The 84,248-nt window shown below is 71.4% G+C and carries 71 protein-coding genes and 2 pseudogenes; 44 read left to right on the top strand and 29 right to left on the bottom strand.

Annotated features, from left to right (window positions below; translation table 11 throughout):
• Positions 1-129 precede the first annotated feature (129 nt).
• Positions 130-642, bottom strand: coding sequence for a winged helix-turn-helix transcriptional regulator (locus AB0C36_RS12780; RefSeq protein ID WP_358352972.1), 513 nt, complete (start codon positions 640-642; stop codon positions 130-132).
• A 98-nt stretch (positions 643-740) separates the two neighbouring features.
• Here AB0C36_RS12780 and AB0C36_RS12775 point away from each other — a divergent pair, with 98 nt between their 5' ends.
• Positions 741-1,385: a dihydrofolate reductase family protein gene (locus AB0C36_RS12775; RefSeq protein ID WP_358352971.1), complete on the top strand. Its 645-nt coding sequence runs from the start codon at positions 741-743 to the stop codon at positions 1,383-1,385.
• Positions 1,386-1,500: 115 nt separating this feature from the next.
• Positions 1,501-2,478 carry a DNA polymerase III subunit delta gene (holA, locus tag AB0C36_RS12770; RefSeq protein WP_358352969.1) on the top strand — a complete coding sequence of 326 codons (978 nt, stop codon included), beginning with the start codon at positions 1,501-1,503 and terminating at the stop codon, positions 2,476-2,478.
• A gap of 280 nt (positions 2,479-2,758) precedes the next feature.
• Here holA and rpsT read toward each other — a convergent pair whose 3' ends face one another.
• The 3 genes from rpsT to AB0C36_RS12755 form a co-directional block, all read right to left on the bottom strand.
• Complete coding sequence (rpsT, locus tag AB0C36_RS12765; RefSeq protein ID WP_358352967.1) at positions 2,759-3,025, bottom strand: 30S ribosomal protein S20; 267 nt, start codon at positions 3,023-3,025, stop codon at positions 2,759-2,761.
• Positions 3,026-3,219: 194 nt separating this feature from the next.
• Positions 3,220-3,522, bottom strand: coding sequence for an antibiotic biosynthesis monooxygenase family protein (locus tag AB0C36_RS12760; protein WP_358352966.1), 303 nt, complete (start codon positions 3,520-3,522; stop codon positions 3,220-3,222).
• Complete coding sequence (locus tag AB0C36_RS12755) at positions 3,519-4,634, bottom strand: phosphotransferase (RefSeq protein ID WP_358352964.1); 1,116 nt, start codon at positions 4,632-4,634, stop codon at positions 3,519-3,521. Before AB0C36_RS12755 ends, AB0C36_RS12760 begins: the two co-directional genes overlap by 4 nt.
• A gap of 197 nt (positions 4,635-4,831) precedes the next feature.
• Here AB0C36_RS12755 and lepA point away from each other — a divergent pair, with 197 nt between their 5' ends.
• Together lepA and hemW are read left to right on the top strand one after the other, a co-directional pair.
• On the top strand, positions 4,832-6,688 hold the full coding sequence (lepA, locus tag AB0C36_RS12750) for a translation elongation factor 4 (protein WP_358352962.1): 1,857 nt from the start codon (positions 4,832-4,834) through the stop codon (positions 6,686-6,688).
• 350 nt (positions 6,689-7,038) lie between these two features.
• Positions 7,039-8,265, top strand: coding sequence for a radical SAM family heme chaperone HemW (gene hemW / locus AB0C36_RS12745; protein WP_358352960.1), 1,227 nt, complete (start codon positions 7,039-7,041; stop codon positions 8,263-8,265).
• Between the two features lie 93 nt (positions 8,266-8,358).
• Here the strand turns inward: hemW and AB0C36_RS12740 are convergent, their stop codons facing one another.
• The 5 genes from AB0C36_RS12740 to AB0C36_RS12720 form a co-directional block, all read right to left on the bottom strand.
• Positions 8,359-9,264: a hypothetical protein gene (locus AB0C36_RS12740; RefSeq protein WP_358352959.1), complete on the bottom strand. Its 906-nt coding sequence runs from the start codon at positions 9,262-9,264 to the stop codon at positions 8,359-8,361.
• 116 nt (positions 9,265-9,380) lie between these two features.
• The gene (locus AB0C36_RS12735; protein ID WP_358352957.1) at positions 9,381-11,357 is read right to left on the bottom strand and encodes a dynamin family protein; all 1,977 of its coding nucleotides are present in this window, start codon (positions 11,355-11,357) and stop codon (positions 9,381-9,383) included.
• A gap of 97 nt (positions 11,358-11,454) precedes the next feature.
• On the bottom strand, positions 11,455-14,070 hold the full coding sequence (locus tag AB0C36_RS12730) for a dynamin family protein (RefSeq protein ID WP_358352955.1): 2,616 nt from the start codon (positions 14,068-14,070) through the stop codon (positions 11,455-11,457).
• 307 nt (positions 14,071-14,377) lie between these two features.
• Positions 14,378-16,033: a hypothetical protein gene (locus tag AB0C36_RS12725; protein ID WP_358352954.1), complete on the bottom strand. Its 1,656-nt coding sequence runs from the start codon at positions 16,031-16,033 to the stop codon at positions 14,378-14,380.
• Positions 16,030-18,183, bottom strand: coding sequence for a dynamin family protein (locus AB0C36_RS12720; protein ID WP_358352952.1), 2,154 nt, complete (start codon positions 18,181-18,183; stop codon positions 16,030-16,032). Before AB0C36_RS12720 ends, AB0C36_RS12725 begins: the two co-directional genes overlap by 4 nt.
• 253 nt (positions 18,184-18,436) lie before the next feature.
• Between AB0C36_RS12720 and AB0C36_RS12715 the strand changes: the two genes are divergently transcribed.
• The 5 genes from AB0C36_RS12715 to AB0C36_RS12695 all read left to right on the top strand — a co-directional run bounded on the left by AB0C36_RS12715 (position 18,437) and on the right by AB0C36_RS12695 (position 23,842).
• Positions 18,437-19,174 (top strand): hypothetical protein, encoded by a 738-nt coding sequence (locus tag AB0C36_RS12715; RefSeq protein WP_358352950.1) that lies wholly within the window; start codon positions 18,437-18,439, stop codon positions 19,172-19,174.
• Between the two features lie 231 nt (positions 19,175-19,405).
• Positions 19,406-20,248, top strand: coding sequence for a hypothetical protein (locus AB0C36_RS12710; protein ID WP_358352948.1), 843 nt, complete (start codon positions 19,406-19,408; stop codon positions 20,246-20,248).
• Between the two features lie 86 nt (positions 20,249-20,334).
• A complete protein-coding gene (locus AB0C36_RS12705) occupies positions 20,335-21,048 on the top strand; it encodes a hypothetical protein (RefSeq protein WP_358352946.1) in 714 nt (237 codons plus the stop codon).
• Between the two features lie 323 nt (positions 21,049-21,371).
• Positions 21,372-22,259 carry a phenylalanine 4-monooxygenase gene (locus AB0C36_RS12700; RefSeq protein ID WP_358352944.1) on the top strand — a complete coding sequence of 296 codons (888 nt, stop codon included), beginning with the start codon at positions 21,372-21,374 and terminating at the stop codon, positions 22,257-22,259.
• A 131-nt stretch (positions 22,260-22,390) separates the two neighbouring features.
• A complete protein-coding gene (locus AB0C36_RS12695; protein WP_358352942.1) occupies positions 22,391-23,842 on the top strand; it encodes an AAA family ATPase in 1,452 nt (483 codons plus the stop codon).
• 18 nt (positions 23,843-23,860) lie between these two features.
• Here the strand turns inward: AB0C36_RS12695 and AB0C36_RS12690 are convergent, their stop codons facing one another.
• The 8 genes from AB0C36_RS12690 to AB0C36_RS12655 form a co-directional block, all read right to left on the bottom strand.
• On the bottom strand, positions 23,861-26,206 hold the full coding sequence (locus AB0C36_RS12690) for an arylsulfatase (RefSeq protein ID WP_358352940.1): 2,346 nt from the start codon (positions 26,204-26,206) through the stop codon (positions 23,861-23,863).
• A gap of 10 nt (positions 26,207-26,216) precedes the next feature.
• Positions 26,217-28,247: an ABC transporter ATP-binding protein gene (locus tag AB0C36_RS12685; protein WP_358352938.1), complete on the bottom strand. Its 2,031-nt coding sequence runs from the start codon at positions 28,245-28,247 to the stop codon at positions 26,217-26,219.
• Positions 28,244-29,143: an ABC transporter permease gene (locus AB0C36_RS12680; protein ID WP_358352936.1), complete on the bottom strand. Its 900-nt coding sequence runs from the start codon at positions 29,141-29,143 to the stop codon at positions 28,244-28,246. The genes AB0C36_RS12685 and AB0C36_RS12680 overlap by 4 nt, the downstream gene beginning before the upstream one ends.
• 5 nt (positions 29,144-29,148) lie before the next feature.
• Positions 29,149-30,093 carry an ABC transporter permease gene (locus AB0C36_RS12675; RefSeq protein WP_358352934.1) on the bottom strand — a complete coding sequence of 315 codons (945 nt, stop codon included), beginning with the start codon at positions 30,091-30,093 and terminating at the stop codon, positions 29,149-29,151.
• 16 nt (positions 30,094-30,109) lie between these two features.
• Positions 30,110-31,678: an ABC transporter substrate-binding protein gene (locus tag AB0C36_RS12670; protein ID WP_358352932.1), complete on the bottom strand. Its 1,569-nt coding sequence runs from the start codon at positions 31,676-31,678 to the stop codon at positions 30,110-30,112.
• 305 nt (positions 31,679-31,983) lie between these two features.
• Complete coding sequence (locus tag AB0C36_RS12665; protein ID WP_358352930.1) at positions 31,984-32,085, bottom strand: putative leader peptide; 102 nt, start codon at positions 32,083-32,085, stop codon at positions 31,984-31,986.
• 102 nt (positions 32,086-32,187) lie between these two features.
• Positions 32,188-33,030, bottom strand: a complete 843-nt coding sequence (locus tag AB0C36_RS12660) for a DUF3097 domain-containing protein (RefSeq protein ID WP_358352928.1) — start codon at positions 33,028-33,030, stop codon at positions 32,188-32,190.
• Between the two features lie 51 nt (positions 33,031-33,081).
• Positions 33,082-33,771, bottom strand: coding sequence for an MBL fold metallo-hydrolase (locus AB0C36_RS12655; RefSeq protein ID WP_358352926.1), 690 nt, complete (start codon positions 33,769-33,771; stop codon positions 33,082-33,084).
• Positions 33,772-33,915: 144 nt separating this feature from the next.
• Between AB0C36_RS12655 and hrcA the strand changes: the two genes are divergently transcribed.
• The 5 genes from hrcA to AB0C36_RS12630 all read left to right on the top strand — a co-directional run bounded on the left by hrcA (position 33,916) and on the right by AB0C36_RS12630 (position 38,673).
• Positions 33,916-34,932, top strand: coding sequence for a heat-inducible transcriptional repressor HrcA (gene hrcA, locus AB0C36_RS12650; RefSeq protein ID WP_358352924.1), 1,017 nt, complete (start codon positions 33,916-33,918; stop codon positions 34,930-34,932).
• Positions 34,933-36,063, top strand: a complete 1,131-nt coding sequence (gene dnaJ, locus AB0C36_RS12645; RefSeq protein WP_358352923.1) for a molecular chaperone DnaJ — start codon at positions 34,933-34,935, stop codon at positions 36,061-36,063.
• A gap of 367 nt (positions 36,064-36,430) precedes the next feature.
• Complete coding sequence (locus AB0C36_RS12640) at positions 36,431-37,441, top strand: nitronate monooxygenase (RefSeq protein WP_358352981.1); 1,011 nt, start codon at positions 36,431-36,433, stop codon at positions 37,439-37,441.
• 64 nt (positions 37,442-37,505) lie between these two features.
• Positions 37,506-38,246: a 16S rRNA (uracil(1498)-N(3))-methyltransferase gene (locus tag AB0C36_RS12635; protein WP_358352921.1), complete on the top strand. Its 741-nt coding sequence runs from the start codon at positions 37,506-37,508 to the stop codon at positions 38,244-38,246.
• A gap of 64 nt (positions 38,247-38,310) precedes the next feature.
• Entirely contained in the window at positions 38,311-38,673 is a 363-nt protein-coding gene (locus tag AB0C36_RS12630) for a histidine triad nucleotide-binding protein (RefSeq protein ID WP_358352918.1), read from the top strand.
• Here AB0C36_RS12630 and AB0C36_RS12625 read toward each other — a convergent pair.
• The gene (locus tag AB0C36_RS12625) at positions 38,654-38,971 is read right to left on the bottom strand and encodes a VOC family protein (RefSeq protein ID WP_358352916.1); all 318 of its coding nucleotides are present in this window, start codon (positions 38,969-38,971) and stop codon (positions 38,654-38,656) included. The two genes, AB0C36_RS12630 and AB0C36_RS12625, sit on opposite strands and share 20 nt — an antisense overlap.
• A gap of 34 nt (positions 38,972-39,005) precedes the next feature.
• Between AB0C36_RS12625 and AB0C36_RS12620 the strand changes: the two genes are divergently transcribed.
• From AB0C36_RS12620 to AB0C36_RS12545, 16 genes are all read left to right on the top strand, one after another.
• Entirely contained in the window at positions 39,006-39,920 is a 915-nt protein-coding gene (locus AB0C36_RS12620; RefSeq protein WP_358352914.1) for a ribonuclease Z, read from the top strand.
• 290 nt (positions 39,921-40,210) lie between these two features.
• Positions 40,211-42,295, top strand: a complete 2,085-nt coding sequence (locus AB0C36_RS12615; protein WP_358352979.1) for a PhoH family protein — start codon at positions 40,211-40,213, stop codon at positions 42,293-42,295.
• 5 nt (positions 42,296-42,300) lie between these two features.
• The gene (ybeY, locus tag AB0C36_RS12610; RefSeq protein ID WP_358352912.1) at positions 42,301-42,765 is read left to right on the top strand and encodes an rRNA maturation RNase YbeY; all 465 of its coding nucleotides are present in this window, start codon (positions 42,301-42,303) and stop codon (positions 42,763-42,765) included.
• Between the two features lie 45 nt (positions 42,766-42,810).
• Positions 42,811-44,127: a hemolysin family protein gene (locus AB0C36_RS12605; RefSeq protein ID WP_358352910.1), complete on the top strand. Its 1,317-nt coding sequence runs from the start codon at positions 42,811-42,813 to the stop codon at positions 44,125-44,127.
• Positions 44,128-44,201: 74 nt separating this feature from the next.
• Positions 44,202-45,095, top strand: coding sequence for a hypothetical protein (locus AB0C36_RS12600; RefSeq protein WP_358352908.1), 894 nt, complete (start codon positions 44,202-44,204; stop codon positions 45,093-45,095).
• 188 nt (positions 45,096-45,283) lie between these two features.
• Entirely contained in the window at positions 45,284-46,120 is an 837-nt protein-coding gene (locus tag AB0C36_RS12595; protein WP_358352906.1) for a hypothetical protein, read from the top strand.
• A gap of 121 nt (positions 46,121-46,241) precedes the next feature.
• Positions 46,242-46,589, top strand: a complete 348-nt coding sequence (locus tag AB0C36_RS12590) for a cytidine deaminase-like protein (protein WP_358352905.1) — start codon at positions 46,242-46,244, stop codon at positions 46,587-46,589.
• A 116-nt stretch (positions 46,590-46,705) separates the two neighbouring features.
• On the top strand, positions 46,706-47,161 hold the full coding sequence (locus tag AB0C36_RS12585; RefSeq protein ID WP_358352903.1) for a hypothetical protein: 456 nt from the start codon (positions 46,706-46,708) through the stop codon (positions 47,159-47,161).
• A complete protein-coding gene (locus tag AB0C36_RS12580) occupies positions 47,158-48,099 on the top strand; it encodes a metal-dependent hydrolase (protein WP_358352902.1) in 942 nt (313 codons plus the stop codon). Before AB0C36_RS12585 ends, AB0C36_RS12580 begins: the two co-directional genes overlap by 4 nt.
• On the top strand, positions 48,096-49,058 hold the full coding sequence (gene era / locus AB0C36_RS12575; protein ID WP_358352900.1) for a GTPase Era: 963 nt from the start codon (positions 48,096-48,098) through the stop codon (positions 49,056-49,058). Before AB0C36_RS12580 ends, era begins: the two co-directional genes overlap by 4 nt.
• Positions 49,059-49,485: 427 nt before the next feature.
• Positions 49,486-51,249: a 2-isopropylmalate synthase gene (gene leuA, locus AB0C36_RS12570; protein WP_358352898.1), complete on the top strand. Its 1,764-nt coding sequence runs from the start codon at positions 49,486-49,488 to the stop codon at positions 51,247-51,249.
• A 345-nt stretch (positions 51,250-51,594) separates the two neighbouring features.
• Positions 51,595-52,215 carry a TerB family tellurite resistance protein gene (locus AB0C36_RS12565; RefSeq protein ID WP_358352896.1) on the top strand — a complete coding sequence of 207 codons (621 nt, stop codon included), beginning with the start codon at positions 51,595-51,597 and terminating at the stop codon, positions 52,213-52,215.
• Positions 52,216-52,268: 53 nt separating this feature from the next.
• Positions 52,269-53,021 (top strand): DNA repair protein RecO, encoded by a 753-nt coding sequence (recO, locus tag AB0C36_RS12560; RefSeq protein ID WP_358352894.1) that lies wholly within the window; start codon positions 52,269-52,271, stop codon positions 53,019-53,021.
• A gap of 35 nt (positions 53,022-53,056) precedes the next feature.
• Positions 53,057-53,917, top strand: coding sequence for an isoprenyl transferase (locus AB0C36_RS12555; protein ID WP_358352978.1), 861 nt, complete (start codon positions 53,057-53,059; stop codon positions 53,915-53,917).
• A 75-nt stretch (positions 53,918-53,992) separates the two neighbouring features.
• Positions 53,993-55,219, top strand: a complete 1,227-nt coding sequence (locus AB0C36_RS12550) for a permease (RefSeq protein ID WP_358352892.1) — start codon at positions 53,993-53,995, stop codon at positions 55,217-55,219.
• Positions 55,204-56,103 (top strand): TIGR03943 family putative permease subunit, encoded by a 900-nt coding sequence (locus tag AB0C36_RS12545; RefSeq protein WP_358352890.1) that lies wholly within the window; start codon positions 55,204-55,206, stop codon positions 56,101-56,103. The genes AB0C36_RS12550 and AB0C36_RS12545 overlap by 16 nt, the downstream gene beginning before the upstream one ends.
• A 108-nt stretch (positions 56,104-56,211) precedes the next feature.
• Here the strand turns inward: AB0C36_RS12545 and AB0C36_RS12540 are convergent, their stop codons facing one another.
• The 4 genes from AB0C36_RS12540 to AB0C36_RS12525 form a co-directional block, all read right to left on the bottom strand.
• Positions 56,212-56,628, bottom strand: coding sequence for a Fur family transcriptional regulator (locus AB0C36_RS12540; protein WP_358352888.1), 417 nt, complete (start codon positions 56,626-56,628; stop codon positions 56,212-56,214).
• Positions 56,625-57,620, bottom strand: coding sequence for a metal ABC transporter permease (locus AB0C36_RS12535; protein ID WP_358352886.1), 996 nt, complete (start codon positions 57,618-57,620; stop codon positions 56,625-56,627). The genes AB0C36_RS12540 and AB0C36_RS12535 overlap by 4 nt, the downstream gene beginning before the upstream one ends.
• Positions 57,621-57,669: 49 nt before the next feature.
• On the bottom strand, positions 57,670-58,461 hold the full coding sequence (locus AB0C36_RS12530) for a metal ABC transporter ATP-binding protein (RefSeq protein WP_358352884.1): 792 nt from the start codon (positions 58,459-58,461) through the stop codon (positions 57,670-57,672).
• Positions 58,462-58,559: 98 nt separating this feature from the next.
• Positions 58,560-59,549 carry a metal ABC transporter substrate-binding protein gene (locus AB0C36_RS12525; protein WP_358352883.1) on the bottom strand — a complete coding sequence of 330 codons (990 nt, stop codon included), beginning with the start codon at positions 59,547-59,549 and terminating at the stop codon, positions 58,560-58,562.
• 179 nt (positions 59,550-59,728) lie between these two features.
• Between AB0C36_RS12525 and AB0C36_RS12520 the strand changes: the two genes are divergently transcribed.
• The 4 genes from AB0C36_RS12520 to AB0C36_RS12505 all read left to right on the top strand — a co-directional run bounded on the left by AB0C36_RS12520 (position 59,729) and on the right by AB0C36_RS12505 (position 63,312).
• On the top strand, positions 59,729-61,111 hold the full coding sequence (locus AB0C36_RS12520) for a glycine--tRNA ligase (RefSeq protein ID WP_358352881.1): 1,383 nt from the start codon (positions 59,729-59,731) through the stop codon (positions 61,109-61,111).
• Between the two features lie 338 nt (positions 61,112-61,449).
• Positions 61,450-61,959 carry a pyridoxamine 5'-phosphate oxidase family protein gene (locus AB0C36_RS12515; protein ID WP_358352879.1) on the top strand — a complete coding sequence of 170 codons (510 nt, stop codon included), beginning with the start codon at positions 61,450-61,452 and terminating at the stop codon, positions 61,957-61,959.
• 193 nt (positions 61,960-62,152) lie between these two features.
• Positions 62,153-62,737: an RNA polymerase sigma factor gene (locus AB0C36_RS12510; protein ID WP_358352877.1), complete on the top strand. Its 585-nt coding sequence runs from the start codon at positions 62,153-62,155 to the stop codon at positions 62,735-62,737.
• Complete coding sequence (locus AB0C36_RS12505; protein ID WP_358352875.1) at positions 62,734-63,312, top strand: hypothetical protein; 579 nt, start codon at positions 62,734-62,736, stop codon at positions 63,310-63,312. Before AB0C36_RS12510 ends, AB0C36_RS12505 begins: the two co-directional genes overlap by 4 nt.
• 77 nt (positions 63,313-63,389) lie before the next feature.
• On the opposite strand, the gene ybiA is transcribed toward AB0C36_RS12505, so the two are convergent.
• Positions 63,390-64,031 (bottom strand): riboflavin biosynthesis intermediates N-glycosidase, encoded by a 642-nt coding sequence (gene ybiA, locus AB0C36_RS12500; protein WP_358352874.1) that lies wholly within the window; start codon positions 64,029-64,031, stop codon positions 63,390-63,392.
• Between the two features lie 316 nt (positions 64,032-64,347).
• Here ybiA and dusB point away from each other — a divergent pair, with 316 nt between their 5' ends.
• Positions 64,348-65,535, top strand: a complete 1,188-nt coding sequence (dusB, locus tag AB0C36_RS12495; RefSeq protein ID WP_358352872.1) for a tRNA dihydrouridine synthase DusB — start codon at positions 64,348-64,350, stop codon at positions 65,533-65,535.
• 42 nt (positions 65,536-65,577) lie between these two features.
• Here dusB and AB0C36_RS12490 read toward each other — a convergent pair whose 3' ends face one another.
• Positions 65,578-66,162 (bottom strand): hypothetical protein, encoded by a 585-nt coding sequence (locus tag AB0C36_RS12490; RefSeq protein WP_358352871.1) that lies wholly within the window; start codon positions 66,160-66,162, stop codon positions 65,578-65,580.
• A 121-nt stretch (positions 66,163-66,283) separates the two neighbouring features.
• Between AB0C36_RS12490 and ppdK the strand changes: the two genes are divergently transcribed.
• Both ppdK and AB0C36_RS12480 read left to right on the top strand, forming a co-directional pair.
• Positions 66,284-69,196: a pyruvate, phosphate dikinase gene (gene ppdK, locus AB0C36_RS12485; protein WP_435839030.1), complete on the top strand. Its 2,913-nt coding sequence runs from the start codon at positions 66,284-66,286 to the stop codon at positions 69,194-69,196.
• 96 nt (positions 69,197-69,292) lie between these two features.
• Positions 69,293-69,859 (top strand): annotated as a pseudogene (locus AB0C36_RS12480) (TetR/AcrR family transcriptional regulator); the annotation flags it as partial.
• A 444-nt stretch (positions 69,860-70,303) separates the two neighbouring features.
• On the opposite strand, the pseudogene AB0C36_RS12475 reads toward AB0C36_RS12480, so the two are convergent.
• Positions 70,304-70,846 (bottom strand): annotated as a pseudogene (locus AB0C36_RS12475) (peptidoglycan DD-metalloendopeptidase family protein); the annotation flags it as partial.
• A 1,321-nt stretch (positions 70,847-72,167) separates the two neighbouring features.
• Between AB0C36_RS12475 and rpsB the strand changes: the two are divergent.
• The 6 genes from rpsB to rlmN all read left to right on the top strand — a co-directional run bounded on the left by rpsB (position 72,168) and on the right by rlmN (position 78,184).
• On the top strand, positions 72,168-73,121 hold the full coding sequence (gene rpsB, locus AB0C36_RS12470; RefSeq protein WP_358352869.1) for a 30S ribosomal protein S2: 954 nt from the start codon (positions 72,168-72,170) through the stop codon (positions 73,119-73,121).
• Between the two features lie 143 nt (positions 73,122-73,264).
• The gene (gene tsf, locus AB0C36_RS12465) at positions 73,265-74,098 is read left to right on the top strand and encodes a translation elongation factor Ts (protein ID WP_358352868.1); all 834 of its coding nucleotides are present in this window, start codon (positions 73,265-73,267) and stop codon (positions 74,096-74,098) included.
• 191 nt (positions 74,099-74,289) lie between these two features.
• A complete protein-coding gene (pyrH, locus tag AB0C36_RS12460) occupies positions 74,290-74,988 on the top strand; it encodes a UMP kinase (RefSeq protein ID WP_358352974.1) in 699 nt (232 codons plus the stop codon).
• Between the two features lie 36 nt (positions 74,989-75,024).
• On the top strand, positions 75,025-75,582 hold the full coding sequence (gene frr, locus AB0C36_RS12455) for a ribosome recycling factor (protein ID WP_358352866.1): 558 nt from the start codon (positions 75,025-75,027) through the stop codon (positions 75,580-75,582).
• Positions 75,582-76,862: a phosphatidate cytidylyltransferase gene (locus tag AB0C36_RS12450; protein ID WP_358352864.1), complete on the top strand. Its 1,281-nt coding sequence runs from the start codon at positions 75,582-75,584 to the stop codon at positions 76,860-76,862. Before frr ends, AB0C36_RS12450 begins: the two co-directional genes overlap by 1 nt.
• Positions 76,863-77,077: 215 nt before the next feature.
• On the top strand, positions 77,078-78,184 hold the full coding sequence (gene rlmN / locus AB0C36_RS12445) for a dual-specificity RNA methyltransferase RlmN (protein ID WP_358352863.1): 1,107 nt from the start codon (positions 77,078-77,080) through the stop codon (positions 78,182-78,184).
• 445 nt (positions 78,185-78,629) lie between these two features.
• Here rlmN and AB0C36_RS12440 read toward each other — a convergent pair whose 3' ends face one another.
• Both AB0C36_RS12440 and AB0C36_RS12435 read right to left on the bottom strand, forming a co-directional pair.
• Positions 78,630-79,952 (bottom strand): hypothetical protein, encoded by a 1,323-nt coding sequence (locus tag AB0C36_RS12440; RefSeq protein ID WP_358352861.1) that lies wholly within the window; start codon positions 79,950-79,952, stop codon positions 78,630-78,632.
• Between the two features lie 18 nt (positions 79,953-79,970).
• Positions 79,971-80,705: an ABC transporter ATP-binding protein gene (locus tag AB0C36_RS12435; RefSeq protein WP_358352859.1), complete on the bottom strand. Its 735-nt coding sequence runs from the start codon at positions 80,703-80,705 to the stop codon at positions 79,971-79,973.
• A gap of 407 nt (positions 80,706-81,112) precedes the next feature.
• On the opposite strand from AB0C36_RS12435, the gene AB0C36_RS12430 reads away from it, so the two are divergent.
• Positions 81,113-81,928 (top strand): tyrosine-protein phosphatase, encoded by an 816-nt coding sequence (locus AB0C36_RS12430; protein WP_358352857.1) that lies wholly within the window; start codon positions 81,113-81,115, stop codon positions 81,926-81,928.
• Positions 81,929-82,057: 129 nt separating this feature from the next.
• Here the strand turns inward: AB0C36_RS12430 and AB0C36_RS12425 are convergent, their stop codons facing one another.
• A complete protein-coding gene (locus tag AB0C36_RS12425; RefSeq protein ID WP_358352856.1) occupies positions 82,058-83,434 on the bottom strand; it encodes an NAD(P)/FAD-dependent oxidoreductase in 1,377 nt (458 codons plus the stop codon).
• Entirely contained in the window at positions 83,431-84,093 is a 663-nt protein-coding gene (locus AB0C36_RS12420) for a pyridoxamine 5'-phosphate oxidase family protein (protein ID WP_358352854.1), read from the bottom strand. Before AB0C36_RS12420 ends, AB0C36_RS12425 begins: the two co-directional genes overlap by 4 nt.
• Positions 84,094-84,248 lie beyond the last annotated feature (155 nt).

Below are 84,248 nucleotides of genomic sequence, written 5' to 3'. Positions count from 1 at the left end.
GTCCGGCCGCGGTGACCCGCGGCCGGACGGGCCCGACTGCGTCCCGGGGGCTGTGCCGGGCCGTTCCACGGGAGGATCCGCCCGGGCCGAGGGGTGGCCGGCGAGGGTGGCCGGCGAGGGGCCGGTCGGTCACGACGCGACGGCCGCACCGCCCTCGGCGACCGCGCGTTCGTACGCCTCGCGCAGGCGGTCGGTGGCACGCGGGCGGTCCGGATGCGGACGGGGGATGCCCAGGTGTATCTCCCGGAGTTCGTCCATGAAGTCGGCCCACAGGGCAGGGCCGCCGTCCTCCATGAGCTGTGCGCGGACCCGCAGTTCGGGGGTGGTGTCGCGGTGACGCAGCCCCCACGAGCCGAGCGCGGCCATGATCGGAACGGTCTCGATGCCGGCCTCGGTGAGGCTGTACGTCGCCCTGCGGCCCCGCCCGGCTTCCTCCTGGGTGAGCAGCCCGCCCGCGACCAGGGCCTTGAGGCGGCTGCTGAGGATGTTCGAGGCGATGCCCTCCTTGGAGTTGGCCAGCAGCTCACGGAAGTGCCGCAGGCCGCCGAACATGATGTCGCGCAGCACGATGAGGCTCCACCGGTCTCCGAGTGCTTCCACCGCCGCGTTGATCGGGCAACCGGAGCGGGGTCCTGCGCGCATGTCGCCTCCATGTGATTGCATTTCGCAATCACCAAGTCTACCGTGAAACCACGAGGTGATTGCAGAGTGCAATCACCGACTGATCGAGAGGCCCCGTCATGTCCCTGGTACGAGTCCACAACTTCGCGGTGTCCCTCGACGGCTTCGGAACGGGCGAAGGCCAGACCGCGGACGAGCCGTTCGGCCACGCGGGCGAACGCCTCCACGAGTGGTATGTCGAGACGCGCACGTTCCGTGAAATGCAGGGCCGGGAAGGCGGCAGCCGAGGCGTGGACGACGCGATGGCCGCCAACTGGGGCTCCGGCATCGGCGCCGAGATCATGGGGCGCAACAAGTTCGGCCCGCAGCGCGGCCCGTGGCAGGACCATGAGTGGAACGGCTGGTGGGGCGGCAACCCGCCCTTCCACACCCCGGTGTTCGTGCTGACGCACCACACGCGCCCGTCCGTCGAGATGGAGGGCGGCACGACGTTCCACTTCGTCGACGCGCCGCCGAAGGAGGTGCTGCGGCGGGCCCGTGAGGCGGCCGGCGGCCTCGACGTGCGCATCGGCGGAGGCGTCACGGTCGTTCGCGACTTCCTCGCCGAGGACCTGGTCGACTTCATGCACATCACCGTCGTCCCGATCGTGCTCGGGCGCGGCGAGCGTCTGTGGGACGGCACCGAGGGGCTGGAGGAGCGCTTCCGGATCGAGTCGGTGAGCACGCCGAGCGGCGTCACCCACGTGACGTTCACCCGGCGCTGACGACGGGCGCGGGGGCGGGACCGATGCCGGGACCCATGCCAGGCCGACAGCGGGCCGACAGCGGTCCCGGCGCGCGGGGTCCGGGGTGTCCGCACGGCGTGCGATGCTGTCCGTGATGGCCAGGAAAGTTGCAGACGACCCGCTCGCGCCGGTGACCCTCGTGGTCGGACCGGAGGAACTGCTCGTGGACCGCGCGGTGTCGACCGTCACGCGCGCGGCCCGGGCGGTGGATCCGGACGCCGACATCCGCGACATCGCCCCGGGCGCCCTCCAGCCCAACATGCTGACGGAGTTGGCCAGCCCCTCGCTGTTCGGCGAGCGCAAGGTCATCGTCGTGCGGGCCGCCCAGGACCTCGGGGCGGACCTGGTCAACGAGGTCAAGGCGTACCTGGGCGCACCCGCCGAAGAAGTGGTGCTGGTGCTGACCCACCTCGGCGGGCCGAAGGGCAAGGCGCTGCTGGACGCGGCGCGCAAGGCGGGGGTGCGCGAGATCGCGTGCCCCAAGGTCTCCAAGGCGACCGAGCGCCTGGCCCTGGTGAAGACGGAGTTCCGTACCGCGGGGCGGTCCGTGACCGAGGACGCGGCCCGCGCCCTGGTCGAGGCGGTCGGCAACGACCTGCGCGAACTGGCCGCCGCGTGCAGCCAGTTGGCGGCCGACACCGAGGGCGTGGTCGACGAGGAGATCGTCGCGCGCTACTACACGGGACGCGCGGAGGCGTCGAGCTTCGACGTCGCCGACAAGGCCGTGGAGGGGCGCACCGCCGAGGCGTTGGAACAACTGCGGTGGGCGCTGTCGGTGGGCGTGGCTCCGGTGCTGGTCACCAGTGCACTCGCGCAAGGCGTACGCCACATCGCCCGGCTGGGCGGCGCACCGCGCGGGGCGCGGCCGGGCGACCTCGCCCGCGAACTCGGCATGCCGCCGTGGAAGATCGACCGGGTACGCCAGCAGATGCGCGGCTGGACACCCGACGGGATAGTGCTCGCCTTGCAGGCGGTGGCCGAGGCCGACGCCGCGGTCAAGGGCGGCGGTTCGGACCCGGCGTACGCGCTGGAGAAGGCGGTCGTGACCGTGGCACGCGTCCGGGGGACCTGAGCGCGGATCGAGGCAGATCCGGCGGCAGTCCCAGCGGCCGACCCGGTACGCGCGAACCCGGCACGCACGCGGCCCCGGGCAGGACACGTCCGCTCCACGGACCCACACGGCCGTGCCCACGCGGACGTGCCCACATGGCCGTGGCCACGAGCGCGTGCACGTGAGCGCGTTCCTCGGGGAGCAGTTGAGGGACCGTGCCAGGAAACGGCGAAGGCGCCGTCCCCGAGGGGACGGCGCCTCCGCTTCACCACTGAACCGGGCGTACCGCCGGCCGGGTGCCTCAGCCCTGGAGCGAGGCGACCCGCTTGGCCAGCGCCGACTTCTTGTTGGCGGCCTGGTTCTTGTGGATGATGCCCTTGGTCACGGCCTTGTCGAGCTTGCGGCCGGCTTCGCGGCTCAGCTCGGTGGCCTTCGCGGCGTCGCCGGCCTCGACGGCCTCGCGCGCCTTGCGGACCGCGGTCTTGAGCGACGACTTGACCGCCTTGTTGCGCTGGCGAGCCTTCTCGTTCGTCTTGATCCGCTTGATCTGGGACTTGATGTTAGCCACGTTTTAAAGCCTCGTCGTTTGGACGCGATTTGTTCCCGTAGGGGAGAGGGCCCTCGTGGAACGTTGACTTGCGTGGCTGAGACAAGTGGCACACGCAGTTGGACAGGTTACCAGGGCCGATCGGGCGATCCCAAACCGAGGTCGGCGCGCTCCCCGGCACCTCCGGCCGCCTCCGCCTGCCCGCGGGCCGCCGGTCACAGCACCCGGGCGAAGTGCGTGACCTCAGGGAACGGGTCATAGAAGTGGTGGAGCAGCTCGCGCCAGCGTACGTACTCCGGCGAGCCCCGGAAGCCCTCGGTGTGGTCTTCCAGCGTGTCCCAGCGCACGAGCAGCAGGAACCGCGACGGGTGCTCGACGCAGCGTTCGAGGCGGAGGTCGACGAAGCCCTTCTGGCCCTCGATCAGCGGGCGGGCCTCCGCGAAGGCGGCCAGAAAGGAGTCCTCCTGTCCGGGCCGGACGTCGAGGAGGGCGTGCTCAAGGATCGCGGCGGTGGTCATGACCGGTCATCTTCGCGGGCCTGCCGGAGCCAGGCGAGGGATTTCGCGGCGCGGGCGGCCTCGTACGCGCGCAGCCCCGGCGCGTAGGCAGGTGCCGGCAGCCGGGCCGCGTCCGCCCAGTGCCCGGCGGCGCCGGCGAGGAAGGCGTGCAGGACCGGCGCGGGCAGGGCGTACCGCTCGGTGAACCACGGGGGCAGGTCGTGGACGGCCGGGTCGCGCAGGCAGAAGAGCAGGGGGTCCACCCATGCGGCCCCGGCCGAGGGACGCGTCCAGTCCACGGCCACCGCCTCCGCGCCCCGGCCGTTGCCGAGGCCCTCGTGCCCGTCGGCCGTCCCACGTGTCGGCCCGCCTGTCGTCCCATGTGCCGGCCCACCAGGGGCCTTGCCAGGTATCCCACCGGTCGTCCCGCGCGGTGAGCCGGCCTCGGGGGAGGGTTTGACCAGCACGTTCCCCGGGTGCAGGTCGGTGTGCACAGGCAGGTCGCCGTGCGAGGCGGCGGTCCAGCCGGTCTCCAACGCGACCAGCTCGGCCAGGTGGGTGCGAACCCAGGGGTCGAGGTACGCGGGCGGCTCCTCCGCGATCCGCCGCCACCCCGCCGCCAGGTGCCCGAGCGACACCGCGACCGGCGGAACCCGGGAGCGGGCGGCCTCCGGGTACGGCGCCGCGCTCAGCCGGTCGAAAAGCGTCAGGCACGCAGCCAGGTCCACCGGGTCCGACAGGTCGGCGTCATGGCCCGCGATGTCCTCGAAGACCAGGACGTACCAGCCGGCCGCGTCCAGCTCACCCCACAGCGCCGGCGCCGGGAACGGCTCGGCGTACAGCTCGCGGGACGGCCCGGGAGTCGAGGCGCCGCCCGTCCCGGTGACACGGGGTGGCCACCATTCGCGTGCCTTGCGGCCGAACCAGCCCTCGACCTCGTACTGGGCGATGATCGGGTGCCGCTCGGGGCAGCCCTTCACGAACACCGCCCGGCCGTCGGACAGCGTGAGCCGGGCGGCCAGGCCGCCGCTGAATCCGCCGGGTTGGGTGGCCGCCGACGTCGGCGCGGCACCGAAGCGCAGGGTCAGGGCGGCGTGGAGGTCGGCCGGGAGAGACCAGTAGTCCACGCGCATGGGACGATGATGGGGTATGCCCGCGTCACGTGTGCGACGGCCCGGCCTTCCACAAGTCGACGGCGCGGCCGTTTCGTCCCGGTAGTTCCTGCAATAACCGGCAGTACCCGCACCACCGGTACCGCCCGCACCACCCCCGCACGACCCGCACGACCCCGAAGTCCCTGCCCACCGAGCCCGAGAACCTGGAAGCCTGCGTGCCCGCGACCCCCGTGAACGTGCCGGAGCCCAGCCGTACCGACCCGGCGCTGATCCGCAATTTCTGCATCATCGCCCACATCGACCACGGCAAGTCCACGCTCGCCGACCGGATGCTCCAGATCACCGGTGTGGTCGACGCGCGGCAGATGCGCGCGCAGTACCTCGACCGGATGGACATCGAGCGCGAGCGCGGCATCACCATCAAGTCGCAGGCGGTGCGCCTCCCGTGGACCGCCGAAGACGGGCGCGTGCACATCCTGAACATGATCGACACCCCGGGCCACGTGGACTTCACGTATGAGGTCTCGCGCTCCCTCGCCGCGTGCGAAGGCGCGATCCTGCTGGTCGACGCCGCCCAGGGCATCGAGGCGCAGACCCTCGCCAACCTCTACCTGGCGCTGGAGAACGACCTCCAGATCATCCCGGTGCTCAACAAGATCGACCTGCCCGCCGCGCAGCCGGAGAAGTACGCCGAGGAACTGGCGCACATCATCGGCTGCGAGCCCGACGACGTGCTGCGGGTGAGCGGCAAGACCGGCGAGGGCGTCTCCGAGCTGCTGAACGAGTGCGTACGCCTGGTCCCGCCGCCGGTCGGCGTCAAGGACGCCCCGGCCCGCGCGATGATCTTCGACTCGGTCTACGACTCCTACCGCGGCGTCGTGACCTACGTCCGTGTCATCGACGGCCAGCTCACCAAGCGCGAGCGCATCCAGATGATGTCCACCGGCGCGACCCACGAGCTGCTGGAGATCGGCGTCATCTCGCCGGAGCCGAAGGCCGCGGACGGCCTGGGCGTCGGCGAGGTGGGCTACATCATCACGGGTGTGAAGGACGTCCGGCAGTCCCGCGTCGGTGACACCATCACCTCGCAGCACAAGGGCGCGACCGAGGCGCTGGGCGGCTACAAGGACCCGCGTCCGATGGTGTTCTCGGGCCTGTATCCGCTGGACGGCTCGGACTACCCCGAGCTGCGCGACGCGCTGGAGAAGCTCCAGCTCAACGACGCCGCGCTGGTCTGGGAGCCGGAGACCTCGGCGGCGCTCGGCTTCGGCTTCCGCTGCGGCTTCCTGGGGCTGCTGCATCTGGAGATCATCCGCGAGCGCCTGGAGCGGGAGTTCGGGCTCGACCTGATCTCGACCGCGCCGAGCGTGGTGTACCGCGTGGTCATGGAGGACGGCACCGAGCACACGGTGACGAATCCGAGCGAGTTCCCGGGCGGCAAGATCGCCGAGGTGCACGAGCCGGTCGTACGCTCGACGATCCTCGCGCCGAGCGAGTACGTCGGCGCGATCATGGAGCTGTGCCAGTCCCGGCGCGGCAGCCTGCTCGGCATGGACTACCTGTCCGAGGACCGCGTCGAGCTGCGCTACACGCTGCCGCTCGCGGAGATCGTGTTCGACTTCTTCGACCAGCTCAAGTCGAAGACGCGCGGCTACGCGTCGCTCGACTACGAGCCCACCGGCGAGCAGATGTCGGAGCTGGTCAAGGTCGACATCCTGCTGCAGGGCGAGGCGGTCGACGCGTTCAGCGCGATCGTGCACAAGGACAAGGCGTACAACTACGGCGTCGAAATGACCAAGAAGCTGCGCGAGTTGATTCCGCGTCAGCAGTTCGAGGTGCCGATCCAGGCGGCGGTCGGCGCGCGCGTGATCGCGCGCGAGAACATCCGCGCGATCCGCAAGGACGTGCTTGCCAAGTGCTACGGCGGCGACATCTCCCGTAAGCGCAAGCTGCTCGAGAAGCAGAAGGAAGGCAAGAAGCGCATGAAGATGGTCGGCCGCGTCGAGGTGCCGCAGGAGGCGTTCATCGCCGCCCTGTCCACCGAGTCGGACGGCGCCGACAAGAAGAAGTAGCGCGGCGGCGGCCCGTCGGCCGACCCTGCTGTGCGTGGCATGTGGAAGGGCGGTCCCCGGCTTCCCGGGAGACCGCCCTTCCACGTGTGCGTGGAGCCTCGGCCGGGGACGGGGCGGGCTGCCGTAACCGGCCATGGGCCCGCCGGGAGGGACGTCCCGACCGCGCATGAGGATAGCCAGCACGAGTCCGAATTACTCCCATTCATTGCTTATAGGGGGTATTTGGATTGCTGATGGCCGGGCGTTCGCCGGCCCCCCGACCCTCGCCGGCACTGGCCGAACCGGCCGGTGAGGCGCCCCAGGGGCGGCGTCGTTTTGGGTCCGGACGCCCGGTCGTGGAGACTGGAGCGATGCCCTCCGCACTCCCCGACGGCCTGCCCGCGCCCCTCGACGGCTCCCTGCCCGCCTCCGCCCTGGCCGGGACCGACGACCTGCCGCGCCCGTTCGGGTTCTACGTGCACGTCCCCTACTGCGCGTCCCGGTGCGGCTACTGCGACTTCAACACCTACACCGCCGCCGAGCTGGGAGGGGGCGCTTCCCAGGCCGGGTACGCCGACGACGCGATCGCCGAGATCCGCCTCGCCCGCCGCGTCCTCGGCGACGCGGACCGCCCCGTCGAGACGGTCTTCTTCGGCGGCGGCACTCCCACCCTGCTGCCGGCCGCCGACCTGGCGCGCATCCTGGGCGCGATCCGCGACGAATTCGGCCTCGCCGACGAGGCCGAGGTGACCACCGAGGCCAACCCGGAGTCGGTCGGCCCCGCCTACCTCGACGAGCTGCGTGAAGCGGGCTTCACCCGGCTCTCCTTCGGTATGCAGAGCGCCCGCGCGCACGTGCTCCAGGTCCTCGACCGCCATCACACGCCCGGCCGCGCGCAGGAGTGCGTCGCCGAGGCCCGCGCCGCGGGGTTCGAGCACGTCAACCTCGACCTGATCTACGGGACGCCGGGGGAGACCGACGACGACTGGCAGGCGTCCCTCGACGCGGTGCTCGCGGCCGGGCCCGACCACGTGTCGGCGTACGCCCTGATCATCGAGGACGGCACGCGCATCGCCGGCCGCATCCGGCGCGGCGAACTGCCGCTGCCCGACGACGACGTGCTCGCCGACCGCTACCTGATGGCCGAGGAGACCCTCACCGCGGGCGGCTTCGGCTGGTACGAGGTCAGCAACTGGGCCACCTCCGGTGCCGCGCGCTGCCGCCACAACGAGCTGTACTGGACCGGCGCGGACTGGTGGGGCGCGGGTCCGGGCGCGCACAGCCACATCGGCGGCGTGCGGTGGTGGAACGCGAAGCACCCCAAGACGTACACCGAGCGCGTCGCCGCCGGCGAGTCACCGGCCCAGGGCCGCGAACTGCTCACGGACGAGGACCGCCGCGTCGAGCGCATCCTGCTCGAACTCCGCCTCAAGGACGGCTGCCCGCTGTCCCTGCTGCACGAACAGGGCATGGCCGCCGCCGAACAGGCGGTGACCGAAGGCCTGTTGGACCCGGCCAGGTTCGCCGACCGGCACGCCGTGCTCACCCTGAAGGGCAGGCTCCTCGCGGACGCCGTCGTCCGCGACCTCGTCGACTGAAGCCTCATCACCTGAAGCCTCATCACCTGAGGCTCATAAGCTGAGGCCTCGTCGGCTGAGGTCCGGTTGCCCGAGGCATCGCCGACCTAGGCCTCAGGGCGCGAGGTCGATCACCGGCCGTACCACCGCGTCCGCGACATGGTCACCCCATGCTCCCGCCGACGGCGTGAGCCGGTACGCGCTCGCCAGCGGCAGCCACGCCAGGAACGCGCCGTAGCCCCCGCACGTCGCCTCCCCGCCGTCACCGCCCACCAACACGCCGGGCTCCGAGGTGAGTTCGCAGTCGTACGGATCGCGCGCGATGGCGATCCCGAAGCGATTCATCTCGTGCTGCGGGCCGTCCGGAGCGCTGAACGGGTCCGCGACATCCGGGTAGGAGTCGCCCCACCGGAACAGAGTGCCCGTACCGGCACCGCACGCGTATTCCCACTCGTCCGGGGTGATCGCCCGCGCGCCGAACGTGGCCAGCGCCGCGGACACTTGTCTGTCGAGTGCCTTGGCGCCGTCGCCGCCCTCGGCCGCGTCACCGTCGTCGTCGAAGTCGTCGTCAAAGTCGTCGTCAAAGTCGTCGCCCTCGTCGCCGATCAACTCGTCGACGGGAACGGCCTCCACCGCGACCAGCATGCCCGGCACGCGCACCTCACGTGGCGCGCTCAGACGCCCCGGCGCGGACTCCCCGAGGCCACGCAGGTATTCGCGCACGTCGGCGGGGTACCCGTACTCGTCGGCGCCTTCCGCATGTGCGGCGGCCTGCGCAGGGGTCGGGGTGAACTCCTCGACATCGAAGCCGAGTTGCACAGAGCCCCCGGGAACCAGTGCGTATCGACGACCGGCCTGCACGAAGAACGCCCGTCGCCAGGCGCGGCCTTCCACAACGGGACCGTCCTGGAACCCGTCGAATGCCATGCCCGGTACGTGCGCGGCCGCCGCGCGTGCGGCGGCCTCCGCCGTCGAGGCGTCGGCCGCGGCCCACTTCCGCGCGTCCCCGACCACCGACATGCGTACTCCCGTCCGAATCCTGCGCCGCGGTCCCCGCCTCGTGGGGACCGCGGCGCAACGTACTGCACGTAGTGCAACGCCACGTACTACGCAGCCACGTACCAAGCCACCACGTACTACAGCGCGACGTCCATGATCAGGTCCGCCAACTGCTCGTCGATGCGGTTCAGCTCACCCGCATACCGCCGCAGGTCCGCCCCGGTCTTCTTGGCGTCGGACTCACCCTGCTCCTTGGTCTTGAGCGCCTCGCCGACCTCGTCGCGGATGCTCTTGATCTCCGCGTCCAGGCCCTGCGCGATGGCGTCGCGCATGGTGCGGAGCTGCTTGGTGATCTCGTCCCCGAGGTTCTGCACGTCCGCGTCGGAGCGCCCGCGCAGTTCCTCCACCAGTTGCTCGGCGACCTGCTCCTTCATGCGCTGGTTCGCCTTGTTGAGCTGGAGCGCGCCGCGGAACAGGTTGCCGCCCAGCAGCATCGCGAAGATCGCGACCGGGCCGAGGCCCACGAACACCGCGATCGCCCCCACCGCGATCTGCGGCAGCAGCGTGGTCAGCATCGTGCGCAGGCTGAACCGGCCGCCGCTCAGCGCGGTACGCGGGTCCAGCACGAAGGACACCGCGTCCGCGAGCAGGCGTTCCAGCGGCGCCTGGGTCTTGTCCGGGACCTTCAGCACCTGCGTCTCGGCGTCGTCGCGGGTCAGCGACGCGCGGATCTCGTCGATGCGCGTCACGAACTGCTTCACGTCGTCGTCGATGGACCGCTCCAGGTCCTCGACCCGCCGTGCCAGCAGCGGCTTGAGCTCCTTCTCCTGCCATTCGGCGAAGGCCACCTGGATGCGCCCCGAGAGGTGGTCGGAGATCTCCCGGACCGCCGCCTCCATCTTCTCGCGCGCCTTGAACGGGTTGGCGCCGAGCGTGTTGCTGGGGTCGTAGTCGCGCGCCCAACCGGGTACCTGGCCGATCACCCGGTTCATGAACCGGCGCCCGGCATCCTCGACTTCGCCGCGCGTCTCGCGCAGGTGGCCTTCCATCTGCGCGACGATGACGCGGCGGTTCTGCTCCAGGCGGGTCAGCGGCACCTGCACGCGCTCGTACGTGGCCCGCAGGTCGTCCACGCTCTGCGTGAGCAGCGCCTCCTTGCGGTCGATCTGCTCGCGCGCCTCGATCAGCAGGTACTTCAGCTCGCGCGCCGGCGAGAGGATCTTCGCCCGGCCGCGCTCACGCGTCAGGAACTCCTCGAGCGCCCGCTCCAGTTCCACCATGCCGGACTCGCCGACCAGGGCCGGGTCCTCCTTGCGGCGGCCGTTCAGCGCGGCCCGCGCGTTGACGAAGAACACCCGGTCGGGACGGGAGACGTACGGGCCGAGGCGCTTGCGGATCTCGCGCTTGACGTCCTCGCGCTCCTCCTCCTCGACCAGGTTGATCTTGTTGCCGACGTAGAAGACGTCCTCGTGACCGCGCGCCTTGACGTGCACGTCGAGGAAGAGCTGCTCGCTGCGCGACATCGCGGCCTGGCAGTCGACCACGAACACCAGCACGTCGGCCTGTTCGAGGTAGGCCAGCGTCACCCGCTCGCGCTCCGGCGCCTCGTTGAGGCCCGGCGAGTCCACGACCACCACGCCGTTGCGGCACAGTTCGAGCGGCCATCGCACGACCGCGCGCTGGTACGGGTTGGGCGTGTTGTCGTCGTCCGCCCCGATCGTGACGTAGTCGACGATCTCCTCGACCCCGACCGGGATCGGGTCGCCCGCGGTGCCGTCCGCCTCCAGCGGGTAGATCAGCGCCGAACGCTGGTCCGCCCACATGACCTCGTTGATGATCGCGGTGCACGGCCGCGCGAACGACGGCAGGACCTTGTCGCCCAGCATCGCGTTGATGACCGTGCTCTTGCCGCGCTTGAACTCGCCGACGATCATCACCTTGAACGCCTCGGACGCGGCCCGGGTGCGCACCGACGCCAGCTTCTTGACGCCGCTGCCGATCGACAGGCCGGAGATGATCGGCGTCAGCCGGTCGATGAGCTCGACCAGGGTCTCCTGGCGGGCACGCCACGCGCTGTACCCGCCCGCTCCTCCCTGGGCCCGGTGCTGCTCCACTGTTCTCCCTCCCTACGGCGCGTCGGCCCGCCCCGCCCGACGGCCGTGCCGAACCACGGATCATACGTTCATCGGTCTGCCACCGGTCTGCGGCCCGTCACGCGCCGGCACTCCCACCGTCGATCAAGGCGTCGACACCGGTGATCAATTCCTGGGTTCGGGTGAACAGTTCCTGCCAGTCCGGTCCGCCGGTGCCCTGCGTGCTCAGGGCGGCGAGCCGGTCGGTACGCCACGCCTTCTGCCCGCGCACGGCCTCGTCCATGACGCCGCCGTACAGCGTGTGCAGCCGGTCCGACACCTGCTGTGAGAAGCCGGACAGCAGTTCCTCGATCGCGGGCTCCAGGCCCTTCGCGGCCTGGGCGCGCTGCCCCTCGGTCAGCGAACCGGACTTCACCTCGCCGAGCACCATGCCGCCCACCGACGCCGCCATGCCCGCGCCCATCGGAATGGCCGCGAGGCCGCCGGTCAACGGGATGATGAGCATGCCCAGCACCGCGACCCCGCTGGGTCCGATGCGCCAGGCCAGCTTGCGGCTCTTGAGGTCCTTCAGGCCCAGTTCCTCGGCCTCGTTCAGCTCGAACTCGGTCGACAACTGCTCGGCCTTGTCGACCTTGTGCGTGGTGCCCGCACCGAAGTGCCGCTTCATCTGGGCGTCGAGCCACTGGAGGTCGGACTGCACGCTGGAGTGCAGCTGCCCCTCGTACTTCTTGGCCAGCGCGGTGAGTTCGCGGCGCAGGCGGAACGGCAGATCGCGCTCCCACCACGTCTTCGGGTCGGGCGTACGCTCCATCTCGTACCGCAACGTGCCCAGCAGGTCGTCGCGGGACTGGTTCAGGTGTTCGCGGAACTTCTCGGCAGTCTCCCCGCGCCGACGCTGCAACTCGACGCGGACCTTGCCCCACTCGGCGGTCATGTTGTCGATCTCGACCTCGGCGGCCTCCGCGGCGCGCCGCCGGTCCTCCACGCTCAGCGCGCTGTTCGCCACGCCCTGCCGGGCCAGCTCGGTCATCTCCTCCAGCAGGCCCAGGAGTTGGCCGGCGGTCTGACGGGCCCGCATGGCGCGGCGGCCGCCCGATCCGGCGTAGTCCGCCAGGCGTCCGCGGACCCCCGCCAGCGGGGCGGCGTCCTCCCGGTGCGGCCCGGCGAGCACTTCGAGCACCGGGGCGATGCGGCGCACCCGTCCGCCGAGGTAGTCGACGATGTCCTCGCGCTCGTCGTCGTCGACCGTGTCGAGCTTGGAGACGACCACCGTGATGCGCGGGACATGGCGGGCGATCACCTCTTCCTCCAGGAACGACGTCTCCGAGATGCCGAGCGGCTGGCTCGCGGACACGACCATGAACACCGCGTCGCTCGCCGCGACGGTGCGCCGTACGAGGTCCTGCGCCCGGTCGTCGTCCACGCCGTCGCCGTGTCCGGCGTTGACGCCGGGCGTGTCCACGATCTCGACGTCGAGCCGGGCCAGTTCGGGGTCCTCGACGAGCACGCGGATGCCGACCAGCGCGTCGCCGCCGTCGGCGGAGGCGGCCTCGTCGACGCCGTCCCAGGACGACGCCACCGCGGGCCGGACCTCCGACCGTCCGTCGGCGTACTGCAGTTCGATGCGCGCCTCCGGGCCCGGCGCGATCACCACCGGTACGCGGGTGTGCCGGCCCTCGGGGACCACCTTCGCCCCGAGGAGCCGGTTCACCAGCGTCGACTTGCCGCGGCCGAACTCGCCCACCACCGCGATCCGGAAGCCGGGCCGGCGCATGCGCGCCCGCAGGCGGTCGACCTCGGTGCAGATCTGCTCCAGGCCGAACCGCTCGGCCAACTCCCGGGCCCGGGTGATCGGGTCGCTGAGTGCGGCGCCCGCCGACTTGACCAGGCTGGGGCCGGAGCCCTCGGTACGCCCGGCCGCGGCGGTGCCCGCATCCGGCCGTGTGACGGCCCGCTGGGGAGGAACGCCCGCCGAGGACGAACCGGTTCCGCGCGCCGGGGCCCCCGCACCCCGCGCCACGCCACCGGCCGGGGCCGTCTTCGGAGCAGCCGGGGGCTGCGCCGCGGTCCTCGGCGGGCCGGGTAGACCGGCGACGCCGGCCTCGGCCGAACCGCCCGACGCCGAGCGCGAGCGGGCCTCACGGCCGGCCGACGCCTGGCCGGAGGCGGCCGGCGACACCTGGAGCCACGCCCGGGTGCTCGGCACGAGCACGTGGTAGACGGGGTACGCGGCACGCGGCAGCACCTGCGCGTAGGCGCGGGTGAGCAGCTTCAGGTCGCGCTCGCCCGGCTCCGACACGAAGCGGGTCAGCGTCTGGAAGAAGCGGGCCCGGGCGGCGAGCGCCTCGGCCTGCATGGACAGGTTCCAACCGCCTTCGCTCCCGGCGGACTTGGCCTTCGCCAGCATCTCGGCGGCCTCGGCGTTGTCGGCCAGGGTGATGTGCTGGAGCACCTTCTGCGAAGGCCACTCCCACTGCACGGCGCCCCATGCGGGGGCGACGGTGATGACGGGTGCCTGCGGCTCGCGGCGGCCGACGGCGACGAGCGCGGTCAGCGTCCAGGAGCCGTCCACACGCTCCGCGACGGGCGGCAGGGCGAGCGAACCGCCCTTGAGCCAGCCCTTGAGCTCGGCGCTGCGGTGGATGCCGCCGAGGAGGGCGGCGACGCCGCTCTGGCGGCGGGTCTGCGGGGCCTGCGCGACGCGGGCGTTGACGGCCTCACGGTCGATGGTCACGGAGGATTCCTCTCAGGGAAGTCTGGTGGTATGAGGGCAGGTTGAGCCGATGGAGCACGCCGGGTAGGGGCCGGGGCCGCACCGCATGTCAGAGGTGCGGGCCCCGGCGTACCGCCAGTGCGGTGGCCGCAAACGTTTGCCGGTTCTCGTCGTTCGGTGCCGTGCCGCCGGGCCGGGCGGCCCTCCGGAGCAAGGCGCAGGGCCGAAGCTCGTACCGGGCCGTACTCGCGAGGTCCTGCAACGCCGCGAGGCGCGGTGTCCGGGTGGCGAGAACCGGTGAAGGTTCGTGGTCATCGCACTAGCTGCGTCACACCGGCTGGTGCGCGATGACCGCCTGGTTGCCGCCGTCGTACCACGCGTTCGTGAAGTCCTCCAGGGCGATGGCCTGGGTCTGGCCCTCGGGCCAGGACGGGTCGTTGACGATGACGTAGACGGAGCCGTCGGGCTGCACGTCCATGCCGGTGACCCACACCGACCCCATGACCGACGGGTTTTGCTCGATGGGCTCGCCGGTGACGACGTCGCGCATCGGGATGCCGGTCTCGTTGAGGTCCACGACCGCCATGACCGGGTCGCCGGTCTCCAGCGCGTCGATGAGGGTGTTGACGTCGGCGTCGTACACCGTCTCGGTCTCGATGCCGTGCAGCTCCAGGAGGCTGCCGACGTCGGTGTTCGTCATGCCCAGCTCGGAGTCGAAGAAGCCGGCGTTCTCGGCCTGCTGGACCAGCGCGGCCTCGTTGTACGGCTCGCCGGTCAGCTTCTCGATGATCGCGCCCTCGGTCGCGAGCGGCGCGTTGACCGGGTTCTCCACCTCGTGGAAGTACGCGGCGTCGGCCAGCGGGTCGCCCGCGCCGTCGAAGTCCGCGACGCTCCAGTCCGGCGTGTAGTGCGCGATCTCCATCGGGCCGTAGGACTCGTAGGGCGGCACGGCGTCGGCGTCGTAGCCCTCGTAGTAGACGACCTCTTCCTGGACCACGGTGGTCTCGGTGTACTCGACGTTCGTCGAGTGGTCCTCGACGGTGGTCGAGTTGTCCACGTAGGTCGTGGAGTTGTCGACGTACGTGTCGCCCTCGTCGACCACGTACACGTCGGCGCTCTGGTCGCCCTCGACGTACACATCGCCTTCGACCGTGACGTTGACCTCGACGAAGATGTCGTTGTACGGGTCGTAGCCGTAGTCACCCCAGCACGGGTCGTAGACCACGTCGTAGTCGCCGCCGTACGGGGCGCCCTCGGCGTACGGGTCGTAGCCCGGCTCGGCGTACGGGTCGTAGCCCTCGTCGTAGCCCGGGTACTCGTAGGGGTTCTCGTACGGGTACTCGGTGGGCACGTACGCGTCGGGGTCGTAGTCCGCGTAGTCGCTCGGGATGTCGGTCGGCAGCGGGTCGCTCGGCGCCTCGCTGTTGTCGTCCTCGACCGGGACGTCCGCGACGTCGCTCGGGCCCTCGTACGGGTAGCCGTGCTCGGCGTAGTAGTGGTCGTAGTTCGGGTCCGACGGGTCCAGGCCCACGTTCGGGTCGTTCGGGTCGACGGTGCCCTCGGCGTACGGGTCCTCGGCCCCGGCGTCGCCGTACGGGTCCTCGGTGCCCGCGTCCGCGTACGGGTCGCTGCCGTCGGTCGGGTCGACCGGCGTCGACGGGTCGACGTAGTCGTCGGGAACCGGAACGTCGCCGCCCTGGGGGACCTCCAGCGGGTCCACGTAGCCCTCGGGCACCGGCACGTCGCCGCCCTGCGGGACCTCCAGCGGGTCGGTGTACTCCGGGATCTCGGGCGCCGGCGCGACGTCCGTCAGCGGGTCGGTGCCGGTCTCCTCGGTCACCGCGTCCAGGGTCTGGCCGTCGGTGCCCTCGGTCTCCCACAGCAGGTCGCTGCCCGCGGTGTCCTCCGCGAGGGTCGTGTCGTACGCCGTGTCGTCGAGGTCGGCCGGAGCCTCGTACAGGTCCTCGCCGTAGTTCTCGGTCATATTCGGGTTCCCCCCCGAGTTGAGAGGCGTTCGCGTTGGGAGTTGACCGTCGCGCGTCGCCGTTCCGTCTGCCTGCTCGCGTCCTGCAGCAGGGTCTTGCGCGCCGCGAGGATGGCCTCGCGCCGGTGGTGCTCGGTGACCATCTCGGCCACCGTCCGCTCGTACGTGGCCCGGTACTGCTCCACGTGGTCCCGAACGGTCCCCGCGTAGTGGTCGGTCGCCGCCTCGATGGCCTCGTCGATCTGGACCGCGAGGCCGGTGGCGACCGTCTGGAGTGTCTGATGCATTTCCGCCCGTGCGTGGTTCCGCAGCGCCGGCATGTCCGTGGTTGCCATCGAGTCGGCGATCCGGGCCGCGAAACCGCCCAGCCCACCGCGCGGTTGGAGCCCCGGGGGCGGCGGTACGGAGGGAAGTGCTTGGGGTGGATTTACAGGGTGTCTGTCCGGAATCGACGCCCCGTATTGCCCGGAATGCCGAGGCACCGGAGGGGGCATGTTGGGCGGCACGGTGCCGCGCAGAGGGCCGCTCGGCGGGGGCATCGAGGCGAACCACTGGTCGACCCCGGAGCCGATGGGACCTGATCTTGTTGCCTGTTGGCGAACCGCCCGTAGCTGTTGTGTGACACCCGAGACGTTGGACTCGTACGCCAGCAGCGCGTTGTGGGCGAGCTGCGTGCCGCTCACGACGGTGACGTCGGGCCGGACGACGCGGACGGCCGCCTGGTCGAGCTTGGCGTACTCGGCCTCGAACGCCGCCTCCACGGCGGCCTCCGCCTCGCGCGCGCCCGCCGCCAGGGCGGCGGTCACCGCCCCCTGCACGACGTCGCCGATACGCGGCAGATCGCGGCGGATCAGGTCGGGTACGTCGGTCCGGATGACCCGGCGCATGTCGTCGGGTGTCGCCGCCGCGTCGATCGCCGCGTCTATGGAGCGCCGCGTGTACTGCTGCCATTGCGCGGCCATGGCCCCGACGGCACGGCGGGCGTTCTCGGCGCCGGACTCGACCAGCAGGTCCGCGCGTACCGTGTGGCGCTGCGCGAAGGCCGCGAGGTCGGGGATGCGGGCCTGGCCGAGCTCTTCCTCCTCCTGGGCCAACCGCCCCTGCGCCTGCGCCAGTTCCGTGCCCAGGTCGCCGAGTACGTCCTCGAGGAGGCGGAGCAGGTGGTCGGACACGGCGATGATGCGCTGGCGCTGCATCTGGTCGCGCAGCGCGGCGAGGGTGCCGGGGAAGACGTCGGCCCAGTACTCCTGTTCCGGCCCGAGCAGCGGCCGGCCCGTCGCGCGCCGCAGGACGGCGTCGGCGGCGACGCCCTCCACCACGACGTCGTCCAGGTCCAGGAGTCGCGCGAACCGGCGCCGGACGTGGTTGAGCAGGTCGTCGTGCTCGTCGTCCTCGACGTGGTCCATCTTCGTCACGAGGAAGATGCAGCGGCGCAGCAGCCCGGGGTCGAGCGCGTCGGTGAGGAAGCCGGCCAGCGACGAGGAGGCGGGGGAGGCCGACGGCGTGAGGACGGCCGCGAGGTCCGCCTCGGAGCGCATCACCTCGCTGGTGATGTCGGTGTGGCCCACTTCGGCGTTGGTGCCAGGCGTGTCGATGATGACGAGGCCGTCCCGGAGCGGCGTCGCGGGGTGGCGTACCTCCAGGTACTCCAGGTGCGGTGCGATGCGCTCGTCGGCGGTCAGCAGCGACAGGATGCCGGCCGTGTCGCTCGGGACGCGCAGGTACGGCGCGAGGTGCAGCAGCATGCGCCCGAGCGGGCTCTCGGCGCCTTCGCTGCGCCCGTGCGGGTACATGTAGCGGATGCCGTCGTTGCGGAACCTGACCTGGAGCGCGAACTCCGGCCCGTGCGTGATGCGGGTCGCGGCGGCGGTGGTGCGCAGGGCGGAGGTGGGCAGGAGGTCCTGGCCGAGCAGCGCGTTGATGAACGTGCTCTTGCCGGCCGAGAATTCGCCGATGACCGCGAGGTAGTACCGGTCGTCGCGCAGCCGGTCCTCGACCGCCCGGATGCGCGCGTCCAGGTCGCCGAGCCGCTCGCGGTCGGCGACGGTGCGGCGTATCAGGCCCTTGGCGAATTCGAGGTGGTCGGACACCTCGGTCAGGGCTTCGATCGTGTCGCGGCGTTGTTCGCTCGCGACTTCGGACCGGTTCACGCCCGGCCCATGAGTCATACCCACGTGCATGGCTCCCCCCAGAGTGTGGCCAGTCTGGCGGGGCCGGTCAGCCGCGTCAACGTGCGCCCCGGCGGTGCCGGGACGGAAGGGGAACGACACGGTCCGCGGGTGGCGCCGGGCTAATGAGTTGGACAAGAAGGCGTGTTCACGAGAACCTGACGCCTTGTCAGGCCCAATCGGTCGGCCCTCTCCGGACTCCTCGGAGGCCGAATTCCCGAAGGAAGCTTTCTGCATGGGTTTCTTTGGCAAGCGTTTCGCCGTTTTCGCCGTCGTCCCACTGGTCGCGTTGGGAACGGCGTGCGGCTCGGACGACGACAAGGGCGACAAGGCGGGTAATACGGCGCAGTCGCCGACTGCCGGTTCGTCGTCCGGCGCGTCGGACACCAAGCGCCTCACGGCGGAGCAGTTGAAGGCCGCGCTGTTGACGTCCGCGGAGCTGCCCGGCTACAAGGTCGCCGCTGGCTCGCCGGAGGACGACGGCACCGGGGTGGAGACCTCGGACAAGCCGGAGTGCCAGCCGCTGCTCCAGTTGATTGCCGCGGACAAGGACCACATGCCGAACGAGAGCGCCTCGGCCGCGGCCACCAAGGCCGACAACAGCAGCAAGACGACGTACTGGCTGGCGCTGGGCCAGTTCGACGGCGACAAGGCCGAGAAATTGGCCTCCGAGGTGCATGACTCCTTGGCCAAGTGCACGTCGCAGTTCGTCGGCACGGACGAGGAAGGCACCAAGACCGAGTACACGATCCAGGACAGCAAGAAGCTCGGCTACGGCGACGATTCGCTGACCATCACGTACGGCATGGACGGCGAGCCCTGGACCCTGTCGTTCGTGCGCAACGGCCCGGTGATCGTCCAGGGCATGGCGTTGAGCTTCGACCTGGAGGACCCCGCGGCCACCAACCCGGTCATGCCCGACGAGATGCTGCGTGCGCAGTACGACAAGCTCGTGAAGGCCCAGAAGGGCTGACGACACGCTGACGCGGCACCACTGACGCCCAGGACGGGGCGGCCCAACCGGGTCGCCCCGTCCTGTTGTTCGGGTCCGAAACAATTCCCGCACCACAAGATCGTCCGTCCCGCTACGATCCCCTGTCTGAGCCCCGACAGCTCTTTATGCCCGCATCCTTCTGGATGCGGGCTGCTTTCGGCTGTTCGCGTCCCCCTGTCGGGCAGCCTTCATCGTGAGCAAAGGACTTCGATGCGTTCCGCACGCACACGCATTGCCGCAGCGGCCTTGACCCCGTTGCTGATATTCACCGCAGCCTGCGAATTCGGTTCGGACGGCGACAAGAAGGCCGACAAGGTCGACAAGGTCGACAACAAAGGCGGCGAGAGCGCGCCGACATCGATCGCGCCGCCCCCTTCGTCCGTCGCACCGGGGTCGAGCGCGGATACCCGCGTTCCGACATCGGCCGGGCCGGTCGCCGGAAAAGCCCTCACCTCCGCGCAGTTGAAGGCGGCCCTTGTCACCCAGAATGAACTGGGCAAAGGCTGGACGGTCACGCCGGGCGACGGAGCGGCCTACGGCAGCAGCCCGATGAAGACAGTTGAGGTTGCCTGCCAGCCGTTGCTGGACGTCATGACGGGAGCCGGGCCGAAAGCCGCCGCGAACGCCGGGGAGACCTTGGCCACGGCGGCCGACAAGGGCACGACGACCCGGCTCGACCTCGTCCGCTACGACGGCGACGCGTTCGCCAAGACCCTGGACGCGGCCGTGCTGATCGCCTCGAAGCACGACTGCCTGGAGGTCGTCGCGACCAACGTCAAGGGCGAGAGGACCGCCTACCGCTTCGATGTCGGCGAGCACCAGCCGCAGTTCGGCGACGGCTCGTTGTGGCTCGACGTCACGTGGGGCGATGAGAAGACGATGGCCGACCCGGACGCGCCCACGATGACCTCCCGCCTGCAGTTCGTGCGGGTGGGCTCGGTCCTCGTGCGGTTCGACAGCCGTCCGGAGAACACCAGCTTCGGCGCCGAGTACATTCCCGACGCCCAGGTGAAGACGCAGGCGGACAAGGTGGCCGCCGCGCTGAAGGGCTGACCCCGGCCGCCGGGTCCAGCGGGGGACTCCGGTGCCGCATAGGGTGGCCGTTCACGGCGTCCCCACCGTTCAGCCCGAGGAAGTCCATGCGTGTGCCTTACCGCCGCATTGCCGGTGTCGTCGCCGTACCCCTGTTCCTGTCGGCCGCGACGGCGTGCGGAGGCGGTGGCGACGGCGGCCGGAAGGCGCCCGACGCGCTGAGCGGCGACGAACTCCGGGCCGTACTGCTCGCCCAGCAGGAGCTGCCGCCGGGCTGGGAACTCACCGGCGGCGGGGCGCCGGTCGGGGACGACGAGATCGCCGAGGCGGACCGTTCGGCATGCCAGCCCGTGATGGACCTGGTCTCCGGCCGGTCCGCCGACATCGCCCCGACCGGGCAGGCCGACGCCGGCCTCCTGGGCCCCGACGGCCTGGGCGGCGCCGCACACATAGGCGTCAACCAGTACAAGGAAGGCCAGGCCGCGCAGCTCCTCGACGCCGCGCGCGCGGCTCTGCCGACCTGTGCCGGCTTCGGCGTCCGGCAGGCCGGCGGCGACAGCATCGCCCCGGCCGCGACCGCCGTCGGCGAGTCCCCGTGGCTCGGCGACGGGACGCTGTTCTTCCGTCTCACGATGACGACGGACGCGGGCGCGCTGAGCATCCCGTACACCGTCGTCCGCAAGGGCTCCGCGCTGGTCCTCACGTCGACGCTGAACGACCCCGGGGCCGGCGCCGACGCGGTGCCCGAGGTACTGCTGCGCGCCCAGGTGGACAAGCTCGCCAAGGCCCAGCTCGCGAAGACCGGGGCGAAGGCGCAGTAGCGGGGCCGGTCGCCGGGCACCCGTTGCGGCGGTCCGGGCCATCTTTCTTGCGGTGGATCTTGCTTCGGGGCCCGGACGGGGTATGCGATGGGCGAGTCGAGGCGATCCCTCGCAGACGTACCGCTCCGGTCCGGGCCGGGCCGCACGAGCCGTCACCCGCGGCTGGTCGGACCATACTGGACATAGTGGGTCAAGCGACCACCGTCGCCGCGCCCGCGCGCGGCCGTCGTGCGGTTTCTCCTCACCGAGCGACACGATCAACCGAGACCCGGCGGCCCACCGGCCGATCCACCGGTCACGTCCGGCCCCACGAGGAGGCGGCGATGTTCGAGGAAGCGCAGTACCTGGCCCCGGTCACCCGGAAGGCCGACGGCAGCATCGAGGTCGAGCTGTCCCGCAGCCACCCCGGCTTCGCCGACCAGGTGTACCGCGAACGGCGCAACCGCATCGCGGAACTTGCCCTGCGCCACACTCCCGGCGAGCCGATCCCCGAGGTCGACTACACGCCGGAGGAGCACGACGTCTGGCGGATCGTGTCCGCCGAGCTGGCCGTCGCCCACCAGGAACTGGCGGTCGCCGAGTACCTGCACGGCTGCCGGCGCCTCGATCTCCCCAAGGACCGTATCCCGCAGCTCCAGGAGGTCAGCGAGCTGCTGGAGCCGTTGACCGGGTTCCGCTACCTGCCCGCCGCGGGCCTCGTCGAGCTCCGCGAGTTCTACGGCACGCTCGCCGACTCGTACTTCCACTCGACGCAGTACATCCGGCACCACAGTGTGCCGCTGTACACCCCGGAGCCGGACGTCGTCCACGAGGTCATCGGCCACGCCAACGCCCTCGCGAGCGACCGGTTCGCCGCGCTGTACCGGCTGGCCGGCGAGGCGGCGCGGCGCGTCGAGAGCCGCGAGGCCCTGGAGTTCGTCTCCAAGGTCTTCTGGTTCACCCTCGAGTTCGGCGTGATGGCGGAGAACGGCGAGCTGAAGGCGTACGGCGCGGGCATCCTGTCCTCCTACGGCGAGATCCGCGAGTTCCGCGGCATGGACATCCGCGCGCTCGACCTGGCCGCCATGGGCACCACGGCGTACGACATCACGCACTACCAGGACGTGTTGTTCCGGGCCGAGTCCATGGACCACCTCGAGGACGTCGTCGGTGCCTTCTGGGCGACCTGCGACGACGAGTCGATCGCGCGTCTGTCCGTGGCGGTGTCCTGACCCGCGTATGACGCAGCCCTGGGTGCTTCAGGCCAGAAGAGTCTCCGCTCTGGCCTTTGCGCGCCTGTCTAGGTAGCCTGAGTTTACGTAAAACTGTTTTACGTAAACTCGATCTACCTCAGGGGGTCGCGGTGGCCGTGCCGTCCTTCGTCGGGCGCCGCAGCGAGCTCGCGCTGCTGGGCAAACGCCTCGCCCGCGTCACCGACTCGGGTGCGGGCGCCGCCCTCGCGATCCGCGGGCGCCGGCAGGTCGGCAAGTCCCGGCTGGTCCAGGAGTTCTGCGACCGGGCGGCGGTGCCGTACGTCTTCTACACCGCCACAAAGGGCGCCTCGCCGGTCGAGGCGGTCGGCGATTTCCTGCGCACCCTCGCGGACTCCTCCCTCCCGGTCGACGCCGAGGTCGTCCCGGACAGCAGCGCGGGCAGTTGGCCGGACGCCTTCCGTACGCTCGCCTCCGTGCTGCCGGACCGCCCGGCGGTCGTCGTGCTCGACGAGATGCCCTGGCTCGCCGAGCAGGACGACGTCTTCGACGGGGCCCTGCAGACGGCCTGGGACCGGCTGCTCGCCAAGCGGCCGGTCCTGCTCCTGCTGCTCGGCAGCGATCTGCACATGATGGAACGCCTCACCGCGTACGACCGGCCCTTCTACGGCCGCGCCGACAACCTCGACCTCGGGCCTCTCAACCCCGCCGAGACGGGTGAGGCGCTCGGCCTCGCGGCGCCGGACGCGATCGACGCGCACCTGGTGTCGGGCGGTCTGCCAGGCATCCTCCGGGCGTGGCAACACGCCACTCCCGCCCTGGACTTCCTGCGCGTCGCGTGCGAGGACCCGGCGTCGCCCGTGTTCGGGGTCCCCGAGACCTCCCTCATGGCGGAGTTCCCGGTGCCCGACCGCATGCGCCGTGTGCTCGAAGCGGTCGGCGGCGGCGACCGCACACACGCGAACATCGCGGCGACGGCGGGCAGTCGCGAGGGTGCCCTACCGTCGGGGGCCCTGTCGCCGATCCTGCGGCGACTCGTCGACGAGAAGCGTGTGCTCGCCCAGGACGAGCCGCTGTCCGCCCAGCCGGGCAAGCCGGCGCTCTACCGCATCGCCGACAACAGCCTGCGCCTCTATCTCGCGATACTGCGGTCCGCGCACGAGCAGGCACGCAGGGGACGACCAGGCGCCGCATACGCCGTCATCGAGCGGCGCTGGGCCTCGTGGCGCGGCCGCGCGGTCGAGCCGCTGGTCCGCGAATCCCTCGAACTCGCCGCTCTCGCAGGTCGGTTGCCGTGGGACGACGTGCAGCACGTCGGGGGCTGGTGGAACCGCCGGTTCGACCCGGAGGTCGACCTGGTCGCCGCCGACCGCGCGCCGGTGGCGACCCGCATCCCCTTCGTCGGTTCCGTCAAGTGGCTGGGCACCCCGTTCGACGCCCACGACCTGGCCGCGCTCGCCGCGGCCGCGCCCGAGGTCCCCGGATTCCGGGCCGGCGCCACCGCGTTGGTGGCGGCGACCCTCTCCGGTACGACCCCGGGCGCGGACATGTCCGCCCTCGCCCTCACGTGGGGCCCGGAAGACGTCGTGGGCGCATGGGAGTAGACCGTCGGGCCCGGCGGCTCACTCGTACGTCGCCGCCGCCTCGCGCAGCGTGCGGATCACGGTCTCCGGGTCGTACGCGGCGGGTGCCCCAGGCGTGTAGGTGACGGCCCGCAGCCCGCCGGTATACCGGAACGCACCGTGCCGTTCGTGGACCGGCCACGAGACCGGCGACTTGCGGTCCACCCCTACGCTGATGCCCTGCAGCGGCGCCATGCCGATCAGCAGGTGCACCCCCTCCAGCCACGCGGTGTCCTCGCCGTCGACCGACACCGTGAAGTCCCAGCGGAAGCGCGGGCGGGTGTGGGCGCGCAGCAGGACCGTGTGCGGCCCGGGCGCGAGCGGCCCGGCGTCCACCTCGTGCAGCACGCCGTACTCGTTGTACGCGAACCGCAGGTGCCCGTCCTCGACGTACACGCTGTAGCCGCCGCCCTGGTCACCGTGCGACACCAGCACGCCGGCGTCGTCCTCTCCGTGGTGCGCGATCTCGATCGCGGCCTCGAAGTCGCGGAAGGAGACGAGCTTCGCCGAGCGGTAGCGCTCCAGTTCGGGGGTTCCGGCCAGGATGCGGACCGGCCTGCGCAACTCCTCCTCGTCCGGATTCCGGAACACCAGGGCACCGCTGGCATCGGCCAGCGGGAACACGCCGTTGCGCCAGGCCGCGGCCTCCCACGCCTCGGACAACTCCTTCACGACGCCCGGGTGTTCGGCGGCCAGGTCGTCGATCTCGGTGGGGTCGGCGACGATGTCGTAGAGCGCCCACTCGCCGTCGTCGTACGGCGCACCGAACTGATGCTGCGTCACCAGCTTGTAGGGGGACCGGTAGTAGCTCCGGTTTCCGGTCATCTCGCTGTACTGCTCCAGGTGGGTGGACTCCTCGGAGGCCGAGGCGAGGACCGGGGTGAAGGAGGCACCGTCCAGCTCCTGCGTCGGCACCCCCGCGTGCTCCTCCGGCCGTTCCACGCCCGCGAGTTCGAGCAAGGTCGGGAGGATGTCGGTGACGTACTGGTACTGCGGGCGCACGCCGCTGTCGTCCTGTTCGGCGCGCGGCAGGCCGGCGGGCCAGGAGAGCACGAACGGCACGCGTACGCCGCCCGCGTACGTCTGACCCTTGTAGAGCCGGAACGGCGTGTTCGACGCCATGCCCCATCCGCGCGGGTAGTGGATCAGGCTGCGCGGACCGCCCACCAGGTCGAGTTCGCGGTCGACGTCGCCGTTCCACTCCTCGGGCAGGCCCGGGTGGTGCACGAACCGCTTGAAGTAGGCGCGCGTGCCCTCCGCGCCGCCTTCGCCGGTGCCGCCGTTGTCGGACGTGAACACGATGATCGTGTTGTCCAGTTCGCCGAGCTCTTCGAGGGTCTGGGTGAGACGGCCGAGGTTCTGGTCGATGTTGTCGACCATCGCCGCGTACACCTCCATGTAGCGCGCGTACAACTCGCGTTCCTCGGCGGGGACTTCGTCCCACGGGCCGACTTCGTGGCCCTTCTCGAAGTTGCGCCGGGGAAGCCTGGTGCCGGGTGGGAACAGGCCGTCGGCGATCTGCCGCGCGAAGCGCGTGTCGCGCAGGGCGTCCCAGCCCTCGTCGTAGCGGCCGCGCTGCCGGTCTATGTCGGACGGCTTGGCCTGGAGCGGGCCGTGTACGGCGTTGTGCGCGACGTACAGGAAGAACGGTTTGTCGGCATCGTGGGCGCGCAGCGACTTGATCATCCCGATGGCCTCGTCGGTGATGTCGTCGGTGTAGTAGTAGCCCTCGGGAAGCTCGTCGATGTCCAACGGGCTGTTGTCGCGCACCAGTTGATGTGGGTGGAAGAGGCTCGTCAGGCCTTCCAGCACCCCGTAGTAGCGGTCGAAGCCCTTTTGCAGCGGCCAGTTGCGCCGATCGTCGGCCGCGTTCGACGCCGAGTCGCGGACGAGGTGCCATTTGCCGACCGCGAAGGTCGCGTACCCGGCGCCGTGCAGGATCTGCGGCAGCGTCGGGATGTCGTCGGCGATCTCCATCGCGTACCCGGGGAAGCCGGGGTCGGCGTTCGCCACGAAGGAGTAGCCCACGCGATGCGGGTTGAGCCCGGTCAGCAGGGCCGCGCGGGCGGGCGAGCAGAGGGGCATCGTGTGGTAGTTGGTCAGGCGTACGCCGCGCTCCGCGAGCGAGTCGAGCGTCGGCGTCGGGATCTCCGACCCGAAGGGGCCGATGTCGCTGTAGCCCATGTCGTCGATCAGCACGACCACGATGTTGGGCGCGCCAGGCCGGGCCTTGCCACGCGGCTCCCAGGCGGGTTCGGAGTCGGCGAAGGTACGCCCGGCGCGGCCCGGGAAGCCCGCGTACGGGTCGCGGCGGCGGGGGTTCGGGGCTTCGGCGGCAGAGGACATGCGGTGCTCCTTAGGCGGCAGTGGCGGCGGTGGCGGCGTCCGCGGGCGCCTCGGTGGTGGCGGTTGCAGTCGGGGTGGCCGGGTGTGCGGCGGCCTTTGCGGGTGCGGCGGTGTGCGCCGCCGGGACGGGGCTGGGCACGGCGGCCAGCAGCGCCTGCGTGTACGGGTGTTGCGGATCGGCGCACAACTGCTCGGCCGGGCCGGTCTCCACGACGCGTCCGGCCCGCATGACCGCGATCCGGTGCGAGATCTGCCGCACCACGGCCAGGTCGTGCGCGATGAAGATCATCGACAGGCCCAGGTCGGCCTGCAGGTCGGCGAGCAGGTTGACCACCTGCGCCTGCACGGAGACGTCGAGCGCCGACACCGGCTCGTCGCAGATCAGCACGGTCGGCTCGGGGGCCAGGGCCCGGGCGATGCCGATGCGCTGCCGCTGGCCGCCGGAGAAGTCGCGCGGATAGCGGTCCGCGAACGAGGCGTCCAGGCCCACGCGTTCGAGCAGTTCGCCGACGCGTCGGCGGCGTTCCGCGGGGGTGCCGATGCCCTGCGACACGAGCGGGTCGGCGATGATCGCGCCGACCGTCATGCGCGGGTTCAGCGACGCGTAAGGGTCCTGGAACACCATCTGGACGTGGCGCCGCAGCTCGCGCAGGTCGCCGCGTCCCGGGTGGGTGACGTCGCGTCCCTCGAAGAGCACCCGCCCCGAGGTGGCCGGGTGCACCCCGACGACGGTGCGGACCAGCGTCGACTTGCCGGACCCGGACTCGCCGACCACGCCCAGGGTTTCCCCGCGCGCCAGGTCGAGCGAGACGTCGTCGAGCGCGACGACCCGGTTGCGGCGGGATCGGAAGACCTTGCCGAGCGAGCGGATCGAGAGGATCGGCTCGCGGTCGGCGGCGCCTTCCGCGGCAACCTCGGTCCGGACCGCGTCCCGGGGCCGGGCCGTCGGCGGCGCCGCCAGTACGGGGCCGAGAGGCAGCGGCCCCTCCGACACCCAGCAGGCCACCGTACGGCCGTCCGCCACGACGCGCGGCGGCGGCTGCTCGGTGCGGCACCGGTCGGTCGCCAGGGGGCACCGGTCGGCGAAGGCGCAGCCGTCGGGCGGCGAGGCCAGGTCCGGCGGCGTGCCCGGAATGCCTTCCAGGCGCTGCCCGTACGGCGCGTCCAGCCGGGGCACGGCCCGCAACAGACCCTCTGTGTACGGATGGTGAGGCGACGTCAGGACGTCTTCGGTACGGCCGTGTTCGACCACCCGGCCGCCGTACAGCACCATGACCCGCGCCGAGGACCGTGCCACCACACCCATGTTGTGGGTGATCAGCACGGTTGCCGTGCCCAGGTCCCGGGCCAGGCGCTCCAGCAGGTCGAGGATCTGCGCCTGCACGGTCGGGTCGAGCGCGGTGGTCGGTTCGTCGGCGAGGAGGATGTCCGGCTCGTTGGCCAGCGCGAGCGCGATCATGACGCGCTGCCGCATGCCGCCGGAGAACTGGTGCGGATGGTCGCGCATGCGCCGTGCGGCGTCCGGGATGCCGACCACGTCGAGGAGTTCGACGGCTCGCGCGGTACGGGCCTTGCGGTCGCCGAGGCCGTGCGCGCGCATCGCCTCGTCGAGATGGCGGCCCACGGTGAGCAGCGGGTTCAGGGACGTCATCGGGTCCTGGAAGATCATCCCGATGCGCGCACCGCGCACCCGGCGCAGCTCGGCCTCGGGCGCGGTCGCCAGATCGAACGGCGCGCCCCCGACCGGGGCGGCGCCATCCGGCCCGTCCAGCAATACCGCGCCCGCGCTGATGCGCCCGGTGGCGGGCAGCATGCGGGTCAGGGCGAGCGCGGTCGTCGACTTGCCCGAGCCCGACTCGCCGACGATGGCGAGGGTCTCGCCGCGCGCCAGGTCGAAGTCGACGCCGCGCACGGCATGCACAGGGCCGCGCTCGGAGTCGAACGTCACGTGCAGGTCGCGTACGCGCAACAGCGGTTCCCCGCGGGGTACTTCGGCGGCAGGCGTGTCGGCGGCAACCGGCTTCTCGATCGAGATGGTCATCGGCGCGCTCCCCGGTTCAGTGCTTCGGCGATCAGGTTCAGGCCCACCACCAGCGCGGTGATCACCACGAGCGGGCCGAGGGCGTAGGTGGGGTGGTCCTCCAGGTAGGGCCGTGCCTCGGCGAGGATGCCGCCGAGCGAGGGGTCGGGCGGCCGGACCCCGATGCCGATGAAGCTCATCGCGCCTTCGAGGATCACCGCGATCGACATCGACACCGCGATCTGCACCACGACCGGGTCCGCCGCGTTCGGCAGCACGTGACGGGTCAGCAGGCGCAACGGGCCGGCGCCGCCGACGCGCGCGGCGGTGGCGTACTCGCGGTCGCGGTGCACGAGGATCGCGCCGCGCAACATGCGCCCGAAGGACGGGATCTCGATGATGGTGATCACCGTGATGATCGTGGCCTTGCCCGGGCCCATGATCGCGGTGACCGTGAGGCCCAGGATCAGCCCCGGGAACGACAGCAGCAGGTCGAACAGGCGCTGCACCGCCACGTCGGCCGCGCGGTGGGTGGTGGCGACCAGTGCGAGCGAGCAGCCGATCAGCAGTCCCAGCGGGACGGCGGCGGCCACGATCAGCAGGTCGGTGCGGATGCCGTACAGCAGTCGGCTGAGCAGGTCGCGGCCGATCTCGTCGGTGCCCCACACGTGGTCGCCGCTGCCCGGGCCGCGCAGCGCGTCGGCGGTCTGGAAGGTCGGGTCGTGCGACGTGAGCAGCGGCGCCGCGAGGCCGGCCGCGAAGATCAGGCCGACCAGCGCCAGCCCGAACAGGCCGCGCGGGCTGAGCAGTCCGCGCAGGTAGCGGTTGCGGACCCGGCGCGGCTTCGCCGCCGTGGGCGCAGCCGCTTCGGGGGTCTTGGGGGCGGGTGTTCCGGGCGTCAGTGTCTCGGTAGCCATGGCGGTCACCCCAGCCGTACGCGCGGGTCGATGAGGGCGTACGCGAGGTCGGTCAGCAACTGCACCACCACGTACACCACCACGAGGAACAGCAGCACGGCCTGGATCACCGGGTAGTCGCGCCGCGTGACGGCCTGTTCGGCGAGCATGCCGAGCCCCGGCCAGGCGAAGACCGCCTCGATGATCACCGCGCCGCCCAGCAGCACGCCGACCTGCATGCCCAGCACGGTGAGCACCGGCGGCAGCGCGTTGGGCAGCGCGTGCCGCCACAGGATGCGGCGCGGCGGGATGCCGAGTGACTTCGCGGTGCGCGCGTAGTCCTCGCCCAGCGCCTGCTGAAGGCCGTCCTTGACGTACCTGGCCAGGATCGCGGACGGCGGCAGGGCCAGGACCAGGGCGGGCATCAGCAGATACTGGAAGCCGATCTGCGGGTCGGACAGGATCGACACGTGCCCGCCGGGCGGCAGGACCGGCCAGGTGATCGCGAACACGAACACGAGCAGGAACCCGCTCACGTAGGCCGGCACGATCAGCGACACCGAGTTGACCGCCGACAGCAGCGTCTGGCCGAAGCGGTTCTTGACGGTCACTCCCAGGACCCCGAACAGCAGCCCGAGCGCGATGGTGAACACCAGTGCCCCGACGGTGAGTTCGACGGTGTTGCCGAGGCGCTGGGCGAGCAGTTCGTTCACCGAGCCGCCGATGATGTACGAGCGTCCGAAGTCGCCGCGGACGACGTCCGCGATCCACGCGCCGTACTGGGTCAACAGCGGTCGGTCCAGGCCGAGTTCGTGGCGGATCGCGCCGACGCTCTCGGGCGACGGGTCGGAGCCGGCGAGGGTCTCGGCCGGATCACCCTGGACCGCGCGCAGAATGAGGAAGATGGCGAAGGAGGCGAGCAGCAGCACCCCGAGAGCCGAGGGCAGCCTTCGCACGAGATAGCCGGTCATGGTCGCAGTCCGCCCGTCACGCCAGATAGGCGTCGTCGAGGTTCAGCGCGGTGAACTCGTTCTGTGCCACGCCCTGAAGGTTGCTCGTCGCCGCGTGCAGGTTCGCCAGCACGATCAGGTCGATCACGAACTGCTGGTCGAGCAGGACCTCGCTCAGGTCCTGGTACGCCGCCTTCGCCTGCGCGCTGTCCGGGTCCGCCTGCCGCCACGCGCGCTGCACGATCTCGGTGTACCGGGGGTCGGAGAACTTCGAGGTGTTCTTCGCCTCGTTGAACGGGTACGCGCTGACCGCCAGCGTCGACGGATGCACCTGGGCGAAGCCGTGCGCCCCCGCCCACAGCGCCGGCATCGTCTGGCTGATCAGCTGCGCCTGGAACTTCGCCGGGTCGAGCGGCTCCAGGGTGGTCTTGATGCCGACCTGCTGGAGGTCGAACTGGATCATCTGGGCGACCGCCGACGAGGTGCTGAGGAACGCCAGCGGCAGGTCGAGGTTGGCCGCGCCGGCCTCGGCGAGCAGCGCCTTGGCCCGCGCCGGGTCGTGCGGGTAGCGGCGCGCGGTCGCGTCCGAGTAGGCGGGCGAGGACTTGGGCCACGGCGCGGACGACGCGAGACCGTAGCCGCCCAGGCCCTGCTGGAGGATGCGGTCGCGGTCCACCGCGAACGAGATGGCCTGGCGCACCCGCTTGTCGTCCAGCGGCTTGACCGTCACGTTCGCGCCGATGTAGATCGCGCCGCCGCCGGTGTCGAACTCCTGGATGGCGAACTGGCCGTCGGACTTGATCGGGGCGATGTCCCGGCCGCTGAGGCCAAGGGCGAGCTGGATCTGCTTGCCGCGCAGCGCCGAGAGGAGCGAGTCGGCCTGCGGGATGATCCGTACCTCGACATTGTCGAAGTACGGCCGCTCGGGCACAAAGTACTCCGGGTTCTTGGCGAACGAGATCGAGGCGCCCGGCGTCCAGTTCTTGAAGACGAACGGGCCGGTGCCGATCAGCTTCTTGCCGGTCACCGCGTCCTCGACGGACTCCCGGTCGGTGATGAACATGAACTCGAAGAGGTCGAACAGATTGCTCACCGGGTGTGCGAGCTTGAGTGTCAGCTCGGTCGGGCTGATGACGGTGATGTCCGAGACCACCGCGGCGGTCGCCCGCAATTGCGCGCTGCGCTTGGGGTCCTTGAGATTGTTGACGGCGAACACCACGTCCTCGGCGGTGAACGGGCGCCCGGAATGGAACTTCACACCCTCGCGCAGTTGGAACGTGACACTGGTGCCGTCCGGCGCTACCTGCCACGACTTCGCCAACTGCGGCTGCGGCCTCAGGTCGTTGTCGTACGAGGTCAGCGTGTTGAACACCAGCCGGGCCAGTGCGGTGAACGAGTTCTGCGTGAAGAGCAGTGCGGGCGTGAAATCGACCAGGCTGCCTATTTGCAGCGTCCCGCCCTTCTTGGGGGCGCCGCTCGCCCCGGCGGGCGTCGACTTGTTCTCGTCGACCGCCGACTTGCACCCGGCCAGACCCAGCAGAACGGCACCGGCCCCGGCGGCGCGCAAGAGGGTCCGGCGACTGGTGGCAAGGGAGGATACGGACATGGCGAAGCTCCTCTGAGCGGTTCGAGGCAAAGTGGGGGTCGAGGTGGGCGGCAGTTGCAGGGAAAGCCGGTCGCGGTGAAAGGCGGTCGCGGTGAAAGGTGTCGCAGTCGACGGCGGTCGCAGGGAAAGGCGTCGCAGTCGACGGCGGTCGCGGGGATTCAGGGCAGCGGCGGACGCGCCTGCGGGGAAACCACCGCATGCGGAAGCCGAAAAGGGCGGGGGACGGCGCGGCTAATGCGCCGGATACCCGGGAAAGGAAGAAGGGTCAGCGGCCGTGTCGCGGCGGTGAACCCTCGGGGAAACCGTTAGCGGACGGCACAGATGGCGCCGGCGACTCGACAGAAGTCGATGTGGCGGCGCGAAACGAGGGCCTGGGAGGCCCTGCCGGGGCGGCGGTCCGAACTCACGTCGTCGACTGTGTCAGGAACCGGTTAATCGGGTCAACGATCGCGGCATTCCGTCTTGCCACGTGGACACTTGTTAACAAGTTGTTGCGGCCCGGGAGTTCGTCATTCCGGGGTGGTCACGAAATCGATGATCTCCTCGACCCGGCCGAGCAGCGCGGGCTCCAGATCCCGGTACGAGTCGACGTGCGACAGGATCCAGCGCCACGTTTCGCCGGTGGACGTGGCACGGCCCAGCGCCGCGTTCACGCCGTCCTTCCACACCACCCCGCGCGGCACCTCGGGCCACGTGCCGATACCCAGCACCGACGGTTTGACCGCCTGCCAGATGTCGATGAACGGGTGTCCGGTGACCAGCACATCGGCCCCGTACGGCCCCGCGGCCACCTCGGCGGCGATCCGGCTCTCCTTCGAGCCCGGCACCAAGTGGTCGACCAGCACGCCCAGCCGGCGGCCCGGACCGGGGCGGAACTCGCGTACCACCGCCGGGAGGTCGTCGACGCCTTCCAGGAACTCCACGACCACGCCCTCGATGCGCAGGTCGTCGCCCCACACGCGCTCGACCAACTCCGCGTCGTGCCGGCCTTCGACATAGATGCGCCCGGCGCGTGCCACCCGCGCCTTCGCGCCGTGCACCGCGACCGAGCCCGAGGCGGTACGCGTCGGCCCGGCCGGCGCCGCCTGCGCCGCACGCGGCCGCACCAGCGTGACGACGGCGCCGTCCACCATGAACCCGCGAGGCTCCATCGGGAACACCCGCAGCTTGCCGTGCCGGTCCTCCAGCGTGACGGTGAACCCCTCCGGGGTCTTCTCCACCCGCACCACCGCGCCGCAGAACCCGGTCTCGACCTCCTCGACCACCAGGTCCCGGTCGGCCGCCACCTCGGGGACCGCCTTGGGCTTCTTCCACGGCGGTGTCAGATCGGGCCCGTAACTCCTGCTGCGCATAGCGACCGACGCTAGCGGTCCGGCCGCCGTCACCCGTTCAGGCGCGCCGGTTCAGGCCCGCCGACCGCGCACGTACGCCAACTGGCGTTCGGCGAAGTCCCGGTCCACCAGGGCGCCGTGCCCAGGCACCAGCACGCTCGCCGGCAGCTCCAACACCCGCTCCAGCGCACCCGGCCACTCGTCCGGGTACGAGTCGGGACCGTACGACGGCGGCGCCGACTCCTCCAGCAGGTCCCCGGCGACCAGCAGGTCCGCGTCCGGGACGTGGACCACCACGTCGCACCCGGTGTGGCCGCGCCCCGGCGCGTACACCTCGGCCCCCATGACCCCGAGCGGCAGCGACCCGTCGTGCGGGACCAGGACCGTGGGCGGGACAATACGTACCGCGGCCATGTCGTCCGCGGGCATGCCGTAGCGCAGCGCGTCGGCGCGGCCCCGCTCGCCCCACTCGGCCAGATAGGCCGGCAGGGCCTCGTGGGCCACGATTTCGACGTCCGGGAACTGCCGTAGGACTTCTGCGTTGCCATAGCAGTGGTCGAAGTGACCGTGTGTGTTCACCACTGCCAGCGCGCGATAGGGGAGGCCGTGCTCCGAGAGCATGCGCTCGAGGCCCGCGAGGAGCCCGCGCGTCTCGCGTTCGTACGAGCCGGTGTCGACGAGCGCGAAGCCCTCGGGGCCCGCCACCGCCACGACGTTCAGGTCCAGTTCGGGCAGCCGCGCGACGAACACCCCGGGTGCCACAGGGCCCCAACGCGTCCATTCGTCATGTTCCGCGTGTACCATCCTGCGACCCTTCCACAGACGGCAGGGTACGGACGCATCGGCGTCGCCGTACACTGGCACTCCAGCAAGCGGAGTGCCAGGCAGGTCAGGGAGGTGCGCACGGTGCTCGACGACCGCAAGCTCGACGTGCTGCGCGCCATCGTGCAGGACTACGTGGCGACTCACGAGCCCGTCGGATCCAAAGCGCTCGCGGAACGGCACAACCTCGGGGTCTCCCCGGCGACCATCCGCAACGACATGGCCGCGCTGGAGGAGGAGGGGTACATCACCCAGCCCCACACCAGCGCGGGCCGCGTACCCACCGACAAGGGCTACCGGCTCTTCGTCGACCGGCTCGCGGGCATCAAGCCGCTGTCCACGCCCGAGCGCCGGGCGATCCAGCTCTTCCTGGACGGCGCCGTGGACCTCGACGACGTGGTCGGCCGCACCGTGCGCCTGCTCGCCCAGCTGACCCACCAGGTCGCCGTGGTGCAGTACCCGTCCCTCACCCGGTCCACCATCCGGCACGTCGAGCTGCTGACCCTGGCACCGACCCGGATCATGCTCGTGCTCATCACCAACACCGGGCGGGTCGAACAGCGCGTGCTGGACGCACCCGGCCCGATCGGCGACACCCTGCTCGCCGACCTCCGCGGCCGGATCAACGGCGTCGTCGTCGGCAGGCGCTTCGCCGACGTCGCCCTGCTGGTGCAGGACCTCGGCGAGTCCTTCACGGCCGAGGAGCGGCCGATCGTCACCACAGTCCTCGCCGCCCTGCTCGACACCCTCGTGGAGCAGCAGGAAGAGCGGGTCGTCCTCGCGGGAACCGCGAACCTCACCCGGTTCGGCACCGACTTCCCGATGACGATCCGCCCGGTACTCGAGGCCCTGGAGGAGCATGTCGTGCTCCTGCGCCTGCTCGGGGAGGCCACCGAGCCTGCCATGGTGGTGCGTATCGGCCACGAGAACATGCACGAGGGACTGGCCGCCACCTCGGTGGTGTCCGTCGGGTACGGCAGCGGGGACGAGGCCCTCGCCAAACTCGGCGTGCTCGGGCCGACCAGGATGGACTACCCCGGAACGATGGGAGCGGTACGCGCCGTGGCACGGTACGTCGGACAGATTCTCGCGGAGTCGTAGTTGACCACTGATTACTACGAGGTCCTGGGTGTTCGGCGCGACGCCACGCCCGAGGAGATCAAGAAGGCCTTCCGCCGCCTCGCCCGCGAACTGCACCCGGATGTGAATCCGGACCCCAAGACGCAAGAGCGCTTCAAGGAGATCAACGCCGCCTACGAGGTCCTCTCGGACCCGCAGAAGCGGCAGATGTACGACCTCGGCGGCGACCCGCTCGGCGGCGCGGGGGCCGGGCCCGGCGGCGGCTTCGGCGCGGGCTTCGGCTTCAGCGACATCATGGACGCGTTCTTCGGCCAGGCGAGCCAGCGCGGCCCGCGCTCGCGCACCCGCCGCGGCCAGGACGCCATGATCCGCATCGAGGTGCAGTTGGAGGAGGCGGCGTTCGGCACGACCCGGGAGATCCAGGTCGACACCGCGGTCACCTGCAACACCTGCAACGGCGAGGGCGCCGCTCCCGGCACCACCGCGCAGACGTGCGACATGTGCCGGGGCCGCGGCGAGGTCAGCCAGGTCACACGGTCGTTCCTCGGCCAGGTCATGACGTCGCGCCCGTGCCCGCAGTGCCAGGGCTTCGGCACCGTGGTGCCGACCCCGTGCCCGGAGTGCGCGGGCGACGGACGCGTACGCGCGCGCCGCACGCTCACCGTCAAGATCCCGGCGGGCGTCGACTCCGGCACGCGCATCCAACTCGCGGGCGAGGGCGAGGTCGGCCCGGGCGGCGGCCCGGCCGGCGACCTCTACGTCGAGATCGCAGAGGTCCCGCACCCGACGTTCCAGCGCCGCGGCGACGACCTGCACTGCACGGTCACCATCCCGATGACGGCCGCGGCCCTGGGCACGAAGGTGCCGCTGGAGACGCTGGACGGCGTCGCGGAGATCGACATCAGGCCGGGCACCCAGTCCGGCCAGTCCATCCCGCTGCACGGCAGGGGCATCACGCACCTGCGGGGCGGCGGCCGGGGCGACCTCCTGGTGCACGTCGAGGTGCAGACGCCCTCGAAGCTCGACCCGGAGCAGGAGGAACTCCTGCGCAGGCTCGCCAAGTTGCGGGCCGAGGAGCGGCCCCAGGGGCAGTTCTCGCCGGGGCAGCAGGGGTTGTTCTCCCGCCTGAAGGACGCCTTCAACGGGCGCTGAGGCGAACCGGTGCCACGCTGCGGAACGGCACAGCGCGGACAGCGCCACAGCACGAACAGGCGCCAACAGGTACCTACAGCACGGCACGCACGGTACGGAGCGAGGGACGGGTCCTGCGGGCCCGTCCCTCGGCTGTTTGCGGGCGGGCGGTGCGCAGCCGGAGCCGTGGGGTCGGGCGGTGCGGCCGAGGCGGCGTGCGGCGGCACGACGCGGTCCGGGGCGCGCGCGGGGCGTGGTCCGTGGCTTCCGGGCCGGTGCCGGGCGTACGGTCGTGTCACGCGGGTGACCCCAGTGACCGGGAGGTGCGGTAGTGGACGCCGGATCGCGGATCGAGTGGCCGGTGCGGCTGCCGCTCGTACAGGCGCCGATGGCGGGCGGGGCGTCCGGGCCACCGCTGGCGGCGGCGGTGTGCGGTGCGGGCGCTCTCGGGTTCCTCGCGGCGGGCTACAAGACCGCGGAGGCGATGACCGCCGAGATCGCCGAGCTGCGCGCGGCCACGGGACTGCCGTTCGGCGTCAACCTGTTCGTGCCGGGAGAGGCCGCCGAGGGCGCCGCCGCCGGGCAGGTCGGGGCGTACCGCGACCGCCTGGCACCGGAGGCCGCGCGACTGGGCGTGGCGCTCGGCGAGGTTCCGCCGCACGGACTCGACGACGACTGGGACGCCAAGGTCGCCGCTCTCCTGGCCGATCCCGTCGCGGTGGTGTCGTTCACCTTCGGCTGCCCTGACCGCGGCGTGCTCGCGGACTTCCGGGCCAGGGGCACGGCCACAGCCGTCACGGTGACCACACCCGAGGAGGCGGAACGCGCCGCCGCGGCCGGACCGGACCTGCTGATCGTGCAGGGCGTCGAAGCCGGCGCCCACCAAGGGCGGTGGGACAACGACGCCGAGGCCGGCACCGAGCCGTACGGCCTGCTCGCCCTGCTCGGACTCGTGCGCGCGGTCACCACCCTGCCGTACGTCGCCGCGGGCGGGATCATGACCGGCGAGCAGGTGGCGGCCGTGCTCGCGGCCGGAGCCGTCGCCGCCCAACTGGGCACGGCCTTCCTGCGCTGCCCGGAGAGCGGCGCCCCGGCGCCGTACAAGGCCGCGCTGGCCGACGCGCGCTACGACCGCACACGCCTCACCCGGGCTTTCTCCGGCCGCCCGGCCCGCGGCCTGGTCAACGGGTTCCTCGCCCGCAACGACGCGTACGCACCGGCCGCCTACCCCGAAGTGCACTACGCCACGGCGACGTTGCGGCGCGCCTCGGCCGCGGCGGGAGACCCCGAGGCGATGGCGTTGTGGGCCGGGCAGGGCTGGCGCCTCGCGCGCGACGAGCCCGCGGCAGCTGTGGTGAAGCGCCTGGCCGACGAGCTGGCCGCGGCACGAGAGGATTGACCCGACCCGCCGCCCGCGGCACCCCCATGCCCGCGGCACCGCCCACGCCTTCGGAGCCGACCCCATGAGCGCCCCCGTCTTCCTCACGGACGACCCCGCCCTCCGCACCGCCCGCCGGGTGGTCCTCGACGGGGCGGAAGGCCGGCACGCCGTCACCGTGCGGCGCGTCGCGGTCGGCGAGGAAGTCGTCCTCACCGACGGGCGCGGCGTCGCGGTACGCGGCACCGTCGCCGCCGTCGAGGGCAAGGACACGCTGCACGTCGACGTCGGCGAGCGCACCGAGGAGCCGCCGCCCGCACCCCGCATCGTCGTCGTCCAGGCGCTGCCCAAGGGGGACCGCGGCGAGCTGGCCGTCGAGACCATGACCGAGGTCGGCGTCGACGTGGTCGTCCCGTGGGCGGCCTCCCGGTGCATCACCCAGTGGAAGGGCGAGCGCGGCGCCAAGTCGCTCGCCAAGTGGCGGTCCACCGCACGCGAGGCCGGCAAGCAGGCGCGGCGCGTACATCTGCCGGACGTCACCGAGCTCATGACGACGCGTCAGGTCGCGGGCATGCTGCGGGAAGCGGCCTTCGCGGGGGTGCTGCACGAGGCCGCCGCGGACCCGATCGCGGCGGTCGAGGTGCCGGCCGACGGCGACGTCGTCCTCGTCGTGGGGCCGGAGGGCGGCGTCAGCCCGGAAGAGCTCGCGGTCTTCGCGGAGGCGGGCGCCCGGGCGTACCGGCTCGGCCCGACCGTGCTGCGCACGTCGACGGCAGGCGTGTCGGCGGCCTCCGTACTGATGGCCGCGTCGGGCCGCTGGGCCTGAAGCCCGGCCCCGCCGCGGCCAGCCGATACGATCGCGCCCAACCAGCATCCAGATGGAGGTACGCATGGCGGCCGGGGAAGCCCAGGCGGACTGCCTGTTCTGCAAGATCGTGGCCGGGGACGTCCCCGCCACGGTGGTCCGCGAGACGAAGGACTTCGTCGCCTTCCGCGACATCAACCCGCAGGCGCCCACGCACATCCTCGTCATCCCGCGCGCCCACTACCCGAACGCCGGCGAACTGGGCGCGGCCGAGCCGGAGTTGGCGGGCACGCTGCTCGCCGAGGCGGCAGCGGTGGCGGCCGGCGAGGGCATCGACGAAACCGGCTACCGCGTCGTCTTCAACACGGGCGCGGGCGCGGGACAGACGGTCTTCCACGTACACGCCCACGTGATGGGCGGCCGCGGCCTCACCTGGCCTCCGGGGTAACCCCCTCGGACGGGCCGACGACAACCGCCCTGCCGTCCGGGTCGCGCAACGTACGCCGGCCCGGCGGCAGCCCGGCGCCGTCGACCACCAGGCCGATCCGCAGCGCGCCGGTGACGCGCGCCGGGGTGGCCGGATAGATCTCGAACACCCCGCCCCCGTCGAGGACCGCGGCGTAATGCTCATGGCCCTTGCTGTGCCGCTCGCGCGTGAACTCCAGGCCCAGGCCCGCGTAGAACTCGCGGCACGCCTCGACGCGCGTCGTGTAGACGACGATCGAATCCACGCGGGCGCCCGGCATGCCGCGACCTTACCGAGCGCCGGAGAATGGGCGCATGTCCGTACGCGAACTCGTCGTCCTCGGCACCGCCAGCCAGGCGCCCACCCGGCACCGCAACCACAACGGCTACCTGCTGCGCTGGGACCGCGAGGGCATCCTGTTCGACCCGGGCGAGGGCACCCAGCGGCAGATGCTGTACGCCGGAGTCGCGGCCACCGACATCACCCGCATCTGCGTCACGCACTTCCACGGCGACCACTGCCTCGGCCTGCCGGGCGTCATCCAGCGCATCAACCTCGACCGGGTGCCGCACGAGGTCACGGCGTACTTCCCGGCGTCCGGGCAGCACTTCTTCGACCGGCTGCACCATGCCAGCGCCTTCCACGAGGCCGCGACACTGCGCGAACACCCGCTCGCCGGCGAGGCGGCAATCGCACCCCTGACGAATCTCACGCTGGAGGCGCGGCGCCTGTCGCATCCGGTCGAGTCGTACGGCTTCCGCCTCGTGGAACCCGACGGCCGCCGCATGCTCCCCGAACGCCTGCGCGAACTCGGCATCGCCGGTCCGGACGTCGGCCGTCTGCAACGCGAGGGCGCCGTCGAGGCCGCAGGCCGCGTCGTCACCGTCGACGAGGTGAGCGAAATCCGCCGCGGCCAGAAGTTCGCGTTCATCATGGACACCCGACGCTGCGACGCCGTGGCCGAACTCGCACACGACACCGACATGCTGGTGTGCGAGTCCACCTTCCTCGACGCGGACGCCGACCTCGCCAAGGCACACGGCCACATAACCGCCGGCGAGGCCGCCGCCACCGCCCGCGAGGCCGGTGCGCGCCTGCTGGTCCTCACCCACTTCTCGCAGCGCTACCCCGACCCCGCCGCATTCCTCGCCGACGCCCGCCGCCACTTCGACGGCGAGATCGCCGTAGCCGCCGACCTGGACCGAATCCCCCTCCCCAAACGCCGCTGACCTCCGCCCGGCCCCGCCGCGGCCGGGCGGCCGGAAAGCATGATCATCGGGGCGAAAACCTCAAGAGCGCGTCAAGGGCAAAGAGCTACCATTGCCCCAGGACACAACTGTCACCCCGAGCAACGGAAAGTAGGCGTGATCAGGCCGTCAGGCCGCCCATGGCTTCCACACGACACGCTCGCGGCACCGGGCACAACGGCAACGGCAACGAGCCCACCGGCGCCGCACAGCCCGAGGAGCAGGGCCGGGAGCAGGCCCAGGCAAAGATCGTGATCCCGGCGAAGCACCCGATGGTCGCGCTGCTCGGCTCCGGCGACTCCCTGCTCCGGGTGATCGAGGACGCGTTCCCCGACGTCGACATCCACGTGCGCGGCAACGAGGTCAACACCACCGGCCCCGTCGACGACATCGAACTCGTCAAGCGCCTGTTCGACGAGATGATGCTCGTCCTGCGCACCGGCCAGCCGCTCAGCGCCGAAGCCGTCGAGCGCTCCATCGCGATGCTCCGCTCCGGCGGCGACGCGGGCCCGGCCGAGGTGCTCACCCTCAACATCCTGTCGAACCGCGGCCGCACGATCCGTCCCAAGACGCTCAACCAGAAGCGCTACGTCGACGCGATCGACCGCCACACCATTGTCTTCGGCATCGGCCCGGCCGGTACCGGCAAGACCTACCTCGCCATGGCCAAGGCCGTCCAGGCGCTGCAGATGAAGCAGGTCAACCGCATCATCCTGACGCGCCCCGCGGTCGAGGCCGGCGAACGCCTCGGCTTCCTGCCCGGCACCCTGTACGAGAAGATCGACCCGTACCTGCGCCCGCTCTACGACGCGCTGCACGACATGATCGACCCCGACTCCATCCCCCGCCTCATGGCCGCCGGCACCATCGAAGTAGCCCCCCTCGCATATATGCGTGGGCGCGCGCAGCCGGTCTTCACCAACGTCCTGACCCCGGACGGCTGGCGCCCCATCGGCGACCTCCAGGTCGGTGACCTGGTGATCGGCTCGAACGGCGAGCCGACGCCCGTCCTCGGCGTGTACCCGCAGGGTGAGAAGGACATCTACCGCCTCACCGCACAGGACGGTTCGTGGACGCTCTGCTGCGGCGAGCACCTGTGGACCGTCCGGACGGCTGCCGACCGTCGACGTGGCAAGCCCTGGCGCGTCCTCGAGACCAAGGACATGATCGGCAAGCTGCGCGCCGCGCATGCGCGGCGGTACGAGCTGCCGATGCTGACGGCCCCGGTGCAGCTGCCCGAACGCGCCGTGCCGATGGACCCGTACGCGCTCGGTCTCCTGCTCGGCGACGGATGCCTGACCGGCTCCACGACGCCGGCGTTCGCCACCGCGGACCGCGAGCTCGCGTCGGCGCTGGAAGCTGCGCTGCCGGGTGTCGCGGTGCGGCACCGGTCCGGCGTCGACTACACGCTCAACCGGGTGAAGGCGCCCGGCGACGTCGTGACGCTGGAGAACCCGGTGACGGGGGTCCTGCGCGCACTCGACCTGCTCGGGGCGCGCTCGCACTCGAAGTTCGTCCCGGACGTCTACCTGGGCAACTCCGCCGAGGTGCGACTCGCGGTCCTGCAGGGGCTGCTCGACTCCGACGGCGGCCCGGTCACGCAGCGGGACCGGACCTGCCGGGTCCAGTACACGACGACATCGATCATGCTGCGCGACGACGTGGTCTCCCTCGTGCGGTCGCTCGGGGGCGTGGCGTACACGCGCCGCAGGCACGCCCTCGGCCGCAAGCCCGGTCGTGCCAACGGCCGCGCGGTGCACCACCGGTTCGACGCACACATTGTGGACATCAGGCTGCCCGCGGGCGTGGAGCCGTTCCGTCTCGCCCGCAAGCGCGACGTCTACCACGCGGCAGGCGGCGGCGGTCGCCCGATGCGGTTCATCGACAGCATCGAGCCGGCGGGCCGCGAGGAGGCGGTCTGCATCCAGGTCGCCGCCGAGGACTCGCTGTACGTCACCGAGGGACACCTGCTGACGCACAACACCCTCAACGACGCGTTCATCATTTTGGACGAGGCGCAGAACACCTCGGCCGAGCAGATGAAGATGTTCCTGACGCGGCTCGGGTTCGGGTCGAAGATCGTGGTCACGGGTGACGTGACGCAGGTCGACCTGCCGAACGGGACGGAGAGCGGGCTGCGGGTGGTGCAGCGGATCCTGGACGGCGTGGACGACATCGCGTTCTGCCCGCTGAGCAGCCAGGACGTCGTGCGGCACCAGCTGGTCGGGCGGATCGTCGACGCGTACGGCAGGTTCGACGCCGAGCGCCAGCGGGACGAGGTGCCGCGTTCGCGCGGGCGTCGCGGGCAGATCCACAGCACCACCAGCACGAGCAACGCAGAACGGGATGTGAACTGACGGCCATGTCCATCGACATCGCCAACGAGTCCGGGTACGAGCTCGACGAGCACGGCATCGTGGACGTGGCCCGCTTCACCCTCGACAGGATGCGCATCCACCCGCTCGCCGAGCTGTCCGTCGTCATCGTCGACGAGGCCGCCATGGAGCAGCTGCACATCACGTGGATGGACCTGCCGGGGCCGACGGACGTCATGTCCTTCCCGATGGACGAGCTGCGTCCCGGGAAGGACAACGAGGACCCGCCGCAGGGACTGCTCGGCGACGTGGTCCTGTGCCCGGAGGTCGCGGCCCGCCAGGCCAAGGCCGCCGGGCACTCGACGGACGACGAACTGCAGTTGCTCACCGTGCACGGGGTGCTGCACCTGCTCGGCTACGACCACGCCGAGCCCGACGAGGAGCGCGAGATGTTCGGTCTCCAGCGCGAGATCCTCGACGCGTGGCGCGAACGGCGCGGCGCGGCCTCCTGATGCCCGGTCAGAGACGGAAGGTCGGACGGAAGGACGGGGCACGCGGTGTCCTCTGACGAGGTCTTCCGGCTCGTCGTCGGGGCGGTCGTCCTCGTCGTCGTGGCCGGGCTGTTCGCGTGCCTGGAGGCGGCCCTCGCGCGTATCTCGCGTCCGCGGGTCGAGGAGCTGGTACGCACCGGTCGGCGCGGCGCCGAGCGCCTGCTCACGGTCGTCCGGGACCCCGCGCGCTACCTCAACCTGGCGCTGCTGATCCGGGTCGCCTGCGAGGTCTCCGCGGCCGTGTTGGTGTCGGTCGTCTTCTACGACGGTTTCGACGCGACGTGGCAGGCGGTACTGGCGTCCATCGGCGTGATGGTGGTGGTGTCGTACGTCGTCATCGGCGTCTCACCGCGCACCATCGGCCGCCAGCACCCCATCGCGGTCGGCATCGCGGGTGCGCCCGTGCTGATCGTGCTGGCCCGCATTCTGGGGCCGCTGCCGCCGCTGCTGATCCTGATCGGCAACGCGGTCACGCCCGGAAAGGGCTACCGCGAAGGGCCGTTCGCGTCCGAGGCGGAGCTGCGCGCGTTCGTGGACCTCGCCGAGAAGGAGTCGCTGATCGAAGACGAGGAGCGCAAGCTCCTGCACTCGGTGCTCGAACTCGGCGACACCATCGTGCGCGAGGTCATGGTGCCGCGTCCGGACATGGTGTTCATCGAGCGGCACAAGACGGTGCGGCAGGCGCTGCGCCTCGCGCTGCGCAGCGGCTATTCGCGCGTCCCGGTGATCGGCGAGAACGAGGACGACGTCGTCGGCATCGTCTACCTGAAGGACCTGGCCGAGCACGCGGTCGGCGGCGCCGACGACCGGTGGGCGCACGAACAGGTCGAGTCGCTCATGCGGCAGGCGACGTTCGTGCCGGACAGCAAGCCGGCCGACGACCTGCTGCGCGAGATGCAGGCGAGCCGCACCCACATGGTCATCGTCGTCGACGAATACGGCGGTACGGCCGGGCTGGTCACGATCGAGGACATCCTCGAGGAGATCGTCGGCGAGATCACCGACGAGTACGACCGCGAGACGAACCCGGTCGAGGATCTGGGCGACGGACGCTTCCGGGTGACCGCGCGCCTGCCGGTCGACGAACTGGGCGACCTGTTCGGCCTGGAGCTGGACGACGAGGACGTCGAGACGGTCGCCGGGCTGCTTGCCAAGCAGCTCGGCCGGGTGCCGATCCCGGGGGCGACCGCGGAGGTCGAGGGGCTGCGGCTGACCGCCGACCGGCCGTCGGGGCGCCGCAACCAGGTCGGCACGATCGTCGTCGGGCGGGCGCCGCGTCCGGACAGCCGTGACGGTGACGACGAAGGCGACGACGCGGACTGACGTACGGCGGGCCTGCGGACCCCGTACCTTCGTTCGCGGGGGTACGCATTCGCCGACGGACCGGGGGGTTCACCGTGCGCACGATCAGGCTGTCCCGATTCGGGGCGCCAGGCTTGGGCATCGCGCTGCTGGGCGTTGTGCTCCTGGGAGCGAGCGCCTGCGACAGCGACAGCGGGGGTGGCGGCGCCGAGGCCACGGCGGGGCAGGTGACGGGCGTACCGGGGCCGACCGTGGACCCGGAGGCGGGCACCCCGGTCCCGCCGAAGAGCGAGCCGACGCCGGTCAGGCCGGTCGTGACGGGCAAGCCCGGTGAGGGCAAGGGCAGTTCGCTGCCCGGGAAGCCGTCGGCGCCGCCGACCGGACCCGCGACGGCGCCTCAACTGACCGCCGCGTTGCTGGCGCAGGCCGAACTGGCCGCGACCGGGCTGCGGGTCGACGGGCCCGACCGGGCCAAAGACACGGCCCCGAACCCGGACCCGCCGCCTGCGGTTCCGGCGGTGGACCGGCCCGAGTGCGCGGTGTTCGCACAGGTGTCGGTGTTCGACGGCGGCGCTCCGGAGGCGTGGGCGCACCGCGAGTACGCGGACGCGGCCAAGCCCGATGGGGCGCGCCTGGGTGTGACGCTCTCCAGCCACCGCGACGACCGCGGTGCGGCGCTGCTGCCCGCCTTGGACCGGGCCATGGCCGGGTGTTCGGTGGAGTTCGCGGTGCGTGCCGGGGGGCCGGCTCCTGAGCAGTGGTCGGTGGCTCCCGTCGACGGCGCGCCGCTGGCGGGGGACGAGACGACGGCCTACCGGGTGACCGTGCGGACCGGGACGGAGACGCGCGTCGAGACGGTGGTGCTCGTCCGGTTCGGGGCGACGACGGCGCAGTTCGTGTATCCGGGCGACGCGGCGCCGGATGCCGCACCGTACGCGGCGGTCATCACCGGCCAGGTGCAGAAGGCCCGGGCGCTGCTCGGGCGGTGAGCCCCGAACGGGCGGGCGCAACAAGCGGGCGGCAGCCGTCACGGCGGCGTGTCGGGTCGGTAACAGGCACTGGAAATTCGCGTCCCGACCGGTAGCTTCTTCCGCATACCGACGACGCGGCGGTCCGGACCAGGGGGGTACGGGCCGCGGTATCGCGTCGCACACGACACCGAACTGGGGGGTTCACGGTGCGTACACGCACGTCCCGTACCACGCGCAAGTCCGTCAAGCTCGCGATCGCCTTTCCGCTGGTGGCGCTCGGCCTCTCGGGGCTCACCGCCTGCGAGTTCGGCTCGGACGACAAGGCCGACGCGACCAAGTCGACGGCGTCCGCCTCGGGCGCCGACAAGGCGACCGACAAGGCGAGCGGCAAGCCGAGCGGCAAGGACGACCCGAAGGCGACCGCGAAGCCGACCGGAAAGCCGACCGGGAAGGACACCAAGCCCGCGGCCGGCGCCCCGGCGAGCGACGAACTCGTCGACGCGCTGCTCAACGCGCAGGAGGTGCCCGCCGGTTACACGGCGGGCGAGGCCGACACCGACATGGACGACGGCACGCTCGACCCCGACACGGTCGTGTCGGACCCGCGCTGCACGACGCTGCTGACCGGCAGCGCGGGCTCGACCGCCAAGGCGGAGCGGGAGTTCACGAAGGAGACGCTCGACGCGGACGACCAGGAAGGCGTCATCGTCACCCTGATCAGCGACGCCCCGGACGAACTGCAGAAGGACTTCGACGAGTACACCAAGGCCCTCAAGGCCTGTCCCTCGTTCAGCGAGAAGACCGGCAACGAGTCGTGGGAGTACGAGATCACCGAGGTGCGCCTCGGCACGCACGGTGACGACAGCGTCAGCTACCGCCTGAAGGTCTCGTCCGACGGCCAGGTGCGCAGCTACGGGTACGTCATGGCCTCGCGCCACGGCGCCGTCGGTGTCACGGTCGCCGCGCACTCGACGTACACCGAGCCGGACGCGCCGACCCAGTTCGTCACCGGGCAGATCCAGAAGGTCGAGGAAATGGGCTGACCGTGCGCGGGAAGGGCCTGCTGCCCCGCCGGGTTCGCCGGCGTACCGCCCCGGGAGCAACGTCCGCGTTGCCCCGGGGCGGTACTGTGCCCGGGATCCATCCCGGTGAGCAGGAGGAACGATGAGCGGCACGACCGTCGACCCCGAGGACGCCAAGATCGTCACGCTGGCGCGTTCGGCCCGGGCGCGCAACGGCGCGTCCGAGGGGGCCGCGGTGCGCGACGAGACGGGGCGGACGTACGTCGCCTCGACCGTCGACCTGCCCTCGCTGCGCCTCACCGCGCTGCAGACCGCGGTTGCCATGGCCGTGGCCGGCGGTGCCCGCGGGCTGGAGGCCGCCGCGGTGGTCGGCAAGGCGGAGGCGGTCGCGGCGGAGGACCGGGAGGTCGTACGCGATCTCGGTGGCGCCGGCACGCCCATCCACCTTGCGGGGCCCGACGGGAAGGTCGCGGCCACCGTCGAGGTGTGACGCGCGCCACGGGCGGGCGCCGCGTCAGATTCGGCCGACCAGTAGGATCACGCCGCCGCAGGGTGCGCGTGCGCGCGCGGAATCTGGGCTGACGAAACGTCAGAATTGGGGACGGAATGGCTGCCGAATCGGAACAGGCGGACGAATCGGGCGGGTTGCCGACACCCGACTCTTCGCCTGCAGCGGCCGGTGCGGACGACGCGAGCAATACGGACGACCCGGACGGCACCACGCGTGAGGGCAACACAGCTGGCACGGACACTGCCGGCGCCGACGACGTGGACCACGCCGACGGCACTGATAACGCGTCAGAAGTCCCAGAGCTGTCCGACACGGCGGACACGTCCGACGACGGCGAGGAGATCCGCCCTGAGGACGTCCGCGAGGGCGTCGTCGACCTTGTCGCCTACGCCGTCGGCGCGGTGGCGCTCATCCTGCTCGGCTACTTCACCCAGCGCGACGTCCTGACCTGGACGCGCGGGCCGTTCACGGTCGTCGTCATCATCATGGCGGTCCACTGGGTGGGCCGCCGCGTCCAGGCCCGGCGCGAGAAGGTGGGGGGTGCCCGGTGAGCTGGGCGGCGCACGAACTGGAGAGCTACGTCCTCCAGAAGCACATCAAGACCAAGGTGTCGTTCCTGGCCATCCTGCTCGGCTGCTTCTGGCCGGACATGATCTCCAAGGGCACCGTCTACGGCTTCGACGCCTTCGGGTTCAGCTTCCACCCCAAGAACCCCGACCTGTACCACCGCGGTTGGCCAGGTGTCGGGTTCACGCACTCGCTCATGTACGGCGTGGTCATCTCGCTGATCGTGCTGTGGGTCTTCAAGAGCCGCGCGTGGGCGCTCGGCCTGCTCATCGGCCACTGGGCCCACGTCTTCACCGACATCTGCGACAGCGTCGGCGTCATGCTGTTCTTCCCGTTCAGCACGCAGAACTACTCGATCGGCATGTGGGCGTACGCCGCCCAGCAGGGCCGCTACGGCGACGCATCCGCGTACTACTCCAGCCTCGGCGGCGTCTGGGACCTGTTCTGGCTCGGCATGGTGCTGCTGAGCTGGAAGGTGCTGACCCGCAACTACTTCTTCACCAAGGTCGTCGCCGACGACCCGGTGTGGCCGTGGTTCAAGCGCCGCCTGAAGATGTCCGAAGTGCTGATGCTGGCGCTGTACCGGGCGTACTTCCTGTACGGCGCCTGCCGGATATTCGCCTGGTTCTTCTGGTCGCGGTTCGTCGACAAGGCTCCGCTCGACCTGAGTTGGGGCGGTCCGTACTGGGTCGAGAAGGTGCACGCCAAGTACCCGCCGATCGGTGAACTGCTGCTGCGCAGCACCCTCGGCGCGGCCGGCCTCGCCGCGTCGATGTGGGTGCTGTGGATGGTCGTCGGCCGCCGTCTGTGGGGACGCGCCGAGAAGCACGAGAAGGCGAGGGCGCTGGCGAACGCGAAGCGTGCGTCGCAGGTGCCGCGGCAGAAGAGCGGTCGGGACATGGCCGGGGCTAAGGGACAATGAGACCCATGAGTGATCGCCCCACCCCCTCCGCCGCCACGCGCGGCGCGGTCCACCGCAGTGGCTTCGCGTGCTTCGTCGGCCGCCCCAACGCGGGCAAGTCCACGCTGACGAACGCGCTGGTCGGCACGAAGGTGGCGATCACCTCGGGGCGTCCGCAGACCACCCGGCACACGGTGCGCGGCATCGTGCACCGCCCGGACGCGCAGCTCGTCCTCGTCGACACCCCCGGCCTGCACAAGCCCCGCACGCTTCTCGGCCAGCGCCTCAACGACCTCGTGCGCACCACGTGGGCGGAGGTCGACATCATCGGCTTCTGCCTGCCCGCGGACCAGAAGGTGGGCCCCGGCGACCGCTTCATCGCGAAGGAGCTCGCGGAGGTCCGCAAGACGCCGAAGGTCGCGGTCGTCACCAAGACCGACCTGGTGGACAAGAAGACGCTCGCCGAGCAGTTGGTCGCGGTCCAGCAGATGGCCACCGACCTCGGCTTCGAATGGGCCGAGATCATCCCGGTGTCGGCCGTGTCGGGGGCCCAGGTGGGGCTGGTCGCGGACCTCCTCGCGAAGCTGCTCCCGGAGGGCCCGCCGCTGTACCCGGACGGCGAACTGACGGACGAGCCGGAGCAGATCATGGCCGCCGAGCTGATCCGCGAGGCGGCGCTCGAAGGCGTACGCGACGAACTCCCGCACTCCCTCGCGGTGGTCATCGAGGAGATGATCCCGCGCGAGGACCGCCCGGCCGACAAGCCGCTGCTGGACGTACACGCCTATCTGTACGTGGAACGCCCCAGCCAGAAGGCGATTGTCATCGGTGCCAAGGGCGCGCGGCTGAAGGACGTGGGCACGCGGGCGCGCAAGCAGATCGAGGCGCTTCTCGGCACCCCGGTCTACCTGGACCTGCACGTGAAGGTGGCCAAGGACTGGCAGCGCGACCCGAAGCAGTTGCGCCGACTCGGCTTCTGACCGGCGGCCGGCGGGCGGGACAGGATCCGGGGCAGGATCCGGGACAGGGAAAGGCGCCGCCCTCCAAGGGGAGGTGAAGGCGGCGCCGGTGTCTCTCCACGACCATTCTCACCCGGATACGTGTAAAGGGCACGTGAGCGTGGCGCAATCCACACCCCGAGGTCCGTCCAGGGCGCCCACGGTGGAGGCGGATGTGCAATCGGGGACAGGGGTCGGGTAGGGTGTCGGGCATCATGCGTCAGTGGCAGCTTCTTCTTAGCCGCCGCGGCGAGGGCTCGCCCAGCTGAACACAACGGGCCGGCCTCCCTCGCCGCGGGGTTGAGGCATTGCCTGTTACGGATTCGCGCCGGCCTATCGAGTCCCACGACCACGCCAGCCGACGCGTTGCGCAGCCGCAGCGCCCAGTCTTTTCCGAGGAGCCTGCCGCATGTCCTCCATCAACCGTGCCACTCCCATCACGGCCGCCACTGTCACCCAAAAGCCGTCGGGGATGCCGATCCACAAGTACGCGCCGTTCCAGGGCGTGCACCTGCCGGACCGCACGTGGCCCACGAAGACCATCACCGCGGCGCCGCGCTGGCTGTCCACCGACCTGCGGGACGGCAACCAGGCGCTGATCGACCCGATGAGTCCGGCGCGCAAGCGGACCATGTTCGACCTGCTGGTACGCATGGGCTACAAGGAGATCGAGGTCGGCTTCCCGGCCGCGTCGCAGACCGACTTCGATTTCATCCGCAGCATCATCGAAGAAGGCGCGGTCCCCGAGGACGTCACCATCTCGGTGCTGACCCAGGCCCGCGAGGAACTGATCGAGCGGACGGTCGAGTCCCTGGTCGGTTCGCCGCGCGCGACCGTGCACCTGTACAACGCCACCGCGCCGATCTTCCGCCGCGTGGTGTTCAACGTCGACCGCGACCAGTGCAAGGCGATCGCCGTCGAGGGCACCGAGCACGTCATGCGCTTCGCGGAGAAGCACCTGGGCGCCGAGACGGTCTTCGGCTACGAGTACTCGCCCGAGATCTTCATCGACACCGAGATGGACTTCGCGCTGGACGTCTGCGAGTCGGTCATGGACGTCTGGCAGCCCGAGGCGGGCCGCGAGATCATCCTGAACCTGCCCGCGACGATCGAGCGTTCGACGCCGAACGTGTACGCGGACCAGATCGAGTGGATGAGCCGCAACCTGACCCGCCGCGAGCACATCGCCATCTCCGTGCACCCGCACAACGACCGGGGCGCCGCGGTGGCCGCCTCCGAGCTGGCCGTCATGGCCGGTGCGGACCGTGTCGAGGGCTGCCTGTTCGGACACGGCGAGCGCACCGGGAACGTCGACCTGGTGACGCTGGGCATGAACCTGTTCAGCCAGGGCATCGACCCGATGATCGACTTCTCGGAGATCGACGAGATCCGCCGCACCGTCGAGTACTGCACTCAGCTGCCGGTGCACCCGCGGCACCCGTACGCCGGCGACCTGGTCTACACGGCGTTCTCCGGATCGCACCAGGACGCGATCAAGAAGGGCTTCGAGGCCCTGGAGCGCGACGCCGCGGAGGCGGGCAAGTCGGTCGACGAGATCATGTGGGGCGTGCCGTACCTGCCGATCGACCCGAAGGACGTCGGCCGCACTTACGAGGCGGTCATCCGGGTCAACAGCCAGTCCGGCAAGGGCGGCGTGGCGTACGTGATGAAGGCCGACCACAAGATGGACCTGCCGCGTCGCCTGCAGATCGAGTTCTCGCGCATCATCCAGGGCAAGACCGACAGTGAGGGCGGCGAGGTCACCCCGGCGCAGATCTGGTCGGTGTTCCAGGACGAGTACCTGCCGACGCCGGACGCGCCGTGGGGCCGTCTGGGGCTCTCCTCGCACCAGACGTCCTCGGTCGACAACGACAAGGACGCGCTGTCGGTCGACATGACCGTGGACGGCGCCGCGCAGACGCTGGAGGGTGTCGGCAACGGCCCGATCGACGCGTTCGTACGGGCGCTGGGCGGCATCGGCTTCGACGTCCGCGTGCTGGACTACACCGAGCACGCGATGAGCGGCGGCGAGGACGCGCGGGCCGTGGCGTACGTCGAGTGCGCCGTCGACGGCCAGGTGCTGTGGGGTGTGGGCGTCGACGAGAACATCGTGCGCGCCTCGCTGAAGGCGGTCGTGAGCGCGGTCAACCGGTCGGCGCGCCAGGCCGGTTGAGGTCGGCCGAGGCGAGCGGGTTCAGCGACGGGTTGAGACAAGCAGGTTGAGACAAGCGGGTTGAGTCAAGCAGGTTGAGGCGGCGGTCCCGGTTTCCGGGGCCGCCGCCTCGGCATTCGGAGGGGTGGGCCTCGGTGGGCCGGGGAGCCGGCCGCGGTGAGACCTTGAGCGGGCCGCGGTAAGCCGCTGAGCCCCAAGTGCCCCTTGTGTCACGGGAGTAGCGCTCATGCCACGCGTACTGTAGCTCTCTGTGCCTAAGTGATGACGTGCCGTGAAAACTGTGCCAGTATCGAACGCGGGAACGCGTTGGCGCGTCGCGGCCGAGGGGTGCAGGGGAGCCACGCCATGGTGGTCATCGTGGGGGTCCGGACACTGCGGACAGTGCTCGACGACGGTGAGTTCTTCTGCCCGGAATGCGGCGGCGACCGGCGCTACCAATATGGCGTGGGACGGCGCTTCCTGGTCGTGTTCGGCATATCTGTGCTCCCGTTGTCCTGCTCGGCGGGAAGCGTCGAATGCGCGGTGTGCCGCGTGGCGTTCGACCGTACGGTGCTCGAAGTGCCCACCGGGCGAAGACTCACCGTGCTGCTCCGGGACGTGACCCGAGCACTGGCGGTCGGCGCGCTGGTCGCGGGCGGCGAGTCGTCGCCGGCCGCGCGGGCGGCCGCGATTGCGGCGGTGCGCGAGGTGGGGGTGTTGGCGTACACCGACGAACTGCTCGGCGCCGACCTGTACGCGCACATAGGCGACGACGACGCGGCGGAGGCACTTGCCGCGCTGGCGGACCACTTGGCACCCGAAGGGCGTGCGCGATTGGTCGCGGTGGGCGCGCGCGTGGCCCTGGCCGACGGGCCGTACCGCACGCTGGAACTGGACATGCTGCTGTCGGCCGGCGCGCGGCTCGGGCTCACGCGGGACGAAGTGGACCGGGTGCTCGACGAGGCCGCGGGACACATGCCGCTGTGAGTGCGGGGCCCTCGGCGGAACACCTGTCGGTCCCGGGAGTCAATAATGGGGGCATGGGTCTCTACCGCGACGAGGGTGTTGTGCTGCGCACCCAGAAGTTGGGTGAGGCGGACCGCATCATCACCCTGCTGACGCGCGGGCACGGCCGGATAAGGGCCGTGGCGCGGGGGGTACGCCGCACGAAGTCGAAGTTCGGCGCGCGCGTCGAGCCGTTCGCGCACGTCGACGCGCAGTTCTTCGTCAAGGGCAGCGACTTCCCCGGGCGCGGGCTGCCGGCGATCACGCAGGTGGAGACACTGGGGGCGTACGGCGGCGGGCTGGTCTCGGACTACCCGGCGTACACCGCGGGGACCGCGATCCTGGAGACCGCCGAGCGGCTCACCGACCACGAGGGGGAGCCCGCCCTCCAGCAGTACCTGCTGCTCATCGGGGCGCTTCGCACCCTCGGGGCCAAGTCCCACGAGCCCGCGCTGGTGCTCGACGCCTTCCTGCTGCGCTCGCTCGCGGTCGCCGGGTACGCGCCGAGCTTCGCCGACTGCGCGCGCTGCGGGCTCACCGGCCCGCACCGGTTCTTCTCCGTCGCGGGCGGCGGCGTAGTGTGCGGGGACTGCCGCCCGGCCGGATCCGTCGTACCCTCTCCCGAGGCCCTCGACCTGCTCGGCGCACTGCTGACCGGGGACTGGGCCGGTGCCGACGCGAGCGAGCCGCGGTACCGGCGTGAGGGCAGCGGCCTGGTGGCCGCGTATCTGCAATGGCACTTGGAGCGGGGAATCCGCTCGTTGAGACTGGTGGAGCGATCATCGTGAGTCAGGCACGCGGCCGATGGGGTCTGCTCTCCTTCCTGAGGAGGCCGCAGCAGTCTGCAGCGCGGACCGAGGCCCGGCAGCCGCACGAGTACCGCGAGCCCAAGCCGCACGCCGGTGGTGCGCAGCCGCCGGACTTCCCGCGTGACCTGGTGCCGCGGCACGTCGCGCTCGTCATGGACGGCAACGGCCGCTGGGCCAAGGAGCGCGGGTTGGCCCGCACCGACGGGCACACCGCCGGCGAGGCGTCGTTGTTCGACGTGGTCGAGGGGGCGGCGCAGATCGGTGTGGAGTACGTGTCGGCGTACGCCTTCTCCACCGAGAACTGGAAGCGCTCGCCCGAGGAGGTGCGCTTCCTGATGGGCTTCAACATCGAGACCATCCACCGGCGCATCGACGAGATGGACGAGCTGGGCGTGCGCATCCGCTGGTGCGGGCGGCGGCCGCGGCTGTGGAAGAGCGTCATCCGCGAGCTGGAGATCGCCGAGGAGCGCACCAAGCACAACACACGGCTGACGCTGGCGATGTGCATCAACTACGGCGGCCGCGCGGAGATCGTGGACGCGGCGGCCGCGCTGGCCGAGGACGTACGCGCCGGCAAGGTGGACCCGAAGAACGTCGACGAGCAGCTCTTCGCGAGCTACCTCGACGAGCCGGACATGCCGGACGTCGACCTGTTCATCCGTTCGTCGGGCGAGCAGCGCACCTCGAACTTCCTGCTGTGGCAGTCGGCGTACGCCGAGATGGTGTTCGACGACGTCCTCTGGCCGGACTTCGACCGCACGCACATGTGGAAGGCCGTCGAGTCGTACGTCTCCCGCGACCGCCGCTACGGCGGGGCGCTGCCGAACATCGTCACCGCCGACCCGGCTTCGCCCGCGGATACGAACGCCCGGTAAACCCGTAGCAAAACGGTCGCGGAACCGGGTGACATTTGCGGGCCGGAGGGCTGCCCGGATGCCAGCATGAACGGCATGTCCGAGCAGACCGTGCCCGCCCACGGACCACCGCCGCCCCACGGCCCCGACGCCGCGGACGCCGAGGCCGCGCGCCCTGAGGCCATGACCGCAGGGGGCGCCGACCCCCAGGCCGCGACGGCGGACGCGTCCGCGCGTACGCCCGTCTCCGTGTCCGCCACGGCAGCGGGAGCGGGGGAGGGAATCGGCGTAGGCGTGGGCGCGGGCGCCGGAGCGGGTGTTCCGGGGCAGGTGCGCGGCGCTTCCGGAGCCCCGGCGGCGCCGGCCGGTCCGTGGCGGCCCGGCCAACTCGAACTGTTCGTCGTGGGCCTGCTGGTGCTCCTCGTCGGCCAGTCGTGGATCGTCGACCGCCTCGACACGCGCGCGATCCAGACATGGAGCACGGTCTTCGTCGCGATCGCCGTGCAGGCGCTGCCGTTCCTGGTGCTCGGCACAGTCATCTCGGCGGCGATCACCGCTTTCGTCCCGGCGTCGGTCTTCACCAAGGTACTTCCGCGCAATCAGGCCCTCGCGGTGCCGGTCGCGGGCGCCGCGGGGGCGGTACTGCCCGGCTGTGAGTGCGCATCGGTGCCGGTCGCCGGGGGCCTGATGGCCCGAGGCGTGGCGCCCGCCGCGGCGCTCGCCTTCCTGCTCTCGGCTCCCGCGATCAACCCGATTGTCATGACGGCAACGGCCGTTGCCTTCCCGGGCCGACCCGAGATGGTGTTCGCGCGCTTCGCGGCGTCGCTGGCCACGGCCGTCTTCATGGGCTGGTTGTGGGTGCGGTTCGGCAAGGCGGAGTGGCTGCGCATCCCCAAGCGCTTCACCGAGGCGGGGTCCGGGTCGCGGTGGGAGGACTTCCGCACCGGGATGCAGCACGACTTCCTGCATGCCGGGGGCTTCCTGGTGGTCGGCGCCATCACCGCCGCGACACTCAATGTCACGGTGCCCAAGGACGTCATCGACGCGGTCTCCGACAACTGGTGGATCGGCGTCATCGCCCTGGCGTTCCTCGCCGTCATCCTGGCTGTGTGCTCGGAGGCCGACGCCTTCGTGGCGGCCAGCCTCACCGGCTTCTCGCCCACCGCCAAGCTCGCGTTCATGGTCGTCGGCCCGATGGTCGACGTGAAGCTGATCGCCCTGCAATCGGGCACGTTCGGCAAGGGCTTCGCGGCCCGGTTCTCCAGTGTGACGTTCGTCGTCGCGGTGCTGACCAGCATCGTCGTGGGGTGGTGGCTGCTGTGAAGCGCGACGTCCAGTCGATCGTGCTGGTCCTGATCGGCGCGGCGCTGCTGCGCATCTCGCTCGACGACGCGATGTACCTGAGGTACGTCAAGGAGGGCCTGCGGCCGGCGCTGATCGCCTCCGGGGTGATCCTGCTGGTGCTGGGCGCGGTCGGGGTGGTCCGCGACGGCATCCTGCGCAAGCACGAGCGCGCGGAGGCGCACGTACCCGCACACGACGCAGTCGGCGCCGACCAGGCGCACGGCGGGGGTGACCACGGCGACGACCACGGGGGAGACGGGGGAGACGGGGGAGACGGCGACCACGGTCACGGGCACGGCTCCGACCGCGGACACGGTGCTCACGAGGGGCATGACGGGCATGACGGGCACGGTCATGACCACAGCAAGGGACCACACGTCGCCTGGCTGCTCTGCCTCCCGGTGCTGGCGTTGTTCCTGATCGCGCCGCCGGCGCTCGGCTCGTACACCGCGGAGCGCTCCGACACCACGATCGCCAAGCCGGCCGCCAAGACGGTCGACGCGGGCTTCCCGGCGCTGCCGCCCGGCGACCCGTACGACATGACCCTCGGCGACTTCGGGGTACGCGCCGTCTGGGACCCCGCCGAGACACTGACGGGCCGCAACATCCGGCTGACCGGCTTCGCCACTCCCGGCAAGGACGGCACCTGGTACATCAACCGCCTGGTCATCAGCTGCTGTGCCGCCGACGCGGTGGCCCGCAAGGTCCAGATCCACGGCGTCCCCGCGCCGCCTACGGACACGTGGGTGACCGTGGTGGGCACCTGGCTGAAGACCGGTGAGGCCGCGTCCGAATCGGCGACGCCGGCCCTGACCGCCACGAGTGTGGAAACGGTCCCGGCGCCCAAGGAGCCGTACGAGTAGCCGGACCGCGCCGGACGCGCCTCAGCACCCGCGTACCTCCGAGCGAGGGCCGGGTGCGGGCCGGGGGCAGAGGCCGTCCGTGTCCGCGACGGGCGTCAGGGACAGGCGTCAGGGACGGGCGGCCAGGGTGCAGGGGCCGCAGGTGCCGAAGATCTCCAGTTCGTGGGAGACGTCCGTGAACCCGTGTTCGGCGGCGATGCGGCCTGCCCAGCGTTCGACGGCGGGGCCCTCGACTTCGACGGTACGGCCGCAGACGCGGCAGACCAGGTGGTGGTGGTGCCCCTGGCTGCACCGGCGGTAGACGGCCTCGCCGTCCTGGGTGCGCAGCACGTCGACCTCGCCGGCGTCGGCGAGGGACTGGAGCGTGCGGTAGACCGTCGTCAGGCCGACGGATTCCCCGCGCTGCTTGAGCAGGTCGTGCAGGTCCTGTGCGCTGCGGAAGTCCTCCACCTCGTCCAGCAGGCTCGACACGGCCGTGCGCTGCCGCGTCGACCTGCCACGGGCCGGGCTGTTCGCGGTGGTCACCGGGGCTCCTCCTCGACGGGCGGCTTCTCGACGGCGCCCGGGGCGCGGCGCGTCCCCGACATTGTGCCGGAAGCGGCGGTGCCGCCGTCGGGCCGCGGCGCGGCGCCGACCTGGAGGTCGTCCTGCGGGGCGTTGTCGAGAGCGCCGGGGTCGGCGGCGAGGTCGGCGGCGTGGGCCGCCCGGCGTGCGCGGCGGTGGTTGAGTGGCGCCGCGACCACGCCGACCACGACGAACAGGCCGATCGCGAGGAGCACGATGGTCGCGCCCGGCGGCGCCTCGACGTAGTAGGTGAGGGTGGTGCCGGAGACCGACACGACCACCCCGATGCCGATGGACGCCGCGGCGGTGAGGGCGAAATTGCGGGTGAGCTGCTGCGCGATGGCGACCGGTACCACCATCAGGGCGCTGACCAGCAGCAGGCCGACGACGCGCATGGCGACGGTGACGGTGACGGCGGCGGTCACCGCGATCAGGAGGTTGAGGGTACGGACGGGCAGGCCCGTGACGCGGGCGAACTCCTCGTCCTGACACACCGTGAACAGGGGCCGCCGCAGGCCGATGGTCACCGCGAGCACCGCGATCGCGAGGATGACGATCACCCGGAGATCGTCCTCGGAGACGGACGTCAGCTGGCCGAAGAGGTACGCGTCGAGGTTCGCCCCGGACTCGGACTGGCTCGCGAGCATCACACCGCCCGCGATGCCGCCGTAGAACAGGACGGACAGCGCGACGTCGCCGCTGACCTTGCTGCGCTCGCGGATCAGCTCGATCGCCACCGCGCCCGCGGCCGCGGTGATCACCGCGAAGAGCACCGGAGAGCCCTTGAGGAGCAGGCCGAGTCCGACGCCGGTGAGCGCCACGTGGCCGATGCCGTCGCCCATGAACGCCTGGCGGCGCTGCACGAGGTAGACACCGACGGCGGGTGCGGTCATGCCGACGAGCAGCGCGGCGAGCAGCGCGCGCTGCATGAACTCGTACTGGAGCAGGCTCACGTCGGCAGTCCCGGGTGTGTGGCGGTGTCGGTGGCGGGCGGGGCGGGGGTCACGAGAGCAGCCCGGGCCTGGCGTTGTGGTGGTCGTCGGCGTGCGGGTGCACGTGGTCGTGGCCGGGCAGCGCGTGCTGGCCGGTCGCGGGCGGCGGTGCGCCGTCGTGGCACACGCAGCCCTCGCGCAGCACCACGGCCCGGTCGATCAGCGGTTCGAGCGGGCCGAGTTCGTGCAGGACGAGCAGCACCGAGCGGCCCTCCTCCTGCTGGTGGTGCAGCGTCTCGGCCAAGACCTCCTGGCTGGCGAGGTCCACACCGGCCATCGGCTCGTCCATGATCAGCAGGTCGGGACGCCGGGCGAGGGCACGCGCGATGAGGACGCGCTGCTGCTGGCCGCCGGACAGCGCGTCGATGCCGTCGCGGGCCCGGTCGAGCATGCCGACGGCGTCGAGCGCCTCGTCGACCGCGGTGCGGTCGTCGCCGCCGAGGCGGAACATCCGGCGCCGGGTCAGGCGCCCGGACGCGACGACCTCGCGCACGCTCGCGGGTACGCCGGCTGCGGCGGTGGTGCGCTGCGGGACGTACCCGACGCGCGACCAGTCGCGGAACTTCGCGTACGGCGTCCCGAAGAGTTCGATGTGTCCGCCGGTGAGCGGTACCAGGCCGACGAGGGTGCGGACCACCGTGGACTTGCCGGAGCCGTTGGCGCCGAGCAGGGCGACCACCTCGCCGCGTGCCACCTTGAGGTCGACGCCACGCAGCACGGTCCGGCCGCCGAGGGCGGCGGTGCCGCCGGTCAGGCGTACGGCGGGGGGCGCGGTGGAGGCGGGTATCGCGGTGTCGGTCATCGTGGCACCACCCTGGCACGGGGCGGGGGGAGCCGCATGGGCGCGCTGCCCCGGTCGGCCGGGCTGCGCGGGCACCTGCCCCTGCCGCCGACGTGAGTTCACGAGCATGAGAGGGCCTTCCGCAGGGCGTCGAGGTTGGCGCGCATGACGGTGAAGTAGTCGGCCTTGCCCTCGTCCTTGATTCCCTCGATCGGGTCGAGGACGCCGGTCGAGACGCCGGTGTCGCGGGCCAGGGTCTCGGCGGTCTTCGGGCTCGCGAGGGTCTCGAAGAAGACCGTGGTGACGCCCTTCTCCTTCACCAGCTTCTGGAGTTCGGCGATGCGGGCCGGGGCCGGCTCGGACTTGGGGTTGACGCCGTTGACCGCGACCTCGTGCAGGCCGTAGCGCTCGGCGAGGTAGCCGAAGGCGGCGTGGCTGGTGACGAACTCCCTGCGCTGGCAGGTCGCCAGGCCGGCCTTGTACTCGTTGTCGAGGGCGTCGAGCTTGCCGGTCAGGTCGGCGGCGCGGGTGCGGTAGTCCTGGGCGTGCGCGGGGTCGGCCTGGGCGAGCGTCTCGGCGACGCCGTTCGCGACGGCGGCCAGGCGGGTCGGGTCGAGCCACAGGTGCGGGTCGCCGCCGTCGCCGACGGCGTGGTCATGGCCGTCGTCCGCGCTGTGCTCCTCCTCCGCGTGGTCTTCCTCGCCCGCGTGTCCGGAGCCGTCGACCTCGGTGCCGTGCGTCTCCAGCGGGCTGAGCGCGCTCGCGTCGACGGTGTGCTTCGGCTTGTTCTGGTCGACGGCCTTGTCGACGGCGGGCTGGAAGCCCTTGAGGTACAGCACCACGTCGGCGTCCGAGACGCTTGCCACCTGCTTGGCGGTCAGTTCGAGGTCGTGCGGCTCGGCGCCGGCCTTGGTCAGATTGGTGATCCTGACCTCGGGGCCGCCGACCTGCTGGGCGACGAACTTGAGGGGGTAGAACGACGCGACTACGTCCACCGATCCGCTGCCCGACGCCCCGGCCTTGTCGTCCGTGCCGCACCCGGTGAGCAGCAGCGCGGACGCGGTGGTCGCGGCAAGCAGGGACATGGGGACGGCGCGGCGTATGTTCATGACAATCATTCTCAACTTAGATGACAATGATTGTCAATTGCGCATGTTCGGGGCGGATGCCGCGCGGGCCGACGGGCCTGCGCCATTGCGGGTGACAACGACGTGGCCGCGGTACTCCGCGCGCCGGTACCCTGTGCGAACACCGTCACTGACCGCATCGTCGCACCGAAGAGAGCATCGTGGCCGCCGACAAGATCGACACCATCGTCCAGCTGAGCAAGCGCCGCGGGTTCGTCTACCCGTGCAGTGAGATCTACGGCGGCCAGCGGGCCGCGTGGGACTACGGACCGCTCGGCGTGGAGCTCAAGGAGAACATCAAGCGCCAGTGGTGGCGCTCGATGGTCACCTCGCGCGACGACATCGTCGGACTGGACTCGTCGGTCATCCTCGCGCGCGAGGTGTGGGAGGCGTCCGGCCACGTCGAGGCGTTCGTCGACCCGCTGACCGAGTGCACCTCGTGTCACAAGCGGTTCCGCGCCGACCACCTCGAAGAGGCCTACGAGGCCAAGCACGGCCGCCCGCCGGCCGACGGCCTCGCCGACGTCAACTGCCCCAACTGCGGCACCAAGGGCGCGTTCACCGAGCCGAAGCTGTTCAACGGGCTGCTGCAGACGTACCTCGGCCCGGTGCAGGACGAGTCGGGCCGCGCGTACCTGCGTCCCGAGACGGCGCAGGGCATCTTCGTGAACTACAAGCTCGTGCAGGAGAGCGCCCGCAAGAAGCCGCCGTTCGGCATCGCGCAGATCGGCAAGAGCTTCCGCAACGAGATCACGCCGGGCAACTTCATCTTCCGCACGCGCGAGTTCGAGCAGATGGAGATGGAGTTCTTCGTCAAGCCGGGCGAGGACGAGCAGTGGCACGAGTACTGGCTCCAGGAGCGCTGGAACTGGTACACCGGGCTCGGGCTGCGCGAGGAGAACATGCGCTTCTTCGAGCACCCGAAGGAGAAGCTGTCGCACTACTCCAAGCGGACCGCGGACATCGAGTACCGCTTCCAGTTCGGCGGCAACGAGTTCGGTGAGCTCGAAGGCGTCGCGAACCGCACCGACTTCGACCTCTCGACGCACTCCAAGCACTCCGGCACCGACCTCTCCTACTTCGACCAGGAGACGAAGGAGCGCTGGATGCCGTACGTCATCGAGCCGGCCGCCGGTGTGAACCGCGCGATGCTCGCGTTCATGATCGACGCGTACAACGAGGACGAGGCGCCCAACGCCAAGGGCGTCATGGAGAAGCGCGTCGTCATGCGCCTCGACCCGCGACTGTCGCCGGTCAAGGCCGCCGTGCTCCCGCTGTCGCGCAACGCCGACCTGTCGCCCAAGGCGCGCGGGCTCGCCGCCGACCTGCGGCAGTTCTGGAACGTCGACTTCGACGACGCGGGCGCCATCGGCCGCCGCTACCGCCGCCAGGACGAGATCGGCACGCCGTTCTGCATCACCGTCGACTTCGACACCCTCGAGGACAACGCGGTCACCATCCGGGACCGCGACACCATGGGCCAGGAGCGCGTCTCGCTCGACCGCGTGCGCGAGTTCCTGGCGCCGCGCCTGCTGGGCTGCTGAGCGCCGGCTTCTTCGCGCGCCCGCGCTTTCGTGCAGTACCCGGGCCCCGGGTTCCGTGCCGCCACTGTGATGGCGGAAATCGGAATCCGGGGCCTTTGGTGTGTCCGGACTGTCCTTGGCGCTCCGTGCCGAGCCGGCGTTGCGGTGCGCGGCCCTCGGTGCGCGGCCTTGGCGCTCGGACTCGTTGCCCGGTGCTCGGCGAGTACCTCGGTCACTTTGAAGTGCCTACTTCCGCGCGGTCGGCGCCGGGCGCACGATGTTCCCAGGAGCCAATAGGCACCAAAAGGAACTAAGGGGCTCAGTGGGAACTGACCCCACCCTGCGAGGAGGGCACCATCATGGCCACCACGACCCGCGAATTCTCCGCCGTCGCCGACGATTTCCTGCGTACCGTCGCCGAGATCAAGTACGCCACGATGACCACCGTCGACGGCCTGGGGAGGCCGCGGGCACGCGTACTGCTGCCGATCTGGGAGGTGGTCGACGGCAGGCCGGTCGGGTGGCTCGCGAGCTTCCCGACGCGCGTCAAGAAGGCTCATCTCGCGGCGAACCCGCACTCGACCCTGTCGTACTGGGCGCCTTCGCAGAACACGGCCTCGGCGGACGCCGTCACGGCCTGGGTCGAGGACCCCGAGACCAAGCATGCCGTCTGGGAGCTGTATCGGAAGGGCAGCCCGCGCGGTGTGGGCTACGACCCACGCGCGTACTGGCCACAGGGGCCGGACGACCCCGGATACCACCTGCTCCGCTTCGACCCGTTCCGCGTCCAGGTGATGTCGGGGCGCGACCTGGCGACGGGTCGCCCGGCCCGGATCTGGGTCGCGGATCCGGTCCAGGCAGGGAGGTGAGTGCCGTGGCTTGTCAAGCGCTCCCGCGTGATTCCCCAGCGGGTGCAACCCGCTGGTAGCCTCCTGGCCCGGCCGCGAATCCCCTTGTGCCACTCGGGATTTCGCGGCCTGGTCCACGCCGCCGCCCGCCTTCCGGACACGTCGGAACGCGAGCGGCGACCCACGGGGGAGGTTCATTCAGAACGTGGCAGATGTGCCCTTTACCAAGGCGTACCGGACGCACTACGCGGCCGTCCTCAAGTACGTGCTGCGCAGGACCCACGATCCCGAGAGCGCGCAGGACATCGTGGCCGAGGTGTTCGCCGCCGCGTGGCGCCGCCGGGACACTTGGCTCGGGCCCGCCGAAGCCGAGCAGCTGATGTACCTCTACCGCACGGCGTATCTGACCGTGCAGAACGCGAACCGCGCGCAGTCGCGGCTCACCCGGCTCTTCCACCGCGCGCAGCGCGATCCGCTGACCGCTCCCGAGCCCCGGGCCGACGAGGACGAGACCGCACAGGAGGTCCTCGCCCGGGCCGCGGCCGCACGGGCGTACGCCGCGCTGTCGGCCGGCGACCGCGAGGTGCTGGCGCTGATCGCCTGGGAGGTGCTGGGCGCCCGCGACGTCGCGAAGGTGCTCGGACTGCGTACTGTCGACGCCGCGCATTCGCGAATCCACCGGGCACGCAAGAATCTTGAGCGCGGGTTGGTGGACGTGGACATGGGCATGGACATGGACACAGGCGGGGACGCGGACGGCGATGCGACCGCGCCGAGCGCGGCGGGGAGAGGTGTATGACGCGGGACGGCAGCGGCGACGAGGCCGCGATCCGCGCGTTGCTCGGCGGCGCCGACCCCGCCGGAGCACCCGAGTACGACGAGTTGCTGCGCGACCCGATCCCGCCGCCGCCCCTCGATGCCGCCGCGGCGGGCCCGGTGCGAGTACGCGGCGCCGGGCGGTTCTCGCGGCGCGCACGATGGGGACTCGTCGGCGTGGTGGCCGTGTTCGCGGGTGCCGGGGGAGTGGCCGTCGGTTGGGACGGCCGGGCGAGCCGCTCCGAGAACACCGACGTGATTCGGTGCTACTCGGACACCGACGTCGGCGGTGGCGACACGTTCAACGGCGCGGTGGCCGGCATCGGCCGAGGCGCGAAAGACTCGGGCGAACCGTCGCCGGTGATCGAGACCTGTTCGTCGATGTGGCGCACCGGGATGCTCGTTCCGGGGGGCCACCTCCGCGAGACGCAGGCGGGAGCCGACCTGCCGGTGCCACCCCTGATCACTTGCGTGGCCCACGGGAACGTGTCCGCACTTCCCGCGTTCAACGGCGAGACCTGCGCGTCGCTGAAGTTGAGGACCTGGCCGACGGAATAGCGCCGCGGCCGAAGCCTTCCCGCCCCTCGGCCCGACCCCGGCCCCGGCGGCACGCGGCAGCCGGGGCCGGGGCGCGATCAGACGGAGTCCGCCGCGCGCAGGCGTGCGCGCGTCTCCATCAGCGCGAAGCCCAGGAGGTTGAGGCCCTGCCAGTTCTCCGGCTGGTCGGCGTACGCCTCCGTGGCCGACAGGCCGATGCCCCACACCCGGTCCCGCGGACTTGCCTCCACGAGCACCCGCGTGTTCGTGCCGAGCAGGTACGCGCGCAGCGCCGGGTCCTGCCCGAACTTTGCGACGTTGCCCGCGACGACCAACTCGAACCGGCCCGCAACCCACGTGGCTTCGTCGAAGCCGCGCACCTGGCGGCCCACCGCCTTCGCCGTTTTGGGGTGCTTGGCCGTGATGGCGCGCTTCTCCGCCTCGGCGTCGCCGAACATGCGGGCCTTGCCGGCCATCATCCAGTGCTCGGCCGTCGCGTAGGTCACGCCGTCGACCGTGAACGGCGAGGGCCACCACTGGCTGAGGCACCCGGCCCCCAGCGAGCCGTCGGCCTGCGGCTGGTGCCCCCAGAAGTGCAGGAAGCGTACGCGCCGGCCCGTCGCGACCAGCGCCTTCAGGCTCTCCACGTCGCGGGGCTCGGGGGTGCTGCCGGGCGCCGCCTCGCGAGCCGCGCCGTGGGCTGCCTCGTGGGTCGACCCGGGCTGTGTCTGCGCGTTCATGTTCCCCGCCTCCGATGTTCGCGGCCATGCCGACGCGACAATCGTGGCAGGCCGCAGTGACCGGGGCCACTGGTTTTTCTCGCTATGAGAACAACGAGACGGTGGGCGGCAGGACGTGAGCGGAAAGCGGTCGGAATCGCAGACCGAACCGAAGACCAAACCGAAGACCGAACCGAAGACCGAACCGCAAACAGGCACGCAGACCGATGCGCAGGCCGACACGCGGACGGACCGGGCCGGAACGCAGGCGGCAATGCAGTGGACCGGGTGGGTGACAATGGGTGCATCTGCCGCAGCCGACCAGGAGCGATCCGCCATGACCCCGACCGGGACGCCCGCCGCCGAGACCCGTCCGGCGGCGACGGAGTTCGCGCCGCTGCGGCTCGGCTCTGTCGAGGTATGGCCGCCGGTCGTACTCGCCCCGATGGCGGGCATCACCAATGCCCCCTTCCGCACGCTGTGCCAGGAGCAGGCGGAGCGCGCGACCGAGGTACGCCCGGCAGGCCTGTACGTCAGCGAGATGATCACCACGCGCGCACTGGTCGAACGCGACGACAAGACGATGCGGCTCATCCGCTTCGCCGAGACCGAGCGCCCGCGCAGCATCCAGTTGTACGGCGTGGACCCGGACGTCGTCGGCCGCGCCGCCGCGATGATCGTCGACGAGGACCTCGCCGACCACATCGACCTCAACTTCGGCTGCCCGGTGCCCAAGGTCACCCGCAAGGGCGGCGGTTCGGCACTGCCGTACAAGCGCAACCTGCTGCGCGACATCCTGCGTTCGGCGGTCAAGAACGCCCGGCACCTGCCCGTCACCATGAAGATGCGCAAGGGCATCGACGACGAGCACCTGACCTACCTCGACGCCGGTCGCATCGCCCAGGACGAGGGCGTCACCTGGGTCGCGCTGCACGGCCGCACCGCGCAGCAGCACTACGGCGGCACCGCCGACTGGTCCTCGATCGCCCGCCTCAAGGAGGCCGTGGACATCCCGGTCCTGGGGAACGGCGACATCTGGGACGCCGACGACGCGCTGCGCATGCTGCGCGAGACCGGGTGCGACGGCGTGGTCGTCGGGCGCGGCTGCCTCGGCCGCCCCTGGCTGTTCCGCGACCTGGTCTCCGTCTTCGAGGGCAGCGACGAGCGTGCGCGCCCCGCGCTGCGCGAAGTCGCCGCGGTCATGCGCAGGCACGCCGAACTGCTCGGTGGCTGGATGGGCGAGGAGCGCGGCGTCACGGACTTCCGCAAGCACGTCGCCTGGTACACCAAGGGGTTCTCGGTGGGCTCGGAGATGCGCCGCGGCCTCGCGATGGTCGGCAACCTCGCCGAACTCGACGAACTCCTCGGTGGCCTGCACCTGGACCAGCCGTGGCCCGCCGGTGCCGACGGCCCGCGTGGCCGCACAGCTGGGGGCAAGAAGGTCGTGCTCCCGGAGGGCTGGCTCGACGACCCCGAGTGCGCCACGCCGCCGTCCGACGCCGAGCTCGACCACTCCGGCGGCTGACCGGCCGCGGGCGGACGCCCGATTCCCGGCCCCGACAAGCCGCTACCGGGTGCGTGGACGCGTGAACCAGGTCTTTGCCTCGGCGGTGGCCAACTGCGCGATGAGCACGCCCTGAACGACGGCCCCGACCAGGAGCTGCGGTTGACCCTGAGCCGCACGGCCGAGCGCGACCAGGATGCCGAGGCTCGCACAGACGATGGCCCCGATGTGCACACCCCGGCGCCCGGTCCCGAACCGCAGCGCCAGGACGAACGCGACGATGTTGGTGACGGAGGCCCCGAGCACAAACCCGGCGGTGCGGGCGGATTGGTCGGCGGCGCCGGCGACGACGGCCACGGCGAACGTGAGGCCGAAAAGGAGGTAGACCATGATCCGCGCGGTCCGCACCGACTTCGGCATCTCGACCGGGTACGGCAGCGGCTGCCCGTAGCCCGGTCCGACGTGCGGAGGGTACGGCTGCTGGCCATAGGGCCCGTACCCGTAGGCCGCCTGACCGTACGGCTGCGGGTGGGGCTGCCCGTGCTGGAACGGTCCGGGAGTGGGTTGTTGCTGGGGCTGCTCCGGGTCCGACGACTGCCAGTATGGCTGCCGGTGACGGGAGGACTCGGGCATCTGCGGGTCGGACATCCACGCGATGTTACTGCGACGGCCACGAAAGCTCGCCGCACTACGCCCGGGCCGCCGTCGGCGGGGTTCGGCGGCGCCGACGTGCCGGGGCACTCGCGTGGCGTGATCCTGGTGTGAGGGCATGCCCGACCGACGCGGGCGGGTACGCTCCCGGCCATCAGGGCAATTGGGCCGCGCGAATACCGCCGGTTCTTGCGCGGAGCCTCCCTCGGCTCCGCGGCGGCGGTCACGCGGCTCTCCGTCGTGCGCGAGGGGGATACCCGTGCCGAACTCCCCGAAATACGTCTACGCCTTCGCCGAGGGCAACAAGGACCTCAAGGACCTGCTCGGCGGCAAGGGCGCCAATCTGGCGGAGATGAGCAACCTCGGGCTGCCCGTGCCGCCCGGGTTCACGATCACGACCGAGGCGTGCCGCGCCTACCTCGCCGGTGGCGAGGAGCCCACCGGCCTGCGCGGCGAGGTCGACGCCCACCTGGCCGCGCTCGAGGAGCGCATGGGCCGCAGGCTCGGGCAGCCGGACGACCCGCTGCTGGTGTCCGTGCGGTCCGGTGCCGCGTTCTCGATGCCGGGGATGATGGACACCGTCCTCAACATCGGCCTCTCGGACGCGTCGGTCGACGGGCTCGCCGCCCAGGCCGGCGACGAGCGCTTCGCCTGGGACTCCTACCGGCGGCTCATCCAGATGTTCGGAAAGACCGTCCTGGGTGTGGACGGCGAGCTTTTCGAGGAGCGCCTGGAGTCGGCCAAGGACGCCAAGGGTGCCGCGTCGGACCTCGACCTGGACGCGTCGGACCTGCGGTCCCTCGTCACCGCGTACAAGGAACTCGTCGCCAAGGAAGCCGGCCAGGACTTCCCGCAGGACCCCAGGACCCAGCTCGACCTGGCCGTCCGCGCGGTCTTCTCGTCCTGGAACGGCGAACGGGCGCGGCTCTACCGCAGGCAGGAGCGCATCCCCGACGACCTGGGCACCGCGGTCAACATCGTCGCGATGGTGTTCGGCAACCTGGGCGCCGACTCCGGCACTGGGGTCGCCTTCACCCGCGACCCGGCGACCGGCAAACAGGGGGTGTACGGCGACTACCTCGCCAACGCGCAGGGGGAGGACGTCGTCGCGGGCATCCGCAACACCGTGTCGCTCGCCGACCTCGAACGCCTCGACAAGTCCTCCTACGACCAACTCCTCGACATCATGCGCACCTTGGAGGACCACTACCGGGACCTGTGCGACATCGAGTTCACCATCGAGCGCGGCACGCTCTGGATGCTGCAGACCCGGGTCGGCAAGCGCACCGCCGAGGCCGCGTTCCGTATCGCGGCGCAACTCGTCGACCAGGGGCTCATCGACGAGGACGAGGCACTGCGTCGCGTCACAGGCGCGCAGCTCGCCCAACTGATGTTCCCCCGGTTCGCAGAGCGCACCGAGCGCACCGAGCGCGCCGGCGCATCCGGCGACGGGCCGGACGCCGGCGACGACGGGGATTTCCGGCCGATCGCGCGGGGCATCGCGGCCTCGCCCGGAGCGGCCGTGGGCCGCGCGGTCTTCGACCAGGACACCGCCGTCGAATGGGCGAACAACGGCGACCGCGTGATCCTGGTGCGCCGCGAGACCAATCCGGACGACCTCGCCGGGATGGTCGCCGCCGAGGGCATCCTCACCAGCCGCGGCGGCAAGACCTCGCACGCCGCGGTGGTCGCCCGCGGCATGGGCAAGACCTGTGTGTGCGGGGCGGAATCGCTCGACGTCGACCCCGGACGGCGCCGGTTCACCGCCCCCGGCGGCATCGAGGTCGGCGAAGGGGATGTCATTTCCGTCGACGGCACGAGCGGTTGCGTCTACCTCGGGGAGGCACCCGTCGTGCCCTCCGCGGTCGTCGACTACTTCGAGGGCCGCACGGCCCCGACCGACGGCGAGTCCGACGCGTTGGTGCCGGCCGTCCACCGGATCATGGCGCACGCCGACGCGCGCAGGCGCCTGCGCGTGCGCGCCAACGCCGACACCGGCGAGGACGCCGAGCGCGCACTGCGGTTCGGGGCCGAGGGCATCGGCCTGCTGCGCACCGAGCACATGTTCCTCGGGGAACGGCGCAAGCACGTCGAGCGCCTGGTGCTCGCCGACACCGACGACGGGCGCACCGCCGCTCTGGATGCGCTGCTGCCGCTCCAACGCCGGGACTTCGCGGACGTGCTCGCCGCGATGGACGGACTTCCGGTGACGATCCGCCTCCTCGACCCGCCGCTGCACGAGTTCCTGCCCGACCTGACCGACCTCTCCGTGCGCGTCGCCCTCGCCGAGGCCCGCGGCGAGGAGGACGCCGACGACCGGGCCCTGCTGGACGCCGTCCGGAGGCTGCACGAGCAGAACCCGATGCTGGGTCTGCGCGGCGTGCGGCTCGGACTGGTGATCCCCGGGCTGTTCGCGATGCAGATCCGGGCGATCGCCGAGGCGGCCGCCGAGCGGGTCCGCGAGGGCGGCACCCCGCACGCCGAGATCATGGTCCCGCTCGTCGGCGGCGTCCAGGAGCTGGAGATCATCCGCGACGAGGCGCACTCGGTCTTCGCCGCGGTGGCCGAGGAGACGGGGGCGGAGGTGTCCTTCCCGGTGGGCACGATGATCGAGCTGCCGCGGGCCGCGCTCACCGCGGGGCAGATCGCGGAAGCCGCCGAGTTCTTCTCCTTCGGCACCAACGACCTCACCCAGACGACCTGGGGGTTCTCCCGCGACGACGTCGAGGCGTCCTTCTTCACCGCCTACCTGGACGCGGGCATCTTCGGGGTCTCCCCGTTCGAGACGCTGGACCGGGACGGGGTGGGCCGGCTCGTCGCCCTCGCGGTGTCCGAGGGCCGTGCCACGCGCCCAGACCTCGCGCTCGGCGTGTGCGGCGAGCACGGCGGCGATCCGGAGTCGGTGCGGTTCTTCCACGACGTGGGACTCGACTACGTCTCCTGCTCGCCGTTCCGCCTGCCGGTGGCCCGCCTGGAGGCCGGCCGCGCCGCCGTCGCGCGGGACGGAGGGAAGGGCGGAGACACCCGCTGACCTGGTGGTCGGTCGGTTTTGGTGGAGTTGGCCGCAATACGCAGGTGTTGCGGCCACTCTTGAAACCGGCCCGCGAGGACGCTCTACAGTGATCTCGTGCCGAAGATACGTGCTGCATCCGTCGCCGAGCACCGCGCCATGCAACATGCCGCGCTGCTCGATGCCGCCCGTGCGCTTCTGGACGAGGGCGGGTTCGCCGCACTGACCTTCCCCGCCCTCGCGGAACGCACCGGCCTCGCCCGCTCCTCCGTGTACGAGTACTTCCGCTCGCGGGCCGCCGTCGTCGAGGAACTGTGCGCCGTGGACCTCCCGGCCTGGGTGGCCGAGGTCGAGGACGCCATGGCCGCGGTCGAGGACCCGGCCGGGAAGATCGCGGCCTACGTCAACCGCCAGCTGGAGCTGGTCGGCGACCGCACGCACCGCGTGGTCGTCGCCATCTCCACCGGCGAGCTGGACGCCAACGCCCGCGAGCGCATACGTGCCGCGCACGGCCGGATCGTCGAGCTGGTCGTGAGCGCGCTCGCCGACCTGGGCCACCCCGACCCCATGCTGGTCGCCTCGCTCGTGCAGGGCATGGTCGACTCCGCGGTACGCCGCATCGAGTGCGGCGCCGACGGCGCGGAGGTCACCGCCGCGACACTCGGCCTCGTGCTGGGCGGGGTGGCGGAGGTCCGGCTGCCGGTGTCGGCCGAGACTGCCGAGCCGACCAAGACTGCCGAGTCGGGCGAGGACGTCGCCGAAGCGGTCGGCTCGCACGCCGGACCGGAAGCCGGCGTCGACGTCGGTGCCGACGGCGACGCGGTGCCGGCGGACGCCTGAGCCACCGCGGCGCAAGGCCGGACGGCGTCGCGGCGATGCCCGATGCGGTGCTGCCGGGCCGTGCGGCAGACATGCGTCGTACCGGGATGTGCGGTGCCGAGATGGACGACGCCCCGCTGAACCGCGTGCCCGCGTGCTCGCCGTGCCGGTCGGCAGTGGTGGTGTCGGCAGCGGACCGTGCGGCGGATACAGGCGTACCCCGGTGCCGCGCATCAGCTTGAGCGGATCCCGGTAGTCGGGGGCACCCTGCGCGGCGGCGCCGGAGGGCCCGTCGACCAGTCCCCAGTGCAGACAGGCATGGGCGGCGCAGTGCGAGGGCGCCGCCGACAGCGTGCCGATCACCGAACCCGCGCCCACCGCGGTGCCTGGTGCGACGGATGCTGCGACCGGTTCGTACGTCGTGAGCCGCCGGTCGTGCCGCACGGTCACGACGCCCTTCCCCGCGATGACGCCGGCGAACTCGACGATGCCCGCGCCCGCGACGCGCACCTGCTGCCCGGCCGTTCCGGCGAGATCGACACCGCGGTGGCCGGGCAGCCAATCGTGGTCCGGTGGGGCGAACAGGTGCACGACGACCGGGCGGGGGTCGAGCGGCCACACCCAGGCCCCGGTCGGCTGCGGCGGCACGAGCGGTGGAGGGATCGCACGGGACGCCGCGAGCGCCGGCAACCCGACCCCGGCCGTCGCGACGACGCAGACCGCGAGCGCGGCCAGCCCCGCACGCGCGGGCGGACGGATGCAGGCCCGGTCTCTCGGTGCCCGGTGCGCCCGGCGCCGGACTGCCGCCGGATCGCCCTTCCTGGCCGGTCGCGCGACGGCCCGCCGGAGCATAAGCCGAAGCGGACGCCCGGCAGGGCGGCGGTGGCCGGGACCACGCTGCCTGGGGCTGTGCGCGGGTGCTTGGGCGGAGCTGCGAGCGGGCCCCTGGGCGGGGTTGCCCGCTGAGTTGGGTGCGGGGTGATGGGCTGCGGCGGAGCTGGGAGGCGTCATGGACCGAGCGTGCGTGATCTCGCGGACGCCGCCGACCATCCGGCCAAGATCTGTGGAGTACCGCGAAAGTGGTCCGAAGCCTGTGGACAAATCAGCCCCGCCGCGGCACCGGCGACCGATCCTCCGGGCGCGCGATCCGTCGGCGGTATCCCGGCCGGTCTTCGGGCCAGTTCCCGGCGAGTCAGCGAGTCAGTGAGTCAGTGAGTCGGCGAGACAACGAGACAACGAGTCACGGAGGCGGCGAGACGTCCTCGTCCTTGGACAGGTCGAGCATGAAGGGCGGCCCCGGCGCCTGCGGGTTCCAACCGCGCGATAACGCAAGTCGAATCGTCCGGGCGACATCCGAGGGAACGACAGGGGCACTGGGAAGGACGAGCCAGTTCCCCGGATGCGCGTGGCCGGTATGGACCACTAGGACTGTCCCGGACGCGCCTTCGAGTTCCACCGCGTAGGTGCAGGGCGTCCAACCCAAGCCCTGGGAGTAGGTAGGTCGCCCTCGCAGCCGCCACCGATAGGCGGCCTCGCCGACGACGATGCGACGCGAGCCTCTCCTGCCGAGTGCCATCGATGCCTCTCGTGTCCACGTCCTCGACGGCAACCCTCGCAACCCGGCCTCCGAACCCGCAACCTCCGACCCCGCAACCTCCGACCCCGCCCTCCGAACCAGCAACTTCCGAACCCACGCCCCCCGAACTCGCAGCGTCCGAACACCCGGCCTCCGGCCCCCGACCTTGCGAACGCAGGGGATCGGACCGATCGCCCGACGAACTGCCCGTCGCTGCGGCCTCGGTGGGTGTGGCCTGCCGGTCGCCTATCGCTTCCCGCCCCACCCCGCGGGAGGTCTCCGCGGGGTCCGGACCGGGGCCGAAGTGGGGCCCTTGTTCGGTGGTTGGCCCCGTGGTCGCCGGGTCCCGTACACTTCGGACAGCGGCCCGGGGTTCCGGGCCGACTTCGCACGCCCACCTTCGGGCCCTCCGGTTTTCCACCGGTCATTTCGTGACCAGCGGAAAGACGATGCCGGGTCCGGTGGGACACCTCTCGGTCCGGGGGCCTGGCCCCCGGCGCGGTGTCACGGGCGTCAGGCGCGCGGACAACCCGTCGGCGCGGACAACCGAGCAGGCCCCGTGCACGTTATGCGGGGCGTACCACAAGGAGTACGGCCATGGCCGTCGTCACGATGCGGGAGCTGCTTGAGAGCGGCGTCCACTTCGGGCACCAGACCCGCCGTTGGAACCCGAAGATGAAGCGCTTCATCTTCACGGAGCGCAACGGCATCTACATCATCGACCTGATCCAGTCGCTGGGCTACATCGACCGGGCGTACGAGTTCGTGAAGGAGACGGTCGCGCACGGCGGCACCGTCCTCTTCGTGGGCACGAAGAAGCAGGCCCAGGAGGCCATCGCCGAGCAGGCGACCCGCGTCGGTATGCCGTACGTCAACCAGCGCTGGCTGGGCGGCATGCTCACCAACTTCTCGACCGTCCACAAGCGCCTCCAGCGCCTGAAGGAGCTCGAGGAGATCGACTTCGACGACGTGGCCGGCTCGGGCATGACGAAGAAGGAACTCCTCGTCCTCAAGCGCGAGAAGGACAAGCTCGACAAGACCCTCGGTGGCATCCGCGACATGCAGCGCGTGCCGTCCGCGGTGTGGATCGTCGACACCAAGAAGGAGCACATCGGCGTCGGCGAGGCGCGGAAGCTCAACATTCCGGTCGTCGCGATCCTCGACACCAACTGCGACCCGGACGAGGTCGACTACAAGATCCCGGGCAACGACGACGCGATCCGCTCCGTCACGCTGCTCACCCGCGTGATCGCCGACGCCGTGGCGGAGGGCCTGATGTCCCGCGCCGGTGCGTCGCAGGCCGACACGAAGGCCCCCGAGGTCGCCGCCGGCGAGCCGCTGGCCGAGTGGGAGCTCGAGCAGCTCCAGGGCGAGAAGAAGGCCGACGAGCCCGCCGCCGAGGCCCCGGCCGAGGCTGCGGCCGAGCCGGCCGCGGAGGCCCCGGCCGAGGCTGCCGCCGAGACCCCGGCCGCCGACGAGGCCCCGGCCGCCGAGGCCGAGGTGCAGGAGTCGGCCGAGACCGAGAAGGCCGTCGAGGCCGAGCAGTCCTGACGCCGAGTTGCGGGGGGTACGCCGGGAATCCGCGCGTACCCCTCGCATTCGTGCGGGCAGCGCCCGCGACCCGGTCACGGCCGCGTCCGCACGGAACCCCCGAAGACCACCGCGAGACGACACGCGAGAAGAAGAGATCTGACATGGCGAACTTCACCGCCCAGGACGTCAAGAAGCTCCGCGAGCTCACCGCCGCCGGGATGATGGACTGCAAGAAGGCCCTCGAAGAGGCGAACGGCGACCTGGACAAGGCCGTCGAGATCCTGCGCGTCAAGGGCCAGAAGGGCGTCACCAAGCGCGAGGGCCGCTCGGCCTCCAACGGTGCCGTCGTCGCCGTCCTGGACGGCACCTCCGCCGGCGTCCTGCTTGAGCTCAAGTGCGAGACGGACTTCGTCGCCAAGGGCGACCGCTTCATCGCCGTCGCCAACGAGATCGCCGGACACGTCGCCAAGACCTCTCCCGCGGACCTCGACGCCCTGCTCGCGAGCGAGATCGAGCCCGGCAAGACCGTGCAGGTGTTCGTCGACGAGGCCAACGCGACCCTCGGCGAGAAGATCGTCCTGGACCGCTTCGCGCAGTTCGCCGACGGCTACGTGGCCGCGTACCTGCACAAGACCAGCCCGGACCTGCCCCCGCAGGTCGGCGTGCTCGTCGAGCTCTCCGGCGAGAACGCCGAGGTCGCCAAGGACGTCGCGCAGCACATCGCGGCCTTCTCCCCGACCTACCTGAGCCGCGAGGACGTCCCGGCGGGGATCGTCGAGAACGAGCGCAAGGTCGCCGAGGCCACCGCGCGCGAGGAGGGCAAGCCGGAGGCCGCCCTCACCAAGATCGTCGAGGGCCGGGTGACGGGCTTCTACAAGGAGAACGTCGTCCTGGAGCAGGCGTTCGCCAAGGACAGCAAGAAGTCGGTGCAGAAGATCCTGGACGAGGCCGGCGTCTCGCTCAAGCGCTTCGCCCGCTTCCGCGTCGGCGTCTGATCCGGCTCGCAGCGCCAGAAGTACCGGCAACACCAGCGGTGAACAGGCGTCCGGGACCGGAGTACCGAGTCCCCGGCGCCGGGAAAGACGAGGAGGCCACTTCCGTGGAGGGACCCGTGCAGGAAACCGAAACGGGGGCGGCCTCGTCGTCTTCCGACGGGGTCGACCCGAAGGCGTACCGCCGACGCGTCCTGCTGAAGCTCTCGGGCGAGGCGTTCGCGGGCGGCGGCGGCCTCGGTGTCGACCCCGACGTGGTCCAGGGCATCGCCCGGCAGATCGCCGAGGTGGTACGCCTCGGCACCGAGGTCGCCGTGGTCATCGGGGGCGGCAACTTCTTCCGCGGCGCGGAGCTCCAGGTGCGCGGCATGGACCGGGCCCGCTCCGACTACATGGGCATGCTCGGCACCGTCATGAACTGCCTTGCGCTCCAGGACTTCCTGGAGAAGCTGGGCATCGACACGCGCGTGCAGACCGCGATCACCATGGGGCAGGTCGCGGAGCCGTACATTCCGCGCCGCGCCATCAGGCACCTGGAGAAGGGCCGCGTGGTGATCTTCGGTGCGGGTATGGGCATGCCGTACTTCTCGACCGACACCACCGCCGCACAGCGGGCCCTGGAGATCGATGCGTCGGCCATTCTGATGGCCAAGGGCGTGGACGGCGTGTACGACTCCGACCCGAAGACGAACCCCGACGCGGTCCTGTTCGACAGTCTGGACCACGCCGAAGTGCTCGCCCGCGAGCTGAAGGTCGCCGATGCGACGGCCATCAGCCTCTGCATGGACAACCGACTGCCGATCGTCGTGTTCAACCTGCTGGTCGAGGGCAACATCGCCCGGGCCGTGCGGGGTGAGAAGATCGGCACCCTGATCAGCCGTACCAACGGCTGATCCACGGCGACACCGGACCGGGACAGGAGCCGAGACGTGATCGATGAAACCCTCCTCGAGGCCGAGGAGAAGATGGAGAAGGCCGTATCGGTCGCCAAGGAGGACTTCTCGGCGATCCGTACGGGGCGTGCCACCCCGGCGATGTTCAACAAGATCGTCGTCGACTACTACGGCGCGATGACCCCGGTGAACCAGCTCGCCTCGTTCACCGTGCCCGAGCCCCGCATGGTCCTGATCACGCCGTTCGACAAGAGTTCGACCAACGCGGTGATCAAGGCGATCCGCGACTCGGACCTGGGCGTGAACCCGACCGACGACGGCAAGGTCATCCGCGTCGTGTTCCCGCAGCTGACCGAGGAGCGCCGCAAGGAGTTCATCAAGGTCGCCCGCGGCAAGGCCGAGGACTCCCGCATCTCGATCCGCAGCGTGCGCCGCAAGGCCAAGGAGACGCTCGACAAGCTCGTCAAGGACGGCGAGTCGGGCGAGGACGACGTGCGCCGCGCGGAGAAGGAGCTCGACGACATCACCCACCGCTATGTCGTGCAGGTGGACGAGCTGCTTAAGCACAAGGAAGCCGAGCTGCTCGAGGTCTGATGAACAACTCCACCTGGGACGGCGCACCGGAGCCCGAAGGGCGTTCCGGGCACGGCCCGTTCCAACCGTACGACCCGTGGGCGGGCCAGGCCGTGCAGGCGCCGGGCCCGCAGTCGGCCTACGACGCGGACGCGCTGCGCACCCAGGTGATACCGGCGGTGCCCGTCGACATGGCGGGCATGGCCGCGGCGGACGGGACCCCCGACGCGTGGCCCGGAGAGTACGGCTCGGGATCCACCCGGGCGCAGCAGCACCCGGACACCGTCGAGGGGGTACAGGATTCCGGTGGGATCCATGACGGCACGGCCGCGTACCCCGACGACGGTGCACCTGATGGCGACGACGGAGGGCACACGGCCTATCTGCCGGTCGTCGACCCGGGCGTACGCGCGCCCCGCGACACTGCCGAGCCGCCGGTGACCGGGCGCGAGACGCCCGGCGCGCCCAAGAAGAGCCGGGCGGGCCGCAACCTCCCTGCCGCGATCGGTGTGGCGCTGTTGCTGGGCGGGGTGATCGTCGGGTCGCTGCTGACCGTGCCGGTGGTCTTCGTCGGCATTGTGCTCGCCGCGGCCCTCATCGGCCTGTGGGAGTTCTCCGGCGCGCTCGGCCGCGCCCGGGAAGGCAAGGGCGACCAGGGCGTGTCCGTACGCCTGCCGCTCATCCCGCTGGCGGCCGGCGCCGTGGCGATGGAGATCGCCGCGTACCAGCGCGGTCCCGAAGGACTGGGCATCGCCCTCGCGCTCACCGCGCTCGCCGTCATGGTGTGGCGGATGACCGAAGGCCCCGAGGACTACCTGCGGGACATGGCCACGGGCGTCTTCGCGGCGTTCTATCTGCCCTTCCTGGCCGGGTTCGCGGTGCTGATGCTGGCCGCCGACGACGGTGCCAAGCGCGTCCTGACCTTCATGATCGTCGTGGTGTGCAGCGACACCGGCGCCTACGCGGCCGGAGTGTCGTTCGGCAAGCACAAGATGGCTCCGACCATCAGCCCCGGCAAGACGTGGGAGGGCTTCGCGGGCGCGGTCGTCACGTGTGCGGTCGGCGGCGCGCTGTGCCTGACGCTCATGCTCGACGGCCAGTGGTGGCAGGGCGCGCTGCTCGGTGCGGCGGTCGCCGCCACCGCGGCGCTGGGCGACCTCGTAGAGTCGATGATCAAGCGCGACCTGGGCGTCAAGGACATGGGCAATCTGCTGCCCGGCCACGGCGGCCTGATGGACCGCCTCGACTCGCTGCTGGCCTCGGCCCCGGTGGTGTGGCTGCTGCTGGAGCTGTACCTGTAGCGCCCGGGAAGTCCGCAGCACGGAAGACCACGCAGTACGCGTCGAGCCCGGCAGGCCATCCGCCCGCCGGGCTCGACGCATGCCGGGGATGCACGCCCAGCGGGCCGCGACGCTTGCCAAGCTCAGCCCGAGCTTCGCGGCGACCCCGAGCTTCGCGACGACCCCGGAGCGAGGCGTACGAGGCACCCCGCCGGACCTGAGACACTGGACAGATCATGCCCAAGCCTGGAGAGCTCACCTTTGCCGCCCCGCGCCGCGCCAAGCCGCCGCGCCACCTCGCCGATCTGTCGCCCGCCGAGCGCCGTGAGGCGGTCGCCGCGCTCGGTGAGAAGCCGTTCCGGGCCGGGCAGTTGTCGCGCCACTACTTCACCCGCCTCGCCGACGACCCCGCGCAGTGGACCGACATGCCGGCCGCGTTGCGCGAACGGCTCGCGGGCGAGCTGATGCCCGACCTGATGACCTCGGTGCGGGACATCGCGTGCGACGACGGTGCGACGCGGAAGACGCTGTGGAAGCTCTTCGACGGCACACTCGTCGAGTCGGTCCTCATGCGCTACCCCGAGCGCGTCACCATGTGCGTGTCCTCGCAGGCCGGCTGCGGCATGAACTGCCCGTTCTGCGCGACCGGTCAGGCGGGGCTCACCCGCAACCTGTCGACGGCGGAGATCGTCGAGCAGGTCGTCGCAGGTGCCCGCGCGCTGCAGCGCGGCGAGATCCCCGGCGGGCCGGGCCGGGTCAGCAACATCGTCTTCATGGGCATGGGCGAGCCGCTGGCCAACTACAAGGCGGTCCTGGGTGCGGTACGCCGCATCACCGACCCGTCGCCCGACGGCCTGGGCATCTCACAGCGCTCGGTGACGATCTCGACGGTCGGCCTGGTGCCGGCCATGGAAAAGCTCGCCGACGAGGGACTCAGCTGCACGCTCGCGCTGTCCCTGCACGCGCCCGACGACGAACTGCGCGACACCCTCGTCCCGGTCAACACCCGCTGGCCGGTCCGCGAGGTCCTGGACGCCGCCTGGCGCTACGAGGACAAGACCGGGCGCCGCGTGTCGATCGAGTACGCGCTGATCAAGGACATCAACGACCACGCGTGGCGGGCCGACCTGCTGGGCAAGCGCCTGCGGAACCACAACGCGCACGTCAACCTGATCCCGCTCAACCCGACGCCCGGATCGAAGTGGACGGCGTCGACGCAGCAGCGCCAGGACGACTTCGTGCGGCTGCTGGAGGCGCACGGCGTCCCCGTCACGGTTCGCGACACCCGGGGCCGCGACATCGACGGAGCCTGCGGCCAGCTCGCCGCCGCTGACGTCGGCTGACCCGCCCCGCGCAGGCACCCCCGCGGTCGTCCGGGGCCTCACCCGGGAAACCACTTGAAAGTCCGTCGGCCAACCGCTCGGACGCTTATCGCACCCTTAGGTCCCGTGAGGGACAGTGGAGTCAGTACCGCCGCAGAGGTTCCGGAACCCCCGTACGGAACACGTGGCGGTACGACCAGGCCGCCCGCCCCGCAGGAGGCGGGCCGGCCCGGCGCAAGCGTCCCGGGGCAGTGCGTGGCCCCCGGAGGCGATAAACACGCCCGGGCCGTCGCGGAAGGGGACGCCGCGACGGTCCGGATGTGTTGACGAAGCCCGGTCCGCCCCAAGCGGCCCGGGCTTTGGCGTCTTCCACGGTGAGTTCGCGGCTGTCGGTCGCGGCGGCAGCTTGGGGTGGTCGGGGCCGGGGCACAGACTGTGGTCGGCGACGAGTTCGTCAGCGTGGCGGTCACGCGCTCGGCGGCATGACGACCGCGGCGGGGCGGCCCCAGCCGGTGACACCGCCGCGCGCGAGTCGCCGCGTCACCAGCGCGACGGCGATCGCGACACCTGCCGCCAGAGCCATGCCGAAGGTGACGCCCGCCGTCACCGCCTGCTCGGACACCGGAACCGAGGGCTCGTGTCCGCCCATCTCCAGCGGCCACGTCGCGACGACACCGAGAACCGCCGCCCCGCCCCAGGCGACCGTGACCGGGAGCAGCACCGTGAGTGCCAGCGTGGCCCGGTCGACCCAGGGCGCCGCGCCGAGCATGTGCAGATTGCGTGCCGAGTCCTGCCGCGTGTGGGCGTTCTCGACCAGGACCGCCAGCAGGCCTGCCGCGGCGCACACCGTCGCGGCGGTCACCAGCGCCAGCAGCGGCAGGTCGCCGGGGGCGTTGCCGGGACCCCGCACGTGCAGCGTGCGCGACGTCACCAGCAGCGTCGTCGTCCCCGCGAGGAGCCCGAGCGGTACGGCCAGCGCCGCGGTGTCCGCCTCCATCCGCCGCGCGGCACACAGCAGCGCGGGCAGCCGCGTGTGCGCCACGACCGACTCCGCGGCCCAGTGCACCAGCCAGGGCACCGACAGGGCCGCGCCGACGACGACAAGCGCGTAGCCCACGGCCGCCAGCGGGTGCACCAGCCCGAGTCCGCCCGGCAGCCGGACCGGCGGCGCGATGGCGTGGGGCAGTACCTCGGCGAGCATGCCGGCGCCGATCATCGTGGGCCCGGCGACGCCGACCGTACGTGCGGTCGGCGTGGTGTGCGGTCGGGGGGCGGGGGCACGTAGTGCGGACGTTGTCGCGAGGACTGTTGTGAGCGGCACCACGCCGAGTACGAACACCAGTCCGAGGAGCGGGATTTCGTTGCCGACCGCGAGAACGTCGCGGACCAGCCCGCTGCCCGGCACGTCGGGGTCGAACACCGCGCGCGCGATGAGATGCGCCTGCAGGCCGGCCACCGTGCCCATGGCGCTCGCCAAAGCCGCTTCGGTCGCCGCGAGTTCGCGGACCTGCTCGGGCATCGAGGCGGGGCCGACCAGGAGTTCCGTGCGCTCCGCACGCGCGGCGGCGGTGAGCCGCGAGACGACCGCGGTCAGCTGCGCGGTCACCGCGAGGACGAGCAAGCCCGCGAACACCGGCCTTGCCACGCTGCCGCCGCGTCCGGCCGCCGCATACGCCATGGCGCACAGCAGCAGCGCGGTCCCGACCGCAGCGACACACGCGGTGCCGAAGAGCCGGAGGTGGTCCGCGCGCGTACCTTCGCGCAGATTGCCGAGCACGATCCGGATCACAAGGCCCTCCGGCCGTCGTCAGGCGTCGGCGCGCGCCGGGGCGGGGCGTCCGTCGCGGAGTTCGAGGTGCCGGTCGGCGTGCGCCGCGACCTTGGGGTCGTCGGTGGCCAGCACGAGGGCGATCCCGTGCGAGCGCGACGCGGTGACCAGAATGCGCATCAGATGGTCGAGTTCGGCCGTGTCGAGGCCCAGCGCCGGTTCGTCGGCGAAGACGACGTCGGGGCGGGCGACGAGGGCGCGGGCGACGGCCGCGCGGCGCAGCAGGGCGGTCGGCAGCTCGTGCGGCCGGCGTTCGGCCTGGTCGAGTACGTCGAGGCGGCCCATCCAGTGCCGGGCGGCGGCGAAGGCCGAGTCGCGGGCGGAGGGTTCGAGCAGCAGCGGCAGCGCGACGTTCTCCAGCACGGTGAGTTCCGGCATGAGCCGCGCGCGGCCGTCCATCATCCCGAAGTGCGTGCGGCGCAGTTGCGCGCGGGCGCGTTCCCCGAGCGTGTGCAGGGGGCGGCTGTTGAACCACACTTGGCCGGCGTCCGCCGCCAGTACGCCCGAGAGCACCGCGAGGAGCGCGGACTTGCCCGACCCGGGAGGACCGGTGACCGCGAAGGTCTCGTCGGCCCGGATGCTGACCGACAGGCGGCGCAGGATGGTCGCCGGACCGCGGGTGACGGTGACGTCCTGGGTGCGCAGGACGTCGTTGTCCGGGTTGCGGGTGCCGTCCTCGGCGATCGCGAAACCGGTGCCCGGGGTGTGCGGCACGGGCTCCTCGGACACCTGGCTGACCGCCGACCGGGTCGACCGCGCCGTACGGGGCGAAAGGGCCGACCGGGGTGAAAGGGCCATATCGATACCTCCGGGACAGGACTGTCCGCCCCCGTCCCGCCCAGTGCAACGAGCCGCGCCGATGAGAGGGCACGGGTGGGTGAACCGCTGCTCCAGCCGGGTGCGGCCCGGTGCCCCGAAAGGGGTCGAACAGGTGTGGCAGGCGGCGTCCGCGGAACGATTTTCACACCGGCTGTTCGGCCGCCCGGCCCAAGCCGTCACCGGTTCTTCGGCGGCACGTCCGCCGTTCGCCCGGCAAGCGCCCTGGTCACCGTTACCCGGGGCGGCGATGATGGGCCGTCAGGGCCCGACGGGCCGGGGTGTGGGAAGAGCGGGGACCTGCAATGCACGAGATCGGTTGGCTGGACCTGCCGAACCAGCTCAACGCGCGGGATGTGGGCGGTCTGCCGCTCGCGGGCGGCGGGAGCACGCGGGCGGGCGTCCTGATGCGCTGCGAGACGCCGGACCTCCTGACGGACGAGGCGGTGGCGCGGCTGTCGTCGGCGTACGGCGTGCGCCACGTGTTCGACCTGAGGTCCGTGGGCGAAGGCCTGCCGGTGGTGCAGTGGCCCGGGATCGTGCGGCACAGCATGCCGCTGCTCGGGCGCCGCGCCGGTGCCGCCCAGGACGCCGACGAGGCCCGCGGCGTGGGCGACATCTCGGCGGGCCAGGTGGACGTCCTGGGGGACGACGCCGACCTCGACCTCGCGACCGTGGACGTGCACGGTGCGGGGCGGCTCTACATGGGCATGGCCGAACGCGGCAAGGACGCGTTCGCGCAAGCCCTGCGGCTGCTGACCGACGACGACGCGGGGCCGACGCTCGTGCACTGCACGGCGGGCAAGGACCGTACCGGCGTGCTCGTGGCCCTGCTGCTGTCGGTGGTCGGGGTGGAACGGCAGGCGATCGTCGACGACTACTCGGCGACTCGCATCCACCTGCGCGAGATGTTCCGGCGGATCGACCGCATCCCGTCCCAGCCGCGATTGCAGCCCGGTACGCCCGCGGCGGCGGCCCTGCGCGACGCGGCTCCCGAGTCGATGGAGGCGTTCCTCGACGCGGTCGGCGAACGCTATGGCACCGCCGCGGAGTTCTTCCTCAAGGCCGGTGCCGAGCCGGTGTGGATCGAACGCTGGCGCGAGCGCTTCGTGGACGCCTGAGCGAGGCCCCGAGCCCGAGTGGATTCGGGAACACGTGTGGAGGCAGGGCAACTGCCTGCCTCCACAAGGTGTGCGCCGAGTTTGGTGATCGACTCGGTGACCTGCCCGGTGACCGGCTCAGTGACCGGCTCAGTGGCCGACGAACCGCCCGAACGCCGCCGCGAGGCGCGACTCGCGGTTGGTGCGCTGCTCCTCGCCGTCGGCCGCCGACATGACGCGCAGGCCGACGTTCGTGCCCAGCCAGCGCAGCGGCTCGGGCTCCCAGCGCGGCGAGCGGTGCTGCACCCACGGCAGGCGCGTCAGGTCGGAGTACTGGTCGCGGATCAGATCGGCGAGCGTACGTCCGGCCAGGTTGGCGGTGCCGACGCCGTCGCCGACGTAGCCGCCCGCCCACGCCAGCTTACGCGCCCGGTCCATGCCGCAACTGGCGTACCAGTCACGGGACACGCCCAGCGCGCCGCCCCACGTGTGGGTGATCTTCGCGCCGCCCAGCGTGGGGAACAGCTCGCGGAGCACCCTGTGCAGTTCCGCGAACACCTTTTCATCGCGGTCGAATTCGGGGCGGATCGAGGAGCCGAAGTGGTACGGCGCACCGCGCCCGCCGAAGGCAAGCCGTCCGTCCGCCGTCCGCTGCCCGTAGATGATCAGGTGCCGCAGGTCGCTGAACGTCTCGCGCTCGGCGAGCCCGACCTCGTCCCAGAAGCTGTCCGGCAGCGGCTCGGTGGCGATCATCAGGGAGTACACCGGCACCAAGTCGCGCCGGAAACCCGGAAGTTCGGGGGTGTACCCCTCGGTCGCCCGGACCACCATCTCGGCGCGTACGGTGCCGTTCGGCGTCACCGCGGCGCCACCGTCGATCAACGTGACCGGCGTGCCCTCGTAGATCGTGACGCCGCGCCGCTCGACCGCCTCGGCGAGCCCGCGCGCGAGCTTCGCCGGCTGGATGGCCGCGCAGTGCGGGGTGTAGACGGCGCCGAGGACATCGGTCGCATTGAACCGCGCCCGGGCCTCGTCCGCGAGCAGCAACTGCACGTCGTCCTTGCCGAAGCCCCAAGAGCGTTCGTCCTCGACCATGGCGTGCGCGCGGCGCATCTGCACGTGGCTGCGCGCCGCCATGATGGTGCCGCCCTTGGCGAAGCCGCAGTCGATGCCCTCGGCGGCCACGACGCGCCCGACCTCGTCGACGGTCGCGTTCATCGCGCGCTGCTGTGCGACGGCGCGCTCGCGCGTACTGCTGCGGGCGACCTTGGCCAGGCTCGCCGGGAACAGCGCCGAGCACCAGCCGCCGTTGCGGCCGGACGCGCCGAACCCGGCGATCTCGCGCTCCAGGACCGCGATGCGCAGCGACGGGTCAGCCTCGGCCAGGTAGTACGCCGTCCACAGGCCGGTGTAGCCGGCGCCGACGATCGCGACGTCGACGTCCAGGTCGCCGGACAGTGCGGGACGCGGCTTGACGTCCTCGTCCAGCGTGTCGAACCACAGGGACAGATCGCGGTAGCCGCTCACCGGCGCCACGTCCTCACATATTCGGGAACCGGCAACTCGTGGCGCAGGTCCGGGGCGGGGATCGGATCGTAGAACGTCTCGCCGAGCGGAACCGTGCCCGCCCATACGGGTGAGTCGAGATCGTCCCCGTCGTCGTCCGGGTCGCCCGCGGAGACCTTGACCGACGCCTCGTCCAGCGGCAGGGCCAGGACGAGCGTGGCCGCCAGCTCCTTGCCCTTGTGCGCACGGAGTTCGGCGCGGCGCCCGGGCATCAGGTGGTCGGTGAGCAGGTCGAGCGCGGCCGCCTTGGCGTCCCCGTCGACGACCTCGCAGCTGCCCAGGACCATCGCGCAGCGGTAGTTCATGGACGACTCGAACGCCGAGCGGGCCACGACCAGGCCGTCGAGCAGCGTCACGGTCAGGCAGGTCGGCGCGCCCGCGGCGAGGGTGCGGAACAGGCGGCTGCCGGTCGAGCCGTGGATGAGCACGCGGTCGCCGTCGCGGGCGTACGCGACGGGCAGGACGTACGGGCGCCCCTGCTCGTCGGACACCGCGACGTGCGCCACGAGGCCGGCGTCGAGGACGGCGTGCAGGACCGCGCGGTCGGTGACCGCCTTCTCGGCGAGCCGTCGTATGCGCGTGCGGTCGGTGCTTCCCGGGGCGGGTGGTGCCGTGGCCAAGGTCGCGGGCCTTCTCTCGCGTAGGACGTCGGATACGACTGTGCCGTCGGGGGGGGGGGGGGGCGCCCCCCGCCCACGGGCGGGGGGTGTGAGGTTTTGTGGGGGGGTGAGGGAGAGACCACCTCAGAACAAAAAAAAAAACCACAACTAAAAAG

Source organism: Streptodolium elevatio (genome assembly GCF_040649515.1).
GTDB lineage: Bacteria > Actinomycetota > Actinomycetes > Streptomycetales > Streptomycetaceae > Yinghuangia > Yinghuangia elevatio.
This window is presented reverse-complemented; position numbering and strand designations above follow the sequence as displayed.

Excerpts from the sequence above, each read along its gene's own strand:
- AB0C36_RS12660 (WP_358352928.1), bottom strand. The coding sequence starts at position 33,030 with ATGCGCAGCAGGAGTTACGGGCCCGATCTGACACCGCCGTGGAAGAAG.
- ybeY (WP_358352912.1), top strand. The coding sequence starts at position 42,301 with ATGTCCATCGACATCGCCAACGAGTCCGGGTACGAGCTCGACGAGCAC.
- AB0C36_RS12755 (WP_358352964.1), bottom strand. The coding sequence starts at position 4,634 with ATGCGCGTGGACTACTGGTCTCTCCCGGCCGACCTCCACGCCGCCCTG.
- tsf (WP_358352868.1), top strand. The coding sequence starts at position 73,265 with ATGGCGAACTTCACCGCCCAGGACGTCAAGAAGCTCCGCGAGCTCACC.
- ybiA (WP_358352874.1), bottom strand. The coding sequence starts at position 64,031 with ATGAACGCGCAGACACAGCCCGGGTCGACCCACGAGGCAGCCCACGGC.
- AB0C36_RS12515 (WP_358352879.1), top strand. The coding sequence starts at position 61,450 with ATGGCCACCACGACCCGCGAATTCTCCGCCGTCGCCGACGATTTCCTG.
- AB0C36_RS12705 (WP_358352946.1), top strand. The coding sequence starts at position 20,335 with ATGCGTGTGCCTTACCGCCGCATTGCCGGTGTCGTCGCCGTACCCCTG.
- AB0C36_RS12450 (WP_358352864.1), top strand. The coding sequence starts at position 75,582 with ATGAACAACTCCACCTGGGACGGCGCACCGGAGCCCGAAGGGCGTTCC.
- AB0C36_RS12620 (WP_358352914.1), top strand. The coding sequence starts at position 39,006 with ATGTCCGTACGCGAACTCGTCGTCCTCGGCACCGCCAGCCAGGCGCCC.
- dusB (WP_358352872.1), top strand. The coding sequence starts at position 64,348 with ATGACCCCGACCGGGACGCCCGCCGCCGAGACCCGTCCGGCGGCGACG.
- AB0C36_RS12585 (WP_358352903.1), top strand. The coding sequence starts at position 46,706 with ATGGCTGCCGAATCGGAACAGGCGGACGAATCGGGCGGGTTGCCGACA.
- AB0C36_RS12670 (WP_358352932.1), bottom strand. The coding sequence starts at position 31,678 with ATGTCCGTATCCTCCCTTGCCACCAGTCGCCGGACCCTCTTGCGCGCC.
- AB0C36_RS12430 (WP_358352857.1), top strand. The coding sequence starts at position 81,113 with ATGCACGAGATCGGTTGGCTGGACCTGCCGAACCAGCTCAACGCGCGG.
- AB0C36_RS12700 (WP_358352944.1), top strand. The coding sequence starts at position 21,372 with ATGTTCGAGGAAGCGCAGTACCTGGCCCCGGTCACCCGGAAGGCCGAC.
- AB0C36_RS12690 (WP_358352940.1), bottom strand. The coding sequence starts at position 26,206 with ATGTCCTCTGCCGCCGAAGCCCCGAACCCCCGCCGCCGCGACCCGTAC.
- AB0C36_RS12710 (WP_358352948.1), top strand. The coding sequence starts at position 19,406 with ATGCGTTCCGCACGCACACGCATTGCCGCAGCGGCCTTGACCCCGTTG.
- rpsB (WP_358352869.1), top strand. The coding sequence starts at position 72,168 with ATGGCCGTCGTCACGATGCGGGAGCTGCTTGAGAGCGGCGTCCACTTC.
- hemW (WP_358352960.1), top strand. The coding sequence starts at position 7,039 with ATGCCCTCCGCACTCCCCGACGGCCTGCCCGCGCCCCTCGACGGCTCC.
- holA (WP_358352969.1), top strand. The coding sequence starts at position 1,501 with ATGGCCAGGAAAGTTGCAGACGACCCGCTCGCGCCGGTGACCCTCGTG.
- AB0C36_RS12640 (WP_358352981.1), top strand. The coding sequence starts at position 36,431 with ATGGCGGGCGGGGCGTCCGGGCCACCGCTGGCGGCGGCGGTGTGCGGT.
- AB0C36_RS12590 (WP_358352905.1), top strand. The coding sequence starts at position 46,242 with ATGAGCGGCACGACCGTCGACCCCGAGGACGCCAAGATCGTCACGCTG.
- leuA (WP_358352898.1), top strand. The coding sequence starts at position 49,486 with ATGTCCTCCATCAACCGTGCCACTCCCATCACGGCCGCCACTGTCACC.
- ppdK (WP_435839030.1), top strand. The coding sequence starts at position 66,284 with ATGCCCGACCGACGCGGGCGGGTACGCTCCCGGCCATCAGGGCAATTG.
- AB0C36_RS12685 (WP_358352938.1), bottom strand. The coding sequence starts at position 28,247 with ATGACCATCTCGATCGAGAAGCCGGTTGCCGCCGACACGCCTGCCGCC.
- AB0C36_RS12715 (WP_358352950.1), top strand. The coding sequence starts at position 18,437 with ATGGGTTTCTTTGGCAAGCGTTTCGCCGTTTTCGCCGTCGTCCCACTG.
- rlmN (WP_358352863.1), top strand. The coding sequence starts at position 77,078 with ATGCCCAAGCCTGGAGAGCTCACCTTTGCCGCCCCGCGCCGCGCCAAG.
- AB0C36_RS12675 (WP_358352934.1), bottom strand. The coding sequence starts at position 30,093 with ATGACCGGCTATCTCGTGCGAAGGCTGCCCTCGGCTCTCGGGGTGCTG.
- AB0C36_RS12525 (WP_358352883.1), bottom strand. The coding sequence starts at position 59,549 with ATGAACATACGCCGCGCCGTCCCCATGTCCCTGCTTGCCGCGACCACC.
- AB0C36_RS12780 (WP_358352972.1), bottom strand. The coding sequence starts at position 642 with ATGCGCGCAGGACCCCGCTCCGGTTGCCCGATCAACGCGGCGGTGGAA.
- AB0C36_RS12740 (WP_358352959.1), bottom strand. The coding sequence starts at position 9,264 with ATGTCGGTGGTCGGGGACGCGCGGAAGTGGGCCGCGGCCGACGCCTCG.
- AB0C36_RS12565 (WP_358352896.1), top strand. The coding sequence starts at position 51,595 with ATGGTGGTCATCGTGGGGGTCCGGACACTGCGGACAGTGCTCGACGAC.
- AB0C36_RS12725 (WP_358352954.1), bottom strand. The coding sequence starts at position 16,033 with ATGACCGAGAACTACGGCGAGGACCTGTACGAGGCTCCGGCCGACCTC.
- AB0C36_RS12760 (WP_358352966.1), bottom strand. The coding sequence starts at position 3,522 with ATGACCACCGCCGCGATCCTTGAGCACGCCCTCCTCGACGTCCGGCCC.
- AB0C36_RS12615 (WP_358352979.1), top strand. The coding sequence starts at position 40,211 with ATGGTCGCGCTGCTCGGCTCCGGCGACTCCCTGCTCCGGGTGATCGAG.
- AB0C36_RS12635 (WP_358352921.1), top strand. The coding sequence starts at position 37,506 with ATGAGCGCCCCCGTCTTCCTCACGGACGACCCCGCCCTCCGCACCGCC.
- AB0C36_RS12490 (WP_358352871.1), bottom strand. The coding sequence starts at position 66,162 with ATGTCCGACCCGCAGATGCCCGAGTCCTCCCGTCACCGGCAGCCATAC.
- era (WP_358352900.1), top strand. The coding sequence starts at position 48,096 with ATGAGACCCATGAGTGATCGCCCCACCCCCTCCGCCGCCACGCGCGGC.
- AB0C36_RS12680 (WP_358352936.1), bottom strand. The coding sequence starts at position 29,143 with ATGGCTACCGAGACACTGACGCCCGGAACACCCGCCCCCAAGACCCCC.
- AB0C36_RS12550 (WP_358352892.1), top strand. The coding sequence starts at position 53,993 with ATGTCCGAGCAGACCGTGCCCGCCCACGGACCACCGCCGCCCCACGGC.
- AB0C36_RS12505 (WP_358352875.1), top strand. The coding sequence starts at position 62,734 with ATGACGCGGGACGGCAGCGGCGACGAGGCCGCGATCCGCGCGTTGCTC.
- AB0C36_RS12630 (WP_358352918.1), top strand. The coding sequence starts at position 38,311 with ATGGCGGCCGGGGAAGCCCAGGCGGACTGCCTGTTCTGCAAGATCGTG.
- recO (WP_358352894.1), top strand. The coding sequence starts at position 52,269 with ATGGGTCTCTACCGCGACGAGGGTGTTGTGCTGCGCACCCAGAAGTTG.
- AB0C36_RS12775 (WP_358352971.1), top strand. The coding sequence starts at position 741 with ATGTCCCTGGTACGAGTCCACAACTTCGCGGTGTCCCTCGACGGCTTC.
- AB0C36_RS12625 (WP_358352916.1), bottom strand. The coding sequence starts at position 38,971 with ATGCCGGGCGCCCGCGTGGATTCGATCGTCGTCTACACGACGCGCGTC.
- AB0C36_RS12530 (WP_358352884.1), bottom strand. The coding sequence starts at position 58,461 with ATGACCGACACCGCGATACCCGCCTCCACCGCGCCCCCCGCCGTACGC.